Here is a 113,851-nt window from a genome sequence, read left to right on the forward strand (position 1 = left end):
GGATCGCGTCGACGAGGCGCTGGCCTTGTTCAACAAGGCGCTCACACTCGATCCGAGCCACGCCCTGACTTACAACAACATCGGCGCCATCATGCATGACCATGGCCGCCGCGAAGAAGCCATCCCGTATTTCAGGAAGGCGCTGGAACTCAAGCCGAATTACTCGACCGCCATGCACAACCTGGCACTGAGCCAGCTCTTGCAAGGCAACCTGAAAGAAGGCTGGGCCAACCATGAAAGCCGCCTGGTCACGCGCGAACGGGCCGACGTCTATCGCGTGGTGCACAAGCTGTTCAAGATCATCCCCAAATGGGATGGCCTCGCCCCGCTCAAGGGCAAGCGCATCTTCTTGATGCACGAACAAGGCTTTGGCGACAGCATCCAGTTCCTGCGGTATGCCAAGCTGGTCCAGGAACTGGGGGCAGAGGTCGCCGTACACGTCAAGAATCCCCTGTATCGCCTGTTCCAGAGCTATTCGCCGGACATCATGCTGGTGCGCGAGAGCGACCCGATCCCCCGCTGCGATTACGCCTACATGCTGATGAGCCTGCCCCATGCATTAGGCACCGATACCATCGACGACATCCCCGTCCTGCCCTCCTATTTGTCGGCCGAAGCGAGCAGCAAGGCCATCTGGCAAGACAAGATCGAAAAACTGTCCAAACCGGGAAATCTGCGCGTCGGTTTTGTCTGGGGCGGCAACCCGGAGCACGGCAACGACCGCCGCCGTTCCATCCCGCTGACCCAGCTGCTGCCCCTGTTCAATCTTCCGGGCATCGACTATTTTTCGTTGCAAAAAGGCAAACCCACGGCGGACTTGAACAACCTGCCACCCGGACTCCCTGTATTCAATCTGGGCGACGACTGCGCGGATTTTGCCGATACGGCGGCCGCCATCGCCAATCTCGACGTCGTCATCAGTGTCGACACATCGGTCGTGCACCTGGCCGGCGCCCTCGGCGGCCCCACTTGGGTGATGCTGCCGCATACGCCTGACTGGCGCTGGCTGCTCGAGCGCGACGACTGCGTGTGGTACCCGAACACCCGACTCTTCCGCCAGCCGGATGAAGGCAACTGGGAGGCGGTCATTGCCAACATGGCAACCAAACTCACCGCCATGCGCAATCGCTAAAGAACCCTTGGCGCGCAAAACGAGAGCCGGATCGATATTTTTTGCGCGTCGCCCCGCCTTGAAAAAGGGGACATCAGACCCTGCATTGATTCATGCCAGGGTGTTTTCAGGGTGTTCGAAAAAACACCCTGAAAACACCCTAAAAATGCAAATCTGGAAACAAAAGGGCATTCGCCCTCCCCTTGACGCAGATTTTTTGCCATCCCATCTTCCCGCTGTGCAATTAAACCTAAAGTTTTGGACGGAGACGCCGAAAAGGGATTTGCTTGGTTACTTTTTAAGCACGCAGTTTTAGTTCGGAAAGCCCTGAAAAGATTTTTTGCGAATAGCCCTAAACTTTTTCCAAGGCTGCCCGATAACGCATACAACAGAGGTTGAAACGCCTGGGACTCATGGGTAGAAGACCAAAGTTAAGCACTGAAACTCGGATCATCGGTCTCAAATCTTAGGAGAATTAGCATGGCATCAATCATCAACACCAATATTCCGTCGCTCAATACGCAACGCAATCTGAGTGCGTCGCAGGCGTCGCTGAATACCTCGATCCAACGTCTGTCCTCCGGCCTGCGCGTCAACAGCGCCAAGGACGATGCCGCCGGCCTGGCAATTGCCGACCGCATGAACGCCCAGGTCAAGGGCCTGGCAGTGGCTCAACGTAACGCCAACGACGGTATCTCGATGGCCCAGACCGCTGAAGGCGCTCTGTCCACCGTGACCGACAACCTGCAACGTATGCGTGAACTGGCCGTGCAAGCAGCCAACGGCACCAACGGCGCCCAGGACCGCAAGACCCTGAACGACGAATACACGCAACTGTCGCAAGAAGTCTTCCGCGTGCTGAACGGCACCTCCTTCAACGGCCAGAACCTGTTCACCGGCGTCGGCCAAGGCGCTTCGGCCGGTATCGGCTCCGATTCCAACAGCGTTTCGTCTTCGCTGACCCTGTCGTTCCAAGTCGGCGCCAACGTCGTTGACAACAAGCTGAACGACCAGATCACCATCACCCTGGATGACCTGTCGAACAACGGCACCATCGCCAGCGTGATCGGCACCAGCGCCAAGGGCCTGATCGGCCTGGGCGACACCAGCGGCGTGAGCACCGCCCAAGCTACCTATACCTCGGCCAAGGCTGCCCTGGACAACCTGTTCGCCACCGGCTCGACCCTGACCGCTGACGCACTGGCCTCTTCGGCTGTGACCCTGCAAGCTTCCATCGACAGCGCCAAGCTGAGCCTGGATGCCGCAGTTGCCGCTCCGAGCGCGCAAAGCGATGCGCAAAACGCGATCAAGAACCTGGACAAGGCGATCAACCTGGTTTCGTCCAAGCGTGCGGAATTCGGTGCGGTGCAGAACCGTTTCACCGCGGTTATCAATAACTTGCAAGTGTCGAGCGAGAACATCACCGCGTCGCGCAGCCGTATCATGGATACCGACTATGCGGCCGAAACGTCGAACTTGAGCCGCGCGCAGATTCTGCAACAAGCCGGTACCGCAATGCTGTCGCAAGCGAACTCCTCGCCACAGTCGGTTCTCTCGCTGTTGAAATAAGCCTGAGAGCTAGGTAGGATGGCGTGCGGAGGATAGATAATATTCTCCGCACGTTCCTTTAAGGAAGGGAGTAACACCATGTCGATCGCCCCACTTAATATAACAACTGCAGGCGACTCGGGTACCGCATACGCGCTGCCGCAGACTGCCGCCAAGCCAGATCCAGTGGTATCTACCGTAGCTCCGGCCGCGGCCCCGGAAGCCCGCCGCGCAGCTGAAAGCGACGTCAATGATGCAGTCGGCAAGCTGAATGATTTCGCCGCCGCCAACGCATCGGCCTTGAACTTCTCAAAAGATGAGGACACCGGCAAAACGATTATCAAGGTTGTCGATACGGCGACCGATACCGTTATTCGCCAGATCCCCAGCGAAGAAGCGATTGCAATTGCCAAATCGATTGATAAGATGCAAGGCTTGCTGATCAACCACAAGGTTTGAGTCTGGTACGAACTGCAGTGGCATGTTTGTTTCATGCACCACAGTTCATAACGGATTCGAGTATTTATTTTGCACAGCGTCAACCCATTGCACCGACGCCGTACTTGAGAGCCAACAATCGTCACTCTTGACTGCGCCGTAGCCTGCATGATGCCGTGCGCAACGCATAGATTCAGGAGTGAACAATGGCGACTTCCACCGGCACCATCTCCACCTCGGCGGGTCCTCTCGACGTTGCAACGCTGGTCAGCCAACTGATCTCGGCCGAAAGCCAGTCCCAACTGACGCCGCTGACCACCCAGGCCAGCAGCTACAACACCCTCATCTCCGCCTATGGCAACCTCAAGAGCGCGCTGTCGACTTATCAAAGCGCGATCAAGGCCCTGACTTCGGCCAGCTTCAGCTCGCAAAAAAGCACCGTCAGCAATGCCGGCACCGGCACCAGCCTCACCACCGACCCATTCACCGCCGACGTCAACACCGACGCGTCGACCAAGATCCTCGCGCAGAAAATCCAGTCCGACGGCGTTTCCAGCGGTACAACATTCAATGCCGGCGACTCGATCGCCATCAAGATCGGCACCAACTCGCCCACCTTTGTCACGCTCAAGGCTGACGCGACCTTGGCCGGCGTACGCGATGCCATCAATGCCTCCAAGGCAGGCGTGACCGCGTCCATCGTTACCGACGGCAACGGCGATCACCTGGTACTGGAATCCAATACCGGCGGCACGGCCAATACCATCAAGGTCACGGCCAACAACTCCCTGTCCCGTTTTGCCTACGACGCCTCCAGCTCGACCCCGAGCGCGATGACCCAGATTCAGGCGCCGCGCGATGCATCCCAGGCAGCCTCGGGCAGCTACAGCGTGTCCGTCTCCCAGCTGGCGCAGACGCAAAAGCTGAGTTCGGCCGGATTCACTCCCGGCGCCACGTTCGAGAGTGGCCTGCTGGCGATCAAGACGGGTACCGGCTCGACCACGATCATCAAGCCGACCACCAACACCCTGCAGGGCGTGCGCGATGCCATCAACGCCAGCGACGCCGGCGTCAATGCCACCATCGTCAACGACGGCACCAACGACCACCTTGTGATCACGGCCAAGGACAGCGGCGCCGCCAACACCATCAAGATCACCGGCACCGGCAATTACGCCGCCTTCTCGTTCGACCCAAGCGGCGCGCTCACCTCGCCCAATGTGACGCCGGGCCAGTCATACAGCCTCACCAACGGCACCCTGAACCTGAAGGTCGGCGACACGACCACCGCCATCACCCTCAATGATGCCGACAACGACGGTTCGATCAGCCTGAGCGAAGTGATGGCCTCGATCAATGCCGCCGGCGCCAACATCACGGCCAGCATCAGCAACGACGGCAGCAACGACCACCTGGTGCTGACCCCGACCGGCTCGGCGGCCACCAGCGCGGTCTCGCTGACCGGCACCGGCGACTACGCCGGCCTCACCATGAGCGGCATGGGCCAGTTGCTCAAGGCGCAAGACGCCAAGATGTCGATTGACGGCGTGACAATCACCAGCGCCAGCAACAAGGTCGAAAACGTCATTTCCGGCGTCACGCTGAATCTGGCCAAGGTCACCACCTCGGCCGACAACTTCACCCTGAATATCTCCAACGACACGACCGGCGTCACCTCGGCGGCCAACAGCTTTGTTTCGGCATACAACACGCTGGCCAAGGCGATCACCGACATGACCAAGCAAACGCCGTCGACCACGCTGGGGCAAGCCACGACATCCTCGCCGCTGGCCAGCGAATCGTCGGTGCAAAACATCATGACCCAGTTGCGCAGCACGCTGTTCAGTTCGGTGGATGGCGGCAACGGCATCAGCACGCTGTCCGATATTGGCATTTCTTTCCAAAAAGACGGCACGCTTGCGCTTGACGCGACCAAACTGTCGACCGCGGCCAGCAGCAATTTTGCCGGCATCGCCAACCTGTTCAATGCCACCGACCCCGATACCACCAACACCACCTCGTCCAAAAATGGTATCGTCACCAAGCTGCAATCCCTCTTGGACGGCATCCTGAGCGACAGCGGCATCATTGCGTCCAAGACCAATGGCCTGCAAGCCAGCCTGAAAATCAACCAGGATCGCCAGACGGCGGTGCAAACCCGCCTGTCGAACATGAAGGATGCCTACACCAACCAGTTCAACCAGCTCAACATCACCCTGGCCAGCATGGCGTCGACGCAAAGCTACCTGACCCAGCAATTGGCCAACCTGCCCAAGGCAAGCAGCTGATGCTGATACAGCGAACATAGGAGAACGTCATGTTCGGAAGCATGAAACGCGGGGCAAATGCCTACGCCAATATCGGCATGGAAACCGGCGTGCTTGCCGCCAGCCCGCACAAGCTCATCACCATGCTGTTCGATGGCGCATTGGTGGCCATTTCGCTGGCAAAGAAGTACATGGCCGAAGGCGATATCAAGAACAAGGGCGAGTCCATCACCAAGGCCATCCTGATCATCGACAATGGCCTGCGCGCCAGCCTCAACAAGGATGTCGGCGGCGACCTGGCGCTGAACCTGGATGCGCTGTACGAATACATGAGCCGCCGCCTGTTCGAAGCCAATGCCAGCAACAACCCGGCCATCCTGACCGAGATCCATGGACTGCTCGATGACATCCGTTCAGCCTGGGAACAAATCGGGCCGAATGCGGCTGAACATGCGACACCGCAAATGGCGGTCGCCAATGGCGCCGGCCATCCCCAAAACAGCTTTGCGAAAGCATGAATATGAACGGTGATCACGTCATCGCCATTTATGAGTCGATTGCCACATTGACCGACGAGATGCTGTCCGCCGCGCGCGCCAGCGACTGGGAATTGCTGACCTCGCTGGAAACCCAGTGCGGCAAGCATATTGCCACCCTCAAGAACTTTGAAGATAACGTTTCCCTGTCCGAGCAGCACCGCAACCGCAAGGTCGACATCATCCGGAAAATCTTGGAGGATGACCGCGATATCCGCAACTTGACGGAACCGGGCCTGCGCCGCTTGTCGGCGCTTATCCAAAGCAACCAGACTGAACAAAAACTGCTCAATACCTACGGCATAGGTAATTGACCATGTTGCCGCGGGCCGACATCGCCAGCGCCGTCCAGCCCGTCAACGCCGCCGTGGCCGCGACCGCGATCGTTTCGGTCGCCGATACCAAGCAGGAGGCCTTCAGCCGCCTCGCGCAAATCGCCATCGGGCAGCAGATGCCCGGGCGCATCCTCTCCAATTTCAATGACGGCACCTACCTGGTCCGCATCGCCAACACCGCGGCGCGCATGGTGCTGCCAGCCAACGCGCGCACCGGCGACTCGCTGGTATTGACGCTCGTCTCCAAGGATCCCCGCCCTACCTTCGCCATCAAGGAAGGCAGCTTCCAGGCCGACGACGAAAGCGCCGCGGTGTCGCTCAGCACCGCCGGGCGCGCCATGCAGAAAGATCTGCAGTCGCTGCGGGCGGTCACCCGCGAAGGGGCCGACCAGGTCGCCGAAAACGAAGAAATCCCGCTCGATCCCGGCGCCAAAGGCAGCCGGCAAGCGCCGTCCAATGCCCCCGCCAGCAGCACCACCACCCTCAGCAACGCCGGCAAGCTGATCGACAGCCTGTTGCAGGCGTCCCAGCAAGGCAGCGTCGCCAATCACGCGTCTTCCCCTGCCGCACTGGTATCGCAGGCCGGCGCGCCGGCCGGCCAGGTCGCCGCAGCGCTGCACGACGCCATCGCCTACAGCGGCGTATTTTACGAGTCCCATGTCGCGGCCTGGGCCGAAGGCCGACGGCCGGCGGAAGAATTGATGAAAGAACCCCAGGCCCAGGTCGCCCGCCAACAAGCCGGCGACATCAACCTGCTGGACCAGAACGACCCGGTACAAAGCCAGTTGGGCCAAATCATCAACCTGCAGCTCAACGCCCTGGAGCAGCAGCGTGTCGTCTGGCATGGCGAAGTCTGGCCAGGACAGCATATGGAATGGGAAATCAGCCAGGAACACCCGGACGGCAATGCCCAGCAACAGGATGGAGAGGCCGAGCCGCCGGCTTGGCACAGCCTGGTGCGTTTCAATTTCGCGCACCTTGGCGGCGTATCTGCGTCGATCCGGCTGATCGGCCAGCAGATCCACGTACAGGTCAAGACAGACAATGAAAAAACCGCCGCCGCCCTGCGCAGCAACAGCGCCATGTTCGCCGACGCCATGTCGGCCGCCGGCACTTCTCTGGACTCGCTGATCGTCAAGCAAGATGGAGAAGCCTAACATCCCCCTGCAGAACGCGGTTGCGCTCGCCTATAACGCCAGCCAGGCCGCCCCTACGGTCGTCGCCAAAGGCAGCGGATTGGTGGCCGAGGCCATCATCGCCCGCGCCCGCGAAAGCGGCGTCTATGTCCATGAATCAAAGGAACTGGTTTCGCTGCTGATGCAGGTCGAACTGGACCAGCAGATCCCCCCCGCCTTATATCGCACAGTCGCCGAATTGCTGGCCTGGTTATATCGTATTGAAAATATGCAATTAAATGGATCCCTGATGTATGATACAGGGTCAACTACCACTAAAAATACTTCAGGGGAAGGCGATCCCATTCGCTGAATTCAGACGTACAAGAAACGCAGATGGCTAACCACGACGAGATCGATGACGACAGCCCATACCGGGTTCACTCACGGAGGGAGATCATTTCCCTTCTCAACAACATGCTGGAGAAAAACCAGCTGCTGAGCCTGCTGATCAAGGGCGGCGACGAATCCATCATCACCTCGATACTGGAAATCGATGAAGATGCCGATGCCCTGATCATCGATGCCGCCCCCAGCGCATCGCTCAATGAACACATCGTTACCAGCAACCGCATCGGCTTCGAGGCGCTGTACAACAACATCCGCATCACCTTTACCGCCGACAAGGCCTCCCACGTCCAATACCAGAACCGGCCGGCGCTCAAGGTCGGCATTCCCGCCAGCCTGGTGCGCCTGCAGCGCCGCGAATATTTCCGCATCGCCACACCGATCGCCAAACCGCTGCGTTGCACCTTCCGCGTCACACAACCGGACGGCTCCTTCGCCACCATCATCACCCTGCTCAACAATATCAGCGGAGGCGGCGTAGGCATTACCGACGAAAAAAAGGTTCTGCCGGTCACCGCCGGCGTGATCTATGAAGACTGCCAGCTGGAGCTGGCCGACAATACCCTGGTTTCGGTCAAGCTGCAGATCCGCGACTGCAAGGAATTCAAGATGCCCACCGGCAAGACGGTCAACCGCTTCGGCTGCGAATTCGTCAATCTCTCGCGCGCAGTTGAAGCCGCCGTCCAGCGCTTCATCACCAAGCTGGAACGCGAACAGAACGCCAAAGCCTCCGGCATGCTTTAAGAACCTGTTAAGCGAAATGCGCCGCCAAACGAAAAAACCCGCTAATGCGGGTTTTTTTATTGCAGTTCCAGCAACAAACTTAATCGTCGGAAAAACTGCCGAGCGTCAAGACAACTCCGTCACACCTGCATCGTCATGATGTCGCGATAAGCCGACACCAGCTTGTTGCGCACCTGGATGCTGGTCTGGAATGAAATACTGGCCTTTTGCGACGCGATCATGACATCGGAAAGGTTGACGTTATCATCGCCCAACGCAAACGCCTGGGACATCTTGGCGGCCTGCTGCTGCGAATCGTTGACTTGGTCGATCGCACCCTTGAGCACGTCGGAAAAGTCCACGCGCGGCGCGGCCTTCTCGGCTTTGGAAGAAGGCTCCACCGGCGCCACCGCGCCCTGCGCACGGGCGGCGGCAGCCTTCAGCTGCGCCACCATCGCCTCAATCCTGCTGGTATCAATTACACTCTCAACTGCCATATCCCACCCCGCGGTTTCAGTCTTCGCCATTGCCCTGGGCACGCTGCCCGCAATGACGCCCTCTATACCAGCACCTTAACATCATTGCATTTACAACTCGCAACAATAAGCGGGGAATTTGCCATTCTGTTCGGCCGATCAAATTCCCTCGCTCCACGGACAATCCACACTAAGCAAAAATCCTATTCAAGGACAAATAAGCAGTGAACAAAGTCATTATCAACCTGGCAACCGAGGGTACGCCAGAGGGGAAATCATGGCGGTAGCAGCCGATGGTACGATGACCAGCGACCCAAACTCCCCGGCAGACGAACACGGTGCCGCGGGATATGCTGCGTCCGATCAGATGGCCGCCAACCAGGGTGGCGTGCTGGGTTATGCGCGCTCGCAACAAGGCCGGCGCATCCTGCTGATTATCGCCGCGGCGGCCACCATCGCCCTGATGATCGGCATCTGGATGTGGAGCCAAAAGGTCGAGTACCGGGTCCTGTTCTCCAACTTCAATGACCGCGACGGCGGCGCCATCGTGGCCTCGCTGCAGCAGATGAACGTGCCCTACAAGTACTCGGAGGGCGGCAACGCCATCCTCGTCCCCGAGAACATGGTGCATGATGCGCGCCTGAAACTGGCGGCGCAAGGCTTGCCCAAGGGCGGCAACGTCGGCTTCGAGCTGATGGAAAACCAGAAACTCGGCATTTCCCAGTTCCTTGAACAAGTCAACTTCCAGCGCGCGCTCGAGGGCGAGCTGGCGCGCTCCGTGCAATCGCTGTCGTCGGTGCAAACCGCCCGCGTGCACCTGGCCCTGCCCAAGGCCTCGGTGTTCGTGCGCGACCAGCAAAAGCCGACCGCCTCCGTGGTGCTGAGCCTGTACCCAGGCCGCTTCCTGGATGGGCAGCAAGTCAGCGCCATCGTCCACCTGGTGGCCAGCAGCGTGCCCGAGCTTTCGCCCAAGGCCGTCACCATCGTCGACCAGAACGGCAACCTGCTCTCCGACACCACCAAGCAAGCCCAGACCAATACCCTGGATCCGACCCAGCTGAAGTACGTCCAGGATCTGCAGCAAGACATCGTCAAGCGCGTCGAATCGATCATCGCCCCCATCGTCGGCAGCGGCAACGTGCGCGCCGAAGCGACCGCGGACGTCGACTTCTCGCGCACCGAGCAAGCCGCCGAAACCTACAAGCCGAACCAGACGCAAGACACTGCCGCGGTGCGCAGCAAGCAAAGCAGCGAAGCCTCCAACTCGTCGACCGGCACCTCCGGCGTTCCCGGCGCGCTGACCAACCAGCCCCCGGCCCCGGCCACCGCCCAGATCGTCAATCCGGCGCCGCCGGGCCAGGCTGGCGCGGCCGGCACGCCTAACGGCGCTGCTCCCGCGCCCACGGCCAGCGGCAATTCGCGCAAGGATGAAACGGTCAACTACGAAGTCGACAAGACCGTCCGTTATACGCAACAGCCCATGGGCGGCGTGCGCCGCCTGACGGTGGCCGTGGTGGTGAACTACAAGCGCACCATCGACAACACCGGCAAGATCGTCATGCGCGCGCTGACCGAAGCCGAACGCAACCAGATCAGCGACCTGGTCAAGGAAGCGATGGGCTACAACAAGGATCGCGGCGATTCGCTCAACGTGGTCAACACCCAGTTCAGCACCGATCTCGAGCCGGAGCTGCCGCTGTGGAAGCAACCGGGCATGATCGAGCTGGCCAAGGAAATCGGCAAGTATGTGCTGCTGGCCGCCGTGCTGCTGTACCTCTACTTCGGCGTGCTGCGCCCGATCATCTGGAAACTGTCGGGGCGCGAAGAGCGCGAGCGCCTGGAGAAGGAAAAGGCCGATGCCGAAGCCGCCGCTGCCGCCGCCGCGGTCGCCGCCGGCTTCGATCCGGACGATCCGGACGCCATCGTCAACCTGTCCGGCAGCGACGCCGAAATCGATGAGCGCGCCCAATACAAGGCCAACCTCGAAATCGCCAAGCAGTGGGCCAAGAACGATCCCAAACTGGTGGCAAGCATCATTAAGGCATGGGTGAATAATGAGTAACGACGGCGTTCAAAAAGGTGCCATCCTGATGTTGGCACTGGGCGAGGACGAGGCCGCCGAGGTCATGAAATACCTCGGCCCGCGCGAAGTCCAGAAGCTCGGCGCCGCCATGTCGGCACTCAAAAACGTCAGCTTTGAAGAAATCAATGTCGTGCTGGAAGCATTCGTGGCCGAAACCGGCCAGGCTTCCTCGCTGGGCCTGGATTCGGACGAATACATCCGCAGCGTGCTCACCAAGGCGCTGGGCGACGACAAGGCGACCTCCCTGCTCAACCGCATCCTGGGCGGGCGCGATGCCAGCGGCATCGAAAGCCTCAAGTGGATGGACGCGCAGTCGGTGGCCGAACTCATCCGCAACGAACACCCGCAGATCATCGCCACCATCCTGGTCCACCTGGAGCGCGACCATGCCTGCGGCATCATCAACAACTTCACGGAACGCCTGCGCAACGACGTGATCCTGCGTATTGCCACCCTGGACGGCGTGCAGCCGGCCGCGTTGCGGGAGTTGAACGACGTCCTGACCAAGCTGCTGACCGGCAACGAAAGCCTGAAGAAACAGCAGATGGGCGGTATCCGCACCGCGGCCGAGATCCTCAACTTCATGTCCGGCGAGAACGAAACCTCGGTCATGAACAACCTGCGCTCCTACGACGAGGACATGGCGCAAAAGATCATGGACGAGATGTTCGTCTTCGAGAACATCATCGACATCGACGGCCGCGGCATCCAGCTGCTGCTGCGCGAAGTCCAGTCCGAATCGCTGATCGTCGCGCTCAAGGGCGCCTCGCAGGGCCTGCGCGACAAGATTTTCGCCAACATGTCGCAGCGCGCGGCGGAAATGATGAAGGAAGACCTGGAGTCCAAGGGCCCGGTCCGGCTGTCCGAAGTCGATGCGCAGCAAAAGGCGATCCTGCAGATCGTGCGCCGCCTGGCCGACGAAGGCCAGATCGTGCTGGGCGCCAAGGGCGAAGATGCCTTCATCTGATGCTGTCTGGTTGGAGCTAATCTAGAGCCATGCGAGCGAAGATCATTCCCAAGGAAGAAATGACGCCCTACCAGCGCTGGGAGCTGGCGTCTTTCAACGAGCAGGAACCCGAGCCGGAACCGGAGCCCGCGGCCTACGAGGATCCGCTCGACGAAGAACCGCCCCCGCCGCCGCAATTGACCGCCGAGCAGCTCGACGCCATCCGTGAAGCCGCCCGCCAGGAAGGTTTTGCCGAAGGCCGCCAGCACGGCCTGGAAGCCGGCCGCGCCGAAGGCTACATGGCCGGGCTGCAGCAAGGCCAGAAAGAAATCAACGAAGCCATCCAGCACTTCCGCCAGATCGCCGTCAACTTCGGCGCCGAAGTCGCGCAATGCAGCGAGACCATGGCGCCGGAGTTGCTCGACCTGGCGCTGGACCTGTCCAAGGCCATGCTCAAGACCGCGCTCAACGCGCGGCCGGAACTGCTCCTGCCCACCGTCAGCGCCGCCATCCATGCGCTGCCGGCGCTGCAATTGCCCGCCATCCTCTCGCTCAACCCCGAGGACGCCGCGCTGGTGCGCGAACACATGGGCGACGAGCTGGCCAAGCACCACTGGAAGATCGAAGAAGATGCACAGATCGAACGCGGCGGCTGCCGCGTCGAAACCCGCAGCAACCAGATCGACGCCACCATGCAAACACGCTGGAAACGCCTCGCGGAATCGCTCTCCAAGCAACTCGACTGGCTGGACTGAGGCCATGCCGTCCGTCCGCCCGGCCCGCTTTGACCGCCGCCAGGGGAGCGCCGCATGAACTCCCCGATGCCCTCCCACAGCAGCCTGTGGCGAGCCTACCTGCATAACTGCCGCAGCCTGGTCGACATGACCGAGGCCACCCAGACCGCCGGGCGCATCACCCGCGTCACCGGCCTGGTGATGGAAGCGGTCGGCCTGAAACTGCCGGTCGGCAGCCCCTGCAACGTCCCCCTGCCCAACGGCACCATGATCGAAGCCGAAGTGGTCGGGTTCCAGGACGACCGCCTGTTCCTGATGCCGCAAAGCGATGTCGAAGGCATCGTGCCGGGCACCCGCGTGTTCCCCGTCGAGCCGGTCAAGCCGCCGCCGCGCACCGGCCCCATCAGCTTCACGCCGCGCCGCGTCGACGAACACAGCCGTCGCCTGCCGGTCGGCGACGAATTGCTCGGCCGCGTGCTCGACGGCGCCGGCCGCCCGCTCGACAACCTCGGCCCCCTGCATACCGAACGCTCGGCGCCGCTGGCCGTGCGCGCCGCCAACCCGCTCAACCGCGCCCCCATCCGCGACATCCTCGACACCGGCGTACGTGCCATCAACACCATGCTGACCGTCGGCCGCGGCCAGCGCATGGGCCTGTTCGCAGGTTCGGGCGTGGGCAAGAGCGTCTTGCTGGGGATGATGGCGCGCTATACCAGCGCCGACGTGATCGTGGTCGGCCTGATCGGCGAACGCGGCCGCGAAGTCAAGGAATTCATCGAGCAGATCCTCGGCCCCGAAGGCCTGGCGCGCTCGGTGGTGGTGGCCGCCCCGGCCGACACCCCGCCGCTGATGCGCCTGCAAGGTGCCGCCTATTGCACCGCCATCGCCGAACACTTCCGCGACCAGGGCAAGGATGTGCTGCTGATCATGGATTCGCTCACGCGTTACGCCATGGCCCAACGCGAAATCGCCCTGGCCATCGGCGAACCGCCGGCCACCAAGGGTTACCCGCCCTCGGTGTTCGCCAAACTGCCGGCCCTGGTCGAGCGTGCCGGCAACGGCGAGGAAGGCGGCGGCTCCATCACCGCCTTCTACACCGTGCTGACCGAAGGCGACGACCAGCAGGATCCGATTGCCGACGCCGCGCGCGCGATCCTGGACGGGCACATCGTGCTCAACCGGCAACTGGCCGAAGCCGGGCATTACCCCGCCATCGATATCGAACAGTCGATCAGCCGGGCCATGCACAGCATCACCGACGAAGATCACCAGCGCCGCGCGCGCCACCTGAAGCAGTTGTACTCCCGCTTCCAGCGCAATCGCGACCTCATCAGCGTGGGCGCTTATGCGGCGGGCAGCGACCCCATCCTGGACGAGGCCATTGCCTTATTGCCAAGAATCGAGGCCTTTTTGCAGCAGGCAATTCAGGAGCGCGCCGATGTATCAGAGAGCTTGAGGCAACTTACCGCTCTATTCGGTTGATTGAGCGCCGGCCCCAAAAAATATAATCAAAGCTATCATGGCTACCCCCTCCGCACTTGAGACGCTGATCGACCTGGCGACCAAAGAGACCGACGAAGCAACCAAGCGTCTCGGCCGGGCGATCCGCGTGAGTGAAGAGGCGCAGCAAAAACTTTCCATCTTGCAACAATATCGCGACGATTACGCCGCGCGGTTCCAGGAAACCCTGACGACCGGACTGACGGCGCTGAGCTACCGCAACTTCCAGCTCTTCATCGAAAAGATCGATACCGCCATCAGCGGCCAGCAGGATGTGGTGTACAGCACCCAGCAGAAAGTGGCCGATGCGCGGCTGGCATGGCAAGCCTGCGAACGCAAGCGCATGTCCTACGACACGCTGGCCACCCGCGCCCGGGAAAAGGAATTGCAGAAGGAAAACCGCCGCGACCAGAAGACCATGGATGAACATGCATCGCGCATTACCTTCTACAAACGATAAACGAACGACCGACGCAACAACGATCAACAAGTTACTGGACAGGTCTATCCCATGAATACATCCCTGCCGCTGCTGAATGTGATCACCGGCTCGCAAAGCGCCGCCACCGGTTCGCGTTCGTCCAATCCGGCCGACAGCTTCACGGCCGACGTCCCGTTCAACCAGGTGCTCAACAGCCAGGTCAGCAACCGCAACGCCGAAAACCGGTCGCAGGACAAGCCGCGCGCAGCCGACAAGCCAGCGCAGCCGAGCCAGGCCGCGCAATCCCCGGCCGCCGCCAACAACGCTACCGCATCCGCTTCGTCCAGCGCCACCGCCGACAAGAAGCAGGACGACGACAAAGACGAGGACCAGGCCGACGACAGCACCGCCCAAGCTTCTGCCGAACTGCTGGCGCTGGTCGCCAACCTCGGACAGAACGCGGTCAAGCCGGCAACCGACAGCAAGGGCGAGAACCCCGATGCCGACCTGCTGGCGCAAGCCAAGCGCGGCATATCGAAGCAGTCGTCGCTGCATGGCGATAGCGATGAACCGCCGCAGGCACTGGACGGCAAGGACAAGAAAATCGACTTCGCGGCCCTGCAAGACAGCGTCAATGCCAACAACGCCAATCATGCCAACAGCGGCAAGAAAGAAGCCGCCCCCGAACCCGCGCAGCAGAATGCCGATGCCGCCGCACGTTCGGACAAAAGCGACAAACCCGCCATCGATTTGAGCAGCGCCGATGCCAAGGCGGCGCCGAAGGAAGATACCAGCACGCTGGCAACCCGCGCCCAAAGCGCCGCCAAAGCCGCACCGGAATTGACCGCGCCGAAACAGGATGCGCTGCCGGCCGCGCCGGCCCCGCTCGCCATGCCGGCCATACAGCAAGCCATTGCGGCCAACCAGCCGCAAGCCGTGTTCGCCGCCTATACCGACAAGATCCAGCCCAACGTCGGCAGCGCCGGCTGGGACCAGGCGGTCGGCCAGAAAGTCACCTGGATGGTCAGCGGCGGCATCCAAAGCGCTTCGCTCACGCTCAACCCGCCCGACCTGGGCCCGCTGCAAGTGGTGCTCAGCGTGAACAACTCGCAAGCCGACGCCACCTTCATCACCGCCCAGCCCGAAGTCAAGCAGGCGCTGGAAGCGGCCATGCCCAGACTGCGCGAAATGATGGACCAGGCCGGCATCCAGCTGGGCCAGGCCACCGTCAACACCGGCATGCCCAACCAGCAGCAAGGCGCCAACGGCCAGCAGGCGCGCAACCCATCCTCTTCCGGCGGCGTCGGCGGCAAGGGCGAGGATGGCGATATCGTGGCGGCCGCGGGCAGCGCCGCAGTCACCAGCAGCGGCCTGGGCCTGGTCGACACCTTCGCTTGAATCCAGCGAACGCAAGAAAAACAGGCAGCCAGCACACAGGCAGTACCGGGAATCGAATTATCGTCCGCGCCGGGCTCAACAATAAGAATTCTTTGCCGATAAGCACATATCAAGCAACACGCGCTGACGAACAGAAAGGAAAGTAGATGGCAACAAAAGGAAAAGCCCCGGTCAAGAGTGCCGAAGCAGATGCCGCCCCAGCGAAATCGAGCAAGAAATTATTGTTCATCATCGTCGGCGTCGTCCTGGTGCTGGTGATTGGCGGGGCAGCGTTCTTCATGCTGGGCGGCAAGGGCAAGAAGAGCGAAGAGCACGCCGAAGAGAAGGTCGAGGCCAAAGCGCCGACCTTCGTGGTGATCGAACCGTTCGTCGTCAACCTGCAGCAGGAAAGCGGCGACCACTACCTGCAAGTGGCGATGACCCTGCAAGTGCCCAACGGCTCGACCGCCGAAGCGCTCAAGCTGTACATGCCGCAAGTACGCAGCCGCCTGCTGATGGTATTGTCGAGCAAGAAAGCATCCGAGCTGCTGACCAGCGAAGGCAAGCGCAAATTGACCGACGAGATCATCGACCAGTTGGGCGAACCCTTCTCCGGCAGCGGCAAGGGCCCCGTGATCACCGACGTGTTCTATACGTCCTTCGTGATCCAACAGCAGTAAGAGCGTAAGAGAAGTCAGAGACCATGGCCGAGCACTTTCTATCACAGGAAGAAGTCGATGCCCTATTGAAGGGCGTGACGGGAGATGAAGACGACGAAAAGGTCGTCGAAGAAGCTCCTGGTACGGTACGTACCTATAACCTGGCAACGCAGGAACGCATCGTCCGCGGACGCATGCCCACGCTCGAAATCATCAACGAGCGTTTCGCCCGCCTGTTCCGCATCGGCCTGTTCAACTTCATCCACCGCACCGCCGAGATCTCGGTCGGCCCGGTGAAGGTGTCCAAGTACAGCGAATTCATCCGCAACCTGGTGGTGCCGACCAACCTGAACCTGGTCCACATCAAGCCCTTCCGCGGGATCGGCCTGGTGGTGTTCGACCCGCAGTTCGTGTTCATGCTGGTGGACAACATGTTCGGCGGCGACGGCCGTTTCCATACCCGCATCGAAGGCCGCGAATTCACGCCCACCGAGCAGCGCATCATCATGCGCGTGCTGGAAATCACCTTCGAGACCTATTCCAAGTCCTGGGAACCGATCTATCCGATCGAATTCGAATTCATCCGCTCGGAAATGAACACCCAGTTCGCCAACATCGCCACGCCCAACGAAGTGGTCGTGGCCACCACCTTCACCATCGAGCTGGGCCCGGTCAGCGGAGAAATCCACATCTGCACCCCCTACTCGATGATCGAACCGGTGCGCGACCGCCTCACCAGCAGCATGCAGGGCGAGGCGCTGGAAGTCGACAAGCGCTGGATCCGCCTGATGAAGCAGCAGATCCAGACCGCTGAAGTCGAACTGATCGTCAATTTCGGCACTGCCCGCGTTACCTTTACCGACCTGCTCAACATGCAAGTCGGCGATGTGATCCCGCTGCAAACCGCGCAGACCGTCAATGCACAGGTCGATGGCGTGCCAGTGATGGAATGCAGCTACGGCCAGTTCAACGGCCAATACGCCCTGCGCGTCGAAAAGCTGCTTTCCATCACCCAAAATGAACCACCGGAAAGCTTTCAAGGAGAGTAGCAATGGCTGATGAGAACGTAGAAGGTCAAACCGCGGCGGAGGATGATCCGTGGGGCGCGGCCATGGCCGAACAGACCCAAGCCGAAGAAGAGCAGAAAAAAGGCCAGATGGAAGACGAACAGGGCATCGCCGCCCAGCCGGCGGCAGCCACCGTGTTCAAAGACCTGAGCTCGACCGACATCCAGACCAACACGCCTAACGACATCGATTTCATCCTCGACATCCCGGTTCAGCTGACAGTCGAACTGGGCCGCACCAAGATCGCCATCAAGAACCTGCTGCAACTGGCGCAAGGTTCGGTGGTCGAGCTTGACGGCATGGCTGGCGAGCCGATGGACGTGCTGGTCAACGGCTGCCTGATCGCCCAGGGCGAAGTGGTGGTGGTCAACGACAAATTCGGTATCCGCCTGACTGACATCATCACGCCGGCAGAACGCATCCGCAAGCTGAACCGCTGAGCGCCGCGGCCGCCATTCGATGAATCACCTCTTCGCAGCACCCCCTTCACGCAGCCCACGGCGCACGTCATCAGCTTCAAGGCCCGTGACCGCCCTGCTCCTTGCGGGCGCCGGCTGCATGCTCCACCTCAACCAGGCATGGGCGGACAACGCCGGCGCCTCTGCGCCGGCCGGATCGCCCCTGTCCTCATCCGGCGGCAGCGTGCTGACCATGCTGCTCGGCCTGACCGCGGTATTGGCGCTGATGGCCGGCATCGCCTGGCTGTTCAAGCGTTTCGGCCTGGCACAGAACCAGGCCGGCAATGCCGCCGCCAAGGTGATCGGCGGCGTCAGCGTGGGCACGCGCGAGCGCGTGATGGTGATCGAGGTGGGCGACCAGTGGATCGTGGTCGGCGTCGCGCCCGGCCGCGTCAATGCGCTGGCCACCATGCCGCGCCAGGAACACGCGGCGGCCCAGTCCGCCAAAACAAACGGGCCGGCATTTTCTTCCTGGCTCCGGCACACCATGGACAAACGTAACAGCGACCCCGCCAGCGGCGGCCGCGCAGGCAATGATGGCAGCACAACCTAACCCGCAAGGGACCCGCTTCGGACACGCTTTGCGGCTTCACCCATGGACCGCCGGCGCGGCATCGCTGCTGCGCTCCGGCCGTTTCTGGCTGCTGCTCCTGCTGTGCCTGCCGCTGGCGGCATCGGCCCAGCAAGGCATCCCCGCACTGAGCAGCGCGCCAGCGCCTGGCGGCGGCACGAACTACACGCTGCCGATCCAGACGATGCTGCTGCTGACATCGCTGTCGTTCATTCCGGCGGCGCTGCTGATGATGACATGCTTCACCCGCATCGTGATCGTGCTGTCGCTGCTGCGCCAGGCCCTGGGCACGCAATCGACGCCGCCGACCCAGGTGCTGGTGGGGCTGTCGCTGTTTTTGACCTTCTTCGTAATGGGGCCGGTGTTCGACCGCATCTACACCGACGCCTACCAGCCCTTTTCGGAAAACAAGATCCAGATGATGGAAGCCCTGGACAAGGGCGCCGCGCCGCTCAAGGAGTTCATGCTCAAGCAAACGCGCCAGTCCGACCTGGCGCTGTACGTCAAGCTCTCGCGCGGCCCCGAGCTGCAAGGGCCGGAAGACGTATCGCTGCGCCTCCTGATCCCGGCCTTCGTCACCAGTGAGCTCAAGACCGCGTTCCAGATCGGCTTCGCCATCTTCATCCCCTTCCTCATCATCGACATGGTGGTGGCCAGCATCCTGATGTCCATGGGGATGATGATGATGTCGCCGGCCATCGTTTCATTGCCGTTCAAACTGATGCTGTTCGTGCTGGTCGACGGTTGGCAATTGTTGATCGGCTCGCTTGCCCAAAGTTTTTATTAGAGGGTGCTATGACTCCTGAAAGCGTCATGAACATGGGTCGCCAGGCCATGGAAGTTACCCTGATGATCGCCGCGCCGATGCTGCTGACGGCGCTCATCATCGGCTTGCTGGTCAGCATTTTCCAGGCCGCCACCCAGATCAACGAACAGACCCTGTCGTTCATTCCCAAGCTGGTCGGCGTGTTCCTGGCGCTCATCATCGCCGGCCCGTGGATCCTCACCGTCATACTGGACTACATGCGCACCATGTTCAGCGGCATTCCCGCCATGGTCCAATAAGGCCGCGCAGCGCGTCCACACTCCTTTGCGGGCCGGCATCGCAACCTGCCCGCGGCACAGCGTCAGATGATCAACTTCACCAGCCAGCAACTCTATACGTGGATCGCCATGTTCATCTGGCCGACTACCCGTATCCTGGGCCTGCTGGCGATCGCGCCGCCGTTCGGCAGCGCCAGCGTCCCCATGCTGGTCAAGGTGATGCTGGGCGTCGCCATCGCGCTGGTGATCGCCCCCGACGTGCCGGTACCGCCCGCGCTCGACCCGATGTCGATGAGCGGTTTGCTGATCCTGGCCCAGCAACTGATCATCGGCCTGTCCATGGGCTTTGCCATGCGCATCGTGTTCGCCGCCGTCGAAGCGGCGGGCGAACTGACCAGCGCCACCATGGGCCTGTCCTTCGCCGCCTTCTTCGATCCGCAAACCCAGGGCCGCACCTCGGTGGTCAGCCAGGTGTACTCGCTGCTGGCGACCATGGTGTTCCTGAGCCTGAACGGCCACCTGATCCTGCTCTCGGTCATGGCCGACAGTTTCCATACCCTGCCCATCAGCGCCCAGCCGGTCACCGCCGAAGGCTTCCACAGCCTGGCCCTGTGGGGCGCACGGGTGTTCAGCATGGGACTGCAATTGTCGCTGCCGCTGCTCATCGCGCTGCTGATCACCAACTTCGCGCTGGGCATCCTGACGCGCGCGGCGCCGCAGCTGAACCTGTTCGGCATCGGTTTTTCGATCACCATGCTGGCCGGCTTCATCCTGATCGGCATGGGCCTGCCCTACATGCTCACGCCGCTGCAGCACTTCCTCTCCGACGGTATCGAGATGGTGCGCCTGCTGGGCAGCGTGCCGCCCATCGGCGCCGCCCCCAAACCCTGACAAACCCTGATGCAGGGGCCTTGCCGGCGCCCGCCGAGCGAAATCCGCACCCCGCAACTTCGCGCAAACTCTGGCAAGCTGCGCGCAACATTCATTTACAGCATGGAAACCAATAATTTACACATTCTGACATTCGCGCCGGCAGGCTAGCGGCACACTTGACGGCTGAACCACCAAAGGCCTCTGCGCCGTTTGCCGCCTCGCATGAATATCAGCCAGTTCCGCAAGCCGAAGTACCTCGTCCCAGCCATCCTCGCCGTCGCCATTGCCGGGTTCCTCGCCTACCGATTCCTGACGCCGCCGGCGGCGCCCTCTTATCTCACGGCGACTGCCGCCATCGGCGACATCCAGGATACCGTCATGGCCAGCGGAACCGTCAAGGCCTACCAGCAGGTCAGCGTCGGCGCCCAGGCATCGGGGCAGATCAAGTCGCTCAAGGTCGCCCTCGGCGACCCGGTCGGCAAGGGCCAGCTGGTGGCGGAAATCGATTCGCTCACGCAAGCCAACGCCTTGCGCACCGCCGAATACTCGCTGGAAAACCTGCGCGCCCAGCTACGCGCCAAAGAGGCGACGCTGATCCAGGCGCAGCTGGCCTATGCGCGCCAGAAGCAGATGCTGGCCGGCGACGCCAGCTCGCGCGAAAGTTTCGAGAGCGCGCAAGCCACGCTCGATATCACGCGTGCCGATATCCAGGCGCTGCAGGCACAGATCAATGAAGGCCGCATCTCGGTCGACTCGGCCAGGCTCAACCTCGGCTACACCAAGATCAGCTCGCCCATCGACGGACAAGTGGTCGCCATCGTTGCGCAAGCCGGCCAGACCGTGAACGCCAACCAAAGCACCCCGACCATCATCAAGGTGGCGCGTATGGACATCGTGACCGTCAAGGCGCAGATCTCGGAAGCGGACGTGATACGCGTCAAACCCGGCCAACTGGTCTATTTCACCATTCTCGGCGACCCCGACCACCGCTATGCCACCACGCTGCGCGCGATCGAGCCGGCGCCGGACTCGATCCTGCAGGACGACACCTCGACCTCGTCGACCAGTTCCTCTTCCACCACCAGTTCCAGCGCCAGCTCCACCGCGATTTACTATAACGGCCTGCTGGATGTGCCCAATGCGAACGGCAAGCTGCGCATCTCGATGACCACGCAGGTCAACATTGTGCTGGCGGAAGCCAAGGGCGCGGTACTCATCCCCTCCACCGCCTTGGGCGAAAAATTGCCCGACGGCGGCTACACGGTGCGGGTGCTGGACGAACAGGGCCATGCGCAGGCGCGCAAGGTAAAGACCGGCATCAACACCAACGCCCAGGTGCAGATTACCGAAGGCCTGCAGGCCGGCGAAAAGGTGGTCACCGGCAGCGCCATGGCAGTTGCGGCGGACAGCGCGTCGTCGCAGCGCCGCGGGCCGCCGCCGATGATGTGAGCGGCGCGCCATGACGACTCCCTTGCTTCAATTGCGCGGCCTGCAGCGAGATTTTCCTGCCGGCGAAGACACCCTCTCGGTCCTCAAGGACATCCACCTCGACATCGCCGCCGGCGAAATGGTCGCCATCGTGGGCGCGTCCGGTTCCGGCAAGTCGACCCTGATGAACATCCTCGGCTGCCTCGACCGGCCCACGCTGGGCAGTTACCGCGTGGCCGGCCGCGAAACCGGCGAACTGGCGCCCGACGAACTGGCGCAACTGCGGCGCGAACACTTCGGCTTCATCTTCCAGCGCTACCACCTGCTGCCGGACCTGGACGCCACCGGCAACGTCGAAGTGCCCGCCGTCTACGCCGGCCGGCAAGCGCGGCAGCGGCGCCTGCGCGCCGAACAATTGCTGGCCCGGCTGGGCCTAGCCGAACGCACCCGCCACCGGCCCGGGCAACTGTCCGGCGGCCAGCAGCAGCGGGTCTCGATCGCGCGCGCGCTGATGAACGGCGGCGACGTCATCCTGGCCGACGAACCTACCGGCGCACTGGACAGCCACAGCGGCCAGGAGGTGATGAACATCCTCAAGGAACTGCATGCCGAAGGCCACACCATCATCATCGTCACGCACGACATGCAGGTGGCGCGACATGCCCAGCGCATCATCGAGCTCAGCGACGGCGTGGTGATCGCCGACCGCCGCCACGGCGGCGGCGCACATGCCAGCGGCGGCGTAAGAAGGTCCAGGCAACACCAGGCCGGCTCCTGGCGCGCCTGGCTCGATCGCCTCAAGGAAGCATTGCGCATGTCGCTGCTGGCAATGAATGCGCATCGCCTGCGCAGCTTCCTCACCATGCTGGGCATCATCATCGGCATCGCCTCCGTGGTGTCGGTGGTGGCGCTGGGCAGCGGTTCGCGCGAGCGTATCCTGAAAGACATCAATGCGATGGGCACCAACACCATCGACATCTTCCCCGGCGCCGACTTCGGCGACATGAAATCGGCCGCGGTGCGCACACTCACGCCGGCCGATGCCGATGCCCTGGCGGAACAGAATTTTGTCGACAGCGTCACGCCCAGCGTCTCCACCGCCTCCTCCGCGCGCTACGGCAATATCTCGGTATCGGCCACCATCAATGGCGTGGGCGAGCAGTATTTCCGCGTACGCGGGCTGGAAATGGAAAGCGGCAAAAGCTTCGATGGAGACAGCATCCTGCGCCGCGCGCAAGAGGTGGTGATCGACGCCAACACGCGCAAGAAACTGTTCCCGGACGATGCCAACGCGCTGGGTGAAGTGATTTTCCTCGGCACCGTTCCCTGCCGCATCATCGGCGTGACCCAAAAGCGCGAGAGCGGCTTCGGCAACAACGACTCGCTCAACGTCTGGGTGCCTTACACCACCGCCATGAGCCGCATCATCGGGCAACACTACCTCAAGGGCATTACGGTGCGCGTGAGCGACCGGATACCGACCTCGGCGGCGGAACAGGGGATCGTCAAGTTGATGCTGCTGCGCCATAAGACCCGCGATTTCTATGTCTTCAACACCGACAGCATCCGCCAGACCATCGAAAAAACCACCGCCACCATGACCCTGCTGGTGTCGATGATCGCCGTCATCTCCCTGGTCGTGGGCGGCATCGGCGTGATGAACATCATGCTGGTGTCGGTCACCGAGCGCACCCGCGAGATCGGCGTACGCATGGCGGTAGGCGCGCGCCAGGCCGACATCATGCAGCAGTTCCTCATCGAAGCGGTGCTGGTGTGCCTGGCCGGCGGCCTCCTGGGCGTGCTGCTGGCGCTCTCGTTGGGTGTCGCTTTCTCGCATTTCACCAGCGGCTTTCGCATGGTTTATTCGGCGACATCGATCGTCAGCGCCTTTGCCTGCTCGACACTGATCGGCATCATTTTCGGCTTCCTGCCGGCGCGCAACGCGGCCCGCCTGAACCCGGTCGACGCCCTGGCGCGCGAATGAAGGTTTTTATCATGTCCATCGATATGCATCCCCTTAAACGCATCGCCGTCGCGCTTGCCGTGACGCTGCTGGCCGGCTGCGCCTCGGTCGTGCGCGCCCCGTATGCGCCGCCGCAAACGCAGACGCCGGCCAACTGGAGCAACCGCGCCGACGCCCGGGAAGTGAGCGCCGGCCAATGGTGGCGACAGTTCGGCGATGCCGAGCTCGATCGCCTGGTCGACCAAGCCCTGCGCAAGAACAACGACCTGGCGGTGGCCGGCATCAAGGTGCGCCGCGCGCAGCTGGAGGCGGGCCTGGCGGCCGACGCCCGGATGCCGGCCTGGTCGGCCAGCGCCGCGGGCAACGACAACAAGTACCTGAGCGGCAGTCGCGGCAGCTACAGGGCCGCATCGACCACGACTACGCTCTCCTACGAAGCCGACCTGTGGGGCCGCCTCGGCAGCAACTACGACGCCAAACGCTGGGAAGCGCTGGCGACCGGGCAAGACCGTGAAAGCACCGCGCTCACACTGATCGGCACCACCGCCAATCTTTACTGGCAAGGCGCCTATCTGAACCAGCGCCTCGCGCTCAGTGCGCAAAGCATCGACTACGCACAGAAAACGCTGGACCTAGTGCGTACCCAATACCAGGCAGGCGCGGTCTCCACGCTGGAGGTGCTGGAAGCGCAACAGAACCTGATCACGCAACAATCCAGCCACACCGAATTGCAACAACAGCAGGTGGAGAACGACAACGCGCTGGCGATCCTGTTCGACAGCCCGCCGGGCAAGACCTTTGCCCTGCCCGCCCAACTGCCTCAACAGCCGCTGCCCGAGCTGGAAGCAGGCCTGCCGGCCGACCTGCTGGGGCGGCGCCCCGACTTGCGCGCCGCCGAGTTGCGCCTGCGCGAATCGCTGGCCACCGTGGATGCCACCCGCGCCAGCTACTACCCCAAACTGACGCTGACCGGCTCGCTCGGCACCAGCAGCGACGCGCTGGTGAACCTGCTGCAAAACCCATTGGCCACGCTCGGCGCAGGATTGACGCTGCCTTTCCTGCAGTGGAATGAAATGAAGTTGAACGTGAAGGTGTCGCAAGCCGATTACGAAAGTGCAGTCACGGCTTTCCGCCAGACCTTGTACGCAGCCTTCAGCGACGTCGAAAACGCCCTGTCGGCGCGCCGGCAATACGCCGCGCAGGAAACGCTGCTGCGACAAAACCTCAGGGCGGCCCAGCGTGCGGAAAACCTCTACGCATTGCGCTATCGCGCCGGTTCGGCAACGCTGCAATCCTGGCTGGACGCGCAGGAGAAACGCCGCACCGCGGAAACCTCGTTGGCGCAAGTGCGCCTGAACCGCCTGAAAAACCAGATGACGCTATACCAGGCGCTGGGCGGCGATATGCATGCGCAGACCGAGGTATCCGGCACCTGAGCCAAAGGCCGGCCGCCGGAATGAAAAAAGGCGAACACGGTTCGCCTTTTCCTTTGCTTGCGCACCCGATGTGCGCCATGCCGCTTCTTACTTCAGGTAGTTCAGCAACGTCAGGCTGCTGGTCGAGACAAATACTTTTTGCGCCGCCGACAGGTAAGTCTGCTTCAGCGTCAAGTCGCTGATCAGTTCAGACACGTCGGAGGTATTGCGGCCCAGCAGGTCGTTGATCGTCGCCGTGTAGTTCACATTCTTGGTCTCGCCGGCGGCGTCCAGGCTGTCGAGTTCATTCTGGCGCGCGCCGACCGATGCGGTAGCTGTGCCGACGTTGTCGATCATGCCGTCGAATTGCGTATTGAACTTGGCCAACTGCTTCGTCAGGTAAGCCTGGCTGCCGGTCACCGGAGTGCGCGCCGCCTCGGCGGCGTCGGCCTTGAGCTTGGCGGCGGCAGCAGCGGAAAAACTGGCGGCATAGGTTGGGTCGTTGGGGTCGGTCGCATCCAGCGTCGCCTGCGCAGTCTTGTAAGCCTGGATCGGGAACTGACCCGAACCGGCTGGATATTCAAAGGTATTGGCAGCCGTTTCGTCAGCATTGTTGGCGGCCTCGGTCACCGGCATCGACAACACGTTGATCAGGTTGTTCATGGTCTGGAAGATATCCTGGCCATTGCCCTGGAAGATGGATTGCCCGGAAGTGCTGATCTCCATCTGGCGCGACGAATCGACCTGCAAGCTCATCGCGCCCTGGTCGCCGTTGTACACCGCGTTGCCGTTGCCATCCAGCGTGAATGGCTGAGTGGTGCTCTTGAAACCGGAGAACAGATAATTGCCCTGGCCGTCGGTGGCATTGGCATAGCCCAGCACTTCCTGGAAGTTGCCCTTGAGTTCGGCGGCCAGGTTGGTGCGTTCGGCATTGCTGAACGACTGATTGCCGGCCTTGATCACATCCGACTTCAGCTTGGTCAGCATGTCGGTGAAACTGGAGAGCGTACTGGAAACCTGCGCCAGCGAACTGTTGGCGTTCTGGCGGTTGATCTTGTACTGGTCATTGAGCGCCTGGCTCTGGTTCAAGTCCAGCGCGCGGGCGGACGCTACCGGGTCGTCCGACGGCACCAGTACCTTCTGGCCGGCCGAGACTTGCTGGTTCAGCTTGAGGAGCTGGCTTTGCATGTTTGTCAGATCGTTATTGCTCATCTGATACAACATTTGAGTGCTGATACGCATGTCGGTCTTCCCTCAAAATCTTCGATTAATTGCCCAACGTGAACAGCACGTTGAGCATATCGCTGGCCGCCTGGATGATCTTGGCCGCAGCCTGGTACTGCTGCTGGTTCTTGATCATGTTGGCCAGCTCCTCATCCTGGTTGACGCCGGACTCGGATTGCTGTTCCGCCGTAATCGATGCCAACCGCGCCTTCTCGGCGGTGTTGGTCACGTTGATTTCGTTGGTCTTGTTGCCAATGGTGGCCACCAGTTGCGAATACGAGCCCTGATAGGTGGTATTGCCGATGGTGTTCTTGGTCTGCAAGCCCGCCAGCAACAACGCGTTACGGTTGTCGGCGGTGCCGTTGGTATTGGGCGAGATGGTGAACTGGTCGCCGTTGGCCGGCTGCCCGCTGATGGCGAACGTCATGCCGCCGAAGGTATAGGAATCTCCGGCGACATACGGCAAGGAGGTCGCGCCGCCGGCGATGGTCGTGGTCGTGCCATCCTTGTGGGTAATGACGCCGCCGGCCGCCGGCACCGCCGGGGAAATCGCGAAACCGACCGGCGCGGTGGTTGAATAGGTCATCTGTACCGGCGCGGTCAGCGGCGATGCCAGATAACTCGAGTCGACCGAGCCGGCGCTGATGGAGGCCGTTCCCTTGTTGCCCGCCACCGGCGCGAAATTGAAATTGTCGCCGGTGGCCGGCGTGCCCGACAACGTGAAACTTACCCCGCCGCTGCTCAGGGTCGAGCCCGGGACATAATCGAATGCCGTACCCGCCGCTACCGTGGACGATGTGCCGTCGGGGGCGGTGACGATGATGGATGGCGCGGGAGTCACCCCCGCCCAAGTGCCGGTAAGTTGCAGTTGACCGCCGCCGCCGGTGGTGACCGCAAAACCCAGCGTCGAACCTTGCACGAACACCGAGGTATCCAGCGCCGTGTTGGATGCGATGCCGCTGCCGGTATTGCCGGTCGTCGTCAGGCCTACGCTGCTGGCGGCATTGCCGCCGGTGACGATGGGCGCCGCGGCCGCGATCAATTGGGTATTGGTCAGCGCCAGCGACAGTTGCGCGGCGCCATCGACGGTGGGCTTGATCCTGAAGCTGTCGCCGGCGGCCATGGTCACCCCGGAATACGACACCCCATCCACCACCGGCGCCGGCACGGCAGCCGGGTTGATCACGGTTTGGGTATTGTCGGACAAGCGGGTGACGGTGTAGTTGGTGCCGTCATAAGACAAGGTGTAGTCGCTGGTCGTCAGCGCCGAAGCGTTGGTGATGGTCGCCGTCATCGCCGCGGTGGCGCTATTGGTCGACTTGCCCGACACCGCCGGGCTGGCGATGTTGAAGAAGTCGGTGCCTGCCACACCGTTCTGGTCCAGGCCCAGCTTTTGCTGGTCGTTGAAGGTGGAACCGAGGATGGTGGCGATGCGGCCCAGGGAGTTTTGCGCCGGGTCGAGCGTTTCGGTGCGGTATTTCAGCAAACCGCCCAGGCTGCCGCCATCGTAGAAGAAACTGTCGGGAATGATGGCGGTTTTACCGCCGGACACCGGATAACCGATCTGCAGGCGCGACACGTCATCCGCCGAAGGCGTGGCCACCAGCGTGGTCACCTGGTCGCCCACCACCAGCGGCTGGCCGGAACCGATGAACACGCTGACCGAGCCGCTGTCCTGCGGCACGATGCTGACCTTGACGTATTTGTTGATCTCGGCGATCACCTGGTCGCGCTGGTCCAGCAGGTCGTTCGGCACCTGGCCGCCGCCGGAACCTTGCGCCTTGACGATGGCCTTGTTGAGCTCGGACAACTGGGTAGCGTACGAGTTGACCGTGCTGACGGTCGAGGTGATCTGGTTGTTGACGCTGGTGCGGCTTTGCGCCATCTGGTCGTTCAGGCTCTGGAAGCGCGCCACCAGGGTGGACGCCATCGACAGCACGGATTGCCGCGAGGCGTCGGTATTCGGATTGGAGGCCAGGTTCTGGACGGCCTTGAAGAAATCCTGCAGCGCGGGCGACAAGCCGGCATCACTGTCGGCCAGCAGGTTGTCGAGCTGGGAGATCTGGGAGTAGTAGGAGTCCAGCGAGCTGGCCGTCGTCTGCGATGCCAGTTGCTGCTTGACCAGGAAATCGTTATAGACGCGCTTGATCTCGGCAACCTGGGTACCCTGCCCGACAAAACCATAGCCATAGTTGATGCCGCCAGCCGTGCTTTGCACGACAACCTGGCGGTTGTAACCGGGAGTGGTCGCATTCGAGATGTTGTGGCTGGTCGTGGCTTGTGCCGCCATCGCTGCCTGCAACGCGCTCTGACCGATGCTAAAGATATTGGTTGCCATGCTGGATCTTCTTTAACGGAATAACCAAGTCTACGGCACGCTTTACAAAAACTTTAGATCGGGCCGGCCGTTTTTGTTGCCGGACGGCACCCGATCAGCGTTGTACGCGTGCTGAAAACCTGTATTCACCATGCCATCGGGCCATCGAACCACTCCCGATCAGCGCGTAAGCCGGTTCTTATGCCGACAAGGATTGGCGGATGATGCGGGAGAGCTTCTCGGCATAGTGCGGATCGGTCGCGTAACCTGCGCGCTGCAGGCCATAGGCGAATCCGTGCGCGTCCTGCGCGCTGGCCAGCACCTTCTCGTAACGCGGATTGCTGCGCAGCAAATTGGCGTAGTCGCGGAAAGCGTCGGCATACGAATCGTAGGCACGGAATTTTTCCACACGCTTTTGCGGCTTGCCGTTGATGTATTCGATCGTGGTCGCTTCGACAACCTTGCCCTTCCAATTGCCGGTGGCCTTGATGCCGAACAGGTTGTGCGCCGAGCGCCCGTCGCGCGCCGTGATTTCCTTTTTGCCCCAGCCGGTTTCCAGGGCCGCCTGGGCCAGCATGAACTTGGCCGGAATGCCGGTCATGCGGCTGGCTATTTCGGCATCGGCCTGCAAACGGTTCTGGAATGCCTCGACGTGGGCCGGCTTGTTGGAGCGGCGCTTGTTGCGCCCCTGCCCATTCGGGTCGCTGCCTTCCGCGGCCTGCTGGCTGGCAAAGCTCTGGATGAACTTGGCGCGGTCGGCCTCGCTCATGTCCTTGGCCAGCGGGATGTTCATCGGCAAGCTGTCGTCCAGCTGCTGTTGCTGCGGGTCCAGGTCTTGCGCATCCGGCAGTTTCTTCGGCAATGCGGCCGACAGCTGGCGCGTGAGCACATCGGCCAAGCCGATGCCGCGCTGCGCCAGGTTCTGGCTCATCTGCTGGTCCAGCATGGAGGTGAACATCTTGGTCTGTTCGTTATCGAACGGGCCATTCTGCGGCGTGGCGTCGCGCATGCTTTTCATCATCATGTTCAGGAACAGCGCCTCGAACTGCTTGGCCGCGCCCTTGACCGCCTCCGGCGAATTTCCATTCTGCCGTGCCGCCTCGCGCAGGCTGTTCAGCCCATTCGCATCAACGGCCAGATTTTCGGTCGGATTGGATGGGTTGATCTTGTTGAGCATGAAGTACCTTGATTGGCGATCAGTTATCTGTTGGCAAAGCCAATTGCGGCTTCGTCCTTGCTGCCTTGCTGCATAAGCGCCGTCTCGGCGATCAAATCACTTCAAGCTCGGCACGCAGCGAACCGGCCGCCTTCATGGCCTGCAAGATCGCCAGCAGATCCTGCGGTGTCGCCCCGATGGCGTTGAGCGCCTTGACCACATCGGCCAGCGAAGCGCCGCCCTTGAGCAGCATGACCTTGCCGGGTTCCTTGTTGATCGAGATCTGCGCGTTCTGGACAGCCGCGGTCTGCCCGCCGGCAAAGGCGTTGGGCTGGCTGACCGCATTGTCGGCCTGGATCACCACCGACAGGTTGCCGTGCGACACGGCGCAAGTCTCCAGCATCACGCTCTGGTTCATCACCACCGAACCGGTACGGGCGTTCAGGATGACTTTTGCCGACAGCTTGCCGGGCGTCACATCGATGTTTTCCAGCGCGCCCAGGAAGGCCACGCGGTCGCCGCTGGAAATCGGCGCGCGCACCCGGATCACCCGGCCATCCTGCGCCACCGCGGTATCCGAACCGAAACGCTTGTTGAGCGCATCCACCACGCGGCTGGCGGTGGAAAAGTCGTTGTCGTTGAGCTCCAGCATGACCACGTCCCCGCCGCCCAGCGTGCTGGGGACCGCCCGCTCCACGGTGGCGCCGCCCGAGATGCGGCCGGCGCTCAGATGGTTGATGGTGGTGCTGCTGCCGGCGGCCGAAGCGCCCGCACCGCCAACCACGACGTTGCCCTGGGCGATCGCGTAGATCTGGCCGTCGGCGCCTTTCAAGGGCGCCATCAACAGCGTGCCGCCGCGAATGCTCTTGGCGTTGCCGATGGATGACACGGTGACGTCGAGCAATTGCCCGGGTTGGGCGAAAGCCGGCAAGGTTGCCGTCACCATCGCTGCCGCCACGTTCTTCAACTGCATGTTGCTGCTGGTGCCGGTCGGCACGTTCACGCCCAGCTGCTGCAGCATGCTGATCACGCTTTGCACGGTAAACGGGGTCTGGGTGGTTTGGTCACCGCTACCGTCAAGGCCGACCACGAGACCGTAGCCGACCAGTTGGTTCTGGCGCACGCCCTGGATGCTGGCGAGATCCTTCAGGCGCTCGGCCTGCGCCGGCATGGCTGCGACCACGCACAGCCCCGCCGCAACGGCCAACAGCCCCTTGCGAACCAGGTTAACAGCGGAAAACCTTCCCACGAACATGACAAAACCCCACATCAGAAAGGAGAAACGCTAAAGAAGAAACGTCCCAGCGAAGACATGAACTCGGCCATGTCGATGCGGGTATTGGTGCGGTATTCGACCTTGGCATCGGACACCACGGTCGAGGAAACGGTATTGCCGGTCTGGATGTTGTCCGGACTCACGGTGCCCGAAAAGCGTACGTATTCGACCCCCTTGTCGAGGGCCACCTGCTTTTCTCCGCTCACCACCAGGTTGCCATTGGGAAGCACCTCCGTGACGGTGACGCCGATGGTGCCGCTAAAGGTATTGCTGGAGCTGATCGCCCCCTTGTCTTCAAACGAATTGGAAGACGTGCCGTTGGCCGACAGCTCCTTGATGGTGGTGCCGAAAATGGTCGGCGCCGGCGATGCGACCGTGCCGGTCTTGCTGGCCGAACTGCCGGCGGTCTTGCCCGCGCTGGTTCTTTCATTGATCACAATGGTCAGCGTATCGCCCACCAGGCGCGCACGGCGGTCTTCCAGCAACGGGCGATAGACTGCCGACTGGAAGATCGCGCCGGATGTCGCTGGCGCATACGATGCCGGCTGGGGGCGCGCCGTCATCGGCCCCTTGACAATCGATTCGGGCACGGTGTTGCAGCCGGCGACGGCCAATGTACCCACCACGGCGGCGAGCTTCAGCAAGCGATTCATATTTGCCCCTTCCTTCTTCAAACTGCTAACTACCCATTCAACTGCGTGACGATTACAACTGCGTGACGATTACAACTGCGAAATCTTGGCCAGCATCTGATCCGAAGTGGTGATCGCCTTGCTGTTGATTTCATAGGCGCGCTGGGTCTGGATCATGTTGACCAGTTCTTCCACCACGTTGACGTTCGAGGTTTCCACATAGCCCTGCCACAGCGCGCCGGCGCCATTGGTGCCCGGCGTATTGGGGTTGGGCGTGCCCGATGCGGAGGTTTCCACATACAGGTTTTCGCCGCGGCTTTCCAGGCCGGCCGGGTTGATGAAGGTCGCCACCTGGATGGTGCCGATCTGCGTGCTGGCGGTAGAACCGGCCTGCATGATCGAGACGGTGCCGTCGCGGCCGACCGACAGCTTGGTGGTGTTGAGGGGAATGGTGATCGGCGGCTGCAATGTGTAGCCGCTGGAGGTCACCAACTGGCCCTGGTTGTCGGTCTGGAAGGAGCCGTCGCGGGTGTAGGCGGTGGTGCCGTCCGGCAGCAGGATCTGGAAGAAACCCGCGCCCTGGATGGCCAGGTCCTTGTCATTGTTGGTCTGGTTGACGTTGCCCTGCGTGAAGATGCGCTCGGTCGCCACCGGACGCACGCCGGTGCCGATCTGCAGGCCCGACGGCAGTTGGGTCTGCTGCGACGACTGCGCGCCGGGCTGGCGCACGGTCTGGTACAGCAGGTCTTCGAACACGGCGCGCGAACGCTTGAAGCCGTTGGTGCTGGTGTTGGCCAGGTTGTTCGAAATCACGTCCAGCTGCGTCTGCTGCGCATCCAGGCCGGTCTTGGAAATCCAAAGGGAACGAATCATTTATTTCTCCGGTAATCGGCGATTAAAGCAGGGCCATCAGGATGGTCAGGTCAAGGACAGGATCTGGGTCGCCTTGGTCGAATCGCTTTCGGCGGTCTGGATCATCTTCATGTTCATTTCGAACTGGCGCGAGAGGTTGATCATATTCACCATCGCCTCCACCACGTTCACGTTGCTGCCTTCCAGCGCGCCGCTGGCCAGGCGCACATTGGCATCGGGCTGGGCGGCGCCGCCGGTGATGGTGCGAAACATGCCGTCGTCGCCGCGCTTCAAATTCTTGTCGTCAGGATTGACCAGCTTGATGCGGCCCAGGATGTTGACCGCATTCGGAATGCCATCGGTCGGGATCGTCGACACCGTGCCGTCGGCAGCGATCGCCACCGTCACGTCGGGCGGGATGGTGATCGGGCCGCCGTCGCCCAGCACAGGCTGTCCGGACTGGGTCTGCAGGACACCGTTCTCGGTGGTCTTGAAGCTGCCGTTGCGGGTATAGGCCTCGCCGCCATCGGCCGTTTGTACGGCGATCCAGCCCCGGCCCTGCACCGCTACGTCGAGCGCGCGGCCGGTGTCCTGGATCGGGCCCTGCGAGAAATCGTTGCCCGCCGTGGAGTCCACCACGAAGGCGCGCGTGGGCAAGCCATCGCCCACCACCGGCGCCGAACGGAACGTGTTGAGCTGGGCGCGAAAACCCGTGGTCGTGGCATTGGCCAGGTTGTTGCTGGCGGTGGCCTGTTGCTCAAGCGTGTGCTTGGCGCCCGACATCGCTGTGTAGACCAGACGATCCATAGAACCCCTCTGCGCGGCGAAGCCAGGCCCCGCCGCTGATTGAAACCGGCCGCCGGCGCCGCCGGCGGCTGTGAAGCATATGCGCCCCGAAGGGCGCACCCATCACCCGATCAGCGCATGCTGACCAGGGTCTGCAAGACGGTATCCTGCACCTTGATGGTTTGCGAGTTGGCCTGGTAGACACGCTGGGCCACGATCATGTTGACCAGTTCGGCGGTCAGGTCGACGTTGGAGTCTTCCACCGAGCGCGACTGCAACGTGCCGTAGGTGCCGGTGGTCGGCTGGCCGACCATTGGCGAACCGGCGTCGGCAGTGGCCTGGTACAGGTTGTTGCCCAGCGGTTGCAGGCCGTTCGGATTGGCAAAATTGACCAGCACCACGGTGCCCAGGTTCTTGGTCTGCTGGTTGCTGTAGGAACCGATGATGGAACCATCCTTGCCGATCGAGAAGCTCGACAACGAGCCCGGCGCCACGCCATTTTGCGACTGCGCCAGATTGACGAAGGCCGAACCGGTCTGGGTGGAACCGGTATAGCTGACCGCGATCGTGCTGGCAAAATCGCCACCGCCCTTGGCAATGTTGGGATTGACCCCGGCCGAGGTCAGGTCGATCGTCATCGCGCCGCCGCTGGTCAGCGCGCCGGTGGAATCGAAGGTCATGGTGCCAATCGCCAGAGGCGTCGTGCCGCCGGAGGTAGTCGTCAATGTCGTGCCATCGACAGTCGCGTAGACGTTCCAGGTAGTCGACGGCGGCGTGCCGGCCGTAGCGCCCTTCACATAGTAAGTCTGCACGCTATAAGGATTACCCAGACTGTCGTAGACAGTGACGCCAGTGGAGTTGTTATAGGTGGTCGGATCGGCAGCATTGAACGTGGTGGTGGCCGGGATCTCGGTCAGCCGCGAATCGAGGTTGACCTTGGTGCTGATGGTGGTGGTCGGCGTCGCCGGGATAGACGAAGTATCGATCTTCAGCGCGGTCGGATCACCGCCGGTTACGCCTGCGGCCCAGCCCATCAGGTAAGCCCCGTTCATGCTCGGGTTGACGATGTAGCCGTCCTTGTTCAATTCAAACTGGCCGTTACGGCCGTAGAGCGGCGACTTGTTGTCCGTGGTGGCCGACACCTGGAAAAAACCATCGCCGTTGATGGCGATATCCAACGGATTGTTGGTCGAAGTGATGTTGCCCTGAGTGAATGCCTGGGCCACATTGGCCACCGTCACGCCGATGCCCACCGGCGAATTGCCGGAACGGTTCATCGAGTTGGCGTACATGTCGGCGAACTGCGCCTGCGCCTGCTTGAAGCCGACCGTGCTGGCGTTGGCCACGTTATTACCGATGACATCCAGGCTCTTTGCTGCGCCGTTGATCCCGCTCAGACCTTGTTGAAAACCCATTTGTTGCTCCCTGTCGGTAATGACGATTAAAGAATTTGCACGACGTCGGTCGGCTTGATGGTGCCGATGTTCGAGACGTTGAGCTTGATGCTGCCATCGGCGGCCGTGGTGACGCTGGCAACGGTGCCGAATGCGAGCGCGGTCGCATTCACGCCGACGCCGTTGCTGGCGGCGGTCACGGTAAAGGTGTAGTTGCCGTCCGCGGCCTTGCCGCCGGCGTCATTGGTGCCATCCCAGATCACCGGCATGGTGCCGGCGGCCTGCGTTCCCAGATCCATCGTGCGCACCACGGCGCCGCTGGAATCCTTGACAGTGACGGTGACCGAAGACGCCGTCGAATCCAGCTGCACGCCGAACACCGCTTTTTGCGACGTGGTTTCGGTGCCGTCTTCGGCCTTGGTGGTGTCCGAGGTCAACTGGATGCTGTTGCCCGGCGCCAGCACGCTGTGGCCGATCATGTTGGCCGACTGCAGCGCCTGCGAGGAGTTCAGGTTGCCCATCAGGGTCGACAGCGTGGTATTGAGCTGGCTGATGCCCGAGACGGTCGACAGTTGCGCCATTTGCGTGGTCAGCTGCGAGTTGTCCATCGGGTTGCTGGGATCCTGGTTCTTCATCTGCGCGATCAGGAGCGTCAGGAAGCGATTCTGGATCGCATCGGAGCTATTGTCGTTGAGGCTGCTCGAGCTGCTGGATGAGCTCGTGCTGCTCGTGCCGTTCATGGACGTCAGCAGGTCGGAAGATACGGTGGTCATGGGCTAGAGTCCTATTGGCCGATGGTGAGGGTTTTAACCAGCATGGACTTGGCGGTATTCATCGTTTCCACGTTGGTCTGGTAAGAGCGCGAGGCGGAGATCATGTTGACCATTTCCTCGACCGGATTGACATTGGGCATCGCCACGTAACCGTTGGCGTCGGCCATCGGGTGCTTGGGATCGTAGACCAGCTTGGGCGGCGCCTGGTCTTCGACCACGGCGGCCACCTTCACGCCGCTGTCCTTGACGCCGCCGACCGGAATCGCCTGGAACACCACCTGCTTGGCTTTGTAAGGCGTGCCGTCCGGGCTGGTGGCGCTGTCGGCGTTGGCGATATTGCTGGCCACGGCGTTCAGGCGCTGCGACTGCGCGCTCATGGCCGAGCCGGCCACATTGAAGATATTAGAAAGGGACATGGCTTATCAACCCGGTTGGATGGCGTTAATCATGGCCTTGATCTGGCCGTTGACTGCAGTGACGCCGGCTTCGTAACGAATGCCGTTGTCGACGAACTCATTGCGCTCGACGTCCATGTCGACGGTATTGCCGTCGACGCTGCCCTGGGTCACGGTGCGGTACAGCAGCGGCGAACCGCCGATGCTGCCCTCGCCCGAAGCCGCCGCCTCGCCGGCGACGTGCGCGGCGGCGGTGCGCGCCATCTGCAACGGAGGCAAGGCGGTCGATTTATTGTCCAGGGCGTTCTTGAGCGCATCGGCGAAGTTGACGTCGCGCGCCTTGTAGTTCGGGGTATCCGCGTTGGCGATATTGGAGGCCAGCACCTGCTGGCGCTGGGCCCGCAGGTTCAGCGCCAGTTCGTTGAAGCGGAAAAAGTCGTCGAGCTTTGAGACCATCAGGCCCTCCTGGAATACCGGCGCCGCTCAAGTTATCGCGGACTGCGCCGATGATGGAATTACATAAGCTCGATCATACGGTTGCCCCCGGAAGTTTAATGGGCGATAAGCAGAGAAAAGCCTCCCTTGTTCCTGCTTTTGACCTCACGCGCGCGAAGTAACATTGCTGCCAAGATTCGCCAATGCCCCGTCCGGGGCGAGTTGCAAAAAATGAAACAGCCTTTCCGCGTATTGCGCCATGCCGTGGCCGCCCTCGCCCTGCTGGCATGCGGCCTCCAAGGCGCGTTCGCCCAAGCGGACCCGAATATTCCCCAGCGCCAGGACTTGCCGGCCTTGCAACAGACAGCCGAGCAATTCCTCAAGATGCAGACCTCCGGATTGCCTGGCAGCGTCACCGTCGACGTCGATCCGGTGGACCCCCGCCTCAACCTGACCGCCTGCATCGAGCCGCAGGCCTTCATGCCGAATGGCGCGCGCCTGTGGGGCCGGACCACCATCGGCATCAAGTGCGTGGCGCCCGCCCCGTGGACCGTTTATGTGCGGGCCAACGTCCGGGTGGTTTCGGATTACCTGGTGGCAGCCGTACCGCTGGTGCAGGGGCAAACCATCAGCGCCGCCGACGTCACGCGCATGCGCGGCGATTTGTCGGGATTGCCTAACGGCATCATCACCGACGAGTCCCAGGCGGTGGGACGGGTCATCTCCATGTCGGTGCGCGCCGGCACCCCCTTGCGCATGGACGCCGTGCGCAACCAGCGCGTGGTGCAACAGGGCCAGCCGGTACGCGTCGTTTCCAATGGCCCCGGCTTCCAGATTTCAACCGAGGCGCGCGCCCTGACCAACGCCTCCGAGGGGCAAATGGCGCAGGCGCGGACAGCGGCCGGACAAGTTGTCAGCGGCATTGCCAAGGCGGGCGGGATTCTGGAAATCAACTATTAATACAGGGCAATTCATTTCCCCCGGGAATCCGCCCGGGACGAATGCAAAGAAAAATGGCGACAGGGCTCAAATTGCGGCGCCAGCTGTTAAAGTTTGCGGATAAATAGCCGATAATCTAAGCGACAGGCGGTGCGAAGCACCCTCACCCTACAAGGAATACTGCCGTGAATGTTAATGACGCCCTGAAATCCACCGCCGGACGCACTACCGAGCAGGCCCAGCCGCGGTCGGGCGTGCCAACCGGCGACAGCGCAGCCTCGACGGCCGCCGCGTCGGACAGCGTGCGCCTGTCGGCCACCTACCAGTCGCTGGAAACCAAGGCCAACGGCAGCGGCGGCAGCTTCGATGCGAAGAAGATCGCGGAAATCAAGGCGGCCATCGCCAACGGCACTTTCCAGGTCGACCCGGATAAAGTCGCCAGCGGCCTGTTCGATACCGTCCAGACACTGATCAACGCACGCAAGGCTTAATCCGACTCTGCACGCTCATCAAACAATGAACAACCCGGCACAAAGTCTGACACAGGAAAAAACGGCGCTGGCCCGGCTGGTTGAAAAACTGCGCCAGGAGCAAGCATTGCTCTCCGAGACCGCGTCCGAAGGCATGACCGACCTCATCGGCGAAAAAGCCGCCATCGTTGCCGAAATGACCACCTTGGCCGGCCACCGCCACCAGGTCCTGGCCAGCCTCGGCTATGCCGACGATGAAAGCGGCATGCAGCAATGGATGAATGAACAAGGTGCGGATGACGACAAGGAAGTCTGGGCGGCCCTGTTCGACCTAGCGCAAGACGCCAAGGAACTGAACCGCGTCAACGGCATCCTGATCGGCAAGAAACTGTCGATCAACCAAAGCGCGTTGACCATCCTGCAAGGCAAATCCAATGCCGGCAACTTCTATGGCCCGGACGGCCAAAGCAGCATCAAATCGGTCGGTCGCCGCCTTGGCGTGGTGTGAAACCGATCGCGGGCGCCCCGACTGAGAATCGAGAATCGGCGCAAACCATATGAGAAAGCCCGGCACAGCCGGGCTTTTCGTTTTTCCTGTATTGCCGCGCCAGCGCTCAGGCCACCCCGGACCAGGCATGCTCGCGCAAATAGGAACGCATGCGCGATATCGCCTGGCTATGCAACTGGCATACGCGCGATTCGGACACGCCCATGACGGCGCCAATTTCCTTGAGGTTCATCTCCTGCTCGTAATACAAGCCCATCAGGATTTGCTCGCGCTCCGGCAAGGCCCGGATCGAGTCGACCACGGCCTCGCGAAAGCCGCCGTTGATCAGGTTCTGCAGCGGATTGTCGGTGTCGGCCGATTGGTAGCGGTCGAGGAAATGCTCATGGCCGCTGTCGTCATCGTGGAAGTCTTCATAGTAGATCAGCTGGTGACCGCCGCAGTCGGTGAGCATGGCCTGATATTCGGCCAGGCTGAGCTTCATGTGCTGCGCCACCTCGTTCTCTTGCGGCTGGCGCCCCAGCTTCTGCAGCAGCGCCTGCATCGCATCTTCCACCTTGCGCGCGTTCTGGCGAATGCTGCGCGGCAACCAGTCGCTGCTGCGCAACTCGTCCAGCATGGCGCCGCGGATGCGCTGCACGGCGTAGGTCTCGAACTGCGCCCCGTGCGTTTCCTCATAACGGTTGACTGCGTCCAGCAGGCCTATCATGCCGGCCTGGATCAGGTCGTCCACCTCGACGCTAGGGGGCAACTTCGCCTTGAGCTGATGCGCCAGCTTCTTGACCAGCGGCGCATGCAGCTCCAGCAAATCGTTCTTGCCTGTTTTTCCCTTGACGTTATACATGCACGTCACACTCCGAGACTTGCACCGTCGGTTGCCATGCCGTAAGCGCTTTTTGCCGCATCCTGCCCTGCCAGCTGCTTGGCCAGGCGATGGAAGGCGATCGACGCGCCCGCGAACGGAAACACGTCCATCACCGCCCTGCCTTGCCCGCAGGCGCGCCGGATATGATCGTCAGCCGGAATCGATCCGAGGAAATTCAATTGTGCCGCCAGGTAACGGCTGGCCGCCTGCGCCATGTTGGCATAGACGGTCTGCGCTTCCGCTTCGCTCGCATCGTTGACGATGAGGCTGAACGGACGGCGCCCGATCCTGTCGGTCAAGTTCTTCAAGAGCACGTAGGCGGCCTTGATCGACGATGCGCTGGTGGAAAGCTGGATGACGATCTCCCCCATTTCCATGGTCGAGACCGGGAACGAATCGTCCTCCGCCAATACGCCGTTGACCAGCGTAATTTCAGCCTGCTCAATCAGGGTATCGAAGATCGCGAGCAGCCGGCCCGCTTGCGGATGGCCGGCCGCGGGCACCGCGCGGCGCGCAATGCGGGCCATCGAGAAACCCTCCGGAAGCAGGCGCACCGCCTCATGCAACGGCCGCTCCATGTGGGCCACTTCCTGCAACGTGGCCACGTCGTGGCGCAGGCCGATACGGGTCAGCAAGCCCGACGATGCGACACCGCCGTCAACCAGCAGCACCTGATGGTTGGCCTGGCTCAGCGATGCCGCCAGGTTGATCAGCATCGCGCTCTTCTCTTCCTCGCCCAGTACCGACAAAAAGGTAAACAGGCGCGGCACCGGACGCTCCAGCATCCGGCGCAGTCCTGCCGCCTGGTCGATGTCGTAACTAGCCAAAGGTCACCTCGCGCAAGCCTTTGTCATTCATGGAAAGTGCGGTCGGACCCACCACCACCGGCAACTCGCCCTCCTGGAATTCGAACGGCGCGGTTTCGCGCTTTTGCTTGAAGGCGCGGTCGGCCAGGTAGAGCTTGTTGGCCACATGCAGGTCTTCCGGCACCCGCTGGCCATTGGCCACATAGTGCAGGTTGAGCTTGTGGCGGATCACCACGTCGAGCACATTGCCGATGGTGGCCGCCTCGTCCAGCTTGGTGACGATGCAGCCTGCCAGGCCCGAGCCCGAGTAGGCATGCACCACTTCGTTGAGGGTGCCGCCGGTGGCGGTGGCGTTCAGGCACAGCAGGCGCTTGATGTCGACGCCGGCGCCGGCCAGCATCGCATCCTGCTCAGCCACCATCTGGTCGCGCTGGCCCACGCCGGCGGTATCGATCAACACGGTATGCTTGCCCTTGAGTTCTTCCAGCGCAATGCGCAGGTCGGTTTCATCCTTGACCGAATGCACCATCACCCCCAGGATCTTGCCGTAGATGCGCAGTTGTTCGTAGCCGCCGATACGGTAGCCGTCGGTCGTGATCAGCGCCAGCTTGCCGGAACCATGGCGCATCACGCAACGCGCCGCCAGTTTCGCGGTCGTCGTGGTCTTGCCCACGCCGGTCGGCCCGACCATGGCGAACACGCCGCCGTTTTCCAGCAATTCGCTTTCATCGGCCAGTGTGCTCAGGTTGCGCGCCAGCACCGACTTGACCCAGAACATGATGTCTTGCGACTTGGAGTTGTTGGGCAAGTTTTCGGTAATCAGGCGCGACAGGCTGGCGCTGAAACCGGCCGCCAGCATTTCCTTCATGACCAGGGCCTTGAGCGGCTCGCGCTTTTGCGTGCCGCCCCAGGAAATCTCCGCCAGTTGCGTTTCCAGCACGCCGCGCATGGAACGGATCTCGCTCATCACTTCCGACAGGATCTCATCATAATCCTTGCCGTCGAATTCGGGTAGCGAGGAACGCGGGGCCTGCTCCTGCCCGCCTTCCTGCGCCGCATCGCGCGCACGGCGCTGGTCGCTGCTGCGGCTGCGCCAGACACGCGCATCGGCAAGCGCGGCCTGCTCGGCTTCCCTCGAGGCGGCCCGGCCCAGCGGCTGCTGGTCCAGCAACGGCCCGGATTCGGCGCGCGGCACCCGCGGCGTCTGCTGTGCCAGCGGCGAGGACAGCAAGGCCGGGCGCTTGGGCTGCGGCGCCGGCGGCAAGCCCGACTGCTGCTGCAGCGACGCCGCCTGAGGGCGGGCGACCGCTTCACGCGCGGCCCCCGGCGCCACCAGCGTAGTCATGTCCTCATTGGCCATCGCCAGGATTTCCACCCCGTCGGGGATATTGCGGTTGGAGAGGATGACCGCGTCCGGACCGAGCGCTTCACGGACTTGGCGCCATGCTTCGCGAGACGAATTGGCGATAAATTTCTTGACGTTCATGCTTGCCCTCCAACTAGGCTGGTAACTTTAATCGTTTTCGAATCTGGTATTTCAGAGTGGGACAGTACCCGCAACTGCGGCATGGCGCGTCGCAGGAAGCGCGACAGCAATGAGCGCAACGGCGCAGGCACCAGCAATACCGGCGTCAGGCCCAACTGCTCCTGGCGCTGCGCCGCCTGTTCGGTTTGCATGACCAGCGAATCAGCCAGGCCGGGCTCGATGCCGCCGCTGTCGCCGCCGGCCTGCAAGGCTTGCAACAGCAAGCGCTCGAGCTTGACGTCCAGGGTCATGACGGACAGTTCGCTCTCGCCCGGGAAAATCTGTTGCACGATCGCCCGGCCCAGTGCGATACGCACGATCGCGGTGAGCTCGTTGGGCTCCTGGATGCGCGCCGCATGCTCGGCCAGCGTTTCGATGACGGTGCGCATGTCGCGGATGTGCACGCCTTCCAGCAGCAGGTTCTGCAACACCTTCTGCAGCGTGCCCAGCGGCAGCATCTTCGGCACCAGGTCCTCGACCAGCTTGGGCGCTTCCTTGGCCAGGTGGTCCAGCAGGCTTTGCACTTCCTGGCGCCCCAGCAGCTCGGCCGCATGCGTGGTGATCAAATGGTTCAGGTGGGTCGCCACCACGGTGCCGGCGTCGACCACCGTATAGCCCATCGTGGAAGCCTGTTCGCGCAGGCTGTTGTCGATCCACACCGCCGGCAGGCCGAAAGCCGGATCGCTGGTCATCATGCCCGGCAACGGCCCGGTGACCATGCCTGGATTGATGGCCAGATACTGCCCGGCATGGGCCTCGCCCTTGCCCACATCGACGCCCTTGAGGGTGATGCGGTAGGCCGAAGGTTTCAATTCCAGATTGTCGCGGATATGGATGGGCGGCGACAGGAAACCGACTTCCTGCGCGAATTTCTTGCGGATGCCCTTGATGCGCTTGAGCAGTTCGCCCCCTTGCGCCTTGTCGACCAGGGGAATCAGGCGGTAGCCGACTTCCAGGCCAAGCGTATCGACCGGCATGACGTCTTGCCAGGTGGCTTCTTCCATTTCCTGGGTCGGCGCCGTGGTGACCGATTCCGGTTGCGCGGCGGCGGTCTTGGCCAGTTCCTTGCGGTTGCTGATGACGTAGGCGCTGCCGGCCATGGCCGCTGCCAGCAAAATGAACGCAAAGTGCGGCATCCCCGGAATCAGGCCCATGCCGCCGATGATGACGGCGGTGATGTAGAGCACCTCGGGCTTGGCAAACAGCTGGTTGATCAGTTGCCCGCCCACGTCCTGGTCGTTGGCCACGCGCGAGACCACCACGCCGGCCGCGGTCGAAATGATCAGGGAAGGAATCTGCGCCACGAGGCCGTCGCCGATGGCCAGCAAGGTGTAGTTCTTCAACGCGGCGTCGAACGCCAGGTCGTGCTGCACCATGCCGACCACCAGGCCGCCGACGATGTTGACCACCGTCACGATGATGCCGGCCACGGCGTCGCCCCGCACGTATTTGCTGGCGCCGTCCATCGCGCCGTAGAACTCGGATTCCTGCGCCACTTCCTTGCGGCGGGCCCGCGCTTCCGGCTCGCCGATCAGGCCGGCATTGAGGTCGGCGTCGATCGCCATCTGCTTGCCCGGCATCGCATCCAGGGTGAACCGCGCGCCCACTTCGGCGATACGGCCGGCGCCCTTGGTCACCACCATGAAGTTGATGATGGTCAGGATCACGAACACGACGATACCGACCGTGTAATTGCCGCCGATCAGGAAGTGGCCGAAGGCTTCGATCACCTTGCCGGCGGCGTCAGGCCCGGTATGCCCTTCGGTCAGCACCACCCGGGTGGAGGCGACGTTGAGCGACAGGCGCAGCATGGTGGACACCAGCAGCACGGCCGGGAAGGCGATGAAGTCCAGCGGCTTGACGGTATATAGCGCCGTCATCAGCACGATGACCGACAACGAGATGTTGAAGCTGAACAGCAGGTCCAGCATGAAGGCCGGCAGCGGCAACACCATCATCGCCAGCATCATGACGATCAGGATGGGCGCGGCCATCGCCCGCGAGCTTTTCACCGGCACCCAGGCCGGCAGTTTCATGGTATTGAGTTTGGCCATAGTCATTGCATCGTTCTACGCTGCGCCGCCCGCGACTTGGTCGCGGTGGCAGGATCGAGTTCCTTGGGCACCTGAAGTTCGGTCGGCTCGGTAGGCCGGTGGCCGCCAAACTGGCCGTAGGTGCGCAGTTGGAAGACATAGGCCAGCACTTCGGCCACGGCGGTATAGAGCGCTTCCGGAATCTCGTCGCCGATTTCGGTGTGGGTGTGCAGCGCACGCGCCAGCGGCGGCGCTTCCAGCAGCGGCACTTTGTTCTCGCGCGCCAGTTCGCGGATCTTGGCGGCGATGTCGTCGGCGCCCTTGGCCACCACCTTGGGCGCGCCCATCTTGCCCTCGGTGTACTTCAGCGCGACCGCATAGTGGGTCGGGTTGGTCACCACCACGTCAGCGGTCGGCACTTCGGCCATCATCCGGCGGCGGGCCATGGCGCGCTGCATCGCGCGGATCTTGCCCTTGATATGCGGGTCGCCTTCGGCTTCCTTGTGTTCCTGCTTGACTTCCTGGCGCGTCATGCGCAGCTTCTTGCCGTAGTTCCAGATCTGGTACGGCACATCCAGGATGGCGATGAAAATCAGCGACGACACGATGATGATGAAGCTGATCCACAGCAACTGCGCCGAATGCCGGCTGCTGGTCTTGATCGACTCCACGCCCAGCCCCATCACCGCATCGATCTGGCTCTTGATCGCCAGCCAGGCGATCGTGCCGACCAGCAAGGTCTTGAGCACGGCCTTGAGCAATTCGGCCAGCGAATTGACGGAAAACATGTTGGTGAAGCCCTTGAGCGGGTTGAGCTTGCTGAATTTGGGCAGCAGCGACTCGGTGTTGAACAGCCAGCCGCCGAGAATCAACGGCGAAGCGACCGCGGCCAGGGTCATCATGAATGCGATCGGGATGATGGCGATGGCGACATCGACGAAGTGCGCGCTGAGCATGTCGAACAGCACGATATGGTCATACGCCGCGGCGCGTTCAAAGGTGAGGGTGGCAACCATGATGCGATCCAGGCTGGTCACCAGCGGCCCGCTGAACATCCATACGCAGCAACCGCCGATGAGCAGCATCACGCACGTCGCCATTTCACGCGAACGTGGCACATCGCCCTGCTCACGAGCGCGCTCAAGGCGTTTGCTCGTGGCGGGTTCGGTCCGCTCCATGTCGCTGTCGTCGGCCATTTGCCGCATTCCCCCTGCATAAGCTCGTTCCCGATCAACAGACGGATTTCGAGAACAATAGCCAGAATTATTGGGGAGCCGGCATCGGTATCATCAGGGGAATAGGGGCAAAAAGGTCCCCCATTTCGGACTAGGCAAAAGCACAAGGCTCTGCCTATCGCAGAACGAGGCGTATCGAAAAGGAAAGAAAAAACGATTGAAACGACAACATTCAACCTGCGCCGGCCGAATTTCCCCCGGGAATGCCGCCTCGTCAAAGACGCGTCTTATCGTATTGCACGCTATTGCGTGCTATTTCTCGTTATCGCATCCAGACCAGGCCAGCCATTGCCATTGCAGCAACGGCCGCCGTATTTCTCAGAAGCCCAGGCTTTCCAGCAGATCGTCCACCTGCCCCTGGTTGGCGATCACATCCTTGCCGGCCGGATCGATCTGGGGCCCGTTCAAGAGGCCGGTATCTTCCTTCTTGGCCTCGTTGGGCGAGTAATCCACCAGCAGCTGCACCAATTGCGACTCCAGATCATGCGCCAATTGGGTGACGCGCTTGATCACCTGCCCGGTCAGGTCCTGGAAATCCTGGGCCATCATGATATCGAACAGTTGCTGCTTGGTGACGCTGCTGTCCTCGCCGGCCTGCGCCAGGAACGCCGATGTCTTCGCGCCCAGCGCCAGATAGCCGGATTCGGAAAACCCCGATGCCGCCGCCGCATCCCACTGCGCCTTGAGCTCGGCGGCGCCGTCCTTGATGCGCTCTTGCAGCGGGCTGGCCAGCTCGGTGGCGGTGAGCACGCGCTGCGCCGCCTGCTCGGTCATGCGCGCCACGTATTCAAGGCGGTCGCGCGCGTCCGGCATGTCGCTGGCGGCCCGTTCCAGCAAGCGGTCGAAGCCCAGGCCGCGCAAGCTGTCGTGCAGATTGCGCGTCATGTGCCCGATGCGGGAGAGCACCTCGTCGTTGAGCGCGCCTGTGGTGTCGGCGCTTGCGTCTCCGCTCACCTCAGCCACCTGCCGCCATCTTTTCGAAAATCTTGGCCAGCTTCTCGTCCAGCGTCGCCGCGGTGAAGGGCTTGACCACATAACCGTTGGCGCCGGCCTGGGCGGCGGCCACGATGTTTTCCTTCTTGGCTTCGGCCGTGACCATCAACACCGGCAGCTTGGACAGCGACGGATCCTTGCGGATTTCCTGCAGCATGGTCAGGCCGTCCATGTTGGGCATGTTCCAGTCGGAGACGACGAAGTCGAATTGGTCGCTGCGCAGCTTTTGCAGTGCCTGTACGCCGTCCTCCGCCTCGTCCACGTTGGTATAGCCCAACTCCTTGAGCAGGTTGCGCACGATGCGGCGCATGGTCGAAAAGTCATCGACGACTAAGAACTTGGTATTGGGACCCGACATGCTAAGACTCCATCTAATCGATTGATTTCTTGGTTAACGGCCGATCCGCATACGAACTTGAACCGCCCCACCTTCTTATTCCTTACGCACGACATCCCGTCCATGCGTCCCTCTTCATTGCCACGGCATTGTAGTGCAGCGACCACGAAAATGGCAGCGGAATCGGCGCTGCCGCCGTGTTTTACACGCGCAAGGCCCGGCTTCCGTGTTCGGCCAGCCATGCCAGCACCCGGCCCGGCATCGCCTGCAGCGACAGCACCTCATGCGCGGCGCCGATCGCGATGGCTTCGCGCGGCATGCCGAACACCACGCAGGAGGCCTCATCCTGCGCGAAATTATAGGCCCCGGCCCCCTTCATCTCCAGCATGCCCTGGGCGCCGTCCTTGCCCATGCCGGTCAGGATCACGCCGACGGCGTTCTTGCCGGCGCAAGTCGCGGCCGACTGGAACAGCACATCCACCGACGGCCGGTGGCGGTTGACCGGCGGCCCCTGGTCGAGCTGGGTCATGTAGTTGGCGCCGCTGCGCACCAGCTTCAGGTGCGAGTGGCCGGGGGCGATGTAGGCATGGCCGGGCAGCACCCGCTCGTTGCCGGCCGATTCGATGACCGATATCTTGCACAGGTTGTTGAGGCGCTGCGCAAAGGAACGGGTGAACCCCTCCGGCATGTGCTGGGTGATCAGGATGCCGGGGCAGTCCGAGGGCATGCGGATCAGGAACTCCTTGATGGCCTCGGTGCCGCCGGTGGAAGCGCCGATGATGATCAGCTTTTCGCTGCTGGTCAGCGGATTGCGGATCTGCGGCAAGACGTCGCCCGGCACATGTCCCTGCTCGGCCGTGCGCGACGCGCGGGCCTTGACCCGCGCCTTGGAGGCGGCGCGGATCTTGTCGGCGATCATGTCGGCATATTCCTGCATGCCGCTCTGGATCGATATTTTGGGCTTGGTGACGAAATCGATCGCCCCCAGCTCGAGCGCGCGCAAGGTGATTTCCGAGCCGCGTTCAGTCAGCGAGGACACCATCACCACCGGCATCGGACGCAGGCGCATCAGCTTTTCCAGGAAATCCAGGCCGTCCATGCGCGGCATTTCCACGTCCAGCGTCAGCACGTCCGGATTGGTCTGCTTGATCAGTTCGCGGGCGATGATCGGGTCGGGCGCCACGCCCACCACTTCCATGTCCGGCTGGCTGCCGATAATTTCGCGCATCACGCTGCGGATCAGCGCGGAGTCGTCAACGATGAGTACTTTAATTTTCATAACCATGCTTTCCGTATTGCTTGCTACGCCGCGCGGCGCCACGCCTCACTGCCATCCACGCGGCCATACTCAGAACAGGTCGACTTCGCCGCCCACCGGCTTGGTGACCAGCTTGCTTGCATAAGCCTTTTCCCGCACTGCCAGCGTGTCGTTGTGCAGTTGTTTTAACTTTTTGACCAGCACCTTGCCGGTGCGGGGGAAAAAGTAAACCTTGCGCGGCCAGATGTCGTTCAGGTCCTCCGCCACCACCCGGATGCTTTCCGCCTTGAGATAGCGCCGGACGAATTCGGCATTGCGTTCGCCGACGTTGATGGTGGAAAACCCGCGCAGCACATTGCCGCCGCCAAACACCTTGGCCTCCAGATTATCGCGGCGCGCGCCGGCCTTGAGCACGTCGTTGATCAGGATTTCCATGGCGTAGGTGCCGTAGCGCGCCGATGCCGATACCGGGCTGCCGTCATCGCCGCCGCCGTCGGGCAGCATGAAGTGGTTCATGCCGCCGATGCCCGATACCCGGTCGCGGATGCAGGCCGAGACGCAGGACCCCAGGACCGTGACGATCATCATGTCCTTATGCGTAAAGTAATACTCCCCCGGAAGGATCTTTGCCGCATCGCAGTCGAACGTACGATCGTAGTACAGGTTGGAGGCAAACTGCTCAGGGGCTTGACTCATGTCTTGTTCCTTGCGCCACGCTGCGCCGCATTCAGTTCATAAACCGTCTTGCCTTTGAGCTTGAGCGCATCGGAAACGTACAGGAAGTTTTCCGAGTGCCCGGCAAACAACAAGGCATGGGGCTTCATCAACGGCACGAATCGCGACAGGATCTTGCCCTGGGTCGGCTTGTCGAAGTAAATCATCACGTTGCGGCAGAAGATGACGTCGAACTGGCCGCTGATCGGCCAGCCATCGGCCAGCAGGTTCAATTGCTTGAAGGTGATCAGCTTGCGCAACTCTGGCCGCACGCGCACATAGCCCTCATGGCTGCCCTTGCCGCGCAGGAAGAATTTTTTCACCCGCTCCGGCGCCAGCTTCTCGATGCGCTCCATCGGATAAACGCCATTGGCGCCGGTAGCCAGCACATTGGTATCGATATCGGTCGCGACGATCTGCACCGGCGGCGTCAGCGTGCCGTAAGCCTCGCACACCGTCATGGCAATGGTATAGGGTTCTTCGCCGGTCGATGCCGCCGAACACCATATGGAAGCAGGCTCTTTTAGCGTCTTGACAAAATCGGCGAGAATCGGGAAATGGTGCGACTCCCGGAAAAATGAAGTCAGGTTGGTGGTCAGCGCATTGGTAAACGCCTCCCATTCATCGGACTCATGGGTACGCTCGAGCATATCGAGGTACTGATTGAACGAGGTGATGCCGGTCGCGCGCAGGCGGCGCGCCAGGCGGCTGTAGACCATCTCCTGCTTGCTGTCGGCCAAGGCAATGCCCGCACGCTGATAAATAAGCCCTCGGACACGCTCGAAATCACGGCCGGTGAAATCGAACTCCTTCCCGGACTCGCCTTTGCTTGGCACAGTAGGCTTCACTGGTTTTCCTTCTCTGGCAAATCGCGCCAGCGGCGCGAATGCATATGATTTTTACTTCCCCGGCTCCTCGCGGGCAGGGTACCCCCTTGTCGAATAATCTATCAGCCGCCGAACGGGGTCAAGCGAATCAACCTTGGAAATGAAATGGATTTACCCCCCTATTGCGCCACGTCAAGCAGGTTTGCCGACGCCGGCCTGCGCCTTTGAAATACTGGTGCGGCCGGCTGGCCGCGCCCCAACCGGCGCCTGGCCTCCCGCCGCGGATGGCGCCGGCGCATGGCTGGAACGGTAGCCGACACGAAAACCGCCCCAATGTTTGCCGTTGACATAGATCGGCACCGACAGGTCGTGCATCACCTCCCCGGTATCGCGCTTATACGTTTGCAGCAGGAAAGGCTTGGTGTTCGCGCCGCAACGCTTGCCGGTACGGTCGCTGAAGATGCGTTTGGTCCGGTTGTTGACCAGGTCGACGTCATAGTTGCCCGTCAGCGGCTGCGAAAACTTCTTGTTATGCGTGGGGAAATAGCCGTTATTGTCGACCGCGCCGGCATACGCCAGTTGCGGCATCTGCGCCAGGATCGCCTCCTGGACTTGCGGCAGCACACGATCGGTAAAACCGTCGAACTGCGTGGAATGCTTTTGCGGCGAGGTATTCGGGATCGGCTTGTAAGTGCGGTCGAACAGCGCCGCCTCGGAAATGCGGCCGGCGGCGATCGATTCCGCAAACAGGCGGCCGACCCGATGCGCGCCTTCCGCTGCCGCCGCGCGGATCGCATCGTGCGCCGTGCCCGCGCCGCTTTCGGCGATCGCCTCGAACACGATTTCGGCGCGCTCCGACAGCGCCATCGCCGACGCCGCCACGCGCGGCAGTTCGGCATCGGTTTGCAGCATCCCGTTGCGGATGGCCGAAATGGATTCGGCGATGTTTTGCGTGGTCTGCACGTGTTCGCGCGAAGCCAGCGCGATCTCCTCGATCTGCTCTTGCGACTGGCCGGCCGAACGCTCGATGCCGTTGAGCAGCGCATGCACCTTTTCGACATTCTGCGCCGCTTCCAGCACACGGCCGCTGAGCGCATTCATGCCCGATGCGGCGCGCTCGGCCTCTTCGTTGATGGCGCGCACCATCACGCCGATATCGTCGGTGGCCTCCTTGGTGCGTTGCGCCAGCTGGCGCACTTCCCCGGCCACCACGGCAAACCCGCGCCCCTGCTCTCCCGCGCGCGCCGCCTCGATGGCGGCATTGAGCGCCAGCAGATTGGTGCGGGCCGCGATCTCGCTGATCACTTCGGTGATGCCATGGATGCGGCGCGACTTTTCCTGCAGTTGCGCCATCATGCCGGAAGCCGCCTGCGCATCGGTGCGCGCCTGGCCGATCTGCTGCAAGCCGCGATCGACTTCGGCGCGGCCGCTGATGCTTTCCGAGCGCACCTTGGAAGCGCTGGCCGAAGCGCGTTCGGCATTGACCGCAATCTGTTCGGTGCTGGCCGCGCTTTGCTCGGCGCTGGCCGCGATGTTATTGGCGGTGTCGACGTCCTGGCTGATCTTGCCCTTGATGGAATCGACGAAGAAGGAAGTTTCGGCAGCGCCGATCATGATGTGGTCGATCTCGTTGCCGACCTTGTCGACCAGTTGCGCGCCGCCCGGATGGCGCCGGCGCTGCGCCAGGGCCAAACACGCCAGCGCCGCCAGCACCGCCAGGCAAGCCGGCAATGACGCTCCCAGCGCCGCGCCGGCATGCAAGGCCTCCAGCGCGAAAGCCAGGCCGCCTCCTGCCAATCCTCCCGCCAGCCAGGGCCACAGCCTGATGCTCCAAGCCTTCATGCGGCCCTCAGAGCTTGCCTTCAACTTTGCCATCGCTTGTCTCCCTGCGGATATTCCGCTTATCTGCGCCTGCTTCAAGGCAGGCATGGCTGCGCGCATAAAGAGCCGCATTGTCCACAATGTAGAGCGGATAACTTACGCATAGCTTATGAACGCACGGCTGTTCGCCTATTTTCCGCCTCGGGATTGCCTGAATGACATCGGCAACCGGGAGCGACACAAGCGCCGTATATGGCGATATAATCCAGCCCACATAGGATAGGGGGGTATGGTATGGGCCACATTACGCAGCACAAGGATCAGTTGCTCAAGCGCGTACGCCGCATCGGCGGCCAGCTACAAGCACTGGACCGCGCGCTGGAAACCGATGCCGATTGCAGCAAGACCTTGCATCTGGCTGCGGCCATCCGGGGCGCACTCAACGGCCTGATGGATGAGCTGATTCAAGCCCATGCGCGCGAACACGTCGCCCGCCCCGGCCTGTCCGACCATGAGCGCAGCCAGGGTCTGGATGAAGTGCTGCAGGCAATTCGCCGCTACTCAAAATAGGAACACGTATGCAATCGCCCTCCTTCGCGCATGAGCACATCTACCTCGGCGCCGACCATGACCGCAATACCAGACGCACGCTATGGGTGGTCCTGCTGACCGCGCTGATGATGGCGGCGGAAATCATCGCCGGCTACCTCACCGGATCGATGGCGCTGCTGGCCGACGGCTTCCACATGGCCACCCATGCCGGCGCACTGGCGGTCTCGGTTGGCGCTTATGTGTTCGCGCGACGCCATGCGCGCGACACGCGCTTCAGCTTCGGCACCGGCAAGGTCGGCGACCTGGCCGGCTTTGCCTCGGCCCTGGTGCTGGCCGGGGCATCCATCGGCATCGGCGCCGAATCCATCTGGCGACTGGCCCGGCCGACCACGGTCCAGTTCGGCGAAGCCATTGCCATCGCGGCCATCGGCCTGGCGGTCAACATCGCCAGCGCGCTGCTGCTGGCCAACCACGGGCACGCACATCATGGCGATGGCGACGGCCATGGCCATCCGCATGACGATGCGCATTCGCACCACCGGCAACATGGCCACGACAGCCAGCATCACCACGACAACAATCTGCGCTCGGCCTACATCCACGTCCTGGCCGATGCGCTGACCTCGGTACTGGCCATCGGCGCCCTGCTGGCCGGCCTTTACCTGGGCTGGACCTGGCTCGACCCGCTGATGGGCGTGGTGGGTGCGGTGGTGATCGCGCGCTGGTCTTATTCGCTGCTGCGCGAAACCGCCGCCGTATTGCTCGACGTCACCGACGACCGCATTGCGCAGCGGATCCGCCATGCGCTTGACGGCGACGCAACCCAGATTGACGATTTGCATGTATGGCGCATCGGCCCGACCGCACGCGCGGCCATCGTCAGCGTGTCGGCTCCGGCGCGCGTCAGCGAAGCCGCCCTGCGCGAAAAGCTGGCCGCGATCGCCGAACTGAAACACCTCACGCTGGAACGCCGGATTGCCTGAAACCGGCGCCATCATGGCAAGACCATCAAAAACAGCGGCACTCGGCCGCTGTTTTTGACTTCATATCGATGGCCAAACTTGCGGCCTCAACGCCAACCCCGATGCCAGCCATACTGCGGATGATGCCAGCCCCAGCCATAATGAGGATGGTATTCCCAGATATAACCGGGGCCCGGCGATACATACGTGGGTTCAACGTACACCACTCCGGGAGGCGCGACATAGGCTGGCCGCACCGTAGGCGGCGTCACCACGCAGCCACCCAACACGAGTGTTGCGGCAACAGCCGGAATCAATAAATGGATTTTCATTCTTGCGCTCCTGATCTTGTTTGGCGAATTGTTCCCCGGAGAGTCGACAGTCGAATCCGGATCTCCACATGCCGTTCGTGGTGATCAGATAACGTCCGAAGCAAGAGCGATGTAGACGTGAAATTGTGTGTTTGTGTAACGCCCGGAGCCGCGGCGCACAAATGAAAAAACCGCCGCCAGAACATGTTCTGACGGCGGTTTTCTTTGTCCGCATCAACTGCGAACGCTTGTTTTTTTGGTCGGGACGGAGTGATTCGAACACTCGACCCCTTGCACCCCATGCAAGTACGCTACCAGGCTGCGCTACGCCCCGACTGAGCTCGCAATTATAACAGGGCATGTGTTTTTTGCTCAACTATTTCTCAAGGCCATCAATATTCTTCCTGTGCGTTCTTGAGAACCCGGCGCAACACTCATCCCAAGCGCCAGTTACTGCGCGAACGAGCCTTGGAACGGATGATATGCATCTCCTCATCTTCCAGCTCATCACCTTGGTAGCCCTGCGGCGTGCGGCGAAACACTTCCCTGCCGGCACGCGTCAGGTTGAAAGCGCCGCCGAGGTTGGGGATGCCCAGCCCCTTGGAGATGACGCTCTTGACGATGCGCGGCGGGACGATGCGAAATTCGCCCTTGAATACGCTGTACATCCAGCGCAATTCTTCACCGGTCAATTCTATATTCATTGGAATGTTCCTTTGCCCTCCGGAAACAGTATGAATCCTAGCACGAAATATTTTGATTTTCCGCAAGGAAACCCCATTCCAGACAAAAAGCCTCGCAACTCTTGGCACGGCACAAACGAAACGTTGGAATTTTGCGGGTGATGTCCGATGCAGACATGCCAGGAAGGCAATCAAACCGGATGCCGCCACGGCATCAGCCGCCGCTACTGAAGAATTCCTTCAGCAGGAAGGCCTGCAGCCCTTTGGTGTCGCTCTGGCGGGCCGACAGCACCACCACCCGTCCCAGGCGTTGCGAATCCCAGTTGAAATCGCCGGAATAGTATTTCCGGATCAGCGCAATCATGCTGTCCACCACCGCCAGTTCGACATTGCCGCCTGGGCCGGCATCGACCTCGATCAATTGCTTCTGGCTGCGCCGCTGGTCGCTGGTCCAGCCGCGGAAAGAATACTGGGCCACGCGAGGCCCCTTGCTGACGATCTCGAATACGCCGTTGGTGCCGCGTCCGCGCTGCTCCTGGAACGCGATATTGGCCTTTGCGATGTCATTGGCGGAGGGATTTTCCGCCGCACGCGCCGCCGCGTTCTCCTGTGCCGCCGCATCCTCCAGCGCCTGCCGGCGCTCGCGGTTACGGTTGATCATGGAACTGAAATCCATCTCGGGCGATGCTTGCGCCACCGGCGGCACGGTTCCCTGGGGAGCGACCGGCGCCGGCGCGGCACGCGCCGTTTCGGTCTTGCGGGGGGCGGCGGCGCTGCGTTTGGGCGGCACCTTGGCCGTTTGTTTCTTCGGCGGCGCCGGGGCTTTCTGGGGCGGAGGGGGCGCCGGCGACGGCTCGGGCCGGGGCGGCGGCGGCTTGATAAAGGTCACTTGCAGCGGCGCATCCGGCTTGCCGGAAGTTTCAATGCGGGGCGGCTCGCTCAGCTTGGCCCGCAACACCATGAACATGCCGGCGTGGATCAGTACCGACAGCACGAGGCCGAGCACGGTTCGGCGTCGTGCGCGGGAAACAATGTCTGATCGGGTGAACGAACTGAAAAAACTCATACCGTACGGCAGCGGTTCCTGATATTCGGCGGAATGGAGGCAACAGCGGCAACAGCGTGGACAAATACTGCAGCGCCCCACGCGCCGTCAGCCATGTGCCATGTCGAGGACGCGATATTTTAACGGTTTTGTACGCCCCAACGCGTCCGGGTTCCATGCTTTTTTCAACGCCGAAACCGCAGGATGCCGCCATCGCGGCGATCCTGCCGTACTTTTAACGGCTTTCAACGGCGCCAATACCCCCGGCCGCCGCCCCATCCGCCGCCGTAACCGAAGTAGATGGATGTCGACGGATAAGAATAATACGGATAAGGCGCCGCATACACCGGCTGCGCCGGATAGGCCACCGGCCCGCCGTAATAGGGATCGTACGGCATCGCCACGCAGCCGCCCAGCAGCAGCACGGCAGGCACCGCAAGCAGGTAAAGAAAACGCTTCATGGCCGTTGCTCCTCCGGCGCGTAGCACCGGTAATTAGAACTCATCCCATAAATAGGAGTGAGATCTCATAGAATATGCCGCAGCCGCTTGCGCGCATCCATCGCCCTTACCTTTTGTTACGCACCGCTTGCACTGCCCGGCCTTGCCCGCGGGAAACCGTACCGGCATTCTCTAGTGCCTATACCTTCGCTTCAATAATCGGATAAGGCTCTGCTTATATAATTGCCGGGTTGCGCCAGGCTCGCCATCCAAACCGGCCTGTTGCGACGCGCATCCAGAACAAGCAGAGAGACTCCCGCAATCCAGGCAACCGCACCGGCAACGCCGCCATGGCGCCTTTTTCAAACCATATCCATGACCAACACCAGCACATCGCCACGCCCGCCCATCGTCGTCATCGCTCCCGACTCCTTCAAAGGCTCGCTGAGCGCTGAGGAAGTCGCCGCCGCCATCGGCGCCGGCATACAGGCCGCCATTCCCGGCGCGCAGATACGCCTGCGGCCGATCGCCGACGGCGGCGAAGGCACGCTGGACGCGCTGATGCATGCCGGCGGCGAACGCCTTGCCCTGGCCTGCCGCAACGCCGCCGGGCAACTCGCCGACTGTCCGGTCGGCATCCTCAAGGATGGCAGCGCGGTGATCGAATCGGCCGCCATCGTCGGCCTGACCGATGCCGCCGGCATCGCCGTGCCGGTGGAGCAGCGCAGTACCCTGGGCGTGGGCGACGCCATGCTCAAGCTGCTGGATCGCGGCGCACGCCATTTCCTGGTCGCGCTGGGCGGCAGCAGCACCAATGACGGCGGCGCCGGCCTGCTGTGCGCGCTCGGCCTCAAGCTCTATGACGCGGCCGGCGAAGCCGTGCCGCCGCTGCCCGCGCAATTGCACAAGGTGACGCGCATCGACGCCTCCGCTATCGACGCCCGCATCAGGGACGCCAGGATTGTCGCCATGTCCGACGTCAACAATCCCTTATGCGGCGAGGAAGGCGCCACCGCGGTATTCGGCCCGCAAAAAGGCGTCACGCCCGAACAAGTCGGATTGCTGGACCATGCGCTGGCTCATTTCGCGGCGGTGCTGGAACAGGAACTGGGGCGTTCCGCTTGCGGCAAGCCCGGCGCCGGCGCGGCGGGCGGCCTGGGTTACGCATTGCTGATGCTGGGTGCGGAATTCCGCTCCGGCGCCGAAACGGTGGCCGACCACATCGACCTGGACGGGGCGCTGGCCGGCGCCGACTGGCTCATCACCGGCGAAGGGCGCAGCGACGCGCAAACCCTGCATGGCAAGGCCCCCTTCATCGCCAGCCAAAGGGCGCGCCGCGCCGGCGTGCCGACCACGCTGCTCTCCGGCGGCATCGACCGCAAATCGCTGGGCGAACTGCAAGGCAGCTTCTCGGGTTGCTTCTCCATCGTATTCGGCCCCGGCAGCCTGCAAGATGCGATCGCAGGCGCGCCTGATTTGCTGCGCAGCAGCGCGGAACAAATGGCGCGGCTATGGCACACCGCCGCCGGCGCCAAGAAATAAACCCAAGCACGCGCCGGCACGCGAGCTTTTCCACAGGCGGCCTCCCCTGCCGCTTCTACCGAAGTTGTTCACACAATTCGGGGACAGGCCTGTGGAAAAGCTGAGGAAAACTCATCCAAGCCATTGATTGAAAAGCCTTTTCCAAAAACGGTTCAAAGGCGTGCAACGCGCCTGTTTTTCAATCTTGCGCCGTAGAAAAGGCATTCCGGCCAACGCATAGCAGCGTTTCCAGCGTTTCATCTCCGCCGGTCGCCGCGCGCTCCCACTTATCCCCAGAAAATGGGGGCAAGCCTGTGGAAAACCCTGGGAAGAGCGACTTAAGCCATTGATATAAATCGTTTTTCTTATTCTGTGCGCAGTGAATGCATGGCATGCATTGCATTCACTGCCGCAGTCGGCCCAATAACGATTGCTAGACGCGCTTGTAGATGTCCTCAAAGCGCACGATGTCGTCTTCGCCCAGATAACTTCCCGACTGCACCTCAATCAAGTGCAGCGGCAGCTTGCCCGGGTTCTCCAGGCGGTGCGTCACGCCGATGGGCAGATAGATCGATTCGTTCTCGCTCAGCAGCTTGACCTCTTCCCCGCGCGTCACCAAGGCGGTGCCGCTGACCACCACCCAGTGTTCGGCGCGGTGGTGGTGCATCTGCAGCGAGAGCTTTTCGCCCGGCTTGACGATGATGCGCTTGACCTGGAAACGCTCGCCGTCGGCGACGCTCTCATAGCTGCCCCACGGACGGAATACGCGCTTGTGATAGAGGTGCTCGCTGCGTCCGGACGACTTCAGGGCATCGACGATCTTCTTGACGTCCTGTACCTTGTCCCTGTGCGCGACCAGCACCGCGTCGTCGGTTTCGACGATGACCAGGTCTTCGACGCCCAAGGCCGCCACCATGCGGCTCTCGGCGCGCACCAGGGTATTGGAGACATCCTGCAACAGCACGTCGCCGCGCGCCACGTTGCCATTGGCATCGCTTTCCTGCACCGCCCACAAGGCGCTCCATGAGCCGACATCGCTCCAGCCGATATCGGCCAGCACGACCACCGCCTTGCGGGTCTTTTCCATGACCGCGTAATCGATCGATTCGGAAGGCGTGGCTTCGAAGCTGGCCTGGTCCAGGCGGCAGAAATCGAGGTCTTCATAACCGTTGGCGACCGCCTGCTCGACCGGCGCGGCGATGTCCGGGCGGTGCGTATTCAACTCTTCCAGATAATCGGCAGCCTTGAAGAGGAACATGCCGCTGTTCCAGGAATAGCTGCCTTCTTCAAGGAATACCTTGGCGGTGGCGAGGTCCGGCTTCTCGACGAACTTGTCCACCACAAAGGCATCGCCGACGCCGGCCACCTGCTTGCCGCGGCGGATATAGCCGTAACCGGTCTCGGGCGCGGAGGGCAAGATGCCGAACGTCGCCAGGGCGCCGCCGGCGACCGCTTCCGATGCGCGCGACACGGCATCCTTGAAGGCATCCACATCATCGATCACATGATCGGCCGGCAACACCAGCATGACGGCCTCGGGGTCGCGCTTGAGCAGCAGCTGGGCCGCGGCCGCCACCGCCGGGGCAGTATTTCTCCCCACGGGCTCGAGCATGATCGCCAGCGGCTTGACGCCGATCTCGCGCATCTGCTCGGCCACCATGAAACGATGGTCGTTACCGCACACGAACAAGGGCGGCATGATCTGCGGCCAGCTGTTCACGCGGGCCACCGTGTCTTGCAGCATGGTGCGCTGGCCCACGACCGAGATCAGTTGCTTGGGCAACGCCGCGCGCGACAGAGGCCACAAACGGGTGCCGGAACCTCCGGAAAGGATGACGGGATAAATTTTCATGGTTTCCTCGCAAAATTCTGATGTTTCAGGCGTGTTTCCGTGGCTTGACGCGCCGGTCTCGGGCGTCGTTCCAATGGTTGTCGGCGTATTCGGAAATATGCTTCATTTCGCCCTCGCGCGTCACGCTGTAGTGGCCGCAAACGACCGATTCTTCCACCTTGGTGCCAGGCGCGGTGCGAGTGTACTCGAACAACACGCTCCTGACGATCTCGGACCCTGCGCAAATATGGCTGCCATGGCCGATCCAGGAAGGACCGACGATCCTGCTGCCGGCTTCGACATGGGTGCCGGCGCCAATATACACAGGCCCTTCGATGACCGTTCCCTCCCAATCGATCCGGGTATTCAGGCCGACCCACAGGCCTTCCCGCACCTGCGTTCCCGGCACATACATCTGCGCCACCTTGCCGCTGAGCACGCCTTGCAGCACGGCCCAGAAATCGGTGACGTTGCCGATGTCGATCCAGTTGAAAAAGCGCTTCTGGGCGAAAAACGGCAGTTTCCTTTCCACCAGCAACGGGAACAGGTCCGAGCCGATGTCAAACACGGTATTGCCTGGGATCAGCGCCAGCACTTCCGGTTCCATGATGTAGATGCCGGTGCTGGCCAGGTTGGACAGCGCCGCTTCGCGTTCGGGCTTTTCCTGGAAGGACTGCACGCGGCCATCCTGGTCCGCCACCACCACGCCGTAACTGGAAACCTGCTCCAGCGGCACTTCCTTGGTGATCACGCTGACCATTGCGCCCTTGCTGCGGTGTTCGAACAGCGCGGACTGGATATCCAGGTCGATCAGCGCGTCGCCGCAGATGACCAGTGTGGTCTCGTCGAAGAAAGCGCCGAATTCCTGGATCTTCTTCATGCCGCCGGCGGAACCGATGGGATGGGGATGCACCGCGCCGGCATCGTCCACGTAGCCTTCAAAGGAATAGCCGATGCGCGCACCGAAACGCTGGCCGTCGCCGAAGTAATCCTCGATCTTTTCATGCAGGTAGCTGACATTGACCATGATGTCATGGATGCCGTACTTCACCAGATGCTCGACCAGGTACTCCATCACCGGCTTGCCAAGGATGGGGATCATCGGTTTGGGCAACTCGTAGGTCAGCGGCCTTACCCGCGTTCCCTTGCCAGCCGCCAGAATCATCGCTTTCATAGTGTCCTCATGCTGGTTGAATTCAATCTTTAGCGCCATGCCAGGAACCGCCCTTCCATGCCTGGCCTGCGATGCACGCGGGATCAGCGGCGGCCGATGGCGAAGTACTCGAAGTCCTTCCTGCGCAGTTGCTCGGGCGAATACAGGTTGCGGCCGTCGAAGATCACCGGGTGCTTGAGCGCGCGCCTGATGGCGTCGAAGTTGGGGGCGCGGAATTCCTTCCACTCGGTCACGATGACCAGGGCATCGGCGCCGGCCACCGCGCCCGACGGCGAATCGGCATAGATCAGCCGGTCGTCGTTGCCATAGATACGGCGCGCCTCGTTCATCGCCACCGGGTCGTAGGCGCGCACGACGGCGCCCATTTCCCACAGGCCTTCGATGACGACGCGGCTCGATGCCGCGCGCATGTCATCGGTATTGGGCTTGAACGCCAGGCCCCACAGCGCGAAAGTCATGCCGCGCAGGTCCGAACCGAAACGGCCGCGGATCTTGTTGAGCAAGACATGCTTCTGGTCGTCGTTGGCGTCTTCCACCGAGCGCAGCACCTTCAGCCCGATCTCGTTTTCTTCGGCGGTGCGAATCAGCGCCTGCACGTCCTTGGGAAAGCAGGAGCCGCCATAGCCGCAGCCGGGGTAAAGGAAATGGAAGCCGATGCGCGGATCCGAACCGATGCCCACGCGAATCTGTTCGATGTCGGCGCCCAGCTTGTCGGCCAGGTTGGCCAGCTCGTTCATGAACGAGATGCGGGTCGCCAGCATCGCATTGGCGGCGTATTTGGTCAGTTCGGCCGAACGCACATCCATCACGATCACGCGGTCGTGGTTGCGGATGAACGGCGCGTACAGGTCGCGCATGGCGGTGATGGCGCGCTGGTCGTCGGCGCCGATGACGATGCGATCCGGACGCATGAAGTCTTCCACCGCCGCGCCCTCCTTGAGGAACTCGGGATTGGAGACCACCGCGAACTCCTGCTGCACGCCGCGCGCGGCCAGCTCGGCGCCGATCGCCTCGCGCACCTTGTCGGCGGTGCCCACCGGCACGGTCGACTTGTCGATGACCACTTTATAGTCGGTCATGTACTTGCCGATGCTGCGCGCCGCCGCCAGCACGTATTGCAAGTCGGCCGAACCGTCCTCGTCGGGCGGAGTGCCGACCGCGATGAACTGCAGCTCGCCGAACGCCACGCTCTCCTCGATGCTGGTGGTGAAGCTCAGGCGCTTGGCCGCCTTGTTCCGCTGCACCATATCCTGCAGGCCGGGCTCATGGATCGGGATGCCGCCCTCGTTGAGCACCTTGATCTTGTTCGCGTCCAGATCCAGGCACAAGACATCGTTGCCCATTTCCGCCAGGCAGGTGCCAGTGACCAGGCCAACGTAGCCGGTGCCGATAACTGTGATTTTCATAGCGCGCTTTCCTCAGGAAGTATGCAAAAAAGAAATTGATATTGGTTGATGGAGTAGCCGCGGCCCGGCGGCCTCAAGCCTCAAGCCGCACGACCGGTTCGGCCAGGTACTCGGCGCAATGCCAGCGCAACAGGCGGCGCAACGCCGGCGACAGGTTGAGCAGTTGCAGCGAGCGGGCCTTGGCCACACAGTCTCCTTGCAGAAGCATCAACAGCGCCAGTACCGCGCTGTCGACGAAATCCGTGCCGGCCAGATCGATGCAGGCCAGGATCGTCGGCGCCGCGGCAAGCTGCTTGACGGCCGGACGCAGGCGCTCGATGTTCTCCTCGCCCCAGGGGCCCGACAGCGTCAGCACCACCCGGTCGCCGTCCGCGCGCAGCGCCAGTGCGGCGCGCTCGAATTCGGCCTTGGCCGGCCGCTGGCGCCTGGCCAGCAGGCCCGGCAAGACGCGCGTGGCCAACAGCCGCAGCAAGGCCATGCCGTCGCCCCGGTAACGGCGCCACAGCTTGGGTTCTTCCTTGATGCGCCAGACCCACTCGAGGCCGGACTTCTGCAGCCATCGGGGCGCGCGCGAGACCGTGCCCGCGACAAAATTGACGACTGCGCCGAGATGGCTCACCAGCGGCGCCTGCAATGCGGGCAGGTTGTACTGGATCCACTCCTGTCCCTTCTTGGCGCCCAGCGCCACCACCAGGAAATCGGCGCCGCTGCGGTTGATATGCGCGATGGATTGGGCATCGCTCATCTGCTCCACGCTGCCGAAGCCGGGCGAATTGAAGCCCACGCATTGCATCCGGGAAGGCCCGGCATTGAGCTTTGCGCTCGCTTCTTCGGCCACGCCCGGCGGACCGCCGAAGAAGTACACCTTGAGCGGCCGTCCCAGGTCCGCTGCCGGACGCCGCGCCTGTTCCAGGCGCAAGGCCTGGAACAGGCTGGAGCCGGCCACGCGTTCATGCAATGGGATGCCGAGCGCCTTGGCGATCCATATCAGCGGCATGCCGTCGGCAATCGAGAGGTCGCTCTGGATCACCGAGTTACGGAATTCCGGATCGTCCAGGCAGGCAATCGCGAAGTTCAGGTTGGGCGTGGAAAAGAAACAGCGGCGGCCATCGCGCGCGGCAACCCGCAGTTGATCCGCCGCCTGCTCCTGGCTCACGCGGTCGAACGGCAAGCCCAGTATGCAATGCACCTGGCGGTCGAAATCGGTTGCGGCAAGCGGCGCCGCCGGCAGGGCTCGCGCCTGCGGCGCGGCCAGTATCCGGTCATTCTGTGTCACGTTTTGACCTCACCCATTCCACCTGGCGATTGACCAGGAATTTCAGATAGAGCGGCACCTTGCGCAGCACGTAAAGCACCGCCATCAGCAACTCGCCGAACGCGATGACCTGCCTGCCGTACTGCGTCCATGCCGCCACGATGGACAGGCCGATGGCCAGCGCCAGCAAGGCCGCCACCAACGCCGGCGCCCACAGCGCCGATACCGCCCATGCCAGCAGCGAGACCGCCAGCGCGCCGCCACACAGCAGCACCAGCAACGCCAGCGGCGGCACGCACAGGTCCAGCGCAAGTCCCAGCAGCGCGCCATTGCCCGTCCCCACGCCGGCGGCCAGCAGGCGCGGCACCTGGCTCAGGATGACGCTCATATGGCCATGCTCCCAGCGGGTGCGCTGGGTGCGCGTGCCGGATTCGCTGCTCGGGAAATGGCTGTACACCAGCGCCTCGGGACAGAACAGCGGGGCCTTGCCGGCGCGCGCCAGATCCACGCCCAGCTGCATGTCCTCGACGATGTGCCCGGTCGCCAATTCAGCCTTGCCGATCAGCGCCCAGGGAAAAGCCATGCCGGTGCCCATCAACTGGCACGGCATCCCAAGCCGCTGGAAACCGAGCGGACGCACCAGGTTCTTGACCAGCCAGGCGAACTCCGCGATCTTGCGCATCGGCCCGCCTTCGGCCGGCGAATACATCAGGTACAAGGCCTGCACCGGCCGGCCGCTGTATGCGGCCGCGCGCGCCACCTGCTCCAGCGCTCCCGCTGCTGGAATGCAATCGGCGTCGACGATGATCACCACCTCCGGCGCATCGGCGGCCAGCCGGCCCATGCCGTGATCGAGCGCATATCCCTTGCCGCGCTTCTCGTCGTGGAAACGCTCGGTGACTTCCGCTCCCGCAGCGCGCGCGAGTTCGGCGGTGTTGTCGGAACAATTGTCGGCCACCACCAGCAAGCGGTCGCCCGGCGCCAGCTGCGCACGCACACTGGCAATCACCGCGACGATGCCGCCCGCCTCGTTGTGGGCCGGCATCAGCACCGCCACGCGCGGCCGCTGCGCAGCCAGTCCGGTGACCCGGCGCGGCGCGACGATCGCCGACGCCACCTGCACCAGCAGCACGCCAACGGGGATGGCCAGCAAAGCCAGCCCAAGAAGCAAAATTAGCTGCACTGCAAAATTCATTTTTATGGTTCTTCCCTGGCTGGAGTTGTCATGCTGACACTCTTACTTCTCATAGGTAAATCATTTCTTTGACAAGGATGGCGGCAAAAGAAATTCAGCCCGCCATGAAATATTTAAACAAAATAATGCGGCGCAGCAGCATATGCATTTCCATGGTCCGTTGCGCGATTGAACGATTGCCGCCAAGCACAATCGCATACGGTGCGGCCAGTTGAATCCTTTACTTGTCGCCGATGTGAATTCATGTCCTCATCGCTATACTGAAAAACGAAATCCGAAAGCCAATCGCCCGTATCCAGCTCAGCAGTAATCCCTCATTCATCCAAACCACAAGGAACCCGCATGCAAAAACGAACCCGCCTACGAAGCGCCATGGCTGCCGCTGCATTACTAAGTTTTTCCCTGGCGCTCTCGCCGACGGCAATGGCGGCCGAATTCGGCACTTACCAGCAACCCTTCGCCGCCAACTCCCTGTGGAACAGCCGTCCGATCGAACCGACCTTCGCCGGCGACGTCATTCCCACTTCGTCCTACTTCCCTTCCATCAGCACCGGCACTTACTCCACCGGCATCTTCCTCGCCGCGGCCAATGACGGCCCGGTGACCGTCAAGGGCGCCAGCGGCAAGCAGGGCCTGCTCAACGCCGACGACGAGACCTACCACGACGTCACCATTCCGCGCTGGCCGGCCTCGGCCGCACCTGCCACCGGCAGCGACGGCCACGCCGACATCGTCGACCCGGTCACCGGGATCATCCACTCCTTCTGGCAACTGAAGAAGGAAGGCACGCAATGGGTCGCCACCCAATACGCCTGGACCAGGCTCAACGGCAGCGGCTGGCCCGAGCCCGGCCATTACTACCAGGGCGCCCGCGCCACCGGCGTGCCGGCCGCGGGCGGACTCATGCGCATCCACGAAGTGGCCGACCGCAGCGCGCCTTACTATCCGCATGCGCTGTGCCTGTCGCTCACCACCAACGGCCTGTCGGCCAACCCGACCTACGTGTTCCCGGCCACCACGGCCGACTGGAACGCCGCCACCGTCAACACCGGCGCCTTCCCTGAAGGCTCGCTGCTGATGCTGCCGCCGTCCTTCGATACCGCGCAGATCACCGATGCCGACTTGCGCAAGGTGGCCGAAACGCTCAAGCGCTTCGGCGCCTACGTGGTCGACACCAACGTCGGCACGCCGTTTTCCATCTATGCCGAGATCGGTTCCGACATCAACCTGCACCGCAACGGCTGGAACACCACCAACGCCAACCAGCTGCAGTTGATCCGCGCCAACCTGCGCCGGGTGACCGGCGCCAAGAGCTGGGTCGACGGCAACGGCAATGCCTTCACGCCGGAGAAAAACCTCAACCTGCTCTCCATGCGCGGCAACTGGACGCTGCAGTCGGGCACCGTGGCCGGCGCCTACCAGTCGTGGGAGCAGGCCGTGGTGTTTCCCGCCACGACCACCCAATCGCAAGTGGTGAACTACAACAGCAACAACCTGCACCCGGTGTCATGGGCCTTGCCCACCGCCGGCGTGAGCTACAAGCTCACCGCCAAGACCACCGGCGGCGGCAAGCTGCGCTTGACCGTGGTCGACAAGGGCAACGGCAACAAGACCCTGGTCGACACCGGCTTCCTGGACAACGGCCAGAGCGCCACCTTCCAATGGAGCGGCGTCAACCCGCTGGCGATCGTCTACGTCCAGAGCGGCATCGGCGCCGGCTCCAAGGTCGGCGGCCAACTGCTGCGCGCCAACTGAAGCACCCGCTTCCCTGCATTGCCCGCGGCCATCCGGCCGCGGGCATTTTTCCGCCGGCTCACGCCGGCCGTCCATTCAGGGCCCCTGCAACTGCAGCAGGCCCTGCCGCGCCATCTGCTCCAGCACCATCTGCGACGCGGTCACGCTGATGTGCTGGTTATCGTTGTACAAATACTTGCCCTGAACCTTGGCCAGGCACTTGCCGTCGCCGCAGAACAGCGGCGTCGGGTCGTACACCACCAGCCCCGGCAAGCCCGCCTGCAATGCCTGCACGGCATCGTTGTATTGCGCGCGCAATGCCTTGTTCTCTTGCGGCGTGTAGGCGCAGTCGCGCTCGGCCGAGGCATCGAAGCGGCTCACGCAGGCATGCGGATCGCGCTTGAGGTGCGGCACGTCCATCACATACACCACCTTCTTGCCCATCTTCTGGAACTGCCCGATCAGGCTGGCGTTGCCGGCCAGGAAAGCCTCGCGCTGCGACAGCGGCTTGCCGTCCGGTTCATAGCGCGAAGCCTTGGCCAGGTCGCCGCGCGGATAGGTGTTGCTGATCACCACCGTATCGATGGAGGGCGTGCGCGCCGCCAGCGCCAGCGCCTCCTGCGCGATCGCGGTGCAGTTGTTGCCCCAGTCGTGCGCACCGCCGGCCCGGTACGGCAGGTTCGGGTAGAGATAGCAGGAATGTCCGGCCACCATGATGGAACTGGCCTTGACCGCGTGCGAATAAAGCGCCGAATGCAAGGCCATCATGTGGCTGTCGCCGACGAACATGAGCTTGGGCGTGGCGGAGTTGGACAGGCAGACCTCTTCCGGCAGGATCTTGCTCTGGTTGAGTTTGGGGCAACTGGCGTCGGAATTGCGCGACCCCAGGAAGACATCGCCGGCGGCGATGAAGTCGAGCCGCTCATTCAACGGCCGCTGCACGAAGCCGCCGTTGAAGTAGATCCCCAGGCCGACCGCGCCGACCACCACATTGGCCGCCGCCAGCGCCAACACCGGGCGCAGGCTGTTGGCGCTGCGCAGCGGACGTTCGATGAAACGGTAGGTAAGCCACGCCAGCACAATGGCGGCCAGCGCCGCGCCCAGGCGGATGGCGGGGTTCGGCGTGGCGCCTTCGATGATGGTGGCGAAGGCCAGCAGCGGCCAATGCCACAAGTACAGGGGATAGCTGATCAGGCCGAACCATACCGGCACGCGGCTGGCCAGCAACTTGCGGTTGCACCACGCACCCGGCCCCGCCGACAGGATCAGGAAAGCGCCTGCGGTCGGCAACAGCGCCCACCCGCCGGGGAACGCCCGGGTGTTGTTGACCAGCGCGAAGCCGATCGCCAGCAGCGCCAGGCCCAGCACCGACTGCAAGTCGCGATGGAAGCGGTTCAGTTGCGGCCGGTGCAGGTTGATGTAGGCCAGCGCGCCGCCGACCATCAATTCCCAGAAGCGCGACAACGGCGAATAGAAGGCCGCGGTCTGGTCATGCCCGACCAGGTAGAGATTGACCGCGAACGACACCAGCCCGATCGCGCCCATGATGCGCAGGAAACCCCACTTGCGCCGCCACACGAACGCCAGCAGCAGCGGCCAGAACAGGTAGAACTGCTCCTCGATGGCCAGGCTCCACAGGTGCAGCAGCGGCTTGGTCTCGGCCGCGTTGTCGAAGTAGTTGCTCTCTTTCCAGAACAGGAAGTTGGAGATGAAACTGGAGCCGCCGAACAAATGCTTGCCCAGTTGCTTGTACTCGTCGGCGTACAGCAGCATCCAGCCGCTGGCGATGCACAGCAGCATCACCGTCATCAGCGCCGGGAAGATGCGGCGGATGCGGCGGATGTAGAAGTCGACGATGCTAAAACGCCCCTGCTCCAGGTTCTTGAAGATGATCAGCGAAATCAGGAAACCCGAGATGACGAAGAAGATGTCGACGCCGATGAAGCCGCCCGGCAAGGCCTCCGGGAAGGCATGGAATGCCAGCACCGACAGGACGGCGATCGCGCGCAAGCCGTCGATATCGGGACGATATTGCGGGTGTAGCGAGGCGCCTTGTTCGTGAGCTTTTGCAGTTGCCATGTCGGTCTGGTTGAAAGGTTTTCCGGTAACGGTGAGCGCGGCCTTAGCGGAACCGCACGCGCAGTTGGCGAAGATAGTGGTCGAGATAACGGTCGACCAGGAAAGCGAAGGCGAGCGCTGCCGCCGCCGCGACCAGGCCGTTGAGCAACAGCGACGGGCTTGCCGCTTCCAGGTTCTCGAGCAGGATGTGGTGGATCAGATAAATCGAATAGGAATAGACGCCGATCTTGCGCACCGGCGGCAAGTTCAACAGCCGGTGCAAGACGCTCGTGCTGTCGCCGATCGAGTAATAGAACAGCGGGATGAGCGCCAGCCCCTGCAGCGAATAGCGCAGTCCCTGGCGGAACGATTCCTCGCGCACCAGCAGTGTCAGCAAGATCACCAGGCCGCCGCCGGCGATGCCCAGGCGGCTGGCGGCCTTGCTGCGCAATGCTGCCTGCCAGCGCTGCGGCAGGCTGGCCGTGGCCAGGATGCAGCCGTACAGGATCGAATCGATGCGGGTGTCGGTGGCGTAGTAAGTGCGTGAAATCGAGAAGTCCGGCATGGCCACCAGATGCAGGCGCCACAACAGCACCGCCACGCACAGCACGGCCAGCAGGAGCGGGATGAAGCGGTGGCGGGTGCGGTTCAACAACAGCAGCAACAGCGCCGGAAACACGAAATAGAAATGTTCTTCCACCGCCAGCGACCAAAAGATCCCGGTGCCCGCCGGAACCGTGTGGCCCGGATCGAAGAACAGCACGTAGTAATTCGCGAAGTAGAACAACTGGGCGAAAAATCCGCGCCAGGTGGCGTCGCCCTGCAACAGGCCGGCCGCCGTCAGCAGGTAGACGCAAACCAGCACCAGCACCAGGGGCGGTGTCAGGCGCAAGGCGCGGCGGATATAGAAATTGCGGATGTGGATGGTGCTGGTCGCGCCATACTCCCGCAGCAGCAGCGTGGTGATGAGATAGCCGCTGAGGAAGAAAAAGATGGTGACGCCGAGCCCGCCCGGCACCAGGTTGCCCAGCCCCGCATGGCTCAGGAACACGATGGCGATGGCCACCGCCCGCCAGCCATCCAGGGATGGAATCTCCTTGTGATGTGTATGCGCCAGGTTCAAGCCGCCGCCCCCGCATGCGAAGGCAGCGAACCGCGGATCATGGCGGCCAGCTTGCCGGCTTCGGTGTCGACCGAATGCCGTTCCACCACGCGCGCATAGGCCGCGCGCCCCATCTGCTCCAGGCGGGCCGGCGAGCATTCCAGGCAAGCGCGCATGGCGCGCGCCAGTTCCTCGATATCGCCGGCCGGGAACAGCCAGCCGTTCTCATCGTTTTTCACCAGCTCGGGGATGCCGGCCACGTAGGTGGTCAGCACCGGGCGATGCAAGGACATCGCCTCCATCAGCACCACCGGCAGCCCCTCGGCGAAACTGGGCAGCACCAGCGCCCGCGCGGCCAGCAGCTCGGTTCGCACCTGCTCGCTGCTGATCCAGCCGGTGATGCGGATTTTCTCCCGCAGGCCGTACTCCGCGATGATGCCGTCGATCTCGCGGCGCATTTCGCCGTCGCCGGCCAGGACCAGCTCGAAATCGACGCCGGCCCGGTCCAGCAGATGCGCGGCCTCGACCAGCAGCAACTGCCCTTTCTGCTCGCACAGGCGGCCCACGCAAACCAGGCGCGGCGCGGCCGACGGCGCGCTTTGCTCGCCGGCATAAAAGGCCGGTTCCAGTCCGCAATGCACGATGCCGACTTTGCGCCAGTCGCGGTGGCCGGCCCAGCGGAACAACTGGCTGCGGCCATACGAGCTGATGGCGACGGTGAAGGCGGAGCGATGGATCTTCTCGCCCAGGCCAAGCTGCACCGGCTTGTCGAACTCCTCCGGGCCATGCACGGTGAAACTGTACTGGGCGCCGCCCAGGCATTGCGCCAGCATCGCGATCTCGGCCGAATTGGTGCCGAAGTGCGCATGCAGGTGCAAGGCGCCGCTACGCCGCATCATCCGCACCACCCTCGCCGCCTCGGCCAGGTAGGCCAGGTGGTAAGGCAGCGAACGTTCGCCATTGCGCGCCATGCGCATGGCCAGCACCAGCGACTTGAGAAAAGCCTGCGGCCGCTCGATCGCCGCACCCAATACATCCTTGAGCAAGGCGCCCATGCCTGCGCGCAGCACATACTCGGTGCGTTCGCGCTCGGCCCGGTCTTCCTGGTCGACCACTTCCGCATCCCAGCCGCGCAGTGCGATGCGCTGCACCTCGAAACCCTGCCGCTCCATCGCGGCGATCTCGCGCCGGATGAAGCTGTGGCTGACTTTGGGATACTGGTTCACCAGGTAGGCAATTTTCATAGGCACCGTCGTTGTCTGAATGTGAAAGTTGGCCGTATCGCCGGCTGCCGCTCAGCGCGCACGCGCAGTGGCGGGCAGGCGGCGGCCGGGAAGTTTTTTCTGGCGCCGCCGCTCCTGCTCCGCCTGGTAGGCGTCGCTGTTGTAGTACAGCGCGCAACCGGCGCCGCACAGCAGCCAGAAGTACCAGTTGAAGGCCAGGTAGGCCAGCACGTTGTCGGAGGCCGACACCACCAGATGCTCGACCGCGATGAAGATCAGCATGCATGCCGCCAGCTTGTCGGTCGGATAGAGTTTGGCCAGCATGCGGATGACCGCGTAGAACACCAACAGGTACGCCGCGATGCCGATCAGGCCGGTATCGAAGAACCACTGGACGTAGACGCTGTGCGCCCCCCACGGCATGCCGCCGGCCAGCGGGAAGAACACCACCGAATAATGCAGGAAGGATTCGACGCCGTAGCCCTGCAGGTAATGCGACGGCGACATCCAGTTCAGGCCCGATTTCCACAGCAGCACGCGCCAGGCGAAGGAATTGAGCTTGGCATACGTCTCGACCGTGTTGCCGCTGTCGAGCTGCGCGATGCGCTCATGCACGCTGGGGATCATCAGCGCGATGAGCGGCAGCACCATGAGGTACAGCAGATAGCGCCGCTCGAACAATGTGCCGTACAGGAAGAACATCAGGAAGCAGGCGATCCACGCGCTGCGTGTCTGCGTCAGCAGCAGCAGGCCCATCAGGAAGAACATCCACGACATCAGGCCGATCCGCTTCAATTGCGTCAGGCGGAATTCCGGGCTCTTCAGCACGTACAGGCCCATCGACAGCACCAGCGTCAGGTAGAAGGCCAGGATGTTGGCATGGCCGAAGGTGCTTTGCAGGCGGAAGCCGCTCAGGCCGCCGCGCGCATTGAGCGCCACGGTAACCACGCCATACAAGGCAGGCAGCACCGACGACCAGATCACCAGTTTCACCAGCGAGCGGAAATCCTCGGGCGTGCGCACGATATAGAACGCGCAGATGAACATGGCGCAGTACGACAGCAGCGACAGCACGATCTTGAGGGCCGCCCCCAGTTCGGGCGACACCGCCAGGCCGTAGAACGACACGACCAGCAGGATGATCCACGGCACCATGACCGCGCGCGGCAGGCGCTGCGGCTTCTCCACCACGAACAGGAAGGCGATGAGGATGATCAGCGCATTGATCGCCCCGCCCAGGCCGGGCGAGAAGCCGGAGGCGTTGGTCGCGCGCGTGGCTTCCAGGACGATGTCCCCGGCCGAGCGCAGCAGCACGATGATCAGCAGCAGCAGCGTGCGGTTGAAGATCATCAGGCCGCCCAGGATGAACAACGCCGGCAGCGCCGCCAGGCGCCCATAGCTGTCGCCCACCATGCCGGCGAAGATCGGCACGATCATCCCGATCAGGAGCGCCAGCAACAGCATGCCTCCCAGGAGGGCCCGCTGCGATGTCTGGAAATCTTTTCTTTTCATGATTGGCTTTCCTCCCGCCCTGGCCGCCGGCCCGTTGCGCTGTTCATTTTCAATATCCGATATTGCGGGTGATCTTGCGCTTGCACACCCGCGCCAGCGTCAGCAGCGCCCACACCAGGTTGGCGGGCGTGGGCATCAGCTTGAGCACTTCCGTGATCATCCGGGTGACATTGGCCAGCGAAGCGGCCGACACGAACACCTTGGCGAATTCCTTGAAGGTGGCGACCTGCACCGCCACGCCCATCTCGTCGAGCTGCGGGCGCAACTTGGACAGCATGCGCTGGTGGCCGGCGATGATCTTGGTCGGGTTGGCCGAGATGCGGTGCCGGTCGCCCGAGTTCTGCAGGTAGCGCACCAGGTATTGCTGCACGCAGCAGATCTTGGTGACCTGGTTGATCCGCACGAACAGGTCCCAATCCTGGCAGCTGCGCATCTGCTCATCCATGCCGCCGGCGGCGACCAGGGCGCTTCGGCGAACCATCACGCTGGAAAACGTGCCCACCGCGTTGCGCATGAACAGCGCCTCCACCCTGGCGCCGTCGAGCACGTCGCTGAAGCGCCACAGCTCCTTGCCTTGCGGGTCGACGCCGATCAGCCAGGTATAGACGAAACCGTAGTCGGGCCCCTTGCGTTCCAGTTCGGCCAATTGCAGCGCGAGCTTGTCGGCGGCCCAGGTGTCGTCGCTGTCGAGGAAAGCGATGAAGTCGGCGCTGGCGGCCTGGATGCCGGTGTTGCGCGCGGCGCCGCCGCCACGGTTGCTCGCGTGGGCGATATAGCGCACGCGCGGGTCGGCGATGGACTCGACCTGGGCGCGCGTGTCGTCCTTGGAGGCGTCATCGACCACGATGATTTCAATGTCCTGCACGGTTTGCAGCAGGACGCTGTCGATCGACTCGCGGATGCAATGGCCGCGGTTATAGGATGGAATCACCACGCTGACGATAGCCATTCATGCTCCTGTCGTGTGCTGCGCCGTCCGCCGCCTGTCGGCGCGGAGGCTGGTTGTCCGGGAGTCGCTCATGCCGCCGACCTCCGCCGGAAGAAAGCGAGGAAATGCCCGATCTGCGGGCGGTTGGCCAACAGGCTGCCAACCAGGTAGATGCCCATGCCGAGCAGCACATTGGCGGCCAGGCTGTCCAGCGCGGACCAGCCGGCCGCCATCAGGGCCGCATGGGTATAGCGCACCACGGCGCACATCGCCGCCGTCAGCAGCAGCGAGCGGTACAGGGCGCGCAACAGGGCGCCGAAACCCACGCCGATGAGGCGGCCGCTGTAGTGCAGCGCCGGCCAGGCGTTGATGATGCTGGCGGCGAGATAGGCGATGGCCACGCCTTCCACGCCCCAATGCGCGCCGGCGAAGAAAGCGGCGATCTGCACCACGGTGGAAGCCACGCCGATGCGCAGCAGCAGGTCGGTGCGGTTGTTGGTCATGAAGATGGTGCCGGTGGTGCTGATCACCGACTGGATGAACCCGACCGGCGCCAGCCAGGCGATCACCATCGCCGCGGCCGACCATTTCGGCCCCAGCACCACCGCCACGAACGGTTCGCGCAACGCGAACAGTCCGCCCATCAGCGGTGCCGTGAGGAAGGCGATGAAGCTGACCGACTTCAGGTACAGCTTGGCCAGCTCGCCCTTGTCGTCCTGCCGGCGGCTCATCACCGGATACAGCGCGCGAGAAACCACGTAGCTCATGTTCTGCACCGGGAACAGCATCACCCGGTAGGCGATCGAATAGGCGCCCAGCACTTGCGCCCCCAGCAGGCGGCCCACGATCATGCTGTCGGCATTGCGCGAGAGGTACAGCACCACGTTGAACAGGGACAGGTTGCCGCTGAAGCCGGCGATGGACTTGAACTCCCCGCGGCTCCAGTGGCGCAAGGCCTTGAACTCAGAATTCCACAGGATGATGGCGGTGGAGATGATGCTGGAAACGATCATCTGCAGCACCAGGCTGAACACGCCGGCGCCCCACCACGCCAGCCCCAGCGCGACGGCCAGGCCGACCAACGCGGCCAGCGCTTCGGCCTTGGCCACCACGGCGAACTTCGATTCGCGCTCCAGCAAGGCCTGGTGCACCACGCTGAAACTGACGATGGGAAACACCCAGGCCAGCACATACAGCACGTCGGCCAGCCCCGGCTCGCGAAACACGGTCGCCATCACCGGCGCGGCCAGCAGGATCAGGATGCAGATCAGCACGCCCAGGCCGAGGTTGGCCCAGTGGATGGTGCTGGCCGTCTCGCGTGAAATCTCCTTGGCCTGGATCACGGCCGCCGAGGTGCCCATGTCCTTGAACAGATAAGCCAGGTTGGTGACGATGGCGGCCATGGCCATCAGGCCATAGGCATGCGGCTGCAGCAGCCGCGCCAGCACCGTCATGCCGATCACCTGGGCCAGGATGCGGGTGCCCTGCGAGAGCGAGACCCAGCGCGCGTTGGAAATGGCCGACATGTCAGGCGCCCCTTCCCAGCGCCAGCCCGAGCGCGCGGCGCACGGCTTCGTCGCCGAATTGTTCTTCGATACGCGCAGACAGGTCCTGCGCCACCTCAACCGGCGCGGCCGCGGCAATGGCCGCGCACAGCTCGCGCATGTCGCGGCCCAGGTGCACCACTTCATCGCCCACGCGCGGCGCGACCCAGCGCAGGAACGGCGTCTCGATGGCGAACACCGGGCGGCGTACCGACATCGCGTAGAAGAAGGTGCCGCTGACCACCACATCGCCGTCCGCATGCGAGATCACCACGCCGCGCGCGCCGGACACCAGCTTTTGCGCCTGCGCCTCGCTCAGCTTGCCGGGCATGACGATGACATTGTCCCGCCGCAGCGCCAGCAGGCTCTGCGCATAGGCTTCGTCGGCGACGGCGCCGGCTACCACCAGGTTCCGGTTGGCGGGAAAACCGGCGATCAGCTGTTCGATCTTCTTGTAGCGCGAGATGCGACCGAACACCACGAAGTACTCCTCCGGCAAGGCGCGCGGCAAGTCGGCGTCGCGCTGTTCGGCGAGGCGGTACAGCGGATGCGGACAATAGACGGCGCCCACCGCGCTCAGCGCGCCGGAATGCGACACCACATTGGCGAACAGGCGGCAGTACCAGTCCACCAGCTTGCGCGAGCGTTCCATCGCCGGCCCTTGCGCGGCATGCGGATAGTTGTTGTGGCGCACGTAGACCAGGCGCCGCACGCCGGCCTTGATGACCAGGGTCTTGGCCAGCACCTTGGCGAATCCCTTCCATGAGATGCGGCCGCTGCGCAGGTCGACGAACTCGTTCTCCATCCAGTTCAGCACCGCGTAGTCATAGCGCCAGAAACGCCCCTTGAGCAGACGCAGGGCCCAGGCCTTGGTGCCTTCGTAGCGCACCACATCGCCATAGCCGGCCAGCAGCTCGCGCATGCGCGCCGTGTACTCATTGCCCACATCCTCCATCGGGATATAGGCAATCTTGGCGCGGCCGGTATGTTGGTCTGGCTGATTCATCGTCTTGTGCATCGTGGCTCTTGGCGTTTGCTGTTGACAGGGCGCGCCCGGATCGGCGCCGCCCTTGGCTGCAATTTACTTGGCGAACCAGACCGGATAATCGATCCGGTATTGGATGTCGTCGCGGCGCATGCGGATCTTGCGCGCCGGGTTGCCGCCGACCACTTCCAGCTCGCCGACGTCGCGGGTCACGACGCTGCCCGGGTACACCACGGCGCCGCGTCCGATCACCACCTTGGGCATGATCAGCACATTGGGGAAGATCCATGCGTCGTCATGGATGGTGACCTTGCCGCCGACGGCCGCGCATTGCGGATCGTCGATGTCGTGGCCCAGCGTATAGATCTTCACGTCATGCGAGATGTTCACGTTGTTGCCGATGTCGATGCCCAGGCGGTTGTCGAGATAGCAGCCGCCATTGATGGTGACGTTGGAGCCGATGCGTACATTCCTCCTGGCCTCGAAAAACGTCACCCAGGAATGGATCGACACCTTTTCCCCGATGCGAAAACCCAGCATCTTGAGAAACCCGCGCCTGGCGCCGAAACCCGGCAGGCAGTTGAACGCCAGGTTGAACAATGCCGCGGCGATCTTGCTGCGCTGGTTGGCACTGAAAAAGCCGTCAGCCATCATTTGCTTCCATTATTTACTTCCATTATTTGCGTCCATCATCTGCTTCCATCAAAAGTCTTCTGGCTCCGCGCGGCACGCCGGCCGCGGCGATGCCGCCGTCATGGCGGGGCCAACAGGCCCGGTTGGCGGGGCTGCACGGCCTTGAGCAGATCTTGCAGGAACTGCTCCTGCAATGCGTATGCCTGGTCTTTCTGCGCCGCGTCGGCAATCAGGCTGGAAGCGCGCACGAGGATGCCGTCGGGCACGACGCCGCGCATGCCGTCGCGGAAAATCTTCCAGCGCGTGGCCAGCGCGCCGTCCGGCATGCCGTCGCCGATGCGCACCCAATAGCTCACCGCTTCCAGCCGCTCCTTGTTCTGCGCCAGGAAGCTGCGGCCGCCGACCGCTTGCGGCGCGCCCGCCACCGCGAACCGCAGCGGCTGGCCGCCCAGCAAGTCAAAGCCTTGGGCGCGGTAGCAAACTTCCGGCAGGTGGATCTTCACATCCTGCTGCTGCTCCCTGGCATAGGCCAGCGCCAGCATCACCATCTGGCCATGCTCGTTCACATAAGTGCGGCTGAGCACATCGTCGTACACCTGATCGACGGCGGTGCCGCCGTCAGCCGACAGGCTCACCTGCAGATAGGGCGACGGCATCTCAACCCAATGGCCGAAACGTTTAGGCACCGCCGCATCGAGCTGGGCCCAAGCGGCCGCTGCCGATACCTGCGGCTTGAGGGCGACCGACAACGCCGCCGCGCCCAGCATGCCGGCCAACAGCCACAAGGCCGGCCGAGCCGCGATCGCCAGCAAATCCTTGTTCGCCGCAAACGGCGCTTCCCTGGCGCCGGCCAGCGGCGAGTCCAGGCGCGTCGGCACGGCATGCCCGCGCCGCCGGGCATAGGCCGTGACGGCGCGCGTGAGCAAGCCGTCCACGCCCATGATCAGCAGCAGCGCCGTCAGGAACAGCACGATGCCGGCGAATCCATGCAGGAACCCCTGCCCCGCGGCATCGCCCATGTAGTAGGTGACCAGCGTCAGGATGATCACCCGCACGGTGTTGGCGGTGAAAGAGATCGGCACGATCAGCAGGGCCAGGATGACATTGCGCGCCAGCGACTGGTGGCGCACCAGGTTCATGTACAGCAAGCCCAGCGCCTCCAGCGTGAACAGCGAGTTCAGTCCGGCGCAGGCATCGGCCACCAGCAACTGGTACTGGCCGATGAACAGGATCACGCCGTTGCGGGCGACCGGATATCCCAGCGCATGCAGCAGGTATTGCGTGGCATGGGAAACCCCGATCTTCATCGGCTGGGTCAGGGTATCGACCACCGAAGCCGGCAGCGGCACCATGAACAGCATGAAGAAAAAGGCGAACCACAGGCGCGCGCAAGTGCGCGTCCCGAAAAAGCCCAGCACCAGCGCCGCCATGACCAGCACCAGGGAGCCGGACTCCATCGCCAGCACGCTCTGGGAGCGGCCGATGGCAAAGCACAGCAGCGCAACCGCCAGCAGGATGCCGCCGGCCAGCGGCGCCGGCTTCTTCTCGACCTGGCCCGCGACCAGCAACTGGCGGATGCGCACATACAGATAGACGCAGGCGACCACCAGCACGATCGGGCCGTGCGCATTGCGCTCGGTCGACCACACGCCACGGAACAGGTCGATGAAGCTGGGCACATACATCGCGGCAATGCCGAGCGCGATCGCGATCCAGGGCGATAGCGATGCGTTCTTGCGCGGCAGCGCGAAGCTTTGCTCGATGCTCATCGGATGCTTTCCTGATCCCTGTCGCAGTCCGTTCAGAACTCGTTGAGCACGCTGCCGACCACCACCACGCTGGCGTTGGCCGAACTGTCGACCAGCTCGCGCACCGAGGAAATATGGCTGACGTTCTTGCGCACCACGATCAGCGAGGCGCCGCTGCGGCCGGCCACCATCTGGCTGTCGGCGCATCCGGAATGGGCCGGGGTGTCGATCAGGATCACGTCGAACAGCGGCGCCGCCTCTTCCAGCAATTGCTGGAACGCGGTGCGCCCCAGCAGCTCTTGCGGGTTGGGCGGCGTGGGGCCGGCGGTCAGCACCGACAGGTCGATCAGCGAGGGGACGCGATGGATCGCCGCCTCGCGCTCGCCGCGGCCGGCCAGGATGGCCGACAGGCCGTTGCGGTTATCCAGGCCAAACAGCTTGTGCTGGCGCGGCTGGCGCATGTCGGCGTCGATCAGCAGGGTGCGTTCGCCCAGTTGCGAGAACACCACCGCCAGGTTGGCGGCGATGAAGCTGCGCCCTTCGCCCTTGTCGGCGCTGATGATGGTCAACGCCTTGCGGCCGGCGCTGGCGTCGAACCAGCGCAGCATCAGCTGGCTGCGCAGCGCCCGCAGCTCTTCGACTTGCGGGCTGAAAGGGTTGTAGGCGGCGACGATTTCTTCGCTGACCTTACTTTCGCCCTTGAGCAGATAGGGATAGTCGAACTGGCGCGACAGCGCCTGCTCGATATCGGCCTGCGCCAGAAACCCCAGTTCGATGGCGGCATCGCCAAACCGCATGCCGCGCTCGCGCTGCAGCCGCATGATGCGTTCGGCCTTGTCGGCAGTCAGCTTGCCGCTGTCGACCAGGATTGCGCCAATCGATTGGTTCGGCAGCGCACCGCCGATATTCTTGTCATTGATCAAAGTTGCAGTGTCCATATTCGTCGAGTCCGGTTGGGGTTGGTGTTCCACGGTGGCGCAGGCCAAGCGTTACGAAATTCACCAGAAAAAGGCGGCTATGCGCCCAAGGCCTTGGGACCGCGCCTGAAACTCAGGCGCTGCACGCGCGTCTTGCCTTGCGCCGGCCGCGCCAGCTGGCCGAGCACCTGGATGCCCAGGCCTTCGATCAGGTCTTCTTCCGAACGCACGCGGCGGTTGATCAACTCCAGGCCCAGCGCGGCGGCCACGCCCAGGATGGCGCCGACGAAGATCGACAGCAGCGTGTTGATCAGGATGCGCGGGCTGGATGGCTTGGTCGGCGGCACGGCGCTGGCCAGGATGGCGACGTCGGACTGGTTGGACTGCCCTTCCAGGTTGGTTTGCATAAAGCGCTGGGAGGTCAGTTCGAAGGCGCGCTGGGCGCTGTCGAGGTCGCGCTGCAGCACCGACATTTCATCGCGGGTACGGTTCAGTTCCAGCACCTTGATCTTTTGCGCGTTGAATTCGGCGCGGATTTCGGATTCGCGCTTTTGCAGGATGGTGGCATTGGTGCCCACGCTGGCCGAGGTGGAGGCGATCGCCGAGTTGAGCTGGGCCCGCAAGCCGTCCACTTCCGCCTTGGCGGTCTGGTAGCCGGGGTGGTTGGCGCCCAGGCGGCGTGCGGCCTGTTCAAAGCGTGATTCGGCGCCGGCCAGGTTGGCCTTCAGGGTCTGGATCAGCGGATTGGCGTTGACGTCCGGCGAGTCGGCCGCGGAACCGTTGGCCTGGTTGCGGCGCGAAGTGGCTTCCGACACCGCGGCCTGGGTCAGCACCAGTTGGGTCGACAGGTCATTGAGGCGGTTGTTCTCCACATCCAGGCGGTTGTCCATGTTGGTGATGCCATGCCCCTGCTGGTACGCGGACAGCTTGGCTTGCGCCTTTTCGAAGTTGTCGCGCAGCCCCTTGATCTGGTCGTTGAAGTATTGGGACGCCTTGCGGGTTGGCTCCAGCTTCAGTTGCACGCTCACCTGCTGGTAGGCTTCGGCGAAGGCGTTGGCCAGGGCCGCGGCGAACTGCGGATCGGCGCCCTTGAAGGTAATGTCGATCACGCTGCTGTCCTTGGAGGCGACGGCATCCAGGTTCTTCAGCAGGACATCGGTCAGCCAGTTGCGGATGTCGGTATTGCCGCCGTTGTCGTTGGCGAAGCTCTGCTTGATCGCGGGCTGGTCGGCCAGCTTCAGGTCGTCGATGACGCGCAGGGCGACGCTGCGGCTGTTGATGATGTCGACCTGGGTCGGCATGTAGCCCGGCAGCGCCTGCGCGGTCACCACCAGGCCGGTCACCGGGTCGTTGGCCTTGTAGTTGAGCACCACCGAGGAGGTGGCCTTGTATTGCTTGGGCAGCAGCAGGCTGACGACGATGGTCGTGAGCACGGTGACGCCGAAGATCGCCAGGATGATCTTCAGGTGGGCCCGCAGGATCAGCAGAAATTGTGACAGATTCATATCGCTACCTCTTCGCGGCCGGTTCGGCCTGGGTTACTTGGTGATGGTGGGAAACAGCGCTGTCAGAACCAGCTTTCCTTGACGTAGACGATGTCGTCCGGCTTCAACATATCGTCCTTCTTCAGCGAGAGCTCTTCCGTCTCGCCGCTTTCGGTCTTGCGCTTGACCAGCAGGCCGCGCTCGGTGCCGCGCGGGGTCAGGCCGCCGCCGACCGACAACGCCTGCAGCAAGGTGGTGCCGCGTTCCAGGCGGTACATGCCGGGACGCTGCACTTCGCCGTAGATGTAGAACTTCTGCGAACGCTCGATGTACACCACATCGTTGGGCGCGACAAACGGCAAGGCCGTGCCGTCGCCGTTGTGGGTCAGGTCGTAGATATCGACCAGCTGCTTGCTGACCTGGCCATTCTCGGTGTGGACGATGGTGACGCTGTCGCCGCCATCGGGAGAGACGCCGCCGGCCAATGCGATCACGTCGGCCACGTTGCGCTGGCCGTCAAGCGGATAGCGGCCCGGCTTGACCACCTGGCCCAGCACCGAGATCATCTGGCTTTGCGGCACGGTCACCAGGATGTTGACCTGCGGGTTGACCAGGAAGCCGCCCTTCTTGAGCAGGTCGGCCATCTTGCGCGAAGCTTGCGCGGGCGACAGGCCGCCCACCTGGACGTCGCCGATCATCGGATAGCTGATGCTGCCGGCTTCGCTCACGCGGGTTTCCAAGGTAAGGTCGTCGCTGCCAAAGACATTGACCCGGATCACGTCGCCCGGTCCGAGGGGAATGTCGGCCGCGCTGGAGGCGGCGCCCCAACCGGCAATCAGCAATCCAACCAGCAACAGCAACACTTTTTTCATCATTTTTGGGACTCCAGTTTTTCCGGTTTATGCGTCTGTTTCATTCGGGCCTGGCCCGCCGCTGCATTTGCTTGGCTTACTTCAATCCCGCCGCTCCGCGCGCAAGCGCAGCGCTGTCGGCGCCGGGGCCGATATCGCCTCCCGCAGTGGCGGCGGCAGCCGCCGTGCCTGCGGGTTGCAGCGATGGCGTCGGCCCCAGGGGGGTCTGCGCCCCCAGGTCCTTGAGCTCGCGCCCTTTGCCCAGATACTCCACCTTGGCTTGCGCCTTGAGGCGATTGATCTCCTGGTCCGTGAGCTGGCTTTGCTTCTGCGCCATCAGGAACTGCTCGATCTGGGGCGCGGCCGCGGCCAGGCTCATCGGCGCATTGCGCACATCGGCCAGCGCCGTCAGGATGGCGCTCCGCCCTTCCTTGACGATGAACAGCCGGCCCTTGTCCATCTCCTTGAGTCCGGCAATCATCGGCTTGGGCAAGTCCGCCGTGGTCTTGCTTACCTGCAGGCGCGCATAACGGATGCGCTTGGCGTCAAGCCAAGCCGCCACTTCGGACAACGGCCGCGAACCGCTCATCAGGCGATCCAGTTCCGGGCTCAGATCGTTGCTGTCGATCACCAGCTCATCAAACTCGTACTGGCGGCGATGGCCGAACCAGTCGGGATTGCCGGCATAGAAGCCTTCAATCTCGCCGCGCGTCGGACGCGTCACATTGCCCAATTTGGTACGCATGTAACTCTGCGCCAGCACCAGCTCCCGCGTGCGCTCCAGCTCGGCCATGACGTCCGGATCGGTATCGAGCTTTTGCTTCTTGGCCGCATCCACCAGCAACTGGCGCGCCACCAGCGCATCCAGCAATTGCTTGCTGGCTTCCTGCGCGCCGGTCTTGGCCAACTCATTGTTGAGTTGATGGATGGTGATCTCTTCGCCATTGACGCTGGCCAATGCCTGGCCCGAACTTTCCTGCTTGCCGCTGCAGGCCGCCAGGCTGGCCGCCATCACGGCCAGCGCCGCCATCTGCAGGCAAACCGCGCCCTTGCGGGCAAGCGCATACTCAACTTTCACTATCACTTCTCCATTCCCAGGTGGTGCGGCGGCGGTGCGTGACCACCGTGACGGCATCCCGTCTTCGCCGCATTTTTCTGTGCCCCTCGGCCCGGCCTAACGGCCAAGGCAGGCGGGCGTGCGCGAACGGCGCGCTTTTTTCTTCCTAGTACGCGTTGTCTTTCTTGAGCACCATGCGCACGGTCTGCATGATGATCCACAAGTCGAACACCAGCGACCAGCGGCGCAGGTATTCAAGGTCGAATTCAATACGCGCCCTCATCTTGTCCAGCGTCTCGGTCTCGCCGCGCAGGCCGTTGACCTGCGCCCAGCCGGTAATGCCGGGCTTGACCTTGTGGCGCAGCATGTAGCCCTTGATCTGCTTGCGGTAGAGCTCGTTGTGGGCAACCGCATGCGGGCGCGGGCCGACGATGCTCATGCGCCCCTGGATGACGTTGAAGAATTGCGGCAACTCATCCAGCGACGTCTTGCGCAGGAAACCGCCGATCTTGGTCAGGCGCATGTCGCCCTTGGTGGCCTGCTGCACGCTGCCGCCGTCTTCCATCACCGTCATCGAGCGGAATTTGTAGACCACGATTTCCTCGCCGTCCAGGCCGTAGCGGCGCTGCTTGAAGATCACCGGCCCGGGCGAGGTGGCCTTGACGCAGACCGCGATCACCAGCATCACCGGCAACAGCATCAGTTGGATGATCGACGCCAGCACGACGTCGCTGATGCGCTTGACGAACTTGTTGACGCCGGTAAAGGGCGTCTCGCAGATGGCCATCACCGCCATGCCGCCGACGTAGTCGAAGCGGGCCTGGATCAGGTTGAAGATGTAGATGTCGGGAATGAAGTAGACCGAGGCGGTCGTGTCCTGCAATTCGTCGATGACTTGCAGCACCCGCGGCTGGGCCGAGATCGGCATGCTGATGTAGACCCGGTTGATGCCATGCTCGCGCACATAGGCCGCCACGTCGGACATCTTCCCCAGCAGGGGCGTGTACGTGCCTTCCGGCTGGCGCCCCACTGCGCGGTCGTCGAAATAGCCCATCAGGTTGAGCATCAGCGCGGGGTAGTCGGCCAGGCGTTCGGCCAGTTTCAGCGATGCCGGGTTGACGCCGATGATGATGGCCTTCTCGATATCGCCCTTGGTGCGCATGTCCTTCATGACGCGCGACTGCACATGCTGGGTCACCACCAGTCCGAACGGCGTGCCGATCACCCACGGCGCAAGGATCTTGAGGGTGAACAAGCTGTACAGTTCGCAGACATAGCCCAGCACTGCGAGCAGCGCCACGACCAGCAGCCAGTCGATGAAGATCGGCGCGATCCAGCGCACGCTTTTGGGGTTGTGCCGCAAACGCCGCCCATGCATTTCCCCGAAGATGTAGGAGCTGGCGAAAAACGCCATGATGGCCAGCACCCAATAATCGCCGCTGAAAGGCTGCCGTTCGATTTTGGTGATCAGCCACAGGTAGGAAACGATCAGCGAGGGCTCGAGGAAACGCTTGAAAAGCAACGCCACCGAATTCGGCTTGATGTTCGGCAAGGGCAAGTGGTCATGGATCTCATTCATTTCGGACCTCAGAACTCGTAGCGCGTTGTGATCGCGACACCATTGGAGACGTAACCCAAACTATCGATATTCGACTGCAGATTTTCGCGAAAGATCGAGCCGATCAGTGACAGCGATGTTGTCGGCGAGTAAGTCACGCTCAGGCTGGCCCTTTCATACTTGTCGCGACGCGACGACGGCGTCACGCCGGTGATGACCGCAGCGCCGTTGTAATTGCGCTTTTCAACATCCAGCAAACCGTCGAAACGCAGCTTGGCGGAGGATTGCAACGTCGCGGCGAGGCTGATGCCGTTGGTCAGCGCATAGTTCGCATCGACATCGCTCAGGCCGCCGATTTCACGCCACAGGTTGACGGTCACCAAGGTCTTGCCGGTAGCTGCCCAGTCCGCAATCGCGCGCGCATTGAAGCCCGAATAGTCGGCCACGCCGGACATGTCGCGCTTGCGGTCGACCCAGCCGCCCAGGAACTGCAGCCGCGTCTTGCCGCTGAACAGCCACAGGATCTTCGCCTTCACCTCATCCTGCTTGAACGAGTTGTTGATCTCGGTGCCGCTGATGACCGTGGAGTACGGGAAAGTGCCGCGCGAATGGCGCAATTGCACGCCCGCCACACTGCCGCTGCGCGCGGTATAGTCCAGCCCCAGTTCGCTGGTGCTCTGCTCCAGCGTATTGGACAGCTGCGACGCCAAGCCGTAATCCAGGCTGAAGCGCGTAAATTGGGTGCGCAGCGTCCAGTCCGGATGGATGCGCCACGCGACCGTCGCATAGCGCGTTTGCTGGGTACGGATGTTCTTCTCGAATACCCGGAAATTCTGGAATGGGGTCAGCGCCTCGGAATAGACATAACCGACATCTCCGGACAGATAGTCGCCGGCGGTCCAGCCCCAATCCGCCTTCAAGTCCTTGCCGTTGTTATTGAACTGCTTGAAATAATCAAAGTCGGTCCGGCTCAAGCTCGCATCCAGCATGATGTGCTGGCGGCTGATCAACTTGTCGATCTTGATCCCGCCGACGGCAGTGCGCACATAATCGGACATCTGCGTAGTGCCGACCGCGGACAATGCCGCACTTTCATTACGCAGGCGCAGCAAATTGTCGTCATAGAGAATCGAGTACTGCGCATAGGGCGTGACAACCTTGCCGTCTTCATCGGCCGCATAGGCCGGATGCAGCATTCCCAAGGCTACGAGAGCGATAAATGGGGTACCTGATCGACCGGAAAAAACGGATGAAAACCGCAAAATCATTCTGCCCAATGTCCTTTCTCGTTGTGAATATTGCAATATCGGAGATTCTTGAAACCATCTCATTGCTGCGTCGCAACAGAAAAAAATCAGGTGTCATCATGCATCATTTTCTACATTTAAGCAAAAAAAATGTGAGAAAAATATTGCAATATACAAATTATTGTGGTAAGGAAATTTTCGAAGAAAAAGTCAATCAGCAGATGCCCACATGCGCTGTAGGACAATGCGACGAGATGCCGAAAATTGCTCCTGCATGAGATGCGCCCAGGAACATTCCGATGAATTTTGGGGCACTAAAACACGCCTTACGGCATCCCTTAAAACCTGCGGCAACTGGCACACTTTCTGCTGGATAATGCACACCGGCACAGCGCGCCTGCCTGCGGCGTCAACGTCGCAGGCGCTGGCCGCACTTGAGCAACTTCACTTCTTTTTTTGACCTATCGACGATGATCTGGAATGCAGTCACTTTCTTTGGCGACAGCGCCATCACTGTTCCTGGCGCCCTGGTTCTTGCCATCTGGCTCGCATTGAACGGCGCCTGGAAACAGGCCGCCCGATGGCTTTTTTATTTCTGCTGCGCGATGCTGCTGGTGGTCGTCAGCAAGCTCCTGTTCATGGGCTGGAATATCCGTCCGCCCCTCTTCAACTTCACCGGCATCAGCGGCCATACCGCCTCCGCGGCGGCGCTCTACCTGTCATCGGCATTCCTGCTCGGCAGGGATCGCTCAACGCACCTGCACCTGGCCCTGCTGGGGGTTGCCACCGCGCTGGCGCTTACCGTCGGCGCATCGCGCCTGCTGCTGCACATGCACTCCGAATCGGAAGTCATCGCCGGCCTGGCGACCGGCGCGATGGCTGCCTGGCTTTTTTGCCGGGGTTACGATTTTGCACCGGGCCCGCTCTCGGCGAAATGGGCGCCCGCCGTGCTCGTTGCCGCCCTGCTGCTGGGCGCCGGCGGCAAGCCCGCTCCGACCCATGACCTGCTTCAGGACATTGCGATGAAGTTGTCGGGCCGCGAGCAGGCGTTCATCCGCACCGAGCCGCTTTAAGGCCGGGGACCGGCCCTGCCCGGCCTGCGGCAGGAAGCCGGCGGCGGCGCCAGGCGACCAGCGCGACCAAGGCCAATCCGCCCAGCATCAAGGCATAGGTTTCAGCCTCAGGCACCGCCGACACATTGCCGCTGAAAGCCTGCAAGTGGATCTCGCCGTTCTGGATCAGGCTGTTGACGTACACGCCGCCTTCGATATTCTGGTTGTTGGTCAAGGTTGCCTGGGTCGCCAGAATGGAGCCGCCGAACTGGCTGTTGATCGTCAGGCTGGTGGCGTTGTAGAAATTCCAGATGATCTTGCTGCCCAATGACTGCGCCTGGCCGCCCAGGAAATTGGCGGCGATGGTCGCCGCAGTCACGCTCGAATTGATGATGATGGTGCTGGCGCCATTGGTCGTGAACGAAAATTCGCCCGCGCCAAAAATCTGGCTGCTCTGGGCATTGGTGAGGTCGAACACCGCCACGCCGGAAGCGTCGGCCACGGCATTGAAGCTGGCCTTGTTGCCGCTCACCGTCACCGTGCTGTTGCCGGACATCTGTGTCAGCTGCGACGACAGCGCGGACAGGGTCGCGCCGAAATTGGTGGAGGTCGAGGCGGAAAGGGCCGTCTGCATGGCCGCGGTCGGACTCGACGGCTGGCCGCCATTGAAGTTGCTGCCGCTCTTGCTGCCGGCTACGTAGGCGGCGCCATTGAGGTTGCTGTTGCTGACGCTGCCGCTGATGTAGCTGGAGCCGGAGTTGACGATGGAGTTGGACAGGCTGCCGCCGATCACCGCCCCCAGGCCGTTGACGTGCACATTGGAAGCGCTGCCCATCACGGTCAGGCCGGCATAGTCGGATGCGGCCGCATCGCCGGCATGCTGGACGTAATCGCCGCCGGAGAGCGAACCGCCGATGAAGACGCGGCCATCCACGTGTGAAGTCGACTGGGCGCTGCCCAGCACGACCAGGTTGAATTGCTGCAAGATCTGCGTAGCGCTCAAAGAGTCGGCGGCAAGCGCGTTGGCGGAAAAGGACAGGCACAGCATGGCGACAACTGCTGCCAGCAAAGACTTTAAACGGTACGGCATGACACCCCCCAGGCGACGATCATGTTCTTATGATTTGCCTTGCCTCACCCCCTTCGGTACCGGCAGGCAACTCTATGTGCATACGCATCACGCGATATGCAAAGTGATGCATTTTTTTTAACAATTGTAAGCTACCTCGAACTTGAGTGGCAAGCTAAAAGGCAAGCCTGGCATGGATTTCCGAGATATTGCCTTGTCCGGCGGAAACATGCTGCATGGCACCACCATGACTGATCCCCTTGCCGGCACAGGGCGCGCACTTACCCAATGGCCTCGCCCGGCGCCATGACCATGTATGCCGCCTGCGCATCGTAGCTCGCCAGTTTTTCCTGCAATGCCGCCGGCGCCTGCGGCAGGACGGCGAAGCCCGCCGCCTCCCAATACGATCTGGAATTGTGTACCGCGATCAGCGCCGCCTGCTTGAGGCCGGCGCGCCGCATCTGCTCGCGCAGGATCAGCAACAAGGCGCGGCCAAGGCCCGCTCCGCGCGCATCGGCCAGCAAAGCCACGTCATGCAGGTAGAGGCAATCGGCATGATCGTCCAGCGCATGCAGGAGGGAATTAAGCGCCGGCGGCTGCCCCAGGCGCGCCGGGTGCATCACCGCATAGCCGACCGCTTGCGCCGGCAGCGCGCCATCCACGCATTGGGCGATCCAGCATCCTGGCGCGAACAATGCCAGGCGTTCGGCAAACACCCGTTGCTCTTCGAAATAGCCGGCATGCACGACAGATGCCATGGCCATGACCGCCGGCAGGTCCGCGGCCGCCATGGGCCGCCATTGATGTTTCATCTGCTTATCCTTTCGCGACATCGGCATCGCGCCCCTCGCAAGCGGCATCATCATAAAAAAAACGCTGCATCATGCAGCGTCTTCTTGTTCGCCACCAGGTCGGCGAAAATCAGGCAAGCGCCCCGGGTTTCAGGATATGCAGCACCGCGCGCAGTTCCTCGCGCATCTTCTCGATGCCCAACTCGTCCAGGCTGACGCCTGCTTCCTGGAAAACCTCAGGCTGCTCGAGCCCATTGCTCCCATCCAGCTTGTTGCGCGCGCCGCTGATGGTAAAGCCTTGCTCGTACAGCAGCTCGCGGATGCGGCGGATCAGCAGCACTTCATGATGCTGGTAATAACGGCGATTGCCGCGGCGCTTGACCGGCTTCAACTGGGTGAATTCCTGCTCCCAGTAACGCAGCACGTGCGGCTTGACGCCGCACAATTCGCTGACCTCGCCGATCGTGAAATAGCGCTTGGCGGGAATCGGCGGCAAGACGATTGCCGCAGGTTTGTTGACACGATCGTTCATAGATTAGACGGACAGTTCAACGGAGTTGCCGTTGGAGAGCTCCACCATTTCCTTCAATTTCTGGCTGGCGTGGAATGTGACCACGCGCCTTGCCGTAATGGGAATTTCTTCACCGGTCTTGGGATTTCGGCCCGGGCGCTGGGGCTTGTCGCGCAACTGGAAGTTGCCGAAGCCGGACAGCTTGACCGCCTCGCCGCGCTCAAGCGCGTTGCGAATCTCATCGAAAAAGGTTTCCACCATGTCTTTCGCTTCGCGCTTGTTCAGACCGACCTGTTCAAATAAAAGTTCGGCCAGTTCGGCCTTGGTCAGGGTCGGCAGGTTTTTCTCGGCCTGCGAGCGCGCCTGGGATTCCAGCACGGCGCGCTGCAGGTCGGCGTCCAGCACGGATTGAAATTCGTTTGAATTCACGTTGTTCATGGCGATGAATGGCTTGGTCCGTGTTACCGGTTCCGGTCCGTAATTATTTTTCGGGGACTCACATCAGGCACGCAATCTGGCGCCAAGCTTTGCGCTTGCAGCTGTCACCAGTGCACTCATCGCAACGTCGACTTTGTCATCCTGAAGGGTGTTTTGAGTATCTTGCATGGTGAATCGGAACGCAAGGCTTTTTTCGTCATTTTCCAGTCCCTTGCCCTGATATTCATCAAATAAAACAATGGCTTGGATGATAGCGCATGCCGGATTGGCCTGTTTCTCCGCGGCGAAAATATCCAGCAATTGCTGGGCTGCCACCGGCTGCTTGACGACCAGCGCGAGGTCGCGGCTGACGGCCGGGAACTTGGAGATTTCGGCATAGGACGGCAAGTCGCGCTGCTGCAGTGCATCAGCGCTGACTTCGAACACCACCGGCGGCAATGGCAGGTCGTACTTCTGCTGCCACTTGGGGTGCAATTCGCCGATCACGCCGATCACCTCTTCGCCCAGCATCACGCTGGCCGAACGGCCCGGATGCAACGCCGGATGCGCAACCCTGGAAAAACGCAGCGTGCGCGGCGCAAACAGGGCTTCCAGGTCGGCCTTGACGTCGAAGAAGTCCACATTGCGGCCAGCCTGGCCCCACTGCTCTTCAACCACCGGTCCATAGGCCAGCGCGCCGACGCGCTTGGGCTGGTCGAAGCCGGCCACCGACAGCGGGCCGTCGGCGATGGCCGGGTTCTTGGCAAATACCGCGCCGACTTCAAACACGCGAATGCGCGCGGCCTTGCGGTTGATGTTGTAGCGCGCATTGGCCACCAGGCCGGCGATCAGCGACGAACGCATGACGCTCATCTGGCTGGCGATAGGGTTGAGCAGCCTGATCGGATCGGCATTGCCGGCGAAGTCCGCTTCCCATGCCGTTTCGACGAAACTGAAATTGACCACTTCCTGATAATCCTGGTCGGCCAGCAGGCGGCGGATCGCAAACAGCGAACGCGACTGTTCCGGTGCGATGCGCATGGCATTGGCGGCCACCGGCGGCAGCGTCGGGATGTTCTCGAAACCATAGACGCGCGCGACTTCTTCGATCAGGTCTTCCTCGATCTCGAGGTCGAAACGGTAGGATGGCGGCGTCACCGAGAACAGGCCGGGCTCTTGCGTGAATTGCAAGCCCAGGCGCTTGAAGATGTCGGCCACCATCGCGTCGGTGATGTCAACCCCGATCACCTTGGCCGCGCGCGCGGTGCGCAATTGCACCGGGTTGCGCTTGGGCAGGTTGACCACCTGGTCGTCGACCGGGCCGACCTTCGTTTCAGGCGTGCCGCAGATCTCGATCAGCAAGGCGGTAATGCGCTCGATGTGCTCGACCACGGTGGCGAAATCCACCCCGCGTTCGAAGCGGTGCGCGGCATCGGTCGAGAAGTTGTAGCGGCGCGCGCGGCCCTGGATCGCCTGCGGGAACCAGAAGGCGGCTTCCAGGTAGATATTGGCGGTGTCCAGCGACACGGCGGTGGCGTCGCCGCCCATGATGCCGGCCAGCGATTCGATTTCGCGGTCGTCGGAGATCACGCCGACCCATTCGTCGACTTCCACGGTATTGCCGTTGAGGAGCTTGAGCGATTCGCCCTTCCTGCCCCAGCGCACGTCCAGGCCGCCGTGGATCTTGTCCAGGTCGAACACGTGCGACGGACGGCCCAGTTCCAGCATGACGTAGTTGGAGATGTCCACCAGCGCCGAGATCGAACGCTGGCCGCTGCGCTCCAGGCGCTGCTTCATCCATTGCGGGGTCGGCGCCTTGGCATTGAGGCCGCGGATCACGCGGCCGGCGAAACGACCGCACAGGTCGGGCGCGGAAATGCGCACCGGCAGTTGTTCGTCGAGATTGACCGCCACCGCCTGGAACTGCGGCGCCTTCAGCGGCGTGCCGGTCAGCGCCGACACTTCGCGCGCCACGCCCAGCACCGACAGGCAGTCCGCCTTGTTGGGGGTGAGCTTGATGGTGAACTTGAGGTCGTTCAGTTGCAGGTAGTCGCGGAAGTTCTGGCCGACCGGCGCATCGTCGGGCAGCTCCATCAGGCCGCCGTGGTCTTCCGACAGCTTCAGTTCGCGCGCCGAGCACAGCATGCCTTGCGATTCCACGCCGCGCAGCTTGCCGACCTTGATCTCGAAGGGCTTGCCGTCGGCGCCCGGCGGCAGCACGGCGCCAACCATGGCGCATGGCACCTTCAACCCGGGGCGCACGTTGGGCGCGCCGCACACGATGTTGAGGATGGTGCCGGTATGCACGTTGACGCGGCACACGTTCAAGCGGTCGGCATCGGGGTGCCTGGCCACTTCCAGCACTTCGCCCACCACCACGTTGGTGAACGGCGGCGCGACCGGCTCCACCTCTTCCACTTCCAGGCCGGACATCGTCAGCAAATGCGAGAGTTCATCCGACGTCATGTTCGGATTGACCATCGTGCGCAACCAGTTTTCGGAGAATTGCATGATTCAGACTTTCAGCTATCAGCCGGACGCGCACCGCCCACGCAGGCGGCGCCGCTCGTTATCGATTTAATTGAATTGCTTGAGGAAACGCAGGTCGCCTTCGTAGAACAGGCGCAGGTCGCTGATCCCGTAGCGCAGCATGGTCAGGCGCTCAAGGCCGGAGCCGAACGCGAAGCCGATGTATTGCTCGGGATCCAGGCCCATGTTGCGCACCACGGTCGGGTGCACCTGGCCGGCGCCGGAGACTTCCAGCCAGCGGCCCTTCAGCGGACCGCTGCCGAAGGCGATGTCGATCTCGGCCGAAGGTTCGGTGAACGGGAAATAGGACGGGCGGAAACGCACCTGCAGGTCGTCGGTCTCGAAGAAGGCCTTGACGAAATTGAGGTAGACGCCCTTCAGGTCGGCGAAGCTGATGTCCTCGGCGATCCACAGGCCTTCGACCTGGTGGAACATCGGCGAGTGGGTGGCATCGCTGTCGACGCGGTAAGTGCGGCCGGGCGCGATCACCTTGATCGGCGGCTTGTTCATGCGCGCGTAGCGCACCTGCATCGGGCTGGTGTGGGTACGCAGCAGCAAGGGCTTGCCCTGCGTATCGTTGCCTTCGATGTAGAAGGTATCCTGCATCGAACGGGCCGGGTGGTTTTCCGGGCTGTTCAATGCGGTGAAATTGGTCCAGTCGGTTTCGATCTCGGGGCCGTCGGCCACGTCGAAGCCGATCGAGCGGAAGATTTCCTCGACGCGCTGCCACGAGCGCATCACCGGGTGGATCCCGCCCACGCCGCGGCCGCGGCCCGGCAGCGTGACATCGATCGCTTCCGCATTCAGGCGCGCCTGCATCTGTGCGTTGGACAGTTCGTCACGGCGTGCGGTCAGCGCGTTTTCGATCTGTTCCTTGGCGACGTTGATGATCGCCCCCTGCGCACGGCGCTCATCAGGGGCCAGCTTGCCCAGCCCCTTCATCTGCTCGGTGATCTGGCCGGTCTTGCCCAGATATTTTGCCTTGGCGTTTTCCAGTGCGGCAGCGTCGGTCACGGCGGCAAAATCGCTCTGCGCCTGTGCCACGAGTTGGTCTAGGGGATTCATGCGGTAAGTCTCGCTCCAATCGAAAATCCGACGACGAAGTCGAAAAGAAGAAGATCCACAAAGCGGTGGATCAAAAACATACGGGGCATCGGTATTACACCTTTGCCCCGCAGGATTTTGCAGCGCCGACTGCTGTGCTACTTTAGGCGTTGAACCATTCAGCGGCCGGCAACCGCATCAACACGCTGGCGATCAGGCCGCAGCGATGTTGGCCTTCACCTGGTTGACGATGGCGGCGAATGCAGCCTTGTCGGTGACAGCCATGTCGGCCAGGACCTTGCGGTCCAGCTCGATCGAGGCGCGCTTCAGGCCGTTCATGAACACGCTGTAGGTCACGCCATGCTGACGGGCAGCGGCGTTGATACGGGCGATCCACAGGGCACGGAACACGCGCTTCTTGTTACGACGGTCACGGTACGCGTATTGGCCAGCGCGCATGACTGCTTGCTTGGCGATACGGTAGACGTTTTTGCGGCGACCGCGGTAACCCTTGGCGAGGGCGAGGACTTTCTTGTGACGGGCACGCGCTGTTACCCCACGTTTGACTCTAGGCATAGTAGCTCCTTAATTGAGTGTGAGGTTAAGCGAACGGCAGCATTGCGCGAACCGATGTCAGGTTAGTCTCGTGGACTCCCACTGCACCGCGCAATTGGCGTTTGTTCTTGGTGGTCTTCTTGGTCAGAATGTGACGCTTGAAGGCTTGACCGCGCTTGACGGTGCCGCCTGGGCGCACGCGAAAACGCTTCTTCGCGCTGCTCTTCGTTTTCATCTTAGGCATAGCAACTCTGTCCTTCCGGACAGCTCCATTTTTTGATGATTGCAGGTGGCAGCAATGCTCGCTGCTCTTTGATGCCTGCTCTCACTTATTTGACAGCGCAGGGTATTCCACCCTCCGCTGCTTTTGCCTGCCACATTTGACTGCAACAGGCAAATCCTTTGTCGGCCCTACGCTTCACTGCTTTCACAGCGCGGATGGCATCGGCAGACGCCATCCGGATACGGCAATTCGACTGACTTCTTACTTCTTTTTCTTGGGTGCCAGCACCATGATCATCTGGCGGCCTTCCATCTTGGGAAACTGCTCGACCTGGCCGTAAGGCTCCAGGTCTGCCTTCAAGCGCTCCAGCATACGCATGCCGATTTCCTGGTGCGCCATCTCACGGCCGCGGAAACGCAGCGTGATCTTGGTTTTGTCGCCTTCATCCAGGAACTTGGTCAGGTTGCGCAGCTTGATGTTGTAATCGCCATCATCGGTACCCGGGCGGAACTTGACTTCCTTGACCTGGATGACCTTCTGCTTGAGCTTGGCTTCGTGGGCCTTCTTCTGCTCCTGGTACTTGAACTTGCCATAATCCATCAGGCGGCAAACCGGGGGCTGCGCAGTGGGTGCAATCTCGACCAGATCCACTTCCGCCTCTTCAGACAGTCGAATGGCTTCGGCCAAACTGACGATGCCCAGCGGCTCGTTATTGACGCCCGATAAGCGCACTTCCGGCGCCGTGATTTCGCGATTCAGGCGATGCGACTTGTCAGTAGCTATTGCAGTTTCCTTTTAAAAACCAATAAATTAAGCCGTGCTCTTGCGCTGAGAAGGAAGCTTCCGCTTCCTCCGATCGACTGATCAGGCTTTGGCTTCCACCTCAGTCTTGAGGCGCTCCACCAAGGTGTCGATGGACATTACGCCCAGATCGACATTGCCCCGCGCACGCACGGCCACTGTGTTTGCATCCCGCTCTTTATCGCCGACAACCAGGATATAGGGCGGCTTCTGAATAGAATGCTGCCGTATTTTATAGGTAATCTTTTCGTTACGCAAATCGGTCTCTACCCTAAACCCTTGTTTTTTCAGCGTTTGTGCAACGTTCTTCACGTAATCGGCTTGCGCGTCGGAGATATTCAGGACAACAACTTGCACAGGAGCAAGCCACAGCGGCATGGCGCCGGCGTGGTTTTCGATCAGGATCGCGATGAAACGCTCCAGCGAACCGACGATCGCCCGGTGCAGCATGACCGGCACCTTGCGGCCGTTGTCTTCCGTGACATATTCCGCGCCCAGGCGCGCCGGCATCGAGAAATCGACCTGCATGGTGCCGCACTGCCAGGAACGGCCGATCGAGTCCTTCAGGTGGTATTCGATCTTGGGGCCGTAGAAAGCGCCCTCGCCCGGCAGCTCTTCCCATTCCGAGCCGGATGCGCGAATGGCTTCACGCAGCGCGTTTTCCGCCTTGTCCCAGACTTCTTCGGCGCCAATGCGCTTTTCCGGGCGCAGGGCCAGCTTGACCGCCACCTCCTTGAAGCCGAAATTGTCATACACCTCGCGCACCACCTGGTTGAAGGCGGCGACCTCTTCCTGCACTTGGTCTTCAGTACAGAAGATGTGGCCGTCATCCTGGGTAAAACCGCGCACGCGCATCATGCCATGCAAGGCGCCGGACGGCTCGTTGCGGTGGCATTGGCCGAATTCGCCGTAACGCAGCGGCAAGTCGCGGTAGCTGTGCAGGCCGGAGTTGAAGATCTGGATATGGCCCGGGCAATTCATCGGCTTCAACGCATACGCGCGGTTCTCCGACTCGGTGGTGAACATGTTTTCACGGTAGTTCTCCCAGTGGCCGGTCTTTTCCCACAATGAACGGTCCAGGATCTGCGGCGCCTTCACTTCCTGGTAGCCGCTATCCTGGTAGACCCGGCGCATGTATTGCTCGACCTGTTGCCAGATCGACCAGCCCTTGGGGTGCCAGAAGATCAGGCCTGGCGCCTCGTCCTGGAAGTGGAACAGGTCCAGCGCGCGGCCGAGTTTGCGGTGGTCGCGCTTTTCGGCCTCTTCCAGCATGTGCAGGTAAGCCTCCTGGTCTTCCTTCTTGGCCCAGGCCGTGCCGTAGACACGCTGCAGCATCTCGTTGTTGGAGTCGCCGCGCCAGTAAGCGCCGGCCAGCTTCATCAGCTTGAATACCTTGAGCTTGCCGGTAGAGGGCACGTGCGGGCCCCGGCACAGGTCGGTGAAGCTGCCTTCGGTGTATAGCGACACATCCTCGTTTTGAGGAATGGACGCGATGATTTCGGCCTTGTAGTCCTCGCCGATCGACTTGAAGTAAGCCACCGCTTCGTCGCGCGGCAGCACCTTGCGGGTCACCGGCTCATCCTTCTTGGCCAGCTCGGCCATCTTCTTTTCGATCTCCTCCAGGTCGTCCGGCGTGAAGGGGCGCTTGTACGAGAAGTCGTAGTAGAAACCGTTGTCGATCACCGGGCCGATGGTCACCTGCGCGTCGGGAAACAATTCCTTGACCGCGTAGGCCAGCAAGTGGGCGGTCGAATGGCGGATCACCTCCAGGCCATCCGCATCCTTGTCGGTCACGATAGCCAGGTCGGAATCCTTGTCGATCAGATACGAGGTATCGACCAGCTTGCCGTCAATGCGGCCGGCCAGCGCGGCCTTGGCCAGGCCGGCGCCGATATTGGCGGCGACCTGCGCCACTGTTACCGGACCGTCGAATTGGCGTTGCGAACCATCGGGAAGACGAACTGAAACCATTTTGCACTCCATGTCGGCAGCCATGCTGCCTTGCCTGATTTGGGTATTGATGTCGAAATGACGGACGAAAAAAAACGCGGACCAGCCGCGCTTTTTCAAAAAACGAAAAAGAACCCGACTAGCGTCGCGCAAAAAACTCGGTGGTAGTTCGCGGTGTCATAACCGGTTTGCCTTTCTCGCTCTTACAGAATGTGGTGAACCCATTGCAGTGCCGCATTGCCGCCTTTTGAAGACGACATCCGCCTGCACAAGCCGAAATTATAACAAATTAATTTACCGGCCTTGCCGGATCTTCTTTTTACCATTGAGTAATATCGATAATAGAAAAACAACTTTACGCATAAGTACGCAGAGTCATCACTAAACTCAACTATCGATTACAGCCATCCCGGCAGGACAATCGAGCAAAAATCTCCATCGTTTACAATTGCAAATGCGTTTTTAACACACAACGGTCATCAATTTTCCCCCACTCCCATGCTAGGATTTAGAGAGATCATGGAGAACCGCATCATGCCAGACGAACACAATTGCATCGAACATCTGACCGTCATCAACAACGTCGAATACACGCTGCAGAGCCGCACAGTGGAACTGGAAGATGGAGAGCGGCACCTGGAATACCGGGTATTACTGAACGGAGATGAAATCAAATCATGGACGCGCGGCGATATCCTGCCCTATTTCGGGCTCAAACAGGATTAACCTCCACCAATGAAAACGGCATCCATCAGGATGCCGTTTTCATTCCGGGGAAAAGCGCTTATGTCGCTTGCGCAGCTTATGCCGCTTACGCTTTCTCCAGATTGGCGCGCCGCGCCAGAATCTTTTCAATCTTTTCTTTCAAGGTCGCCGCATTGAAAGGCTTGACGATATAACCGTCCGCCCCCGACTGCGCAGCCTCGACAATATTTTCCTTCTTGGCCTCGGCGGTAATCATCAGCACCGGCAGATGGCTCAGCGATGGCGTCGAGCGAATTTTCTTGAGCAGCGTCAAGCCATCCATCACCGGCATGTTCCAGTCGGTAAGCACGAAAGTCACCGGCAAGGCGCCCGCCTCCAGCACCTTCATGGCCGAAGAGCCGTCATCCGCCTCGACAATCTTGTTGTATTCCAACTCTTTCAGCAAGCCGCTAACGATGCGCCGCATTGTCGAAAAGTCATCAACCACGAGGAAATACTGGTCATCTGCTGCCATAGGTAATCGAACGCCTGTATGAAGATAAAGCTTGGAGAGAGGAAAATATAAAAAATTCGACTCTCAGTTTAAAACATTTTAAAAAAGTTTCCGCAACACAGCAAAATATTAATCACCAATATTTACACCGTCATGAACCGCAAGCACCTCATCCGACAATAAATTTCATGCGCCAGGCCAATGCCAAACCCGACCTTACGCTTTTCCACGGCCGGCATCGCGCCCCATGCAAAGCAAAAATACGCACTGAATTAAAACCGGGAAAAGTAAAAACGAAGGGCAGAAAACAAAAATGGAAGCCGCGAACGCGCTTCCATTTCAGTTTGACTTCGCTGCCAACTCGACTGAACCGCCAGAAGAATTGGTAGGCACGATTGGACTCGAACCAACGACCCCTACCATGTCAAGGTAGTGCTCTAACCAGCTGAGCTACGCGCCTAACGAAGAAGCGAGATTATAGGGGGCTTTTTAAAATTTGCAAAGGGGTAAAAGAAAAAACCTGAAATATTTTTCCGATACGGCCATGCCCCCGCAACCATGCTGGAACTGCCGGCCCCCTTCTCCATCACTGCCGCTTCACCTCGATGACGCCCTTTACCTCGCGAATTACCGTCAGCGCTTTCTGCAGTTGTTCGGTCGAAGCGATTTCAGCGGTAAAGGCCATGCGCGCATGGCCGCGCGCGCTCTGCGTACTCACGCCGATCACATTGATTTTGTCGCGCAGGAAGATATCCGAGATATCGCGCAGCAAACCCTGCCGGTCATTGGCCAGCACAAAGATATCGACCGGATAGACCGTATCCTTGGCCGGCGCGCCCCAGGTTGTCTGGATCACACGCTCAGGCGCATGGGAGCTCATCTCGGCGAAGTTCTTGCAGCTCGCGCGATGGATCGACACGCCCTTGCCGCGCGTGACGAAGCCGGCGATCGGATCCGGCGGCGCCGGCTTGCAGCAGCGCGCCAGCTGGGTCAGCAAACCATCGGTGCCGACCACCAGCACGCCGGACTTGGCGCCCTGCACGATGCTCGATGCGCGGCTCTTGCGCGTAATCGCGGCCTCGTCGTCGATCTCCGGCTTCTTGGCCTCCGCATCGTGCAAGGCCTGCTCGACGTGGCGCAGGCTGAACTCGTCCTTGCCCAGCGACAGGCACAGGTCATCCACCTTGGCGAAGCCCAGCTTCTGGGCCAGCTCTTCCAGGTTGACCGCGGTCTTGCCCTCGCGCTGCAAGGTCTTTTCCAGCAGGCCGCGGCCCACCGACAAGGTTTCTTGCTGCTCGATCGCATTGAACCAGGCGCGCACCTTGGAGCGGGTGCGCGAGCTCGCCGCATAACCCGGACTCAGCCAGTCGCGCGACGGCCCGACGCCGGGGCCGCTCTTGACGGTAATGATGTCCACCGTCTGGCCGTTCTTCAACGGCGTGTTCAGCGGCACCATCACGCCATCCACCCGCGCGCCGCGGCAACGATGGCCAACGTCGCTGTGCAAGTGGTAGGCGAAATCGATCGGGGTGGCGCCGTTGGGCAGCTCGATCACCCGCGCCTGCGGCGTCAGCACGTAGATGCGCTCGTCCAGCGTGGTGGCCTTGAGTTTTTCCACCCAGTCGCGGCGCACGTCATCCTGGTCCACCACGGCGTCGGTGACCTCGGACTTCCAGGCCAGCAGCTGGCGCAGCCAGGCGATCTTCTCATCGTACTTTTGCGCGGAGAAGCTGGAACCGCCGCTTTCCTTGTAACGCCAATGCGCCGCCACGCCGTATTCGGCGAAATGGTGCATCTCATGCGTACGGATCTGCACTTCCAGCGCCCGGCCGTCCTCGGCCACCACGACCGTGTGCAAGGACTGGTAGCCGTTTTGCTTGGGGCGGGAAATATAGTCGTCGAACTCCTCGGGAATCGGCGTCCAGATATCGTGCACGATGCCCAGCACCGTATAGCAGGTCTTGACGTCGTCGACGATCACCCGGAATGCGCGCACGTCATAGAGCTCGGAAAAATCGATCGCCTTGCCGCGCATCTTGTTCCAGATGCTGTAAATATGCTTGGGCCGGCCGCTGACTTCGGCCTTGATATCCTGCGATGCGAGCTCCGAGCGCAGACGGGTAATCGCATTGGCGACAAACTGCTGGCGCTCAAGCCGCTTCTCTTCCAGCATCTTGGCGATGCGCTTGTAGGTGACCGGCTCCAGGAAACGGAAAGACAAGTCTTCCAGCTCCCACTTGAGCTGCCAGATGCCGAGACGGTTGGCCAGCGGCGCATAGAGATCGAAGGTTTCGCGCGCATATTGCCGGCTGACCTCGTTTTCCTGCTTGGTCTCGGCAAAATAGCGCAAGGTCGCCACGCGGGAGGCCAGACGCACCAGCACGGCGCGCATGTCGGAAGCCATCGCCAGCAACATCTTGCGCAGCGTCTCGACCTGGGCGGCGGCCTGCTGCGCGGCATTCTTCCCGCGCAGGACTTCCTGCTGCGGCGGCTGGAAGCTCAGGCTATGGAAACGCATCAGCTGGCGCACGCCGCCGACCAGGTCGGCAGTTTCCTTGCCGAAGCGCTCTTCCCATTTTTCGTCCAGCTCGGGATGCAGCATCTGCGCTTCGAACAGCAGCCCGGCAATGCGCGTTTGCGCATCCGCGTTCAAGGCGGTCAGCACCGAGGCCACGGAAAATACGAACTGCAGCGCGTTTTGGCCCGACAGGATCTGCCGGTCCGCATACAAGGGCTCGACCTCAGCCAGCGCCTGTTCCACGCGCGCGGCATCGTCCGCCCCCAGACCGGCGGTGATCGCCGCCAGGCCTTCGCCCGGTATGGTTGCGACTGAAACCATGGCCGCTTACTTCTGGGCTGCGATGATGATGATTTCCACCAGCAGTTCGGGACGGGCCAGCTTGGCTTCAACCGTGGCGCGCGGCGGCGCATTGCCTTGCGCAACCCATTCATCCCACACCGCGTTCATGCCGGCGAAATCCTTCACATCGGCCAGGTAGATCTGGCACGACAGGATCTTGCTCTTGTCGCTGCCGGCTTCGGCCAGCAGGCGGTCGATGTGACCCAGCACTTCGCGGGTCTGCCCTTCGATATTCTGGGCCGTGTCTTCGGCGATCTGGCCGGCCAGGTAAACGGTGCCGTTATGGATGGCGACTTCGGAAAGGCGCTTTCCGACATGCAGGCGTTGTACAGACATGTGACTTCCTTTATGCGTTATTGCTGTTACAGGTAAAGATGAATCGTGCCGGGAAAAATCGAAAGCTCAGCCCAGCAGGAACTGTTTGGCGATCTCGATCTGGTCGGCATGCATGAAGGTCGGCGCATGGCCGACATCAGGCAATTCGACCAGCCGGGCCTTGGGCCCGCGTTGCGTCATGGCCTGCGCCACCTCAGGCAGCAGCAGGTCGGAATGGGCGCCGCGCACCAGCAAGGTTGGACAGCGGATGGCATCGTAAGCGGCCCACAACATCTGCTCGGCCACGGTGGCGGCTTCGGGCGTGGTCAGCTTGAACGGCACCGCCAGCGACAAGTCATAGTGGCGAATCCACTTGCCTTCATCATTCTGGCGCAGCACGTCGCTGGCCAGCTTGTGCCATTCTTCATCGCTATGCGCGCCGAAGCTGGCCGAGATGGTGCGGATGTATTGCGCGGCTTCGCCAAAGCTGTCGAAGCGCACATCCTGGCCGATGTACTCGCCGATGCGCGCCAACGCGGAGCCATTGATGGAGGGACCGATGTCATTGAGCGCCAGGCGGCGGATGGGATTGTCCGGCAACGACGCCAGGCCCATGCCGATCAGGCCGCCCATGGAAGTGCCGAACCAGTCGACAATCTCCGCATCAAGGCGCGCCAGCAAGGTCACCATGTCGCTGATGTATTGCGGCACCGTGTAATACTGCGGATCGCGCAGGCGCCCGGAGCGGCCACGTCCGACCACGTCGGGACAGACCACACGATAGGTGTCGCACAGTTCGCGCGCCATGCGGTCGAAGTCGTCCGACACGCGCGTGACGCCATGCACGCAGACCAGGACATCGGGATTGCGGGCATCCCCCCATTCCTTGTAGGCCATCGTGTGCAGCCCGCCGGGAGAAATGCACTGCACCGTCTTCACTACAGCTTCTGTCATCGTCGCGGCCCTCATGATGAATGAAGGCTCCATTTTACTCTCTCGCCGCCGCTTGCCGGATGCCCGGCAGCAGGAATCGAATCGGAAACGGCTCGCGCCCCGACGTTCGACGGCGCCGGCAAACAGAGGAGAGATGGGAAGTTTAGAAACCCGAAAGCCGGGCCGCGGAACGGTACCGCATTGGTGCCTGAGACCGGAATCGAACCGGTACGCCCCCTCGCGGGTAAGCGGCGGATTTTAAGTCCGCTGTGTCTACCAATTTCACCACTCAGGCGTGTGGAAACGGCGCTGGCCGCCGAAAAAGGATCGCATTATAGCAGCGAGTCACCGCAGTTCCGCTGATTGTTTTGCCGAACAGCGAATAAAACCGCCTGCGTGCAAAGATGGCTGCCTGACACCGGCTTGGCCGCCGGATGTAAGGCGAAGCGGGCAGGACAATCAAGAAAGAGGTAAACGTTGAAGAACCCGGTTATCCGGAATCATGGAGACACGCCCGTCAGCGCTTGAGCAATTCCAGCGCATCTTCGGCCACGCTGCGCAAATTGGTAATGGTGGCATTGAGGGCGGCCAGCTCGGCTGCCGTAGGCGGCTGATCCATGCCGTTTTTGACAAGGGATGCCTTGATGATGGTGGCTGCCATTTGCCAGGCAGCCTTGTTGTGCGCATCAATCAATTCCTTCTGGATGCGCTCCAATTCCACTTTCTGATTTTTATCCATTGCTATCTTTAACAAGGAAGTTATTCGAATCCGGCCGGGTCTCGGACAGATTCACGATAGTTCTGATGGAAAACGATACCATTGAATCATTAAACCTTACTTACAGTACGGTAATTGCACAAGCAATTTTACTCATGCATGTCCCAATTTGGCGAAGCATTTCAACATTCCCGCCAGATGGTAAATTTCATTTTGCTTCGACAATCCCGGCACGGGCTCCTGAACGCATCAACGGCGACTGGCCATCCGCAACTCCGCCACCAGCTCTCGCGTCAGATCCGCAGCCGGGATCTCCTTACATCCGTCCGGGTTCTGCCCCGCCCACATCGACGTGAAATCGTCGCGCCCGACAGCCTCGGCCTTGGCGCGCAAAGGGGCGATAGCCGAGGTCGCCAACGGGAACGCCGGCGCTTCCGAACTGAGCGGCCCCAACTCGCGTATCGCACGGTTGACGATGCCGCGCGCGGGACGCCCGGTGAACAGATTGGTCAAAGCCGTATGGCGTGCGCGTTCGCTCTTCAACGCAGCGCGGTGCAATGCGCTGGTGGTCGCCTCCGGACACAGCATGTAGGCGGTGCCGACTTGCACCCCGGCGGCGCCCAGCGCCATGGCCGCCGCCACGCCGTTGGCGTCGACAATGCCGCCGGCGGCAATCACCGGCAGTTTCACGGCGCGGGCGATCTGCGGCACCAGGCAAAATGTTCCCACCTGGGTCGTCAGGTCGCTGGAAAGGAAAATGCCGCGATGGCCGCCGGCCTCCACTCCCTGGGCAATGATGGCATCGACGCCGCGTTCGGCCAGCCACTTCGCTTCCTCCACCGTGGTGGCTGAAGCGATGATGCGTGCGCCCCAGCTGCGCACCCGCTGCATCAGCTCCGGCGCCGGCAGCCCGAAATGGAAACTGACCACCTTGGGCTTGAACTCTTCCAGCAAGTCAGCCACCGCCGGGCTGAACGGCTGGCGGCCGGGGCCTGCGGCAATGGACGAGGCATCGACGCCGAACTCTGCGTAATACGGGGATAAGGCCCGGCGCCAACGTTCCTCATGGGCGGCATCGGGCTCGGGATTGGCGTGGGCGAAAAAATTGACGTTGTAGGGCTTATCCGTCGCCGCGCGCAGCTTGCCGAGCTCCTCGGCCAGCGCCGCTGGCACCAGCATGGCGCCAGGCAGGGAGCCGAGCGCGCCGGCGTTGGACACGGCCGCCGCCAGCCCATGCAGTTGAACGCCGGCCATCGGCGCCTGGATCAATGGATATTCGATGCCAAACAGTGCTTGCAGTGAATTCATAGGGTTCGCCCGGAGATTGTGTCGGCGCGCTCCGCAGAGAAGCATTTATTATCCGGCGCGCCGAAAAACATGATGGCCAACAGGATAGCAGGCCGCGCGCGCGATCGCCGTATCCGGCACGGCGGCAAAGCGCCGCGAACCATTGAAAAGCGCACATATGCAAGGCAGATCGCCATCGTTTCGAGCGCTTACGGCTCCGTTACCGATATTTACGAACTCTTCGAACCCGCCGCGCATCGAATCCCTTACAATTCAGGCCACCTGTCGTCGGAGATCTGTTGCATGCCCCGCCCGCCCTTTCCTTACCCCCTGCTCCTTATCGCCGTGTTCTCATTGGGCCTGTCGGCCTGTGTCACCGACAAGACGGCTTTCTACCATCAGGAAGAATTCAACGACACCAACGCCTTCTCGCGCAGTTTCCCCGGCACCGAAAAGGCGGTCTGCGAAGCGGCGCGCCGGGCGTTGCTGGGCCAGGGCTATGTCATCAGCAAGACCACCGAGACCACCATGGATGGCAACAAGAGCTTCCAGCCGGCCAGCGACAAGCACATGGAAATCGCATTCCATGTCGTGTGCGCCTCCAACGGCAACGGCAAAAGCTCGACCATGTTCGTCAGCGCCACCCAGGATGGATTCGCCTTGAAGAAGAGCAACACTTCCGCCAGTCTTGGCGTGGGCGTACTGGGTTCGGTCTCGATGCCTTTCGGCTCCAGCGACGATTCCCTGGTGCGGGTCTCCAGCGAAACCATACGCTCCCCGGATTTCTATGACCGTTTCTTCGGCGCGGCCGAGCGTTACCTGCTGGTCGATACCGACGAAGACGATCCGGCGCAACCGAAAAAATAACCGCTCAGGCGCCCGGTATCGGGGAAATGGGGAGATGGAGACAATCAATAAAAACGGCATCCACCAGGATGCCGTTTTGCATGGCCCGGATCATTGCAGACCCGGCCGTCCTGCCGTACATCAACGCTGCCAATACGGAGGCGGCGGCGGGCGGTGCCAATGGCGATGACGGCGATAATAATCGCGCTCGACATATACCGGAGCCGGGTTCATATAGTAAACCGGGGCTGGCCGGACATACACCGGAGGCGGCGCGACATACACCGGCGCAGGCTGGACATATACCGGCTGCGGAGCTGCGTAATAAGCGCCCGGAACGCCGATATTCACACCGATCGAGACATGCCCGGCCATGGCCGGCGCAGCGGACAAACCGGCCACGGCCGCGATGGCAAACATGCCGGCAATCATGGGAATCGACTTTTTCACGATAGCTCCTTTATCCATTCTTAAATACGTACCCAGAATATATGCCCCGGCGCGATGCCCAGCTAGAGAAAAGGCGTAATGTTTGTAAGCAAATGCTTCACAAGCATCAAGAAAATTAACGCCAGGCAATCCGATCCGGCGTGAAGCGGCCTATTTACCCGCTTCACGCTTTGGCGCCGCTCCAATCAGGCCGCGCTCAACGATGGCTGGACGCCTTCGGCAGCCTTGATCTCCGCCAGTTTGGCGACAGTCGTCGCGCAGGCGTGGGCCGCTTCGCGCCCCTTGACCAGGAAATGCTCATGGAAGAAGGTTTGATGCTCGCCATGCGAATGGAAATGATGCGGCGTCAAGACCGCCGAGAAGACCGGCACTTCGGTTTCCAGCTGGACTTGCATCAGCGCCGAGACCACCGACTGCGCGACAAAATCATGGCGATAGATACCGCCGTCGACAACCAGGGCGCTGGCAACCACGCCGGCATATTTGCCGCTCTTGGCCAGGATCTTGGCGTGCAACGGGATTTCAAAAGCCCCCGGCAGCTCGAAGAAATCGATGCTATCGGCGGACCAGCCCAGCTTGGCGATTTCCTCGGCGAAGGCAATGCGGCACTGGTCGACGATCTCCTTGTGCCAGCTCGCCTGGATAAAGGCGATGCGCTTGCCATGATCGGCATGACCGGCAGAAAAACGCGGATGGGGGATGGTGTGAGATGCGGTTTGAGACACGGTTCAGGACTCCTGTTCGATGAATAAACAGGGCGTGGGAATGCGCGGCCGCACGCGCGCAGCGCGTGCGCGGTATCGCGCATCCCGTTCTCTTTCATCCGGACTGTGACCGTCGGCCCCGGGATCTCACCAGGTCTGCTGACCCCGGCGCCGAAAGGAATCGGCATGCCAGGCGCTCGCGGGCTACATGCCAGCGCCGCTAAAGGCGCCACATGATCACCGCCGGTGGGGAATTGCACCCCGCCCCGAGAACTTGTTGCCGCGCGTCGGGCGCAAACCCCATCGGCACGGCAACCGGGACTTTATCATGGCTTGACGAATGCTGCAGGGCGCCATGGATTTGGCCACCGGCTCCTGCACTCGCCAGCCCGGCAGGCTCAGGCGCCCTGCCCCAGCGCCCCCAGCATACCGCGGGCGATCTCGCGCTCGCCCATGATCACCTGATTGGCGCCGTGCTTCTCAAGATGTTCGATTTCGGCATCGGAATGAGCCCGCGCCACCACTTGCAGGTTCGGATTGGCGGCACGCGCATGCTCGATCAACTGGCCGGCTTCGAATGCATCGGGAATGGCCACCAGCAGCCAGCGCGCGCGTTCGATGGCGGCCGGCTCCAGCAGGTCCGCCTGCGCGCCATTGCCATACAGTACCGGGATGCCTTCGGCGCGCAAGGCTTCGACATTCTCGATCTGCGCCTCGATCACCACAAAGGGCCTGCCCTGGGCCCGCAATTGCTCGCCGATGCCGCGTCCCACGCGGCCATAGCCGACCAGCACCACATGGTCTTCGAGGTCGACCGCCTGCTGCGCCGCTTCGGCCGGCGCCTTGACGCCCTCACGGGTTTCGAGGCGCGCCTTGAGGCGATCCAGCAGCGAAAACAACAGCGGGTTGATGAGGATGGAAAGAATCGCGCCGCCCAGGATCAGGTCGCGCGCCATCGGCGACAGCAGGTCCAGCGAAATGCCGAGCGTGGCCAGGATGAAGGAGAATTCGCCGATCTGCGCAAGACTGGCGGAAATGGTCAGCGCAGTCGACATCGGGTGACCGAAAATACGCACGATCACCAATGCCGCCAGCGACTTGCCGACCACGATGATCAGCACGGTGGCCAACACCAGCAACGGCTCGCGCAGCAATATCGACGGGTCGAACAGCATGCCCACCGAGACGAAGAACAACACCGCGAAGGCGTCGCGCAACGGCAATGACTCTTCCGCCGCGCGGTGGCTGAGTTCGGACTCCGACAAGATCATGCCGGCGAAGAAAGCGCCCAGTGCGAACGATACGCCGAACACATACGCCGAACCCAAGGCAAAGCCGAGCGCGATCGCCAGCACCGCCAGGCGAAACAGCTCACGCGAGCCGGTATCGGCAATCCGCTCCAGGACCCACGGAATCATGCGGCGTCCCACGATCAGCATCACCGCCACAAAGGCCACCACCTTGCCCAGCGTCATGCCCAGCGTCAGCAGCAAGGCATTGCCGCTCATCGCCTCGCCCTTGCCGCCGAGAATGCCGCTCAATGCCGGGATCAGCACCAGCGCCAGCACCATCGCGATGTCTTCCACGATCAGCCAACCCACGGCAATGCGCCCGCGCTTGGTTTCCACCAGGCGCCGCTCCTGCAGCGCCGTCAGCAACACCACCGTACTGGCCACCGACAAGGCCAGGCCGAACAGGAAACCTTCCCCGACCGGCCATCCCAGCGCCCATCCCAGCCCCATGCCAAGCAAGGTGGCGATGGCGATCTGCGCCACGGCGCCGGGAATGGCGATGTTCTTTACCGAGAGCAAATCCTTCAGCGAAAAATGCAGGCCGACGCCGAACATCAGCAGGATCACGCCGATCTCGGCCAATTCCTGCGCCAGGTCGGCGTCGCCGACGAAGCCCGGCGTGAACGGGCCGATCGCGATACCGGCGACCAGGTAGCCGATCAGCGGCGGCATCTTGAAACGATTGGCCAGGGTGCCGAAAATGAACGCCAGCACCAGGCCACCGACAATGGTGGCGATCAGTGGGGTGTGATGAGGCATCAGTCAATGGTCCTTTCGAGGTGGATGATTTGAATTGTTTTTTGAAACGGCTGCACAAAAGACGGCAGAGACTGCACCGACGGCGGCCTAAAGACTATCACGGACGCCGCCAGTCGTCCGCACGACGCATGGCGTGACGCCGTAGCGGACTGCAACGCCGGATCGACTGCAACGCCGGATCAACGGCGCGCCTGCAGCGCGGCGATGCGCGAAGCCAGCGGCGGGTGGCTGGAGAACAGGCCCAGCCACGACTCGCGGCCGGAAATGCCGGATGCCTGCAGGTTCTGCGGCAAGCCGTCAGGCTGCATGCCGCCCAGGCGGCGCAAGGCATTGATCATCGGCGCATTCGATCCCATCAGCGCAGCGGCGCCGGCGTCGGCACGGAATTCGCGCTGGCGCGAGAAATACATGACGATGACGCTGGCCAGGATGCCGAACACAATCTCGCAGACGATCACGGTCACCATGTAACCGATGCCCGGCCCGGACTGCTCGCTGTTGCGGCGCAAGGCCGAGTCGACGAAATACCCGACCACGCGGGCGATGAACATGACGAAGGTATTGACCACGCCCTGGATCAATGTGAGCGTCACCATGTCGCCATTGGCGATGTGCGCCACTTCGTGCGCCAGCACCGCCTCGACCTCCTCCTTGCTCATCCCCTGCAGCAAGCCGCTGGATACCGCCACCAGTGAATTGCTCTTGCTGGCGCCGGTGGCGAAGGCATTCGGCGGGCCGTCATAGACGGCCACTTCCGGCATCGGCAACTGGGCGCGGGTGGCCAGGCTTTGGACGGTATTGAGCAGCCACAGTTCGGTAGAGTTTTGCGGCTGCCCGATCACCCGCGCGCCAGTCGACCACTTGGCGATCGTCTTGGACATGAGCAGCGAGATAAAGGAGCCGCCGAAGCCGATCAGGGCGCAGAACGCCAGCAGCATGCCGTAATTCATGCCATTGGCGGTCAGGTAGCGGTTGATGCCGAGCAGGCTGGCGGTAAAGCTCAACACCAGCATCACGGCAAGGTTGGTCACGAGGAACAGGATGATGCGTTTCATGGTTTTTCCCGATTGAGTGAGGATGCGCCCGCTCCCGCGCGCGGAATGGACGGCAGACGAAACCATGCGCAGGCGTGCGGGCGGCACAACCGCCTCGCGCACCGTCAGCGCACGGAAAAGGGAGTCAGGCTAATGGAGGCGGACGCAACTGGTCGCGCACGAAGGACAGCCAGCCCAAGGGGGCCGTGAAGAGATGGGGAAAAGGTTGCCAGGACGCGTCCGGGGTGGCGATGCGCGCCGGCATGGTATGGTCTTCGCTCTCCGCCTGGGGGGCGGGGAAATCGCTGTCGTCGCCAACCGGCTGGTCGGCGGCGGCTACGGCCGGTTGCTGCAATTCCGCCGCCAGGACGGCGCCCGCGGCAACGGCGAGCATGTTCTCGGCCGCATCGGCCGCATCTGCAGCATCGGCCACTGGGGCGATGCCGTACGAAACGTAACCGGGGAGGCCGGGAGGAGCAGGCAAGGCCGCCGGCCCTGATTCCCACGCGCAACTTTGCTCCTGCCCTGCGGCAATTGCCGGCGGCAGGTCGCCAACCGTCGCCGCCAGCAATTGCAGCGGGAGCAGGAAGGTCAGCAGCAGTAACAGCAGTCGTCGCATCGTTTCGTCGTCGGGGGAAGGAATATTGCCAGCAAATTAACAGGCCTGCGGCAGCCCGGCATTATACGCAAATGCGCACCGATCCCGGGCGGGCCCATTTTTTCCCTGGATAAAAAGTTACTCACAGAAGCTGTGAACAAGTCTGTGGACAAGCAGTTATCGGGTATCGGACAGCCTTTCGCGGCAAGGGTTTCCAATAAATTGCCCGTAATTTGGACATGCCGGCCGCCGCCGCTCGGCGCGGTACGGCGCAAGCGTCGGCGATGGCCCGCAAAAAAGGAGGCCCGAAGCCTCCTTGCCGGTGCCGCCGGATGCGCAGTTGGTCAGCAACAGCGCCCCACCCGCCCCTTCCCGCCGTAGCGCGCTTCCTGCCTTTCGCGGAAGAACTCTTCATAACTCATCACGCATTGGTCGGGATGGGCATGCTTCATGTGGGCAACATAATTATCGTATTCCGGCATGCCGACCATCAGGTTCAGCGTGCGGCCGGCCTGGCGGCGCCAGGCCAGCAGTTGCGCCAATGCTCCCGAGATTTTCATGGCCGGCCTCCTGTCAATGTTGCGCCATAGCCGTCGCCGGCAGGGATTCATACGGCGCTTCCCGCACGCTGGGCTGGCTGGCCGCGCGCGCCTTGAGCACGGTGCGGATGCCGAACACCAGCACGCTCACCATCACCAGCATGAACATCGCCGCCAGGCCGGCATCGATGTAATCGTTGAAGATCACCTGGCGCATCTGCTCGATCGACTTGGCCGGCGCCAGCAGCTTGCCCTCGTCCAGCGCGGCCTGGTACTTGGCGGCATGCGCCAGGAAACCGACACGCGGGTTGGCGTCGAACACCTTCTGCCAGCCGGCCGTCAGGGTGCACGCCAGCAGCCACACGGTCGGCGCCACCGTCACCCAGGCGAAGCGGTCGCGTTTCATCTTGAACAGCACGCAGGTGGCCAGGATCAGCGCGATGCCTGCCAGCATCTGGTTCGAGATGCCGAACAGCGGCCACAGGGTATTGATGCCGCCCAGCGGATCGATCACGCCCTGGTACAGGAAGTAACCCCAGCCGGATACGCACAGGCCGGTGGCGATCAGGCTGGCGGCCCAGGAGTCGGTGCGCTTCATCGGCGGGATGAAGGCGCCCAGCAAGTCCTGCAGCATGAAGCGGCCGGCGCGCGTGCCCGCATCCACCGCGGTCAGGATGAACAGCGCTTCGAACAGGATGGCGAAGTGGTACCAGAACGCCATCATCGCCTCGCCGGTCACGCCGGAAAGGATCTGCGCCATGCCCACCGCCAGCGTCGGGGCGCCGCCGGCGCGCGAGATGATGGTGTGCTCGCCGACCGCCTGCGCGGTGTGGGTCAGCATCTCGGGCGTGAGGTGGAAGCCCCATTGCGAAATCACCTGGGCCACGTTTTCCGGCGTGGTGCCGATCAGCGCGGCCGGGCTGTTCATGGCGAAGTAGATGCCGGGCTCGATGCAGGAAGCGGCGATCAGCGCCATGATGGCGACGAAGGACTCCATCAGCATCGCGCCATAACCGATGAAGCGCGCATGCTTTTCATTTTCCAGCAGCTTGGGCGTGGTGCCCGAGGAGATCAGCGCATGGAAACCGGATACCGCGCCGCAGGCGATGGTGATGAACAGGAACGGGAACAGCGAGCCCGACCACACCGGGCCGCTGCCGTCGATGAAGCGCGTGACCGCGTGCATCTTCAGGTGCGGGGCGATGAACACGATGCCCAGCGCCAGCGCCACGATGGTGCCGATCTTGAGGAAGGTCGAGAGATAATCGCGCGGCGCCAGCAGCAGCCACACCGGCAGCACCGAAGCGACGAAACCGTAGCCGATCAGCATCCAGGTCAGTTGCTTGCCGTCGAAGGTGAACATGTGGCCCAGCGCCGGATGCTCCTGCACATACTGGCCGCCGACGATGGCCAGCATCAGCAGCACGAAGCCGATCCACGACACCTCGCCGATGCGGCCCGGGCGGATATAGCGCGAGTACACGCCCATGAACAGCGCGATGGGAATGGTCGCCGCCACGGTGAAGGTGCCCCAGGGCGACTCGGCCAGCGCCTTGACCACGATCAGCGCCAGCACCGCCAGGATGATCACCATGATCATGAAGGCGCCGAACAGCGCGATCACGCCCGGCACCTGGCCCAGCTCGGACTTGATCAGGTCGCCCAGCGAACGGCCGTCGCGGCGGCTGGAGATGAACAGCACCATGAAGTCCTGCACCGCGCCGGCAAACACCACGCCGGCCAGGATCCACAACATGCCCGGCAGGTACCCCATCTGCGCGGCCAGCACCGGTCCCACCAGCGGACCGGCGCCGGCGATGGCGGCGAAATGGTGGCCGAACAGCACGTACTTGTTGGTCGGCACGTAATCCAGGCCATCGTTGAATTTATAGGCCGGCGTCATGCGCTGGCCGTCCAGCCCGAGCACGCGCTCGGCGATGAACTTGCTGTAGAAGCGGTAGGCGATCAGGTAGACGCATACCGAGGCCACCACCAGCCATACCGCGTTGATCGATTCGCCGCGCTGCAGCGCGACGTAGGCGCATGCAGATGCACCTGCCAGGGCCAGCGCGAGCCAGCCCAGCCTGGGAATAATCCGGTTCATTGTTCTCCTCCCGAGAAGGGAATCTTGATAATAGAAATGTTTTATTGTTGGTTTGCCTTGGCGCGGCCCGTTCTCGAACGGGCGTTTCTCCGGCCTGTGGAGGCGCAAAAAAATATTCGAGAAACGGGCAGTAGTATTCGATATCTGGCGCCACATCCACAAGCGCAGGACTACGCAGAATCTCTACGTAGAATTACTGAGAATGGCGCAAACCCTTGCAAATCCCCGCCTGCAGCCGGGCAAATACGCCATCTTTCCAACGAATATGAAAAAGCATTCGGTAAAATCGCGTCATGAAACTGCGCCAGAAAATCATCTTCCTCGCCATCGTGCCGCTCTGCCTGGCCATCGCCGCCATCGCACTGGTGGTGCGGCACCAGGCGGTGGAACTGGGACGCCAGCAGCGCGCCTCGATCGAAGCGGCCTACCTGGCCAGCAAGAACGCGGAGCTCAAGCACTATGTGGATCTGGCCATTCACGCGGTCGGCCACCTTTACAGCACCGGCCGCAGCGACGAAGCGATCCAGAACGACGCCAAGCGCATCCTGGCCGACCTGGAGTTCAGCGACGACGGCTATTTCTTCGTCTACGACCAGGACGGCCGCAACGTGATGCACCCGCGCCAGCCCGAATTGGTCGGCACCGACATGTGGGACTGGCGCGACGCCTCGGGCAGCCCGACCATCCAGCACCTCATTGAACGCGCCAAAAACGGCGGCGGCTACGAACGCTACCTGTGGCAAAAACCATCGAGCAAGAATGTCGCGCCCAAGCTCGGTTACGTGGCGGGCTTGCCGCGCTGGGGCTGGGTGATCGGCACGGGCATCTATCTCGACGATGTCGACGCGGCGCTGTCCGAGATCGACAGCCAGATTTCCGGCCACGTCCGCCAGACCATGCTGATGATCGCCATCATCGCGGTCTTGAGCGCGCTGGCGGTGGCCTTGTCGGGCCTGCTGCTCAACATCAGCGAACACCGCGTCGCCGATGCCAAGCTGCGGCAATTGGCGCAACGGGTGGTGCGCTCCCAGGAAGACGAGCGCGCCCGGCTCTCGCGCGACCTGCATGACGGCATCAGCCAGTGGCTGGTATCGATCAAGCTGCAAATCGAAGCCGCGCTGATCCGCCTCAACGGCACGCCGGAACAAGTGCAAGCCGCGCGCGGCGCGTTTGAAAAGACCGCCGGGCAAATCAACGGCGTGCTGGCCGAGGTGCGGCGCATCTCGCACGACCTGCGTCCGGCCATCCTGGACGACCTGGGGCTGGCGGCCGCGCTGGAACACCTGTGCGGGGAATGGCGCGAAACTACCGGCGCCGACGCCGGCACGGCGATCCATTTCGACACCGAGGGCGACATCGGCCCGCTGCCGGATGTCGTCAATACCGTGCTGTTTCGCGTCACGCAGGAGGCGCTGACCAATATCACGCGCCATGCCGGCGCGACCGAGATCGCGGTCCGCCTGCACGGCGCAAAGAATTTCGTGATGCTGCAGGTGCGCGACAATGGCTCCGGCTTCAATGTGGATCAGGTGGACCACCATCCGCGGCGCGGCATCGGCCTGCGCAACATGCAAGAACGCATGGAAGCCGTGGGCGGCGAGCTCGCGCTGGATTCATCTCCCGCCGGCACCCAGGTCACGGCCCTGGTTCCCCGTCACGCCTTCCTTGCCCCTTCCCATGCCTGATATCCAAGCACCCGCTCCTGGCGCCATCACCCGCGTGATGCTGATCGATGACCATCCGCTGGTGCGCGACGGCTTGCGCGCCCGGCTGGAAGCGGTGCCCGGCCTGGCGGTAGTGGCCGAAGCCGGCAATGCGGAAGAGGCGCTGGCAACGGCAGCTCGCCAGAATATCGACCTCGCGCTGATGGACATCAACATGCGCGGCACCAACGGCATCGAACTGACGGCGCAGTTCCATGCCCGCCATCCGGAGATCGCGGTGCTCATCCTGAGCATGCATGACAAGGGCGAATACGTCATGCAGTCGATCCAGGCCGGCGCCCGCGGTTACGTGCTCAAAGACGCCCCCAGCCAGGATATCGTGCAAGCCATCGAAACCGTGAAATCGGGCGGGATCTATTACAGCGCCGCACTGCTGCGCCAACTGACGCAACCGCTGCCGGAACGCGACCTGTTGACGCTGCGCGAGCGCGAGGTGCTCAAGCATATCGCCAACGGCGAATCCAACAAGCAGATCGCGCGCGAACTCGACCTGAGCGTGCGCACCGTGGAAACCCACCGGCTCAACATCAAGCGCAAGTTGAATATCGACGGCCAGGCCGAACTGATCAAGTTCGCGGTGGAGTCGCTGCGCCTGGAAGGAAAGATCTGAGCTTGGCGGCCGCCGGAATCAGCTCTGCACCAAGGCATCGATCTCAAGCGTAATCAGCTCGCCGAATCCGATATCGCGCTTATCGGCCGCGGCCCGCAAGGCGATCGCCTCCATCACGCTGGCATCGGGCGCGGCATCGGCGCCGTGTTCGGCATGCCATGCAGCGCAGGCGCGCAGCATGCGGATCGAACCGCCGTGGCATACCGCGATGACTTGCGCATCGCCAGCGCGCCGCAGCGCATCGAAAACATCCCATACGCGCCGGGCCACCGCCAGCAGCGTCTCGCCGCCGCCGGGCGCATGGTGCAGCAGATCGCGGTTCCAGGCCTCGACTTCGGCCCAGGCGATATCGTCCCAGGCACGCAGTTCCCAACTGCCGAAATGCATTTCTTGCAGGCCGCTATCGAGGGCGATGCTGTCGACATCCAGCGCCTGCGCCAGGGCCAGCGCCAGATCGGCGCAGCGCTGCAAGGGGCTGGAGACGATCGGCGCGGCGCGGGGCAGCAACAGGCTGACGCGCTCACAACACGACGCCAGCGTGTCGGGCGCCACGGCGACATCGCTGCTGCCGTAGCAATAACTTTTATCGAGGATGGGCGCCGGATGGCGGACCAGATGAAGTTGCATGGCTCAGTTTCCGATAAAGCCGGGAGCCACGGCCAGCACTCCCAGATAGAAAGCGATCTCGCTCAATTGCTGGACGGCGCCCAGGCAGTCGCCGGTATAACCGCCCAGGCGCCGGCTGAACTTGTGCGCCAGCCACGCCGTGGCGGCCACGGCCAAGATGAGACCGGCGGCAATGCGCTGCCAGGACATCAGCCCCCAATACGCCACACCGATCACCGGCAACACCGCGAAAACGGTCGCGAGCAGGAATTCGCCGCCCTTCATGTGCTGCGCCAGCGGCTTGGCCTTGCC

110 protein-coding genes, 3 tRNA genes and 1 riboswitch (2 of these 114 only partly in view) are annotated in these 113,851 nt (G+C 62.3%); of the genes, 38 read left to right on the forward strand and 75 right to left on the reverse strand.

Features of this window, described 5'->3' with window-relative positions; genetic code table 11:
- The 9 genes from AC07N6_RS09460 to AC07N6_RS09500 form a co-directional block, all read left to right on the forward strand.
- On the forward strand, window positions 1-1,132 hold the 3' portion of the coding sequence (locus tag AC07N6_RS09460) for a tetratricopeptide repeat protein (RefSeq protein ID WP_494780054.1). The gene continues 764 nt to the left of window position 1, outside the view; only the last 1,132 of its 1,896 coding nucleotides appear in the window; its start codon lies beyond the left edge, outside the window; it ends in the stop codon at window positions 1,130-1,132.
- 459 nt (window positions 1,133-1,591) lie between these two features.
- Window positions 1,592-2,680, forward strand: a complete 1,089-nt coding sequence (locus AC07N6_RS09465) for a flagellin N-terminal helical domain-containing protein (RefSeq protein ID WP_494780055.1) — start codon at window positions 1,592-1,594, stop codon at window positions 2,678-2,680.
- A gap of 78 nt (window positions 2,681-2,758) precedes the next feature.
- On the forward strand, window positions 2,759-3,118 hold the full coding sequence (locus AC07N6_RS09470; RefSeq protein WP_144769925.1) for a flagellar protein FlaG: 360 nt from the start codon (window positions 2,759-2,761) through the stop codon (window positions 3,116-3,118).
- Window positions 3,119-3,303: 185 nt separating this feature from the next.
- Window positions 3,304-5,385, forward strand: coding sequence for a flagellar filament capping protein FliD (fliD, locus tag AC07N6_RS09475; protein ID WP_494780056.1), 2,082 nt, complete (start codon window positions 3,304-3,306; stop codon window positions 5,383-5,385).
- A gap of 29 nt (window positions 5,386-5,414) precedes the next feature.
- The gene (fliS, locus tag AC07N6_RS09480) at window positions 5,415-5,882 is read left to right on the forward strand and encodes a flagellar export chaperone FliS (RefSeq protein WP_494780057.1); all 468 of its coding nucleotides are present in this window, start codon (window positions 5,415-5,417) and stop codon (window positions 5,880-5,882) included.
- Between the two features lie 2 nt (window positions 5,883-5,884).
- Window positions 5,885-6,214, forward strand: coding sequence for a flagellar protein FliT (locus AC07N6_RS09485; RefSeq protein WP_494780268.1), 330 nt, complete (start codon window positions 5,885-5,887; stop codon window positions 6,212-6,214).
- 2 nt (window positions 6,215-6,216) lie between these two features.
- Window positions 6,217-7,392 (forward strand): flagellar hook-length control protein FliK, encoded by a 1,176-nt coding sequence (gene fliK, locus AC07N6_RS09490; protein ID WP_494780058.1) that lies wholly within the window; start codon window positions 6,217-6,219, stop codon window positions 7,390-7,392.
- Entirely contained in the window at window positions 7,379-7,723 is a 345-nt protein-coding gene (locus AC07N6_RS09495) for an EscU/YscU/HrcU family type III secretion system export apparatus switch protein (RefSeq protein WP_494780059.1), read from the forward strand. Before fliK ends, AC07N6_RS09495 begins: the two co-directional genes overlap by 14 nt.
- A gap of 23 nt (window positions 7,724-7,746) precedes the next feature.
- Window positions 7,747-8,502: a flagellar brake protein gene (locus tag AC07N6_RS09500; RefSeq protein ID WP_494780060.1), complete on the forward strand. Its 756-nt coding sequence runs from the start codon at window positions 7,747-7,749 to the stop codon at window positions 8,500-8,502.
- A 119-nt stretch (window positions 8,503-8,621) separates the two neighbouring features.
- Here the strand turns inward: AC07N6_RS09500 and fliE are convergent, their stop codons facing one another.
- Window positions 8,622-8,978, reverse strand: coding sequence for a flagellar hook-basal body complex protein FliE (fliE, locus tag AC07N6_RS09505; protein WP_494780269.1), 357 nt, complete (start codon window positions 8,976-8,978; stop codon window positions 8,622-8,624).
- A 256-nt stretch (window positions 8,979-9,234) separates the two neighbouring features.
- Here fliE and fliF point away from each other — a divergent pair, with 256 nt between their 5' ends.
- The 16 genes from fliF to AC07N6_RS09585 all read left to right on the forward strand — a co-directional run bounded on the left by fliF (window position 9,235) and on the right by AC07N6_RS09585 (window position 25,517).
- Complete coding sequence (fliF, locus tag AC07N6_RS09510) at window positions 9,235-11,019, forward strand: flagellar basal-body MS-ring/collar protein FliF (protein WP_494780061.1); 1,785 nt, start codon at window positions 9,235-9,237, stop codon at window positions 11,017-11,019.
- Window positions 11,012-12,007, forward strand: a complete 996-nt coding sequence (gene fliG, locus AC07N6_RS09515) for a flagellar motor switch protein FliG (protein ID WP_141915704.1) — start codon at window positions 11,012-11,014, stop codon at window positions 12,005-12,007. Before fliF ends, fliG begins: the two co-directional genes overlap by 8 nt.
- Window positions 12,008-12,036: 29 nt before the next feature.
- The gene (gene fliH / locus AC07N6_RS09520) at window positions 12,037-12,741 is read left to right on the forward strand and encodes a flagellar assembly protein FliH (RefSeq protein WP_494780062.1); all 705 of its coding nucleotides are present in this window, start codon (window positions 12,037-12,039) and stop codon (window positions 12,739-12,741) included.
- A gap of 54 nt (window positions 12,742-12,795) precedes the next feature.
- The gene (gene fliI, locus AC07N6_RS09525) at window positions 12,796-14,202 is read left to right on the forward strand and encodes a flagellar protein export ATPase FliI (protein ID WP_494780063.1); all 1,407 of its coding nucleotides are present in this window, start codon (window positions 12,796-12,798) and stop codon (window positions 14,200-14,202) included.
- Between the two features lie 37 nt (window positions 14,203-14,239).
- Window positions 14,240-14,680: a flagellar export protein FliJ gene (gene fliJ, locus AC07N6_RS09530; protein WP_494780064.1), complete on the forward strand. Its 441-nt coding sequence runs from the start codon at window positions 14,240-14,242 to the stop codon at window positions 14,678-14,680.
- A 51-nt stretch (window positions 14,681-14,731) separates the two neighbouring features.
- Window positions 14,732-16,039, forward strand: coding sequence for a flagellar hook-length control protein FliK (locus AC07N6_RS09535; RefSeq protein ID WP_494780065.1), 1,308 nt, complete (start codon window positions 14,732-14,734; stop codon window positions 16,037-16,039).
- 146 nt (window positions 16,040-16,185) lie between these two features.
- Complete coding sequence (gene fliL, locus AC07N6_RS09540; protein ID WP_494780066.1) at window positions 16,186-16,698, forward strand: flagellar basal body-associated protein FliL; 513 nt, start codon at window positions 16,186-16,188, stop codon at window positions 16,696-16,698.
- 23 nt (window positions 16,699-16,721) lie between these two features.
- Entirely contained in the window at window positions 16,722-17,726 is a 1,005-nt protein-coding gene (gene fliM / locus AC07N6_RS09545; protein WP_494780067.1) for a flagellar motor switch protein FliM, read from the forward strand.
- 2 nt (window positions 17,727-17,728) lie between these two features.
- Window positions 17,729-18,184 (forward strand): flagellar motor switch protein FliN, encoded by a 456-nt coding sequence (gene fliN / locus AC07N6_RS09550; protein WP_050466473.1) that lies wholly within the window; start codon window positions 17,729-17,731, stop codon window positions 18,182-18,184.
- A 118-nt stretch (window positions 18,185-18,302) separates the two neighbouring features.
- Window positions 18,303-18,755, forward strand: coding sequence for a flagellar biosynthetic protein FliO (fliO, locus tag AC07N6_RS09555; protein WP_494780068.1), 453 nt, complete (start codon window positions 18,303-18,305; stop codon window positions 18,753-18,755).
- Entirely contained in the window at window positions 18,739-19,560 is an 822-nt protein-coding gene (gene fliP / locus AC07N6_RS09560; RefSeq protein WP_494780069.1) for a flagellar type III secretion system pore protein FliP, read from the forward strand. Before fliO ends, fliP begins: the two co-directional genes overlap by 17 nt.
- An 8-nt stretch (window positions 19,561-19,568) precedes the next feature.
- Window positions 19,569-19,838: a flagellar biosynthesis protein FliQ gene (fliQ, locus tag AC07N6_RS09565; RefSeq protein ID WP_494780070.1), complete on the forward strand. Its 270-nt coding sequence runs from the start codon at window positions 19,569-19,571 to the stop codon at window positions 19,836-19,838.
- Between the two features lie 66 nt (window positions 19,839-19,904).
- Window positions 19,905-20,708: a flagellar biosynthetic protein FliR gene (fliR, locus tag AC07N6_RS09570; protein ID WP_494780071.1), complete on the forward strand. Its 804-nt coding sequence runs from the start codon at window positions 19,905-19,907 to the stop codon at window positions 20,706-20,708.
- Window positions 20,709-20,912: 204 nt separating this feature from the next.
- Window positions 20,913-22,139, forward strand: a complete 1,227-nt coding sequence (locus AC07N6_RS09575) for an efflux RND transporter periplasmic adaptor subunit (RefSeq protein ID WP_494780072.1) — start codon at window positions 20,913-20,915, stop codon at window positions 22,137-22,139.
- Between the two features lie 10 nt (window positions 22,140-22,149).
- The gene (locus tag AC07N6_RS09580) at window positions 22,150-24,102 is read left to right on the forward strand and encodes a MacB family efflux pump subunit (RefSeq protein WP_494780073.1); all 1,953 of its coding nucleotides are present in this window, start codon (window positions 22,150-22,152) and stop codon (window positions 24,100-24,102) included.
- A gap of 11 nt (window positions 24,103-24,113) precedes the next feature.
- Window positions 24,114-25,517 carry an efflux transporter outer membrane subunit gene (locus AC07N6_RS09585; RefSeq protein ID WP_494780074.1) on the forward strand — a complete coding sequence of 468 codons (1,404 nt, stop codon included), beginning with the start codon at window positions 24,114-24,116 and terminating at the stop codon, window positions 25,515-25,517.
- A gap of 87 nt (window positions 25,518-25,604) precedes the next feature.
- On the opposite strand, the gene flgL is transcribed toward AC07N6_RS09585, so the two are convergent.
- The 11 genes from flgL to flgB form a co-directional block, all read right to left on the reverse strand.
- Window positions 25,605-26,738, reverse strand: coding sequence for a flagellar hook-associated protein FlgL (gene flgL, locus AC07N6_RS09590; RefSeq protein ID WP_494780075.1), 1,134 nt, complete (start codon window positions 26,736-26,738; stop codon window positions 25,605-25,607).
- A 25-nt stretch (window positions 26,739-26,763) separates the two neighbouring features.
- The gene (flgK, locus tag AC07N6_RS09595) at window positions 26,764-29,058 is read right to left on the reverse strand and encodes a flagellar hook-associated protein FlgK (protein WP_494780076.1); all 2,295 of its coding nucleotides are present in this window, start codon (window positions 29,056-29,058) and stop codon (window positions 26,764-26,766) included.
- Window positions 29,059-29,236: 178 nt separating this feature from the next.
- Window positions 29,237-30,214 carry a flagellar assembly peptidoglycan hydrolase FlgJ gene (flgJ, locus tag AC07N6_RS09600; RefSeq protein ID WP_494780077.1) on the reverse strand — a complete coding sequence of 326 codons (978 nt, stop codon included), beginning with the start codon at window positions 30,212-30,214 and terminating at the stop codon, window positions 29,237-29,239.
- A gap of 91 nt (window positions 30,215-30,305) precedes the next feature.
- The gene (locus AC07N6_RS09605) at window positions 30,306-31,364 is read right to left on the reverse strand and encodes a flagellar basal body P-ring protein FlgI (protein WP_494780270.1); all 1,059 of its coding nucleotides are present in this window, start codon (window positions 31,362-31,364) and stop codon (window positions 30,306-30,308) included.
- Between the two features lie 98 nt (window positions 31,365-31,462).
- Complete coding sequence (locus AC07N6_RS09610) at window positions 31,463-32,122, reverse strand: flagellar basal body L-ring protein FlgH (protein WP_494780078.1); 660 nt, start codon at window positions 32,120-32,122, stop codon at window positions 31,463-31,465.
- Between the two features lie 69 nt (window positions 32,123-32,191).
- Window positions 32,192-32,974, reverse strand: coding sequence for a flagellar basal-body rod protein FlgG (gene flgG, locus AC07N6_RS09615; protein ID WP_494780079.1), 783 nt, complete (start codon window positions 32,972-32,974; stop codon window positions 32,192-32,194).
- Between the two features lie 45 nt (window positions 32,975-33,019).
- Window positions 33,020-33,760 (reverse strand): flagellar basal-body rod protein FlgF, encoded by a 741-nt coding sequence (gene flgF / locus AC07N6_RS09620; protein ID WP_494780080.1) that lies wholly within the window; start codon window positions 33,758-33,760, stop codon window positions 33,020-33,022.
- A gap of 110 nt (window positions 33,761-33,870) precedes the next feature.
- Window positions 33,871-35,154: a flagellar hook protein FlgE gene (flgE, locus tag AC07N6_RS09625; protein ID WP_494780081.1), complete on the reverse strand. Its 1,284-nt coding sequence runs from the start codon at window positions 35,152-35,154 to the stop codon at window positions 33,871-33,873.
- 26 nt (window positions 35,155-35,180) lie between these two features.
- Window positions 35,181-35,906: a flagellar hook assembly protein FlgD gene (locus AC07N6_RS09630; RefSeq protein ID WP_494780082.1), complete on the reverse strand. Its 726-nt coding sequence runs from the start codon at window positions 35,904-35,906 to the stop codon at window positions 35,181-35,183.
- Window positions 35,907-35,917: 11 nt separating this feature from the next.
- Window positions 35,918-36,322 carry a flagellar basal body rod protein FlgC gene (gene flgC, locus AC07N6_RS09635; protein ID WP_494780083.1) on the reverse strand — a complete coding sequence of 135 codons (405 nt, stop codon included), beginning with the start codon at window positions 36,320-36,322 and terminating at the stop codon, window positions 35,918-35,920.
- A 6-nt stretch (window positions 36,323-36,328) separates the two neighbouring features.
- Window positions 36,329-36,757, reverse strand: coding sequence for a flagellar basal body rod protein FlgB (flgB, locus tag AC07N6_RS09640; RefSeq protein ID WP_494780084.1), 429 nt, complete (start codon window positions 36,755-36,757; stop codon window positions 36,329-36,331).
- A 210-nt stretch (window positions 36,758-36,967) separates the two neighbouring features.
- On the opposite strand from flgB, the gene flgA reads away from it, so the two are divergent.
- The 3 genes from flgA (at window position 36,968) to AC07N6_RS09655 (ending at window position 38,653) form a co-directional block, all read left to right on the forward strand.
- A complete protein-coding gene (flgA, locus tag AC07N6_RS09645) occupies window positions 36,968-37,696 on the forward strand; it encodes a flagellar basal body P-ring formation chaperone FlgA (protein ID WP_494780085.1) in 729 nt (242 codons plus the stop codon).
- 164 nt (window positions 37,697-37,860) lie between these two features.
- A complete protein-coding gene (flgM, locus tag AC07N6_RS09650) occupies window positions 37,861-38,166 on the forward strand; it encodes a flagellar biosynthesis anti-sigma factor FlgM (protein ID WP_494780086.1) in 306 nt (101 codons plus the stop codon).
- Window positions 38,167-38,191: 25 nt separating this feature from the next.
- On the forward strand, window positions 38,192-38,653 hold the full coding sequence (locus AC07N6_RS09655) for a flagella synthesis protein FlgN (protein ID WP_494780087.1): 462 nt from the start codon (window positions 38,192-38,194) through the stop codon (window positions 38,651-38,653).
- A gap of 106 nt (window positions 38,654-38,759) precedes the next feature.
- Here the strand turns inward: AC07N6_RS09655 and AC07N6_RS09660 are convergent, their stop codons facing one another.
- From AC07N6_RS09660 to AC07N6_RS09710, 11 genes are all read right to left on the reverse strand, one after another.
- Entirely contained in the window at window positions 38,760-39,494 is a 735-nt protein-coding gene (locus AC07N6_RS09660; protein WP_494780088.1) for an RNA polymerase sigma factor FliA, read from the reverse strand.
- A 5-nt stretch (window positions 39,495-39,499) separates the two neighbouring features.
- Complete coding sequence (locus tag AC07N6_RS09665) at window positions 39,500-40,300, reverse strand: MinD/ParA family ATP-binding protein (RefSeq protein WP_494780271.1); 801 nt, start codon at window positions 40,298-40,300, stop codon at window positions 39,500-39,502.
- Window positions 40,301-40,334: 34 nt separating this feature from the next.
- Window positions 40,335-41,807 (reverse strand): flagellar biosynthesis GTPase FlhF, encoded by a 1,473-nt coding sequence (flhF, locus tag AC07N6_RS09670; protein ID WP_494780089.1) that lies wholly within the window; start codon window positions 41,805-41,807, stop codon window positions 40,335-40,337.
- Complete coding sequence (flhA, locus tag AC07N6_RS09675) at window positions 41,804-43,900, reverse strand: flagellar biosynthesis protein FlhA (protein ID WP_494780090.1); 2,097 nt, start codon at window positions 43,898-43,900, stop codon at window positions 41,804-41,806. The genes flhF and flhA overlap by 4 nt, the downstream gene beginning before the upstream one ends.
- Before the next feature lie 2 nt (window positions 43,901-43,902).
- A complete protein-coding gene (gene flhB / locus AC07N6_RS09680; protein ID WP_494780091.1) occupies window positions 43,903-45,075 on the reverse strand; it encodes a flagellar biosynthesis protein FlhB in 1,173 nt (390 codons plus the stop codon).
- A 357-nt stretch (window positions 45,076-45,432) separates the two neighbouring features.
- Complete coding sequence (gene cheZ, locus AC07N6_RS09685) at window positions 45,433-46,068, reverse strand: protein phosphatase CheZ (RefSeq protein WP_494780092.1); 636 nt, start codon at window positions 46,066-46,068, stop codon at window positions 45,433-45,435.
- Between the two features lies 1 nt (window position 46,069).
- Complete coding sequence (gene cheY, locus AC07N6_RS09690) at window positions 46,070-46,465, reverse strand: chemotaxis response regulator CheY (protein WP_050466451.1); 396 nt, start codon at window positions 46,463-46,465, stop codon at window positions 46,070-46,072.
- 181 nt (window positions 46,466-46,646) lie between these two features.
- The gene (locus tag AC07N6_RS09695; protein WP_494780093.1) at window positions 46,647-47,723 is read right to left on the reverse strand and encodes a protein-glutamate methylesterase/protein-glutamine glutaminase; all 1,077 of its coding nucleotides are present in this window, start codon (window positions 47,721-47,723) and stop codon (window positions 46,647-46,649) included.
- 69 nt (window positions 47,724-47,792) lie between these two features.
- The gene (gene cheD / locus AC07N6_RS09700) at window positions 47,793-48,398 is read right to left on the reverse strand and encodes a chemoreceptor glutamine deamidase CheD (protein WP_494780094.1); all 606 of its coding nucleotides are present in this window, start codon (window positions 48,396-48,398) and stop codon (window positions 47,793-47,795) included.
- Complete coding sequence (locus AC07N6_RS09705; RefSeq protein WP_494780095.1) at window positions 48,395-49,264, reverse strand: CheR family methyltransferase; 870 nt, start codon at window positions 49,262-49,264, stop codon at window positions 48,395-48,397. Before AC07N6_RS09705 ends, cheD begins: the two co-directional genes overlap by 4 nt.
- A gap of 171 nt (window positions 49,265-49,435) precedes the next feature.
- Window positions 49,436-51,118: a methyl-accepting chemotaxis protein gene (locus AC07N6_RS09710; RefSeq protein WP_494780096.1), complete on the reverse strand. Its 1,683-nt coding sequence runs from the start codon at window positions 51,116-51,118 to the stop codon at window positions 49,436-49,438.
- Window positions 51,119-51,358: 240 nt separating this feature from the next.
- Here AC07N6_RS09710 and AC07N6_RS09715 point away from each other — a divergent pair, with 240 nt between their 5' ends.
- Entirely contained in the window at window positions 51,359-51,634 is a 276-nt protein-coding gene (locus tag AC07N6_RS09715; RefSeq protein ID WP_494780097.1) for a metal/formaldehyde-sensitive transcriptional repressor, read from the forward strand.
- 8 nt (window positions 51,635-51,642) lie between these two features.
- Window positions 51,643-52,599, forward strand: coding sequence for a CDF family Co(II)/Ni(II) efflux transporter DmeF (gene dmeF / locus AC07N6_RS09720; RefSeq protein WP_494780098.1), 957 nt, complete (start codon window positions 51,643-51,645; stop codon window positions 52,597-52,599).
- An 86-nt stretch (window positions 52,600-52,685) separates the two neighbouring features.
- Here dmeF and AC07N6_RS09725 read toward each other — a convergent pair whose 3' ends face one another.
- From AC07N6_RS09725 to AC07N6_RS09745, 5 genes are all read right to left on the reverse strand, one after another.
- Window positions 52,686-52,910, reverse strand: a complete 225-nt coding sequence (locus AC07N6_RS09725; protein WP_494780099.1) for a hypothetical protein — start codon at window positions 52,908-52,910, stop codon at window positions 52,686-52,688.
- A 236-nt stretch (window positions 52,911-53,146) separates the two neighbouring features.
- A tRNA-Pro gene (locus AC07N6_RS09730) sits at window positions 53,147-53,223 on the reverse strand.
- Between the two features lie 100 nt (window positions 53,224-53,323).
- Window positions 53,324-53,593: a hypothetical protein gene (locus AC07N6_RS09735; protein ID WP_494780100.1), complete on the reverse strand. Its 270-nt coding sequence runs from the start codon at window positions 53,591-53,593 to the stop codon at window positions 53,324-53,326.
- A 193-nt stretch (window positions 53,594-53,786) separates the two neighbouring features.
- Window positions 53,787-54,578, reverse strand: coding sequence for a hypothetical protein (locus tag AC07N6_RS09740; RefSeq protein WP_494780101.1), 792 nt, complete (start codon window positions 54,576-54,578; stop codon window positions 53,787-53,789).
- A gap of 284 nt (window positions 54,579-54,862) precedes the next feature.
- The gene (locus AC07N6_RS09745) at window positions 54,863-55,078 is read right to left on the reverse strand and encodes a hypothetical protein (protein WP_494780102.1); all 216 of its coding nucleotides are present in this window, start codon (window positions 55,076-55,078) and stop codon (window positions 54,863-54,865) included.
- Window positions 55,079-55,432: 354 nt separating this feature from the next.
- Between AC07N6_RS09745 and AC07N6_RS09750 the strand changes: the two genes are divergently transcribed.
- Window positions 55,433-56,599: a glycerate kinase gene (locus AC07N6_RS09750; protein ID WP_494780103.1), complete on the forward strand. Its 1,167-nt coding sequence runs from the start codon at window positions 55,433-55,435 to the stop codon at window positions 56,597-56,599.
- A gap of 412 nt (window positions 56,600-57,011) precedes the next feature.
- Here AC07N6_RS09750 and AC07N6_RS09755 read toward each other — a convergent pair whose 3' ends face one another.
- The 5 genes from AC07N6_RS09755 to AC07N6_RS09775 all read right to left on the reverse strand — a co-directional run bounded on the left by AC07N6_RS09755 (window position 57,012) and on the right by AC07N6_RS09775 (window position 63,439).
- Window positions 57,012-58,430, reverse strand: a complete 1,419-nt coding sequence (locus tag AC07N6_RS09755) for a mannose-1-phosphate guanylyltransferase/mannose-6-phosphate isomerase (protein WP_494780104.1) — start codon at window positions 58,428-58,430, stop codon at window positions 57,012-57,014.
- A 25-nt stretch (window positions 58,431-58,455) separates the two neighbouring features.
- Window positions 58,456-59,574, reverse strand: a complete 1,119-nt coding sequence (locus tag AC07N6_RS09760; RefSeq protein WP_494780272.1) for a nucleotidyltransferase family protein — start codon at window positions 59,572-59,574, stop codon at window positions 58,456-58,458.
- A 92-nt stretch (window positions 59,575-59,666) separates the two neighbouring features.
- A complete protein-coding gene (locus AC07N6_RS09765; protein ID WP_494780105.1) occupies window positions 59,667-60,989 on the reverse strand; it encodes a UDP-glucose dehydrogenase family protein in 1,323 nt (440 codons plus the stop codon).
- A gap of 73 nt (window positions 60,990-61,062) precedes the next feature.
- Entirely contained in the window at window positions 61,063-62,265 is a 1,203-nt protein-coding gene (locus AC07N6_RS09770) for a WecB/TagA/CpsF family glycosyltransferase (protein WP_494780106.1), read from the reverse strand.
- Window positions 62,252-63,439 carry a glycosyltransferase family 2 protein gene (locus AC07N6_RS09775; RefSeq protein WP_494780107.1) on the reverse strand — a complete coding sequence of 396 codons (1,188 nt, stop codon included), beginning with the start codon at window positions 63,437-63,439 and terminating at the stop codon, window positions 62,252-62,254. Before AC07N6_RS09775 ends, AC07N6_RS09770 begins: the two co-directional genes overlap by 14 nt.
- A 342-nt stretch (window positions 63,440-63,781) precedes the next feature.
- On the opposite strand from AC07N6_RS09775, the gene AC07N6_RS09780 reads away from it, so the two are divergent.
- Window positions 63,782-65,194, forward strand: coding sequence for an Atrophin-1 multi-domain protein (locus AC07N6_RS09780; protein WP_494780108.1), 1,413 nt, complete (start codon window positions 63,782-63,784; stop codon window positions 65,192-65,194).
- 75 nt (window positions 65,195-65,269) lie between these two features.
- On the opposite strand, the gene AC07N6_RS09785 is transcribed toward AC07N6_RS09780, so the two are convergent.
- From AC07N6_RS09785 to epsL, 15 genes are all read right to left on the reverse strand, one after another.
- Window positions 65,270-67,252, reverse strand: a complete 1,983-nt coding sequence (locus tag AC07N6_RS09785) for an acyltransferase family protein (protein ID WP_494780109.1) — start codon at window positions 67,250-67,252, stop codon at window positions 65,270-65,272.
- A 43-nt stretch (window positions 67,253-67,295) separates the two neighbouring features.
- Complete coding sequence (locus AC07N6_RS09790; RefSeq protein WP_494780110.1) at window positions 67,296-68,354, reverse strand: acyltransferase family protein; 1,059 nt, start codon at window positions 68,352-68,354, stop codon at window positions 67,296-67,298.
- On the reverse strand, window positions 68,351-69,577 hold the full coding sequence (locus AC07N6_RS09795) for a glycosyltransferase family 4 protein (protein WP_494780111.1): 1,227 nt from the start codon (window positions 69,575-69,577) through the stop codon (window positions 68,351-68,353). The genes AC07N6_RS09790 and AC07N6_RS09795 overlap by 4 nt, the downstream gene beginning before the upstream one ends.
- Before the next feature lie 51 nt (window positions 69,578-69,628).
- Complete coding sequence (locus AC07N6_RS09800; RefSeq protein WP_494780112.1) at window positions 69,629-71,068, reverse strand: O-antigen ligase family protein; 1,440 nt, start codon at window positions 71,066-71,068, stop codon at window positions 69,629-69,631.
- Window positions 71,069-71,117: 49 nt separating this feature from the next.
- Complete coding sequence (locus tag AC07N6_RS09805; protein WP_494780113.1) at window positions 71,118-72,017, reverse strand: glycosyltransferase family 2 protein; 900 nt, start codon at window positions 72,015-72,017, stop codon at window positions 71,118-71,120.
- Window positions 72,018-72,085: 68 nt separating this feature from the next.
- Window positions 72,086-73,522, reverse strand: a complete 1,437-nt coding sequence (locus AC07N6_RS09810) for an MOP flippase family protein (protein ID WP_494780114.1) — start codon at window positions 73,520-73,522, stop codon at window positions 72,086-72,088.
- Between the two features lies 1 nt (window position 73,523).
- Window positions 73,524-74,546, reverse strand: a complete 1,023-nt coding sequence (locus tag AC07N6_RS09815; RefSeq protein WP_494780115.1) for a hypothetical protein — start codon at window positions 74,544-74,546, stop codon at window positions 73,524-73,526.
- 75 nt (window positions 74,547-74,621) lie between these two features.
- The gene (locus AC07N6_RS09820) at window positions 74,622-75,179 is read right to left on the reverse strand and encodes an acyltransferase (protein ID WP_494786250.1); all 558 of its coding nucleotides are present in this window, start codon (window positions 75,177-75,179) and stop codon (window positions 74,622-74,624) included.
- A gap of 98 nt (window positions 75,180-75,277) precedes the next feature.
- A complete protein-coding gene (gene xrtB / locus AC07N6_RS09825; protein WP_494780117.1) occupies window positions 75,278-76,927 on the reverse strand; it encodes an exosortase B in 1,650 nt (549 codons plus the stop codon).
- Between the two features lie 32 nt (window positions 76,928-76,959).
- Entirely contained in the window at window positions 76,960-77,844 is an 885-nt protein-coding gene (gene epsG, locus AC07N6_RS09830; RefSeq protein ID WP_494780118.1) for a chain length determinant protein tyrosine kinase EpsG, read from the reverse strand.
- A gap of 77 nt (window positions 77,845-77,921) precedes the next feature.
- Window positions 77,922-79,328, reverse strand: coding sequence for a chain length determinant protein EpsF (gene epsF, locus AC07N6_RS09835; protein WP_494780119.1), 1,407 nt, complete (start codon window positions 79,326-79,328; stop codon window positions 77,922-77,924).
- Window positions 79,329-79,390: 62 nt separating this feature from the next.
- Window positions 79,391-80,179, reverse strand: a complete 789-nt coding sequence (gene epsE, locus AC07N6_RS09840; RefSeq protein ID WP_494780273.1) for a polysaccharide export protein EpsE — start codon at window positions 80,177-80,179, stop codon at window positions 79,391-79,393.
- Between the two features lie 76 nt (window positions 80,180-80,255).
- Entirely contained in the window at window positions 80,256-81,236 is a 981-nt protein-coding gene (locus AC07N6_RS09845; protein WP_494780120.1) for an EpsD family peptidyl-prolyl cis-trans isomerase, read from the reverse strand.
- Window positions 81,237-81,381: 145 nt separating this feature from the next.
- Window positions 81,382-82,794 carry an undecaprenyl-phosphate glucose phosphotransferase gene (locus AC07N6_RS09850; RefSeq protein ID WP_494780121.1) on the reverse strand — a complete coding sequence of 471 codons (1,413 nt, stop codon included), beginning with the start codon at window positions 82,792-82,794 and terminating at the stop codon, window positions 81,382-81,384.
- 8 nt (window positions 82,795-82,802) lie between these two features.
- Window positions 82,803-83,969: an XrtB/PEP-CTERM-associated polysaccharide biosynthesis outer membrane protein EpsL gene (epsL, locus tag AC07N6_RS09855; protein WP_494780122.1), complete on the reverse strand. Its 1,167-nt coding sequence runs from the start codon at window positions 83,967-83,969 to the stop codon at window positions 82,803-82,805.
- Window positions 83,970-83,992: 23 nt separating this feature from the next.
- Between epsL and AC07N6_RS09860 the strand changes: the two genes are divergently transcribed.
- Together AC07N6_RS09860 and AC07N6_RS09865 are read left to right on the forward strand one after the other, a co-directional pair.
- Entirely contained in the window at window positions 83,993-84,298 is a 306-nt protein-coding gene (locus AC07N6_RS09860) for a hypothetical protein (protein WP_494780123.1), read from the forward strand.
- A 156-nt stretch (window positions 84,299-84,454) separates the two neighbouring features.
- Entirely contained in the window at window positions 84,455-85,093 is a 639-nt protein-coding gene (locus AC07N6_RS09865; protein WP_494780124.1) for a phosphatase PAP2 family protein, read from the forward strand.
- Here AC07N6_RS09865 and AC07N6_RS09870 read toward each other — a convergent pair.
- The 10 genes from AC07N6_RS09870 to thrS all read right to left on the reverse strand — a co-directional run bounded on the left by AC07N6_RS09870 (window position 85,071) and on the right by thrS (window position 94,983).
- Complete coding sequence (locus AC07N6_RS09870) at window positions 85,071-86,162, reverse strand: collagen-binding domain-containing protein (RefSeq protein WP_494780125.1); 1,092 nt, start codon at window positions 86,160-86,162, stop codon at window positions 85,071-85,073. The genes AC07N6_RS09865 and AC07N6_RS09870 overlap by 23 nt on opposite strands.
- A gap of 260 nt (window positions 86,163-86,422) precedes the next feature.
- A complete protein-coding gene (locus tag AC07N6_RS09875; RefSeq protein ID WP_494780126.1) occupies window positions 86,423-86,953 on the reverse strand; it encodes a GNAT family N-acetyltransferase in 531 nt (176 codons plus the stop codon).
- A 109-nt stretch (window positions 86,954-87,062) separates the two neighbouring features.
- Entirely contained in the window at window positions 87,063-87,464 is a 402-nt protein-coding gene (locus AC07N6_RS09880) for a MerR family transcriptional regulator (RefSeq protein ID WP_494780127.1), read from the reverse strand.
- Window positions 87,465-87,467: 3 nt separating this feature from the next.
- Entirely contained in the window at window positions 87,468-87,881 is a 414-nt protein-coding gene (locus AC07N6_RS09885) for an integration host factor subunit alpha (RefSeq protein ID WP_082221330.1), read from the reverse strand.
- A gap of 63 nt (window positions 87,882-87,944) precedes the next feature.
- Window positions 87,945-90,371, reverse strand: coding sequence for a phenylalanine--tRNA ligase subunit beta (gene pheT, locus AC07N6_RS09890; RefSeq protein ID WP_494780128.1), 2,427 nt, complete (start codon window positions 90,369-90,371; stop codon window positions 87,945-87,947).
- Between the two features lie 66 nt (window positions 90,372-90,437).
- Window positions 90,438-91,454 (reverse strand): phenylalanine--tRNA ligase subunit alpha, encoded by a 1,017-nt coding sequence (gene pheS, locus AC07N6_RS09895; protein WP_494780129.1) that lies wholly within the window; start codon window positions 91,452-91,454, stop codon window positions 90,438-90,440.
- Window positions 91,455-91,646: 192 nt separating this feature from the next.
- Window positions 91,647-92,009, reverse strand: a complete 363-nt coding sequence (rplT, locus tag AC07N6_RS09900; protein ID WP_050466422.1) for a 50S ribosomal protein L20 — start codon at window positions 92,007-92,009, stop codon at window positions 91,647-91,649.
- 25 nt (window positions 92,010-92,034) lie between these two features.
- A complete protein-coding gene (gene rpmI, locus AC07N6_RS09905) occupies window positions 92,035-92,232 on the reverse strand; it encodes a 50S ribosomal protein L35 (protein WP_034291984.1) in 198 nt (65 codons plus the stop codon).
- A 240-nt stretch (window positions 92,233-92,472) separates the two neighbouring features.
- Entirely contained in the window at window positions 92,473-92,994 is a 522-nt protein-coding gene (infC, locus tag AC07N6_RS09910) for a translation initiation factor IF-3 (RefSeq protein ID WP_082221329.1), read from the reverse strand.
- Window positions 92,995-93,075: 81 nt separating this feature from the next.
- Entirely contained in the window at window positions 93,076-94,983 is a 1,908-nt protein-coding gene (thrS, locus tag AC07N6_RS09915; protein ID WP_494780130.1) for a threonine--tRNA ligase, read from the reverse strand.
- A gap of 498 nt (window positions 94,984-95,481) precedes the next feature.
- Here thrS and AC07N6_RS09920 point away from each other — a divergent pair, with 498 nt between their 5' ends.
- Window positions 95,482-95,688, forward strand: coding sequence for a hypothetical protein (locus tag AC07N6_RS09920; protein WP_494780131.1), 207 nt, complete (start codon window positions 95,482-95,484; stop codon window positions 95,686-95,688).
- Between the two features lie 85 nt (window positions 95,689-95,773).
- Here the strand turns inward: AC07N6_RS09920 and AC07N6_RS09925 are convergent, their stop codons facing one another.
- The 8 genes from AC07N6_RS09925 to AC07N6_RS09960 all read right to left on the reverse strand — a co-directional run bounded on the left by AC07N6_RS09925 (window position 95,774) and on the right by AC07N6_RS09960 (window position 102,294).
- Window positions 95,774-96,181 (reverse strand): response regulator, encoded by a 408-nt coding sequence (locus AC07N6_RS09925; RefSeq protein WP_050466419.1) that lies wholly within the window; start codon window positions 96,179-96,181, stop codon window positions 95,774-95,776.
- 362 nt (window positions 96,182-96,543) lie between these two features.
- Window positions 96,544-96,620 (reverse strand) — tRNA-Val (locus AC07N6_RS09930).
- 126 nt (window positions 96,621-96,746) lie between these two features.
- Entirely contained in the window at window positions 96,747-98,999 is a 2,253-nt protein-coding gene (locus AC07N6_RS09935; RefSeq protein WP_494780132.1) for a RelA/SpoT family protein, read from the reverse strand.
- Window positions 99,000-99,005: 6 nt separating this feature from the next.
- A complete protein-coding gene (locus tag AC07N6_RS09940) occupies window positions 99,006-99,356 on the reverse strand; it encodes a RidA family protein (RefSeq protein WP_494780133.1) in 351 nt (116 codons plus the stop codon).
- Window positions 99,357-99,422: 66 nt separating this feature from the next.
- The gene (locus tag AC07N6_RS09945; RefSeq protein ID WP_494780134.1) at window positions 99,423-100,289 is read right to left on the reverse strand and encodes an alpha/beta fold hydrolase; all 867 of its coding nucleotides are present in this window, start codon (window positions 100,287-100,289) and stop codon (window positions 99,423-99,425) included.
- 181 nt (window positions 100,290-100,470) lie between these two features.
- Window positions 100,471-100,563: transfer RNA gene (locus AC07N6_RS09950), tRNA-Leu, on the reverse strand.
- A gap of 222 nt (window positions 100,564-100,785) precedes the next feature.
- Entirely contained in the window at window positions 100,786-101,007 is a 222-nt protein-coding gene (locus AC07N6_RS09955; protein WP_050466415.1) for a hypothetical protein, read from the reverse strand.
- A 228-nt stretch (window positions 101,008-101,235) separates the two neighbouring features.
- The gene (locus AC07N6_RS09960; protein WP_494780135.1) at window positions 101,236-102,294 is read right to left on the reverse strand and encodes an NAD(P)H-dependent flavin oxidoreductase; all 1,059 of its coding nucleotides are present in this window, start codon (window positions 102,292-102,294) and stop codon (window positions 101,236-101,238) included.
- A 282-nt stretch (window positions 102,295-102,576) separates the two neighbouring features.
- Here AC07N6_RS09960 and AC07N6_RS09965 point away from each other — a divergent pair, with 282 nt between their 5' ends.
- Window positions 102,577-103,140 (forward strand): DUF2242 domain-containing protein, encoded by a 564-nt coding sequence (locus tag AC07N6_RS09965; RefSeq protein ID WP_494780136.1) that lies wholly within the window; start codon window positions 102,577-102,579, stop codon window positions 103,138-103,140.
- Between the two features lie 120 nt (window positions 103,141-103,260).
- On the opposite strand, the gene AC07N6_RS09970 is transcribed toward AC07N6_RS09965, so the two are convergent.
- The 7 genes from AC07N6_RS09970 to AC07N6_RS10000 all read right to left on the reverse strand — a co-directional run bounded on the left by AC07N6_RS09970 (window position 103,261) and on the right by AC07N6_RS10000 (window position 110,599).
- On the reverse strand, window positions 103,261-103,569 hold the full coding sequence (locus AC07N6_RS09970) for a hypothetical protein (RefSeq protein WP_494780137.1): 309 nt from the start codon (window positions 103,567-103,569) through the stop codon (window positions 103,261-103,263).
- 185 nt (window positions 103,570-103,754) lie between these two features.
- Window positions 103,755-104,270: a 6,7-dimethyl-8-ribityllumazine synthase gene (locus AC07N6_RS09975; RefSeq protein WP_494780274.1), complete on the reverse strand. Its 516-nt coding sequence runs from the start codon at window positions 104,268-104,270 to the stop codon at window positions 103,755-103,757.
- 106 nt (window positions 104,271-104,376) lie between these two features.
- A riboswitch (FMN riboswitch) is annotated at window positions 104,377-104,551 on the reverse strand.
- A 120-nt stretch (window positions 104,552-104,671) separates the two neighbouring features.
- Window positions 104,672-106,324 (reverse strand): YbaL family putative K(+) efflux transporter, encoded by a 1,653-nt coding sequence (ybaL, locus tag AC07N6_RS09980; RefSeq protein ID WP_494780138.1) that lies wholly within the window; start codon window positions 106,322-106,324, stop codon window positions 104,672-104,674.
- Window positions 106,325-106,503: 179 nt separating this feature from the next.
- A complete protein-coding gene (htpX, locus tag AC07N6_RS09985; RefSeq protein WP_494780139.1) occupies window positions 106,504-107,379 on the reverse strand; it encodes a protease HtpX in 876 nt (291 codons plus the stop codon).
- Between the two features lie 124 nt (window positions 107,380-107,503).
- Window positions 107,504-107,977, reverse strand: coding sequence for a hypothetical protein (locus AC07N6_RS09990; RefSeq protein WP_494780140.1), 474 nt, complete (start codon window positions 107,975-107,977; stop codon window positions 107,504-107,506).
- A gap of 323 nt (window positions 107,978-108,300) precedes the next feature.
- Window positions 108,301-108,516: a YbdD/YjiX family protein gene (locus AC07N6_RS09995; RefSeq protein WP_494780141.1), complete on the reverse strand. Its 216-nt coding sequence runs from the start codon at window positions 108,514-108,516 to the stop codon at window positions 108,301-108,303.
- A gap of 13 nt (window positions 108,517-108,529) precedes the next feature.
- Window positions 108,530-110,599, reverse strand: a complete 2,070-nt coding sequence (locus tag AC07N6_RS10000; protein ID WP_494780142.1) for a carbon starvation CstA family protein — start codon at window positions 110,597-110,599, stop codon at window positions 108,530-108,532.
- A gap of 293 nt (window positions 110,600-110,892) precedes the next feature.
- On the opposite strand from AC07N6_RS10000, the gene AC07N6_RS10005 reads away from it, so the two are divergent.
- The gene (locus AC07N6_RS10005; RefSeq protein ID WP_494780143.1) at window positions 110,893-112,284 is read left to right on the forward strand and encodes a cache domain-containing protein; all 1,392 of its coding nucleotides are present in this window, start codon (window positions 110,893-110,895) and stop codon (window positions 112,282-112,284) included.
- A complete protein-coding gene (locus AC07N6_RS10010; RefSeq protein ID WP_494780144.1) occupies window positions 112,277-112,933 on the forward strand; it encodes a response regulator in 657 nt (218 codons plus the stop codon). Before AC07N6_RS10005 ends, AC07N6_RS10010 begins: the two co-directional genes overlap by 8 nt.
- Window positions 112,934-112,951: 18 nt before the next feature.
- Here the strand turns inward: AC07N6_RS10010 and AC07N6_RS10015 are convergent, their stop codons facing one another.
- A complete protein-coding gene (locus AC07N6_RS10015; RefSeq protein ID WP_494780145.1) occupies window positions 112,952-113,560 on the reverse strand; it encodes a histidine phosphatase family protein in 609 nt (202 codons plus the stop codon).
- Window positions 113,561-113,563: 3 nt separating this feature from the next.
- Window positions 113,564-113,851: the final stretch of an adenosylcobinamide-GDP ribazoletransferase gene (locus AC07N6_RS10020; RefSeq protein WP_494780146.1), read on the reverse strand. The gene runs 549 nt beyond the window's last position; the window shows 288 of its 837 coding nt (coding positions 550-837); its start codon lies beyond the right edge, outside the window — the gene reads right to left on this strand; its stop codon occupies window positions 113,564-113,566.

The sequence above is a fragment of the Herbaspirillum sp. GW821-FHT09A12 genome (assembly GCF_059418325.1).

What these genes read in the sequence shown, in the direction of transcription:
- AC07N6_RS09465 (WP_494780055.1), top strand. Translation starts at nt 1,592, where the DNA reads ATGGCATCAATCATCAACACCAATATTCCGTCGCTCAATACGCAACGC.
- AC07N6_RS09470 (WP_144769925.1), top strand. Translation starts at nt 2,759, where the DNA reads ATGTCGATCGCCCCACTTAATATAACAACTGCAGGCGACTCGGGTACC.
- fliD (WP_494780056.1), top strand. Translation starts at nt 3,304, where the DNA reads ATGGCGACTTCCACCGGCACCATCTCCACCTCGGCGGGTCCTCTCGAC.
- fliS (WP_494780057.1), top strand. Translation starts at nt 5,415, where the DNA reads ATGTTCGGAAGCATGAAACGCGGGGCAAATGCCTACGCCAATATCGGC.
- AC07N6_RS09485 (WP_494780268.1), top strand. Translation starts at nt 5,885, where the DNA reads ATGAACGGTGATCACGTCATCGCCATTTATGAGTCGATTGCCACATTG.
- fliK (WP_494780058.1), top strand. Translation starts at nt 6,217, where the DNA reads ATGTTGCCGCGGGCCGACATCGCCAGCGCCGTCCAGCCCGTCAACGCC.
- AC07N6_RS09495 (WP_494780059.1), top strand. Translation starts at nt 7,379, where the DNA reads ATGGAGAAGCCTAACATCCCCCTGCAGAACGCGGTTGCGCTCGCCTAT.
- AC07N6_RS09500 (WP_494780060.1), top strand. Translation starts at nt 7,747, where the DNA reads ATGGCTAACCACGACGAGATCGATGACGACAGCCCATACCGGGTTCAC.
- fliE (WP_494780269.1), bottom strand. Translation starts at nt 8,978, where the DNA reads ATGGCAGTTGAGAGTGTAATTGATACCAGCAGGATTGAGGCGATGGTG.
- fliF (WP_494780061.1), top strand. Translation starts at nt 9,235, where the DNA reads ATGGCGGTAGCAGCCGATGGTACGATGACCAGCGACCCAAACTCCCCG.
- fliG (WP_141915704.1), top strand. Translation starts at nt 11,012, where the DNA reads ATGAGTAACGACGGCGTTCAAAAAGGTGCCATCCTGATGTTGGCACTG.
- fliH (WP_494780062.1), top strand. Translation starts at nt 12,037, where the DNA reads ATGCGAGCGAAGATCATTCCCAAGGAAGAAATGACGCCCTACCAGCGC.
- fliI (WP_494780063.1), top strand. Translation starts at nt 12,796, where the DNA reads ATGAACTCCCCGATGCCCTCCCACAGCAGCCTGTGGCGAGCCTACCTG.
- fliJ (WP_494780064.1), top strand. Translation starts at nt 14,240, where the DNA reads ATGGCTACCCCCTCCGCACTTGAGACGCTGATCGACCTGGCGACCAAA.
- AC07N6_RS09535 (WP_494780065.1), top strand. Translation starts at nt 14,732, where the DNA reads ATGAATACATCCCTGCCGCTGCTGAATGTGATCACCGGCTCGCAAAGC.
- fliL (WP_494780066.1), top strand. Translation starts at nt 16,186, where the DNA reads ATGGCAACAAAAGGAAAAGCCCCGGTCAAGAGTGCCGAAGCAGATGCC.
- fliM (WP_494780067.1), top strand. Translation starts at nt 16,722, where the DNA reads ATGGCCGAGCACTTTCTATCACAGGAAGAAGTCGATGCCCTATTGAAG.
- fliN (WP_050466473.1), top strand. Translation starts at nt 17,729, where the DNA reads ATGGCTGATGAGAACGTAGAAGGTCAAACCGCGGCGGAGGATGATCCG.
- fliO (WP_494780068.1), top strand. Translation starts at nt 18,303, where the DNA reads ATGCTCCACCTCAACCAGGCATGGGCGGACAACGCCGGCGCCTCTGCG.
- fliP (WP_494780069.1), top strand. Translation starts at nt 18,739, where the DNA reads ATGGCAGCACAACCTAACCCGCAAGGGACCCGCTTCGGACACGCTTTG.
- fliQ (WP_494780070.1), top strand. Translation starts at nt 19,569, where the DNA reads ATGACTCCTGAAAGCGTCATGAACATGGGTCGCCAGGCCATGGAAGTT.
- fliR (WP_494780071.1), top strand. Translation starts at nt 19,905, where the DNA reads ATGATCAACTTCACCAGCCAGCAACTCTATACGTGGATCGCCATGTTC.
- AC07N6_RS09575 (WP_494780072.1), top strand. Translation starts at nt 20,913, where the DNA reads ATGAATATCAGCCAGTTCCGCAAGCCGAAGTACCTCGTCCCAGCCATC.
- AC07N6_RS09580 (WP_494780073.1), top strand. Translation starts at nt 22,150, where the DNA reads ATGACGACTCCCTTGCTTCAATTGCGCGGCCTGCAGCGAGATTTTCCT.
- AC07N6_RS09585 (WP_494780074.1), top strand. Translation starts at nt 24,114, where the DNA reads ATGTCCATCGATATGCATCCCCTTAAACGCATCGCCGTCGCGCTTGCC.
- flgL (WP_494780075.1), bottom strand. Translation starts at nt 26,738, where the DNA reads ATGCGTATCAGCACTCAAATGTTGTATCAGATGAGCAATAACGATCTG.
- flgK (WP_494780076.1), bottom strand. Translation starts at nt 29,058, where the DNA reads ATGGCAACCAATATCTTTAGCATCGGTCAGAGCGCGTTGCAGGCAGCG.
- flgJ (WP_494780077.1), bottom strand. Translation starts at nt 30,214, where the DNA reads ATGCTCAACAAGATCAACCCATCCAATCCGACCGAAAATCTGGCCGTT.
- AC07N6_RS09605 (WP_494780270.1), bottom strand. Translation starts at nt 31,364, where the DNA reads ATGCCGGCGCAGGCCGAGCGCCTGAAGGATCTCGCCAGCATCCAGGGC.
- AC07N6_RS09610 (WP_494780078.1), bottom strand. Translation starts at nt 32,122, where the DNA reads ATGAATCGCTTGCTGAAGCTCGCCGCCGTGGTGGGTACATTGGCCGTC.
- flgG (WP_494780079.1), bottom strand. Translation starts at nt 32,974, where the DNA reads ATGATTCGTTCCCTTTGGATTTCCAAGACCGGCCTGGATGCGCAGCAG.
- flgF (WP_494780080.1), bottom strand. Translation starts at nt 33,760, where the DNA reads ATGGATCGTCTGGTCTACACAGCGATGTCGGGCGCCAAGCACACGCTT.
- flgE (WP_494780081.1), bottom strand. Translation starts at nt 35,154, where the DNA reads ATGGGTTTTCAACAAGGTCTGAGCGGGATCAACGGCGCAGCAAAGAGC.
- AC07N6_RS09630 (WP_494780082.1), bottom strand. Translation starts at nt 35,906, where the DNA reads ATGACCACCGTATCTTCCGACCTGCTGACGTCCATGAACGGCACGAGC.
- flgC (WP_494780083.1), bottom strand. Translation starts at nt 36,322, where the DNA reads ATGTCCCTTTCTAATATCTTCAATGTGGCCGGCTCGGCCATGAGCGCG.
- flgB (WP_494780084.1), bottom strand. Translation starts at nt 36,757, where the DNA reads ATGGTCTCAAAGCTCGACGACTTTTTCCGCTTCAACGAACTGGCGCTG.
- flgA (WP_494780085.1), top strand. Translation starts at nt 36,968, where the DNA reads ATGAAACAGCCTTTCCGCGTATTGCGCCATGCCGTGGCCGCCCTCGCC.
- AC07N6_RS09655 (WP_494780087.1), top strand. Translation starts at nt 38,192, where the DNA reads ATGAACAACCCGGCACAAAGTCTGACACAGGAAAAAACGGCGCTGGCC.
- AC07N6_RS09660 (WP_494780088.1), bottom strand. Translation starts at nt 39,494, where the DNA reads ATGTATAACGTCAAGGGAAAAACAGGCAAGAACGATTTGCTGGAGCTG.
- AC07N6_RS09665 (WP_494780271.1), bottom strand. Translation starts at nt 40,300, where the DNA reads ATGCTGGAGCGTCCGGTGCCGCGCCTGTTTACCTTTTTGTCGGTACTG.
- flhF (WP_494780089.1), bottom strand. Translation starts at nt 41,807, where the DNA reads ATGAACGTCAAGAAATTTATCGCCAATTCGTCTCGCGAAGCATGGCGC.
- flhA (WP_494780090.1), bottom strand. Translation starts at nt 43,900, where the DNA reads ATGGCCAAACTCAATACCATGAAACTGCCGGCCTGGGTGCCGGTGAAA.
- flhB (WP_494780091.1), bottom strand. Translation starts at nt 45,075, where the DNA reads ATGGCCGACGACAGCGACATGGAGCGGACCGAACCCGCCACGAGCAAA.
- cheY (WP_050466451.1), bottom strand. Translation starts at nt 46,465, where the DNA reads ATGTCGGGTCCCAATACCAAGTTCTTAGTCGTCGATGACTTTTCGACC.
- AC07N6_RS09695 (WP_494780093.1), bottom strand. Translation starts at nt 47,723, where the DNA reads ATGAAAATTAAAGTACTCATCGTTGACGACTCCGCGCTGATCCGCAGC.
- cheD (WP_494780094.1), bottom strand. Translation starts at nt 48,398, where the DNA reads ATGAGTCAAGCCCCTGAGCAGTTTGCCTCCAACCTGTACTACGATCGT.
- AC07N6_RS09710 (WP_494780096.1), bottom strand. Translation starts at nt 51,118, where the DNA reads ATGGCAAAGTTGAAGGCAAGCTCTGAGGGCCGCATGAAGGCTTGGAGC.
- AC07N6_RS09715 (WP_494780097.1), top strand. Translation starts at nt 51,359, where the DNA reads ATGGGCCACATTACGCAGCACAAGGATCAGTTGCTCAAGCGCGTACGC.
- dmeF (WP_494780098.1), top strand. Translation starts at nt 51,643, where the DNA reads ATGCAATCGCCCTCCTTCGCGCATGAGCACATCTACCTCGGCGCCGAC.
- AC07N6_RS09725 (WP_494780099.1), bottom strand. Translation starts at nt 52,910, where the DNA reads ATGAAAATCCATTTATTGATTCCGGCTGTTGCCGCAACACTCGTGTTG.
- AC07N6_RS09735 (WP_494780100.1), bottom strand. Translation starts at nt 53,593, where the DNA reads ATGAATATAGAATTGACCGGTGAAGAATTGCGCTGGATGTACAGCGTA.
- AC07N6_RS09745 (WP_494780102.1), bottom strand. Translation starts at nt 55,078, where the DNA reads ATGAAGCGTTTTCTTTACCTGCTTGCGGTGCCTGCCGTGCTGCTGCTG.
- AC07N6_RS09750 (WP_494780103.1), top strand. Translation starts at nt 55,433, where the DNA reads ATGACCAACACCAGCACATCGCCACGCCCGCCCATCGTCGTCATCGCT.
- AC07N6_RS09755 (WP_494780104.1), bottom strand. Translation starts at nt 58,430, where the DNA reads ATGAAAATTTATCCCGTCATCCTTTCCGGAGGTTCCGGCACCCGTTTG.
- AC07N6_RS09760 (WP_494780272.1), bottom strand. Translation starts at nt 59,574, where the DNA reads ATGATTCTGGCGGCTGGCAAGGGAACGCGGGTAAGGCCGCTGACCTAC.
- AC07N6_RS09765 (WP_494780105.1), bottom strand. Translation starts at nt 60,989, where the DNA reads ATGAAAATCACAGTTATCGGCACCGGCTACGTTGGCCTGGTCACTGGC.
- AC07N6_RS09775 (WP_494780107.1), bottom strand. Translation starts at nt 63,439, where the DNA reads ATGAATTTTGCAGTGCAGCTAATTTTGCTTCTTGGGCTGGCTTTGCTG.
- AC07N6_RS09780 (WP_494780108.1), top strand. Translation starts at nt 63,782, where the DNA reads ATGCAAAAACGAACCCGCCTACGAAGCGCCATGGCTGCCGCTGCATTA.
- AC07N6_RS09785 (WP_494780109.1), bottom strand. Translation starts at nt 67,252, where the DNA reads ATGGCAACTGCAAAAGCTCACGAACAAGGCGCCTCGCTACACCCGCAA.
- AC07N6_RS09795 (WP_494780111.1), bottom strand. Translation starts at nt 69,577, where the DNA reads ATGAAAATTGCCTACCTGGTGAACCAGTATCCCAAAGTCAGCCACAGC.
- AC07N6_RS09800 (WP_494780112.1), bottom strand. Translation starts at nt 71,068, where the DNA reads ATGAAAAGAAAAGATTTCCAGACATCGCAGCGGGCCCTCCTGGGAGGC.
- AC07N6_RS09805 (WP_494780113.1), bottom strand. Translation starts at nt 72,017, where the DNA reads ATGGCTATCGTCAGCGTGGTGATTCCATCCTATAACCGCGGCCATTGC.
- AC07N6_RS09810 (WP_494780114.1), bottom strand. Translation starts at nt 73,522, where the DNA reads ATGTCGGCCATTTCCAACGCGCGCTGGGTCTCGCTCTCGCAGGGCACC.
- AC07N6_RS09815 (WP_494780115.1), bottom strand. Translation starts at nt 74,546, where the DNA reads ATGAATCAGCCAGACCAACATACCGGCCGCGCCAAGATTGCCTATATC.
- AC07N6_RS09820 (WP_494786250.1), bottom strand. Translation starts at nt 75,179, where the DNA reads ATGATGGCTGACGGCTTTTTCAGTGCCAACCAGCGCAGCAAGATCGCC.
- xrtB (WP_494780117.1), bottom strand. Translation starts at nt 76,927, where the DNA reads ATGAGCATCGAGCAAAGCTTCGCGCTGCCGCGCAAGAACGCATCGCTA.
- epsG (WP_494780118.1), bottom strand. Translation starts at nt 77,844, where the DNA reads ATGGACACTGCAACTTTGATCAATGACAAGAATATCGGCGGTGCGCTG.
- epsF (WP_494780119.1), bottom strand. Translation starts at nt 79,328, where the DNA reads ATGAATCTGTCACAATTTCTGCTGATCCTGCGGGCCCACCTGAAGATC.
- epsE (WP_494780273.1), bottom strand. Translation starts at nt 80,179, where the DNA reads ATGAAAAAAGTGTTGCTGTTGCTGGTTGGATTGCTGATTGCCGGTTGG.
- AC07N6_RS09850 (WP_494780121.1), bottom strand. Translation starts at nt 82,794, where the DNA reads ATGAATGAGATCCATGACCACTTGCCCTTGCCGAACATCAAGCCGAAT.
- epsL (WP_494780122.1), bottom strand. Translation starts at nt 83,969, where the DNA reads ATGCTGCATCCGGCCTATGCGGCCGATGAAGACGGCAAGGTTGTCACG.
- AC07N6_RS09860 (WP_494780123.1), top strand. Translation starts at nt 83,993, where the DNA reads ATGGGGTACCTGATCGACCGGAAAAAACGGATGAAAACCGCAAAATCA.
- AC07N6_RS09870 (WP_494780125.1), bottom strand. Translation starts at nt 86,162, where the DNA reads ATGCCGTACCGTTTAAAGTCTTTGCTGGCAGCAGTTGTCGCCATGCTG.
- AC07N6_RS09875 (WP_494780126.1), bottom strand. Translation starts at nt 86,953, where the DNA reads ATGAAACATCAATGGCGGCCCATGGCGGCCGCGGACCTGCCGGCGGTC.
- AC07N6_RS09880 (WP_494780127.1), bottom strand. Translation starts at nt 87,464, where the DNA reads ATGAACGATCGTGTCAACAAACCTGCGGCAATCGTCTTGCCGCCGATT.
- AC07N6_RS09885 (WP_082221330.1), bottom strand. Translation starts at nt 87,881, where the DNA reads ATGAACAACGTGAATTCAAACGAATTTCAATCCGTGCTGGACGCCGAC.
- pheT (WP_494780128.1), bottom strand. Translation starts at nt 90,371, where the DNA reads ATGCAATTCTCCGAAAACTGGTTGCGCACGATGGTCAATCCGAACATG.
- pheS (WP_494780129.1), bottom strand. Translation starts at nt 91,454, where the DNA reads ATGAATCCCCTAGACCAACTCGTGGCACAGGCGCAGAGCGATTTTGCC.
- rplT (WP_050466422.1), bottom strand. Translation starts at nt 92,009, where the DNA reads ATGCCTAGAGTCAAACGTGGGGTAACAGCGCGTGCCCGTCACAAGAAA.
- rpmI (WP_034291984.1), bottom strand. Translation starts at nt 92,232, where the DNA reads ATGCCTAAGATGAAAACGAAGAGCAGCGCGAAGAAGCGTTTTCGCGTG.
- thrS (WP_494780130.1), bottom strand. Translation starts at nt 94,983, where the DNA reads ATGGTTTCAGTTCGTCTTCCCGATGGTTCGCAACGCCAATTCGACGGT.
- AC07N6_RS09920 (WP_494780131.1), top strand. Translation starts at nt 95,482, where the DNA reads ATGGAGAACCGCATCATGCCAGACGAACACAATTGCATCGAACATCTG.
- AC07N6_RS09925 (WP_050466419.1), bottom strand. Translation starts at nt 96,181, where the DNA reads ATGGCAGCAGATGACCAGTATTTCCTCGTGGTTGATGACTTTTCGACA.
- AC07N6_RS09935 (WP_494780132.1), bottom strand. Translation starts at nt 98,999, where the DNA reads ATGGTTTCAGTCGCAACCATACCGGGCGAAGGCCTGGCGGCGATCACC.
- AC07N6_RS09940 (WP_494780133.1), bottom strand. Translation starts at nt 99,356, where the DNA reads ATGTCTGTACAACGCCTGCATGTCGGAAAGCGCCTTTCCGAAGTCGCC.
- AC07N6_RS09945 (WP_494780134.1), bottom strand. Translation starts at nt 100,289, where the DNA reads ATGACAGAAGCTGTAGTGAAGACGGTGCAGTGCATTTCTCCCGGCGGG.
- AC07N6_RS09955 (WP_050466415.1), bottom strand. Translation starts at nt 101,007, where the DNA reads ATGGATAAAAATCAGAAAGTGGAATTGGAGCGCATCCAGAAGGAATTG.
- AC07N6_RS09960 (WP_494780135.1), bottom strand. Translation starts at nt 102,294, where the DNA reads ATGAATTCACTGCAAGCACTGTTTGGCATCGAATATCCATTGATCCAG.
- AC07N6_RS09965 (WP_494780136.1), top strand. Translation starts at nt 102,577, where the DNA reads ATGCCCCGCCCGCCCTTTCCTTACCCCCTGCTCCTTATCGCCGTGTTC.
- ybaL (WP_494780138.1), bottom strand. Translation starts at nt 106,324, where the DNA reads ATGCCTCATCACACCCCACTGATCGCCACCATTGTCGGTGGCCTGGTG.
- htpX (WP_494780139.1), bottom strand. Translation starts at nt 107,379, where the DNA reads ATGAAACGCATCATCCTGTTCCTCGTGACCAACCTTGCCGTGATGCTG.
- AC07N6_RS09990 (WP_494780140.1), bottom strand. Translation starts at nt 107,977, where the DNA reads ATGCGACGACTGCTGTTACTGCTGCTGACCTTCCTGCTCCCGCTGCAA.
- AC07N6_RS09995 (WP_494780141.1), bottom strand. Translation starts at nt 108,516, where the DNA reads ATGAAAATCTCGGGAGCATTGGCGCAACTGCTGGCCTGGCGCCGCCAG.
- AC07N6_RS10000 (WP_494780142.1), bottom strand. Translation starts at nt 110,599, where the DNA reads ATGAACCGGATTATTCCCAGGCTGGGCTGGCTCGCGCTGGCCCTGGCA.
- AC07N6_RS10005 (WP_494780143.1), top strand. Translation starts at nt 110,893, where the DNA reads ATGAAACTGCGCCAGAAAATCATCTTCCTCGCCATCGTGCCGCTCTGC.
- AC07N6_RS10010 (WP_494780144.1), top strand. Translation starts at nt 112,277, where the DNA reads ATGCCTGATATCCAAGCACCCGCTCCTGGCGCCATCACCCGCGTGATG.
- AC07N6_RS10015 (WP_494780145.1), bottom strand. Translation starts at nt 113,560, where the DNA reads ATGCAACTTCATCTGGTCCGCCATCCGGCGCCCATCCTCGATAAAAGT.